Here is a 115,343-nt window from a genome sequence, read left to right as displayed (position 1 = left end):
GGTGGCATAGGTAAAGCCAAGATCAGCAGTGGTCATCCATTGCGATAGTTTATTTTGATCGTTAACGGGCATTGTCAGCTGGTCCCAGTTATGCACGGGCGGCAGCGGGTAAACCGCCGATGCCAATACGTCGCCGGTATTGGGCAGCATAATCACCACCGATACGCGGTTATCCAACAAGGAAGTATCGGTAGCTAAGGATCTTTGTATGCTGGTTTGCAGGCCGGCATCAACGGTTAGCTGCACATCGCGGTTGCGCTTTTTAAATCTTTCCACCGCTTTACTGTTAATGCCGGCAATTAAGAGGGGCGTTAAAGCGCTGTAATCTTTTTTACTTACCGACATCTCTTTTACCCCGCGCGGCAAAAAGCGGTCTTCCTGGTAGCGGCTGGCGTGCGTATTATAATTAGCTACAGGCATTTTAAAGCCGCGCAGTTCAGCGGCATGCTCATACTCGGCAAAGTAGCCGTTGGTGCTGCCATTGAAAACGCCCGTATTGGCATCGCCCACCCAAAAAAACATTTGTTCTTCAAACGGGTAATAACGGGTTAAACGCTTATGCATGGCCGAATCTAAATTATAGCCCTGTATGCCTGAAGCATCTAATAACTTCCGTTGCTTTTGGATCAGTTGCGGGTTGCTGGTGGCCAGTATGCGGCCTTCACGGTCGTATAGCGTACCTGCCTGTAGCTTGTTCATTAATATAGCAATACGCGGGTTATAGCTAAACATCCGCGCGCCGCTGCGGTCGGCCACTAAGGATGGTTTAACGATCCATTTGGCATTATCAAACAAGTAACGGGATACATTAATGGTCAGCAATAAAATGCCGATACAGGCCATCATCAGGGCAGGTACCAGGTTGCGGTCCTGCTGTTTGGTAATATAATTCATTTGCACCGGTGTGCCCTTTACCCGCGATGCTGATAATAAAAACCCTGCCGCTAAAAAGTTAGCCACCAATGACGACCCGCCATAACTTTGGAACGGTAAAGATACCCCCGATAACGGCAAGGCCCCGGTTGAGCCGCCGGCTATTAACAGGAATTGCACAAAGGTGCAGACACCAATACCCGCGCATAAGTAAAACAGGAACGGCGTACCCGTTTGCCGCCCGATGATGATAGACCGGTGCAGGTAGAGCAAAAACACCAGGAAAATGCATACAATACCCGTCCAGCCAAATTCTTCGCCTATAGATGGCAGGATCATATCGGTATGCGCCTCGGGGATGGTTTTGGCGAAGCCTTCGCCCACGCCCTGGCCTGTTATGCCCCCGCTGGCCATGGCCCAAAGGCCGTTAGCTACCTGATCGCCGCCGTAAACCTCGTTATCCCAGGCATTTTGCCAGATGGCTTTACGGTCGACCAAACGCTGTACCGGGCCGGGGATCAGCTTATCTAAATGAGGGATCTTATCAATGGTTAAAAACCCGGCAATAATGATGAGCGCCATAATGGCCGACTCGCTCAACTGCTTGCGTTTGTACAAGGTTACCCCTACCAGTATCACAATAGTCAGCAGCGCCGAAAGCCATACGTTTTTAAAGATCCAGGTGATCAATACGTAAAATAATACGGCAGCGGCCATGAACATAAAATCGCCGCGCGAGAAGGAGAACAGGATGATGAAGGTAAAACAGATCACCATGGCCGGCCCCAGATCGCCCAGCATCAGGAACAGGAATAAGGCTACCGCGATGGATATTACCGCGAATGAAAAGAAGGACGCCCGCCTTTTAAAACTGGCGTATTCGCTGATAAATTTCTCATTAGTGGCAAAAAATCCGGCCAGAAATATAATAACCAGGTATTTTACAATCTCGCTGGGCTGAAAACCAAACAGGTTCACTTTAACACCGCTGCCTTCGGGACCCGAACCAAAACGAATAGTTAATGCCAGTAACCCGATAGCGATAATGATCCAGGGCCAGCCATTGGCCGCTTTACGGTTGTTTTTAAAGATGAGTAAACGGTACAGGGCGGAATCGACCGTAAAGCGGCGTAAATTAAACAGCAGCATCACCAACATGGCCGCAAAGCCCATGCCCAGGTAAACCAGCGAGTCCTTTGCCAAAAAACGGTCGCGCAGCGGATCCTGCAAACTTAACAAGGTTAAAAACGATAGCCCGGTGAGTACCATGATAAAGGGCAGGATCAATTGATCGGCTGTGTTGAATTTCCAGCTTAAAATAAGGTGGGTGATGGCGAAACAGCCGAAAAAGCAGATAATGATGATCCAAAACCAACGGTTAAATTCGCCCGGGGTACGGATAATAAATGACTTTTCCTTTTTCAGGATATTGAAATCGCGGGTTGACAGCAGCTTGATGGTATGCGGCGAACGGGAGAAGTTAAATACCGCGTCCTCATCCAAGTTTTCGGTACCTGCCGAGCGGCCGAACTGGTAGTTAGGCTGCAGCGGCAAAACTTCAAATGCTTTACCTGCCGGGAGATTTTTAAACGTATAATTTCCCTCCCGATCGGTACGGGCAAAGGCTGTAAGCGATTGCAGGTGCTGGCGCTTCTGCTCGTCAATAATATATGTTTTTGTAAAGCCGGGCCCATCTTCTACTTTGTTTTTTACCTGGTCGGCCTCCTCGTCATTATAGGTGCTATCCTGTGGCAACAGCATTTGCAGTCGGATCAATACCCCCGCTACCGGTACTTTTTTATCCAATACCTGTCCGGATATGGAACTGCCGGATAAGCCTACATCGGTAACAGCAGGCAATACAGGGGGCCTGGTGCTTTCCTGTACAAAACGAAGAGAATCATCGCCGGTATAGCCTAACAGCGAACGTGAAACGATTACCCGCTGCTGAAATATTTTGCCGCCCTTGCTCATGCCTTCTTCGGCGGCAACATTGTATTTTTTCTTGTTCAGCTCGCCAATGTTCTCAAACTTGTCAACAGCGGTTACGCGGTTGGCTATAACGCTTTCAATCAGGTCGATATCGCGTTTATCTTCAAAATAGTAGCCTTTTTCCAGCAAGGTACGGATCTTTTTAGCCGGTTTTTTGGCATTCAGGTTTACCATGGTGCCATCCCGCAAGCGTTTATTTACATCGGTAAAGTTTTTTTGTTCGATATAAAACAGGCGGATAAACAATAGGCCTAATACCAATGCAATCAATAAAAGGAACAAGCGTTCCTTTTTGCGGTTAACCGGCATTACATTTTGTTGCTCCATTATTTTTGCTTGTGAGTTACCGGTGTAGAATCGGCCTTAAAGGTTGGGATACCGCCGCTGATGTATTTGTTATTGGGGATAGCAAACAGGTTTTGCAATGGTACCGCGCAATTAACAAAACGTACATTTTTAAGCAGTAACGCGTTATGATAGGCGATGACGCCTGTTTGGAAGTTTTTAATGGTTAAACTATCCAGCAATACTACTTTGCATTGTTTGGAAAGGTTAAACGCCGCGCCGGTATAAGCGGTATCGCTTTGCAATTCAATCCGTCCTTTGGTTTTAATAAATAGCGTGTCTTTTTTTATCTGGATGGCCCGGCTGATCATAACAGGCGAAGGAAAAGCCGCGTCAGTAAGTACCAGTAAATTGCCTTTCAGATGATCTATCGTATCCTGTAACTTTATTTCCAGCGGATTTAAAGGCCTTTTGACAGGCTGGGGCGCTGATTTCACCACCGGCTCTGTAGCCGGTTTTTGCAGAAATTGCCAAACGGTAGTGCCCAGGAACAATAAGGCGAGGACAGATAGTATGGTAATAGTTACCCCACTGCTTTTTGCAGGTGCCGGATGCTGCTGCGGCTGCACTATGTTATGGGGCTTTGCCGCCGGCGCGGGTTCATCTGCCGGTTCATTTTTTTTTTGACTGATGGCAGGCATGGTAGCATTGTATGTTGAAGATTGCTTGTTGTTTTGCACCAGCACAGCGGTAATATTATCCTTACCCCCATGCTGATTAGCTGCAGCTATCAAATCGCGGCATTTATCTTTTAAGGAATTATCCTGGGTGATAATGTCCGTTATTTCGGCTTTGCCAACCATATCCGTCAGTCCGTCGCTGCAAAGTAGCAGCATATCACCCGGTAAAAAAGGCGATTGCCCGGTCTCCATATAATCGCTATCCTTTGCCAGGTTTGATTCAAAGCCCAGGGCTTTATTAATTTCGTTACGCTTGGGGTGGGCCATAGCAGCCTCTTCCGTCAAACGGCCGGTATCCTCTAAAAAGCCGACGAAGGATTGATCGTGAGATATTTTGATCAGGGAATTATCGCGCAGCAGGTATAAGCGGGTATCGCCCACGTGGGCATAGTAAAATTGATTATGCTCCAGATCAATTAAAGCAAGGGTGGCCACGCAGGCCATGCTATCGTGTTCCTTTACCTGTTTTTTTTCGGCCAGTATTTTTTGATTAGCCAGGTTAAAGCAATCAATCATAATGGGGATCACCTCGCCCACAGGCCTGTCAAGCCGCTGCAATATCGCTTCGCGGGCCAAAGCTGCCGCAACTTCCCCGCCCGCGTAACCGCCAACGCCATCTATAACACAGGCAATCACAAATTTACCGTCGGCGCTTTGCTGCGCAATAAAGGTATCTTCGTTATTGGTCCGTTCCTTCCCGGTATCTGTTAAGCCATAAAACTGATCAGCCATTGGTTTTGCGTGAGTTTTTAATATCTGAAAAATGAGTAACTAATAATACGATCACAATAACCAACAAAGCAGCCGATAATATATGTGACATAAGCTTACGATTTAAATATGTTAACGCCCACTATTCCGTTCAGCAAGATCTTTGAGTTTACGGGCAGTTCCACCCACGATGGCGAGTTAACATCGCTTCGCTGTACCTCGTTTTCGTTTAAAATAGTGCGCTCGCCAAACGAAGCGAGGTAAAATTTACCATCCGATTTATTATACCTGATCTGCAAATGCGGCGTATTCACCCATTCGGTAGGCAGTTTAAAGATGTTAGTATCTTCACGGGTTTCCTCATCGCCCGAAACGATGATCTCGTCATCCTTCATGATATATTCTACCTTTTTGCCTGCAAACTGCTTTTCGGGGAGGATAGTTTCAAACCGGGCGAAGCTTTTTTTGCGGTCATCGGCAGGGGAATCTTCATCATATTCCAGGTCGCCGATATAAGGCAACTCATAGTATCCTTCGCTGTAATAATTAAAACCCTTTAATATATCCTGACTTACATCAAATGTTTGCGCGATGCCTGTTTGACGGGGAATGAAGGTTACCCTTAGGTTTTCTTCTTTTTTAGTGCTGCCCGGCAGTAATTTCCCTATAAAGCCGATATCTCCGCGGGCATAATCGGGATGCGATACTAAACGGAACACCCATTTAGAACTTGATGGTACTACCGTTTTACCTGCGGCCCGGTATTGCTTTAATTGCTCATAGAACTTTTTAACCGTTTCATTCACAATCAGCCCGAAGATACCCTGTTTATTGTTCATAAACTCCTGGTAATCATCAGGGTTAAAGCTGATAATATACTCGTGGTAAAACACAACCCGATCCGCAAAGGATAGCTGGCGGATAGAGTCGCTAAACTTATCGATCACATAATTATAAACGTCATCGGGCGTGAGGATTTGCTGTTTTTTAGATTTGGAGGTGTTTTCGCTGGTTAAAAACCAGTCCTGTATCCCCATACGTTGCCAGATAGAAGTTTTAGGATTCATGTAAATTAATATATCGGGTTTTAGTTATTCAAGTCACTCTAAATTAACAGGTTTACAGGCACAGATGTTTGAACTATTAATTATTATACTTATAGTTAATAACCAGGCCTGTCGCGATTTTAATCATTGCCCGGAGGGTTATTTGTAGTGTCGATGGCCGCGCTATCCGGTTCGTACATGTTTTTTTGCCTGTCTTTTTCTATTTGCTCCTTAATACCGGCATTGATAATGGAATCGGTAAGCCGTTGTTTTTCGCGCCTGGCTGCCGCGGCGTTCCTTCTGATCGTGTTACTATCGGTTTGGGCCGAATCGGGCATTGTCTGTGTAGCCGGATTAATCGGTATTGCCCGCCTGGTGAATAATAAGTAAGAGGTGTAAGTCATAAAACCCAGCAGCAAGATAATCAAACCTGCAAATACCGGTTTAGACATTTGGATCATATTACTGTAATCCGGTCCGGCAGTGCTTGCTTCTTCAACAATTTCTGCTACTTCCTGCTGCGCAACTACCTTGTCAGTTTTAACGGGTTCATCGGCCCGGATGTCGGCAATGCTGTTTTCTATAATGGCATCGTGCAGTTCCATACCATTGGCATACCGGCTGTCAGGCGATTTTTCCAGGCATTTATATACTAATTTTAGTAACCAGCCCGGTACATTCATCTCGTGTTTCTGCTGTTGCGCCGACCAGTTTGCAGGCAGGTTTTGTTTGCGCAGCTGCAACAGATCGGGTACGGGCGATTCCATGTGGGCAACCATTACGGCGTTGCGGGCGGTTTCGCCGTTATCATGTAAAGGGAAAGGCACGGTGCCGGCTAATAATTCGTACAAGATAACCCCATAGCTGTAAATATCGGTTTGGAATAACATCTTGCCTTCGTTTTGCTCGGGCGCCATAAACTCAATAGCCCCGGCATGGCGCATGCTGGTACGGCGCTGCTCGTCGGACATAACCGACAGGCCAAAATCCAGCAGTACATAATTGCCCGAGTAGATATTGAATTTGATATTATTACTTTTGATATCGCCGTGCTTAACGCCAACCTTATGGCAATGTGCCAGGGCGCAAGCCAGCTGATCGGCTAATTTTACCGCATCTTTTAATTTAAACAGTATATCGTTAGGCGCTGTCAGCAGTTCGCCAAGATCAGGCCCTTCAATAAACTCCATTTCAATAAAGGGGAACGATCCGCTTTCGGTAATGCCCGAGTTGAGTATTTTTACGACGTTGGGATTGGGTATTTCGTTAACTTTTTTTAGTTTATCTACCTCATTCAGGAAATTACGGTAATTTTTGTCGTCCATACTTTCGGTATGGATGGGTGTGGGTAAAATTTTTACAGCTGTAATAATAGGCCCTATGCGGCGGCCTTTGTAAACCGAACCTTGTCCACCCGTTCGCAATGCCCCCATGTTTTCAAGGCCTTCGGTTATTGTAAATACTTTGCTCATGCTTAATTAATGGTACGTAAATTCTAACAACAATAAAAGGCTTTAGTTCACATTTAACTGCATATTTGTTTGCAAATTGTATGCCCTTAAAAAATCTGCAGGGTATTGCCATTTTATCCGGTTGCAGGCAAGTTAACTTACAGGTAATTTATGAACGGAGATCTCTGTTTTTTTAAACTTTGTCCTTTTGTTTAAGATGCTTATAATCAGCGTAATTATCCACATGGCTTGTTAATATCCTGTTGATATCCCGCCCTGTTTATGTGAGTAAGCTGTTGATAAAAAGGATGTTATCATACTGAACAAATAATTTAACTATCTGTTATTTTATTATTGCTAAACAGGATGGATAACAACCCCCGATGCTTATGAATGCGTTTTATCAAAAGCTTAATGAGTTTGGCTCACTGGTACATACCACAAGCCTTACAAAAAACATGAATATGGCCAGTTATTTTACGGTATTGCACCCGGCCTATCCAATAGTTAAAAACCCGGATAATACCCGCCCCGGCATCCGCTTTAACCAGAGTTGCCCACGTGCTGTTAAACGCGAGGTGGCTATGCTTTGGAAGATGGTATTTGGGAGGTGAGTTCATAGTTGATGGTTCATAGTTCATAGTGGAGGAGCGGTTTTGCTGCAATATATCTGTCATGAACCATTAACTATTATCCATGAACTTTCTCACCACTTATTTACCTTTCTACTACAATTATCGGCCGCCAAATGTGTATCTTTGTGCCATCAAAAAACAATTTCAAAACATTTAATGAAGGTATTTATTTCAGGACTGCCCTTACAAGTAGGAGAGGGCGAATTAACAGAGGTTTTTAGTGATTTCGGGCCGGTAAAATCGCTCCGTATTATTAAAGATCATCAAACAAAGCAAAGCAAAGGCTTTGGTTTTGTTGAAATGGTGAACGAGGATGAAGCCAAGGAAGCCATTAAATACATGAACGGTCAACGTTATTATGAGAACATTATCCGTGTTAACGTAGCCGAAGATAAAGGCCCGCGCCCAACCAATGGCGGCGGCGGCAACGGTGGCAAGCGCAGGTTTTAAACCTGCTTTACAAACAAAATTTTATTGAAATACATATAAGCCGGTACCGTCCGGCTTTTTTTGTGGACCTCATCCTACCCTCTCCGAAGAGTAATAGCCATGAATAGACATTATGGATATGAGTTTATAAGGGTAGTCCCCGCTGGGGACAATTCCATTTTTTTCTTCCATGCTACAAACAGGTAGTCACTCCGGGACATAGAAGCATCATCGAATATGGATGGATAAGCCAGGTTTTATGTCCCGGAGGGACTACCTGTTTGTAGAAACGTAACAGAAATCATAATGCCCCGGGCAGGGGCTACCCTACTCTCCTTCGGAGAGGATTAGGAGAGGTCATTCCTCCTCAAAAACAATCTTCACCTGCACGCTCAGATCATCATTAATGCGGGCAAACTGTTTGGGGTTGCGGGTAAAGTCGGGGTCGGTATCTAAATAGATCTCGGTTACCTTAATAATCTCCGGATCAAACTCGCTGCCGGCATGGTACTCATAGTCGGGGTTATGTTCCAGGTGTTCTTTTATATGCTGGTACTCCTTACCGGTTACCATAATTGTCTTTTCTGCTTTCATATTTTCAGTCCGAAAGTCCGGAAGTCCGAAAGACGGAAATCCGGATGGGTGTATAATTGGTTGATATAACTGCTAATTTACTAATACTATAATAATCTTTTGCTTCCCGACTTCCGGACTTTCCGTCTTCCCGACTTTAGCTCAGTATCTCCGCTATCTCCTCAAAGCCTTTTTCTTTAGCCAGATCGGCTGGCAGCTTGCCGCCTTCCATACGGGTATTTACTTCGGCGCCATGTTCTAACAACAGTATCAATATCTCGGTATTGCCATTTTGTGCCGCCGAATGCAAGGGCGTAGAGCCGGCCTGTTGTTTTACATTAACCTGCGCGCCGGCATTAACCAGCATACGGGCAATATCGGTATAATTACCGGCCACGGCCGAGTGGATAGGATACACATGGAAACCATTGTTTGATGGCAGGTTAACATCGGCGCCCTTTAGTACCAGGTAACGGGCTACCTCGGCCTGGCCAAAATAACAGGCTAAGCCCAGGGGAGTAAAGCCATCAGGAGCATAATCGTTAACCGAATCTGGGTGGGTGCCAACAATATAGGCCACCACATCAAACTTACCCACGGCCGATGCTTCAAATAAGCTCACTTCATCCACAAACTTCAGCAGCAGCGCAGATACCTCGGGCTTTTTAAAGTAGCACGACAGCATCAGCGGCGAAACGTTATGACTGGTTGGCGCCTTCGCGAGGGCTGGGTTTTCCTGTAATAATGTGTTTAGTCCGTTTAAGTCGCCGGCGGCAATCAGTTCTTCCAGTTTATCGGTGTTCATTAATTCAATATTACGAAAAAAAGGTTATCAATGTATAAATGAAATATTACGACGATTTAACCACGGAGGGCACGGAGATTTTTCACAGAGCTCACAGAGAAGGCCTCACCTAAATCCTCTCCAAAGGAGAGGACTTAAGAAGCACATTTTTAGAACCCTCTCCACTGGAGAGAGCAGGGTGAGGCTCTCTGTACTTTGTTGTTAAAATCGCCCAAACTAAATTTGTATCATTTTAGCACAATAATTACTTATATGTCATTTATTCGTGACGTTTATTAAAATGCTTTTATTTTTCAATGCATAATAACTTAATTTGTGCACTACCTACACTACCCCTATGATCATGAAAAATACCATCGGTGTTTTTTTAGGTTTAGCGGGTTGTTTTTTTGCTTTTAATGCCCACGGGCAAAAGGTGTTGACCATGAAAGAGGCCATACAAACGGCCCTGGATAATTACGGTACTATAAAAGCTAAAGCCAGCCAGCTAAATGCTTCAAAAGCATATTTAAAAGAAACAAAATCAGAATACCTGCCCGATCTCAGCGTATCGGCACAGCAGGATTACGGTACGGTTAACGGAACCAACGGCCCGCTTTATGGTTACCGCGGCCTCAGCGTAGCCTCATCTGGCCCGGCGCTCAACAATCAAAACTGGAACTCGGCTTTCGGCGCCTTATACCTGGGTAATATCAATTGGGATTTTTTTACTTTTGGCCGCGCTAAGGAAAAAATTAAGGTACAGCAAAGCGTAGTAAACCTGAATGAGACCGACCTGCAGCAGGAACAATTTCAGCACGAGGTGCGGGTTGCGGGCGCTTATCTTAATTTGCTGGCCGCCCAGCGCTTATCCAAATCGCAGGAAAATAATTTGGCCCGCGCGCAGGAACTCACGCGCGTAGTAATAGCCCGTGTAAAGAACGGATTGAATGCAGGTGTAGACAGTTCACTGGCCAATGCCGAGGTATCCAGCGCTAAAATAGCCCTGACCCGAGCGCAGGACGTGGAGCAGGAGCAAGCCAACATCCTGGCCCAGTATTTAGGCATTCCACCACAGGCCTTTACGCTGGATAGCGTGTTTGTAACCAAAGCGCCCCGGTCGGCAGATCAGCAGGCGGCTGTAACCATACAAAATCACCCGCTGTTAAAATATTACGAGAACAGGATAGGTGTAAGCGACGAGCAGACTAAGTATTATAAAACATTTGCCTACCCCACTTTCAGTTTATTTGGTGTGATGCAGGGCAGGGGATCGGGCTTTAAGCCGGATTACGCGACCAACCAGAATGATTATACCCGCAGCTACGGTGCCGGGGTTGACCCTACCCGCTACAATTACCTGTTTGGCGTAGGCATGGTATGGAACCTGACTAATCCCCTGCGCATCAAATACCAGGTGCAATCGCAAAAATATACTTCTATGCAGTATAAGGATGAGTACGATCTGGTTACGCAGCGCCTCAGCGCCCAGCAGCAGTTAGCCGAAACCAGGATCAGCAACGCGCTGAAAAACTATAGCGAAGCGCCCATACAGGTAAAGGCCGCGGGCGATGCTTACCTGCAAAAATATACGCTTTACAAAAACGGCTTATCTAATATCGTCGACTTTACTACGGCGCTGTTTACCCTGAACCGGGCCGAAACCGACCGTGATATTGCCTATAATAATGTGTGGCAGGCCATGCTGTATAAAGCGGCCGCCACCGGCGATTTCGGGATCTTTATCAATAATTTTTAACAATAAGCAGGATTACAACATGGGAATGATAAAAAGCGCATTGCAGAAACCCATAACCATACTGGTTATTGTGGCCGGGCTGTTCTTTTTTGGGATAGGCGCTGTACGTACCATTAAGATTGATATTTTTCCGGACCTTAACCTTCCGGTGATCTATATTTCGCACCCTTACGGCGGTTTCACCCCCGATCAGATGGAATCGTACTTTGGCCGGCAGTATGTGAATTTGCTGCTGTATGTATCGGGTGTAAAAAGTATCGAAACACGTAATATCCAGGGTTTAACTTTATTAAAACTAACATTTTACGAGGGCACTAATATGGCCCAGGCGGCAGCGGAGGTGTCCACGTTCAGCAACAGGGCCCAGGCTATCTTCCCCAACGGGTCGCAGCCGCCGTTCATTATCCGGTTCGATGCTTCTACGCTGCCGGTAGGGCAACTGGTACTCAGCAGCCCCAAGCGTACCAATAACGAGCTGCTGGATCTGGCCAACGTATATGTGCGCGGGTCGTTCAGTACTATTCCCGGTTTAATTTCGCCGGCGCCGTTTGGTGGTAATATCCGTACTATTGTTATCAAAGCCGACCCCGAACTGCTGCGCGCCCACAATTTAACGCCCGACCAGTTAGTGGCCGCTTTACGCGATAATAACCAAACATCGCCCGCGGGTAACGTACGTATAGGCGATTATAACTACTTAACCCCAACCAATACAGGAGTAAAAAATATTCCCGATTTTGGCGATATCCCCCTCTATAAAAATGGCGTACAAACTGTTTTTATGAAAGATGTAGCCACTATTGAGGATGGAGCGGATATTACATCCAGCTACGCGCTGGTCAACGGCAAGCGTTCGGTTTATCTGCCCATTACCAAATCGGCCGACGCGTCGACCTGGGAGGTGGTACAAAACCTGAAGAAAGCCATCCCCAAGTTCCAGGCCCTGCTGCCCGAGGATGTGAAGTTGTCTTACGTGTTCGATCAATCGGTATATGTGATCAACTCGGTAAAGAGTTTAGTCAGCGAAGGCGCAATCGGCGCTGTGCTGACCGGCTTAATGGTATTGCTGTTTTTGGGCGATAAACGCGGTGCATTGATCGTGATCCTCACTATCCCGACATCTATTATATCGGGCATTTTGTTCCTTAACCTGTTCCATCAAACCATCAATATCATGACGCTGAGCGGCCTCTCGCTGGCGGTAGGTATTTTGGTAGATGAATCGACGGTGACGATAGAGAACATTCACCAGCACTTTGATATGGGTAAGCCCAAGGCCCTGGCCATCTGGGATGCCTGTAAGGAGATTGCCTTCCCTAAATTATTGATCCTGTTTTGTATCCTGGCCGTATTTGCCCCAGCCTTTACCATGAGGGGGATCCCCGGCGCGCTGTTTTTACCGCTGGCATTGGCTATCGGTTTTTCTATGGTGATATCGTATCTGCTGGCGCAAACCTTTGTGCCGATAATGGCCAACTGGATCATGATCAATAAGCATGAGGATAAAAACTACGGCAAGCATCACACCATTGAAGAAGGCGACAGCTGGGACCAGAAAAAGGTTTTGATAGAACATCCCGCGCATGATAAAGAGGGTAAGCTCAGCAAATTCGACCGCTTTCGTGAACGTTATATGCGGTTGATTGATAGGATGCTGCCTAACCGCAAGATTATTGCCAGCATTTACATCATCGGCGCGCTTGCCGTAGTTGTACTGCTGATCACCACTATTGGCCGCGATGTATTGCCTAAAGTAAACTCGGGCACTTTCCAGGTACGTTTACGTGCGCCTGATGGCACCCGGCTGGAGCGTACAGAACTGATCACCCTTAATGCCATTAAGATACTGGAAGGCATTGTAGGTAAAAAGAATATCGAGGTAACTTCGGCTATGGTAGGGCAGCATCCGGGGCAGTTTTCTACCAGTCCTATTTACCTGTTTATGGCCGGTCCGCAGGAAGCGGTTCTGCAGGTGAACCTGAAAGAAGACTACAAAGTAAACCTGGACGAACTGAAGGAAAAGCTGCGGGCAGCTATCAAAAAGGAAATGCCAACGGTAAAAATGTCTTTCGAGCCGATAGAACTGACCGATAAAATATTAAGCCAGGGTTCGCCAACACCGGTGGAAGTGGTGATAGGCAGTAAAAATAAAAAGCAAAACGTGGCCTATGCCTTTAAAGTGATGGATAAACTAAAAAAGATCCCTTACCTGCGCGATGTGCAATTGGGGCAATCGATAGCTTACCCTGCTATGAATATTAATATCGACCGTACCCGTTCCGCCCAGTTAGGCTTAGGTGTTAGTGAAATATCCCGCTCGCTTACGGCATCAACCTCATCATCCCGGTTTACCGAAAAAAATGTTTGGATTGATCCAAAAGTGGGATTAAGCTACAGCGTACAGGTAGAAATCCCCGAATACCAGATGGCCAGCGCTAATAACCTGGGCGAGATACCGCTGATGAGCAATAAGCCGCGCCCCGTATTGAACGATGTAGCTGATATCACACCCGGCACAACCAACGGCGAGAATGACGACATTGGCTCGTTACCGATACTAAGCGTTACCGCCAACCTGAATAATATGGATTTGGGTACCGCTAACGATGATGTGCAAAAAGCCATTAAATCATTAGGGAAATTACCGCGCGGCTTAAATATCAATACCCGAGGTTTAACTACCACCTTAACCGATACGCTGGATAGCTTGCAAAGCGGCTTATTGGTTGCCGTAATAGTGATCTTTTTGATGCTGGCGGCTAATTTCCAGTCGTTTAAGGTATCGCTGGTGGTGTTATCTACCGTGCCGGCTGTGTTGTTGGGTTCGCTGTTACTGGTGCGGCTAACCGGGGCTACGCTTAACCTGCAATCGTACATGGGGATGATCATGTCGGTAGGGGTATCCATCGCTAACTCGGTGCTACTGATCACCAATGCCGAGGAATTGCGCAAGCATAATGGAGATGCGTTAAAATCGGCCCGCGAAGCGGCTGCCCTGCGGATGCGTCCCATCCTGATGACCAGTGTAGCCATGATCGTAGGTATGATCCCTATGGCATCGGGCCTGGGCGAGGGTGGCGATCAGACATCACCATTGGGGCGTGCCGTAATCGGCGGTTTGTTAGCATCAACCTTTGCCGCTTTATTAATTTTACCATTGGTATTTGCCTGGGTACAGGGCAAAGCCAGCACACAATCCGTATCGTTAGACCCTGAAGATAAAGAGAGTAAATTTTATATCCCCCTGCATCATGCGCATAAAAAATAAACACTACACCACCATATTGATGCTGGCAGCGGCGCTCGGCATTTTGTCATCCTGCAACTCGGGTACAAAAGAAAAAACGGCAGAGGCCGATAGTACCGCGCAGCCTGCCGCTATTGAAGTGATCCCGGCCGAAAAAGGTAAACTGAGCACCAGTTTACAGGTACCCGGCGAGTTAGTGCCCTACCAACAGGTAGACCTGTACGCCAAGGTAAACAGCTACGTAAAAAAAATGCTGGTTGATGTAGGTTCGGAAGTGCAGGCGGGCCAGCTATTGGTTACCCTGGAGGCGCCCGAAATTAATTCGCAGTTGGCAGGTGCCAAATCGCGCATCGCGCAGCAGCAGGCTATTTATTTAGCCAGCAAAGCAACGTACGATCGCCTGTTGAGCACCAGCAAAACCCCGGGCACCATATCGCAAAACGACCTTGACCAGGCCGAGGCCCGTAAAAATGCCGACTATGCCAATGTGCAGGCAGCCAAATCAGCATCGGAGGAGGTGACCGCTAACCGTAATTATTTAGAGATCCGTGCGCCGTTTAGCGGGGTAATTACCGCCCGTAATGTAAACCTGGGCGCCTATGTTGGTCCGTCGGGTAAGGGATCCGATCAACCGCTGCTGGTATTGCAGCAGCAAAATAAATTGCGTTTGGTGATCTCCATCCCCGAATCGTCAACCGGCGGATTGAGTACTAAGGACGAAGTGAGCTTTACCGTAAGGGCCTTACCAAATCAAACCTTTACCGCTAAGGTGGCACGTTTAGCGGGCGCCCTGGATGATAAACTGCGTTCGGAACGTTTGGAAATGGATGTGCTAAATGCCGGCAAGAAACTATTGCCTGGCATGTATGCCGAGGTAAACCTGCCCTTACCGGGCCGCGACAGCGCTTTTGTGATCCCGAAATCGGCCCTGGTGATATCTACCGAAAAGGTATTTGTGATACGGGTAGTTAACCACAAAGCCGAATGGGTACCCGTGCAAAAAGGCTTGCAGGCCGATGGAAAAGTTGAAGTGCACGGCAACCTGAAAGTAGGAGATATGTTAGTGAAAGCGGCTAATGATGAGATAAGGGATGGGCAGGATGTGAATGAAGAATTGGCAAAACCGAAGGAGTAGCCAATTTCCGTGATTGTCATTCTGAGCGATAGCGAAGAATCTATCGTAAGCAGAGCGGATATGCAAATCAGATTTGTATAGCGTGGGATTCTTCGCTATCGCTCAGAATGACAAGCTTTTTTAATAACAAGTTTAACTTAATCCGTCTGTCCCGCTAATAAAAACAGCACCGCCATACGTATCGCCACCCCATTTTCTACCTGATCGAGGATAATGGATTGCTTGCTGTCGGCTACATCGGTAGTGATTTCTACACCGCGGTTAATAGGGCCGGGGTGCATCACGGTGATCTCTTTATCCAGTCCATCCAGTATCTGCTTATTCAAACCATACAGCATCGTGTATTCACGCAGGGAGGGGAAGTATTTAATATCCTGACGCTCTAACTGGATGCGCAGCATATTGGCTACATCGCACCAGTTAAGGGCTTTGATCAGGTTGTGTTCAACTTTAACGCCTAAAGATGTGATGTATTTGGGGATCAGCGTTGTTGGTCCGCAAACCATTACTTCGGCGCCCAGCATTTTAAGGCATAGGATATTGGATAAAGCCACGCGCGAGTGCAGGATATCGCCAACGATCACCACTTTTTTACCAGCCACATCGCCATGTTTTTCGCGGATGGAAAAGGCATCCAGCAAGGCTTGGGTAGGGTGTTCGTGCGCGCCGTCGCCGGCATTTACTATCTGGGCTTTTACGTGTTTGGACAGGAATACCCCTGCGCCCGCATAGGGGTGGCGCATCACTACCATGTCCACCTTCATGGCCAGGATATTGTTAACCGTATCGATCAGGGTCTCGCCCTTGCTTACTGATGAAGACGATGCCGCGAAGTTCACCACATCTGCCGAAAGGCGTTTCTCTGCCAGTTCAAACGAAAGGCGGGTACGGGTAGAGTTTTCGAAAAATATATTGGCAATGGTAACGTCGCGCAGGGAGGGGACTTTCTTAATCGGGCGGTTCAGCACCGATTTAAAATTATCAGCCGTTTCAAAAATTAACTGAATATCCGCAGGAGTTAAATCTTTTATACCTAATAAGTGACGTGTGCTTAAAGCCATAATTTAATCTCGGTATCTTCTTATCTATTTGTTATCACTTAGTAAAACTATTTTATCCTCGCCATCTGTTTCCTTCCAGGAAACTACCACTTTTTGCGATGCGATGGAATCCACCTCAATCCCCGTATAATCCGCAGCAACGGGAATGTGGCGTGAATAACGGCGATCAACCAGGGTCAAAAACTCAATCTTTTCAGGGCGGCCAAAGGCCATCAGGGCATCCATGGCGGCGCGGATAGTTCGGCCGGTCCACAATACATCATCCATCAGGATCACTTTTTTGCCTTCTATCACAAAATCAATACGGGTTTGGTTGGGGATCAGCTGTTCCCGGCGCCGAAAATCGTCGCGGTAAAAGGTAATATCCAGGTCGCCGTGTAAAATACTGCTGCCGGGTAATATCTTACGCAGTTCGTCGGCTATGCGCTTGGCCAGGTAAATACCACGGGGTTGTATGCCGATGATTGCCGAATTGGAAAAATCGTTATGATTTTCAATTAACTGACGACATAAACGTTGTATGGTAATTTGAAATTTCGGACCGTCGAGCAGGATGGGATTGAGCATCGTTGGGTTGATTTGGGCAAAGTTATAAAATAGTTCGGATTTTTCGGTGTGATTTACTTTGAATAAAAATACCGGCCCCTTTTACTTTACCATATCGCAAACCTGCAAGAGGGAAAGGTGTAAAATTTTATAAAAACAAAAGCCCCGGATTTACTAACCCGGGGCCTGTTGATATGATGTAAACGGCTATGTTTAGGCTTCGGCCAGGCTATCGCCCGTTACTGTTTCTTTAATTTTGGCTTCCAGCTCTTCCATTAATTCGGGGTTATCCAGTATTAACTGCTTAACTGCGTCGCGGCCCTGGCCCAGGCGAGTTTCGCCATAACTAAACCACGATCCCGCTTTTTTAATGATGTTATGATCTACACCCAGGTCAATAATTTCGCCGGCTTTAGAGATACCCTCGCCAAACATAATATCAAACTCGGCTATACGGAATGGCGGGGCCACTTTGTTTTTTACAATCTTTACCTTCACACGATTACCTGATACTTCGTCGGTATCTTTAATTTGCGAGATCCGGCGTACATCTAAACGGATGGAAGCATAAAATTTCAGGGCGTTACCACCGGTAGTAGTTTCGGGGTTACCAAACATTACACCTATTTTATCGCGCAGCTGGTTAATAAATATGCAGCAGCAACCGGTTTTGCTAATGGTGCCTGTTAACTTACGCAAGGCCTGCGACATTAAACGGGCATGTAACCCCATTTTAGAATCGCCCATTTCGCCTTCTATCTCGCTTTTTGGCACCAGGGCCGCAACCGAGTCTATCACCAGGATATCAATAGCGCCCGATCGGATTAGGTTATCGGCAATTTCTAAAGCCTGCTCGCCGTTATCGGGCTGAGAGATGAGCAGGTTCTCTACATCCACACCTAATTTTTTAGCATAAAAACGGTCGAAGGCATGCTCCGCGTCAATAAAGGCGGCAATGCCACCTGCTTTTTGCGATTCGGCAATGGCATGGATGGCCAGCGTAGTTTTACCGGATGATTCCGGACCGTATATTTCTATTACACGGCCTTTAGGCAAACCACCTACGCCCAGGGCAATATCCAGCCCTAATGATCCGGTTGATATCACCTCGATAGGTTCTATCTCGGTATCGCCGAGTTTCATAATGGTTCCCTTACCGTATGATTTTTCCAGCTTATCAAGCGTAAGCTGTAATGCTTTAAGTTTATCTGCGTTAGCCATTTTTAAAATTTGTATGGAACAAATATAAATAAATATTTATTAATTACTAATTTTTTTAGTAAATTATTTTTTACTCCGAAAGTCGGGAAAGACCGAAAGCCGGAAGACGTATCCTTTATCCAAACTTAGTTAATGAGTATGCAGTAATCAAATTTGTTTACCAACATTCTTTTAAGCATTAACATCTTTCGGACTTTCGGTCTTTCCAGACTTTTTTTTACTTAAAAAAATCCTGCTGACATAGGGCTGTCACTCCCCCATGGTTTCTTTGTATCATCAACAACAAACAGACATGAACCAGATTGAAATTTTTAAAAATGAGCTGGCGCTGGAAGCCCAGATCACCCGTAAAATGTTAAGCATTGTGCCAAACGATAAATACGACTGGCAGCCACATCCAAAAAGCATGACCATCCGCAGGCTGGTAAGTCACCTTGCCGAAATACCGGGGTGGATAGCGATGGTATTAACTACAGATGAATTAGATTTTGCCACCAGCGAGATGCCGCCGCAGTTTGATGATACGCAGAATACGCTGTTCTTTTTTGAAAAATGCGTGTCAGAATCAATGGCACAACTGGAAACTGCTACCGAAGAAGAATTAAGCAAACCATGGAGCATGCGCAACGGCGATATGATCTATTTCACCAATACCAAAGCCGAAGTGATCAGGATGTCGCTTTCGCAGATCATCCACCACCGTGCGCAGTTGGGTGTATTTTTACGCCTGCTGGATATATCCATTCCCGGCAGCTACGGCCCAAGCGCTGATGAAATGATGGAAATGGCGTTTTCGTAAAAAGAAGGCCTCACCCTGCCCTCTCCAGGGGAGAGGGTTCAAAAACTATTTAATACACTTTCTTAAGCCCTCTCCTTTGGAGAGGGTTTGGGTGAGGCTTTAATATCCTCCGTCCGCACCACCTTGTCCTTCATCACCTGCTCAAAATACTTGCAAAATCCGGTTAACGGACAAATTTCGCACTTTGGCCTGCGGGCCACGCAAATATAGCGGCCATGCAGTATCAGCCAGTGGTGCGCTATGGCTATCGTATGCTTTGGCAGGTGTTTCATTAATTGTTTTTCGACCGCTAAAGGGGTGCGGGCATTGCTGGTTAAGCCAATCCGGTTTGCCACACGGAAAACGTGTGTATCTACCGCCATGGCCGGGATATCATAAATTACAGAGGCGATTACATTGGCGGTTTTGCGGCCAACGCCGGGCATTTTTTGCAGCAGGTTTAAATCAGACGGTACCTCGCCGTGGAATTCGCCGGTAAGCATTTGTGCCATGCCTACCAGGTGTTTGGCCTTATTATTAGGGTAACTTACGCTGCGGATATAAGTAAAAACTTCTTCGGGGGTAGATAAGGCTAATGATTCGGGTGTGGGAAAGCGATCGAACAAGGCGGGGGTAACCTGGTTAATGCGCTTATCGGTACACTGCGCCGAAAGGATAACCGCCACCAGCAATTCATATGGGTTGGTATAGTTTAATTCGGTAACGGGATTGGGTTGGTGCTTCGAAAAATAATCGACAAACAGGCGGTAGCGTTCTTGTTTAAGCATCAGCAAATATAGGGAAGTCATTGGTCATTTGTGTCTTCCCTTTAGTTGTCAAAGTAAGTAATTATATTAAATTATTACCTCTTTTATTCCAGATTTGTGGGCTTCGACTGGTATGGAAAACAGCATAAATAGTAATTATAGTTTTCTCGCTATTTAAAACATAATGTACCATAAAAGGGAACTTTTTTATAACCATGCATCTCACATTATTATATCTAATAGCATACAGTCCTGCAGAGGTTTTTAATTTATTAATTTGCTTGATAGTTTGTTTTTGGAAGCGTTCACCCAAACCGGCTAATTGGTCATTATACCAATTAGTAGCTTTTTGAATATCCAGTAACGTTTCGGGAGATATTTTTATTAAATACTCCGGCATTAAAAACTAAGTGTTTTTGATGCAATTTCCCAATCAAGTAATTCTTGTGGACTTTCTTGAGCTTTTTTTATACGTTCATTTACTAAACGTTGATGTTCAACAGGAATAGTAATATCATTCCAAATCATTTCGTTGAGTTCAAGCTTTTCTGTTGGGGATAACTTTTTTACAACATCTTTAAGTTGACTAAGAGATAATTCAATTGCTATCATAATATCAAATTTAAAGGAATTATTTAATTGAATAATTAAAAATCATCAAGATTTGCTTAACTGAATACTAAAAACAGAAAAAAGCAAAGCAACCCCGGGGCTTCGGAGGAAAAAGAAAAGCCTTAAGTCAAAATATCGGATAATTTGAAAGGGTAACGGGCAATGGTAACTGACTTAAGACTTTTTTGCGGGAACTGGTTAACGCAGGCTTTTTGAAAAATTCAGGATATTGTCAATAGTTTGCTGTTGAGGTGCTCTTTTCAGCAGATCAAGATCGGCGCGGATGGTATGGTAAAACACCATTTCATCTGCATCCATTAACGCTATCACATCCGATTCCATCATGTTAGCTTTGTTAACAGGTACATTTAAAGTTTTAGTAGAGGTTTCATCCATAAGCTTTTTAATGATTTATATGGTTATTAACGCAAGCTACATTGAAATATTTTGTTAAATGAAAATTAAATGAAATTTTTTTCAGAAAATGCGGAAAGGCAGGAGTTATAGCTGTATTAGAAACGTAACGAGGCAATGAAAAATTGTGAAAGCAGCGGTATAAAAAAAGGCTGCCCCTTTAAGGGGCAGCCCGCATTAATAAAACATAATTAAACTAATTGTAAATCACACAATTAATTCTTTAAGCTCAATTCCTTATTCTGCATCATTTTACGCAGGTTATTTAAGGCGTAGCGCATACGGCCCAGGGCGGTGTTAATGCTTACCTGGGTAATATCGGCAATCTCTTTAAAGCTAAGGTCGCCAAAGTGGCGCATAATCAGTACTTCCTTTTGTTCTTCGGGCAATAAGTAGATCAATGATTTCAGGTCTTTATAAGTTTGTTCGCGCACCAGGCGGTCTTCAGCGCTTTCATCATAATGGCCTAAAACTTCAAATATATCAAAGTCGTCGCCGCCGCTTACTAAAGGCGTACGTTTTTCACGGCGGAAATGGTCTATTACCAGGTTATGGGCTATCCGGGCAACCCATGGTAAAAACTTGCCTTCTTCGTTATATTTCCCGGCTTTTAAGGTATTAATTACCTTGATAAAGGTATCCTGAAAAATATCTTCGGCCAAAGCCTCATCTTTTACCAATAAGTAAATGGAAGTATAAATTTTGGATTGATAACGCCTGATCAACTCTACCAAACCGCTTTCATCACCGGCGATATACAGATGGATTAAATCCTGATCACTTTTCAATTGAAAATCCATAGAACTTGTGCTACTTTAAATTAAAGTTAAAAACTAAAATATGTCTCTTTTAAAGTAAAGTTCTAATCTATAGGGAAGCTCCTTTGTAGTTTTGTGTTTACCAAATAAAATGATTTATCATTAAAAAAACAAATTATTTACATTTATTAACATTTGGATGATTGATACAATAATACTAATGTTTTTACGTGCAAAGCGTTATTTAATGCCCATCAATTATTTACAGCCTAAATATAAGAAACTTTTAGTTGATATATACAAGGATTGAAACTATTTTTTTAGTTGTTTTAAATAAAAGCGGGGTGGCGTATAGCACCACCCCGCTTTTATGTTACCTGTTTAGCTCTTTATAACTTATGCGGATAAACCTGCACGCCGCCCACCCATGTTTCCGAAACCGCGATATTACGCATCTGCATACCATCGGGTAAATTAAGCGGGTCGTTCTCCAGTATTACCAGATCGGCAAAAAGGCCGGTTGCTAACGATCCAACCCATTGGTCGGCATAACATTGCCAGGCCGCATCGTAGGTTACCGCTACCAGGGCTTGTTCGGGTGTTATACATTCGGCAGGGTTTAATATATTGTCATCGGTATCATCCGGGCCAGCTTCCATAAAGCGTGTAACGGCCTGTTCCATCATACGCAGCGGGCCTAATGGCGTAACCTGGTTATCGCTATGCAAAGTAATGCGCAGGTTATTGTTAAGGGCCGAGTTGCAGCGGTCGAGAAACTGCACCTTTTCCCCGCCAAATATCACCTGGCTAAAAGCATAGCCCCAATACCCCACATGCCCTATCAAAAAGCTTGGCGAAATACCCAGCTGGGCCATGGTTTGTATCTGGTCATTTGTCAGTAACGAGCAATGTTCTATACGGTGTCGTACGGTACTGTCTGGTTTAACCGCATTTTGATAAGCTGCTATCGCAAATGTCACAGCCGTATCGCCATTGGCGTGGATCATTAGCGGCCAGCCTTTATTAACTACCACCTCGGCTACCATATCCTCATAAACAGGGGGGATGGTTTGCGCGTTGACACCCACCTGCGGGAAATTGAACAAGCCATAATTATGTGGCGGGTTACAGCAATACGGTTCGGATTGGTAGCCGGTTAATCCCTGGTTAGATCCGTCTGAAACCAGTTTGACATGCCCGTAATAAACATGGTTATAAGACGATGGAATGGTATATTTTGGCAAATTGCTCACATCATCGCCGGTTAGGCAAAGCTGGGCAGCACCAACACGCACTTTTTTGTACCCCAGGTCAAAGTAAATGTCCAACCCTTCCTTATAATGCGGGGTCATGGCGGCATCATACATAAAGGTTATCCCTCTCGAGTTTGCCAGTGTAAACAGTTCGTTGATATAGCTTATGGCGGGGATGCTTAATATGGCCAGCTGGGCTTTTACCTCAATTACCTCCAGCGCCGGGCCCATTTCGGCTTCCTCCTGTAATTGCCCTTTTGTTTGGTGCATGTAATGGTGCAGGGTAATATACTTATGTCTTATTTTTTCGCTGTTATCAAATACAAATTTAAGGGCCGGGCTATTTAAGTAAAGTGTATGCATAGATGCGCTTAATAAAAACATCGGTGTTTCCGCCTCTATCTTGTCAAGGTCTTGGTAATGTATGGTTTGCAGTTCCATTTGCGTTGTATCTGCTGCCGAAACAAAGGGCATTAAAGCCGGGTCCATATCCTTGCCAAAAATAAAATCTACCGGGTAGTTTTTCCGGCCCTTAATCACCCTGGCCACATGTTCCATATTATAACCAGCCCGCAGGTGCTGCCCGTCAAATCCGCCTACATCCAGCCAGCCCGTTGTTAAGGCCGTAGGCATAATATGCACATGCGGGTCTATAAAGCCGGGCAGTAATGTTTGTGTACCGGTTAATGTTTTAGTGCTGTGAAATGGATGGTGGAATAACATGTACTCTTTTACCCTGAGCTCTGTTCCGGATACTACCACATTTCCGTCGGCTATACCTATGGCTTCAACGGTATCGGTAGCTATCCCGTTTATCATAGGCCTGATGGTGCCGCCAGTGATCATTATTGATCGCAATTCGACGGGAATGACTGACTTTGGCGGGGCGGCCCCGGCCATTTTTTCCAGGTTAGCTTTGCTAAAAATAGTTTCGCCTAATATTTCAAAAATGGGGTTGTTGCACGCGCAATGAGTACAACCAGGTGTGTGGTGGTGTGCCATAATATGATAAAATTTAGATCTGTAATGAGTTGTTCATACTTTTTTACCTGCAACCGGCAAAACCGGACCATCATTTTAACAGGTATTAAGTATCAACAATGTATGTAATGTATTTTTTGCGTTAATTAAAAAGAGGACAAGGCTTGTGTTTTATGGTGATGAAACGGGAAAGGATGTGTATTAACCTCCGGAGGGCATGAGGCCCGGTATGGATTTAATCACAAAGGGCACGGAGATTTTTCACAGAGGACACTAAGGCATTGCCGGTATTTTTTTATAAATAGTTAAAACCGAACAAAAGCTTTGTGTCCTTTGTGCTTCCTGCCTCTGTGTTCTTAGTGGTTAAGCTTTCATTACAATCACCTGATAATTAAATCTCAATCCCATTTGGAAGTTGCTAAATATTTTAGGATTTTTGCATTCCGCTGAAAGCGGGCAGCTTATGGTTAACAGATTGTAGTTCATTGGCCGGAATTTTTTTTGGCCTTTACCCTGAACCATCAACCATGAACAATGAACTAAAAAGAATGAGTACAGAAGCAGAAAAAGACCCTAAAAAACATATTATTATTAAAGGGGCCCGGGTGCACAATCTTAAAAATATGGATGTGGCCATCCCTAAAAACAAGTTGGTGGTTATCACCGGCATGTCGGGATCGGGCAAATCCTCCCTGGCTTTTGATACACTTTATGCCGAGGGCCAAAGGCGCTATGTAGAAAGCCTGTCCAGCTATGCGCGCCAGTTTTTGGGCCGTATGAATAAGCCCGATGTAGATTATATTAAAGGCATAGCCCCGGCTATCGCTATCGAACAAAAGGTAATTACATCTAACCCGCGCTCAACCGTGGGTACATCAACCGAGATATACGATTACCTGAAACTGCTTTTTTCGCGTATCGGCAAAACCATATCGCCGGTATCGGGCAGCATCGTTAAAAAGGATACCGTTACCGATGTAGTAAACTTTATCGCCTCGCAGCCTGATGAAACACAAGTAACCATCCTTTGCCCGCTGCATCCGCACAATAACCGTAGCCTGAAAGAAGAACTGGCGGTACTGCTGCAAAAAGGTTTTATCCGCGTGGAGTTTAACGGTACACTGGCCCGTATTGAAAATATACTGGAAGACGAAAATATTGTCAATGTTTTAATGGGTGATGAGGCCGAAGGTAAAAAGACCAAAGCCAAAAGCGCAAAGCAAAAAGCCGAAGCCCTGGAGCCAACCATCCGCATCGTTATTGATAGGATTGTAAAGAATAACGAAGACGAGACCTTAAGCCGCGCGGCAGACAGCGCCCAAACCGCCTTTTTTGAAGGCAAAGGCGATTGCTATGTACGTTATCAGCAGCCCGATAGTGATGCCGAAGGCGAAAAGTTTTTTTGCGATAGGTTTGAACTGGACGGGATCCGTTTTGAGGAACCGTCGGCTAATTTCTTCAGCTTTAATAATCCTTATGGCGCTTGTAAACGCTGTGAGGGTTATGGTAAAGTGATTGGTATTGACGAAGATTTGGTTATCCCCGATAAAAGTAAAAGTGTTTACGATGGCGCTATTGCCCCATGGCGCGGCGAAAAAATGCGCGAGTGGAACGATAACCTGGTAAAAAACGCCCTGAAGTTTGATTTCCCTATCCATCGCCAGTATAACCAGCTAACCGAACAGCAGCAACGTTTGCTGTGGACCGGCAACGCATATTTTACCGGGCTCGATGCTTTTTTTAAAGAGCTGGAAGAACAAACCTATAAGATACAATACCGGGTAATGCTATCGCGCTATCGCGGTAAAACTACCTGCCCCGAGTGTAAAGGCAGCCGCCTGCGTCAGGATGCATCGTATGTAAAAATAGCCGGTAAAAGTATTACTGATATTGTACTGATGCCGCTGGATAAGGCGCTGGATTTTTTCAGTAATATAGAGCTGAGCCAGCACGATGAAAAGATAGGCAAGCGTTTACTGACCGAGATCAACAACCGCCTGCTGTTTTTAAATGATGTGGGCCTGAGCTATTTAACACTTAACCGTTTATCAAATACGCTATCGGGTGGCGAATCGCAGCGGATTAACCTGGCTACCTCATTAGGCAGCAGTTTGGTAGGCTCGGTTTATGTATTGGACGAGCCAAGCATCGGCCTGCATCCGCGCGATACGCAACGACTGATCACGGTGTTGAAATCCCTGCGCGATGTAGGTAACACCGTATTAGTTGTAGAGCATGAGGAAGAAATTATGCAGGCTGCCGATTACCTGATCGATATTGGTCCGGCGGCCGGTACCCATGGCGGCGAACTATGCTTTGCCGGTACTTATGATGAGATTATTAAGGATGATAACAGCCTTACCGGCCGCTACCTGAGTGGTAAAGAGCAGATAGCCATACCCGCCCAGCGCCGTAAATGGAACGATTATATTGAATTGAAAGGCGCCCGCGAGAATAACCTGAAACATGTAAATGTAAAGTTCCCGCTGCAGGCGCTTACCGTAGTTACAGGCGTATCCGGATCTGGCAAAACCAGTTTGGTGAAGCGGATACTGGCGCCTGCCCTGCAAAAAACACTGGGTAATTATACCGGCGAGCAAACCGGCAGCTATGATAGTATAGAGGGCGATTATAATAAGATTGAACAGGTAGAGATGGTAGATCAAAACCCCATCGGCCGTTCATCACGCTCAAACCCGGTTACTTATGTGAAGGCCTGGGACGAGGTGCGTAACCTGTTTGCCAACTTGCCGGCCGCCAAAGCCGCGGGATTAAAGCCATCGGCTTTTTCTTTTAACGTAGAGGGCGGCCGCTGCGATGTTTGCCAGGGCGAAGGCGAGGTGAAGATAGAGATGCAGTTTATGGCTGATATCTTTTTGCCTTGCGAATCGTGCAACGGCAAACGCTTTAAACAGCACGTGCTGGATGTGCAATATCAGGAAAAAAACGTGTCGGACATTTTGGGTATGACCATTGACGAAGCGCTGGAATTCTTCAAAAAGGACACCAAGATCCTGAATAAAATAAAACCGCTGGTTGATGTAGGGTTAGGCTATGTACAGTTAGGCCAGTCGTCCAACACACTTTCGGGCGGCGAGGCGCAGCGTATTAAGCTGGCATCGTTCCTGGTAAAAGGGAATAATACCCATAAAACATTATTTATTTTTGATGAGCCCACCACCGGCCTTCATTTTGCCGATATCAAAAAGCTACTGAAATCATTCGACGCCCTGCTGGATAACGGTAACACCATTATTGTTATTGAACACAATATGGATGTGATAAAAAGCGCCGATTGGGTAATAGACATTGGCCCCGAAGGCGGCGATAACGGCGGTAAGGTGATGTTTGAAGGTATGCCGGAAGATTTAATCAAGGTGAAGGACAGCTATACCGGGAAGTTTTTGAAAGAGCGGTTTGCTCTTAGTCATTAGTCACTGGTCATCAGTCATTAGTAAAAAGTGGGGGCTCCGATATAAATACATCGGAGCCTTTATATTGCTACACCAATGACTAATAACCAATGACAGCGTAGCGAAATCACCCAAAAACAACAAAGGCTGCTTTTGATTGCTCAAAAACAGCCCGTTAATAGGGGTAACTCGAAACTAAAACTTAGGCAATATCGCCACACTATATGAAGATTTGGTGAAGTTTATCCGCGGCTGTTAAATGTCAGGATAAAAGTGGTGCCCCTGCCTTTGTCGGATTGTATGTCGATACTGATATTGTGGAATGTGGCAATACTTTTTACAATAGCCAGCCCCAGGCCAAAGCTTTCCATTTCATCGCTTTCCAGTTTTTCAAAACGGTTAAAAGCTTTTTCTATTTGTTCGGGCCCCATTCCGGCGCCGGTATCAGCAATTTGTAATAAGTAATTGTTGTGGCTTACATCGTCCGAAATAACAATGTGGCCCTTATTGTTATTGTATTTAATGGCATTGTTAATAATATTAAACAGCAGGGTATGTATCAGCGCGCGGTTGGCGGTCATGCTGTATTGATAGATCATGCGGTTATAATATTGAATGCGCTTGGCCTCTACCCGGTCTTCCAGTTCTTCCATTATTTCCGATATCACATCGGCAATTTTAACCTCGTCGTTTTTATTAAACTGGTTGTTCTCTACTTTAGATATCAGCAGTAAGCTGTTAATGATAGATTTTAAGCGGTTGAGTGTTTTTAATGAGGCAAATAGCTTGTTTTCGGCTTCCTCACTCATTTTTTCCTGCAGCATCAGGTTTTCCAGACGAGTACTGATGATGGAGATCGGCGTCAATAACTCATGCGATACATTGGCAATAAATTGCTTTTCCAGCAAAAACAGGTCAGTTATTTTTTTCATCAGCAGGCTGATGCTATCGTCCAGCAGGTTAAAATCCTGGGTAGTGGTTTTTACCTTTTCATAATCAAAATTCAGCGGATCGTTCACTTTAATCAGCTTACGGTCAATGATCTTATAAAATGGTTTCAGCAGGTATTTGGTGAATATCAGGTCGCTGGCCAGGGTTAAGCCCAGGGCAATAATTAAAACCACTAAGGTAAACTGTTTAATAATGGTTTTCAGGTCTTCAATGGTTTCAATACTTTCGCCAATTTCCAGCAGGTAGGTATGGTTTTTAAAATTTAGTCGGGTGCTTAGGATATGGTAAGTTTCTACACGGTTATTATCCAGGTTTTGCGTGCTGGTGCGGAAATGAGACAAGGTTGACGGGTTAGCCTGATAGGGCAGGGGTTTAATGAGGATATATTCGTCTTTCAGTAAATTATAATCAATGTAGGCTTGTTTTTCATTCAGGTAGCCGTTAATCTCGGCCGAAGACAGGCTTTTTATCTTCTCCTTTTTTCCGGCCTCCAGCCGGCGTTCAATATGGTTATAGGATATTTTCTCGATAGCCAGCAGGGTAATTAAGCCCGTAAACAGGATAACCGCAATTTTGGTTAACGTATTGTACAGGGCCAGTTTAAGCTGTAGCTTCATGAGGTAGTTAATTAGTGAATACTTGATCAGTTAATTAATGGCATTAAAGGGGTTATTAGTTATCAAATTGTTAGAATTTCGGGTCAACCAATCTCTAATTAACTAATCAACTAAAACTATATATTTATCCGATAGCCAACACTTCGCACCGTTTCAAACCAATCTACCGGGGCAAAAGCCGATAGTTTTTTACGCAGGTTTTTAACATGCACATCCACAAAGTTCGAGTCGGAGTTGATCTCCAGTACATCGCCCCAAACATGCTCGGTAAGGTTAGTGCGCGATATTACCCTGTTTTTATTCAGCACCAGGTAGTTAAAAATATCAAATTCTTTTTTGGTGAGGTTAATGCGCTCATCGTTATAATAAACCGTCCGGTTTTGAATGTTTACACGGAAGCTATTGATGTTGATCTCGTTGCTTTCCAGCTTATGCTTGCGGCGGGTAATGGCATGTATGCGGGCCAGCAACTCGTTTAAACTGAACGGCTTGGGCAGGTAATCGTCGGCGCCCTCTTCCAGTCCTTTAATACGGTCGTCCACAGCGCCGCGGGCGGTTAATATAATTACTGCATCATGGCGTTCGGGCAGTTTCTTAAACATCTTCAGCAGGTCGAAGCCGTCGCTGTCGGGCAGGCCCAGGTCCAGCAGTATAAAATCGTAATTATTAACAAATATCTTCTCCTCGGCCGTTTTACGTGTGCGGGCATGTTCTACTGTAAATCCTTCGCGGCTCAAAAATTCATCAATTTCAAGTGCCAGGCTTTTCTCGTCCTCAACAATCAGTACATTCATAATGGGTGCAATTTACAAAAACCTAAAACTTATAGCGGGTGGAATTTGTCTTGTAAATATATATGTTACAACTGGTGCTTTTTTTCGGTTAAAGGTTGTAAAATTGTTCAAATCAATTTAGCACAAACGGTGTTAATGATTAAACTTGTTTTTTTGTATGAGACTTTCCATCGAACGTAAGCCCGTAAAAGTAAATCCCGATTCCAAACGTGTAATAGCCCGGTTTTTTTTCAATGGTAATGAAAGGGCAAAAGAAGTAATTGAACGTGTGATGGATATTACCGAAGATGAAGCTTTTAGCATCGTCTCGCCCTTATTGCAGGAGTATTCTAAAAGACACCGTAATATTACCCGGGTACTCAACCGCCATTGCAGCAAGCTGAAAAGCTTATTTGCCGAGTTGAGCATTGATTTTGATACCCTGACCGTATATCGCAAACTATTGGTAGGATCGTACTTTACGCATGAATACTCGATCGAGTCGGCAGCATTTTTTAACCCGTCTATTGTAGACGACCCCGACCAAAGCGAACTGGAAGACGGCGAGCGCCGGGTGATCATCAGCTTCAGGGCGGTAGGCGAAGGGCATATCTCGTCTATTACCTTCCGCAGGGCTATGCTGGATAAAAACAATAATATTACCGTTATACCAGCCGGTGATTATATCGACGAGGCCGAAATTGTACGTAATGCCGTTTATAACAAAAAGCTGTTTTTTGAGAAGGCGGTAACCACACAGATTAATGTTGATGTGCTGCGCGAGGTAGAGCAAAAGCTGGATCATCATTTTGAATATGCCACGTTGCGCCGCATTATTCAGGACTCGCAAAACTTACAGGAAGTGGATATGAATAAGCTGGAGTATGATAAAATACTTTGGCTGGCCGATAGCTATTACGAGATCGTTTTTTCGCTGGATACCGATATATCCGACAGGGTAATATTCCCCATATCCGAATACGAGCGTAAGGGAATTGAAGATGCCCGTTTTGTGAAGTTTGTGAACGATGATGGCAGTTTTGTTTATTATGCCACATATACGGCTTACGACGGATCGCTGATTATGCCTAAGCTGCTGCAAACCAAGGATTTTTACGATTTCCGGATTATGCCCCTGTATGGCGATGGCGCGCAAAACAAAAACCTGGCACTGTTCCCCCGAAAAATTAATGGCAAGTACGCCATGATATCGCGTATTGATGGCTGCAATAACTATATCATGTATTCGGATAAGATCAATATATGGGAAAAGCCCATCCTGCTGCAAAAACCAAAATTCAGCTGGGAGTTTATCCAGATAGGTAACTGCGGATCGCCGATTGAAACCGAAAAAGGCTGGGTAGTTATCACCCATGGCGTAGGCCCTATGCGCCGCTATGTGTTAGGTGCCAGTCTGCTGGGCCTTGAAGACCCCACCAAAGAAATAGGCCGCTTAAAAGAGCCGCTGCTGATACCAAACACCGACGAACGCGAAGGTTATGTGCCCAACGTACTTTACTCCTGCGGATCTATCGTACACAATAACAAATTGATCATTCCTTATGGTCTGTCCGATTACTCTACTTCGTTTGCCGAGGTGGATATGGATGCGCTGGTGAATAAATTGTTAGAGGACGGACCGGCATAACAATCCTGTTTAAATGTAATCAGGGCACGGCAATTTTATGGCCGTCCGTTGCGGTAATAGCGTTAATTTAATATTTCCTTAGCTATTTGGATGCTTTTGGCTGGCATGGGCTAACAGGTGCACCTGCATTTTATCATCCGGCTACCGGTTGTGTGTTAATGATCTCTATGCTTACATCTTCGGTAATCCGATTAAAAATTATATTTTTGACCTCAATACAAATTAAGCTGCGCACTATCTACTTGTTATGGAAATTTCTGTAAGCGATAAATACGAATTGGTTGTTGGGTTAGAGGTACACGCGCAGCTATCTACCCAAAGCAAAATTTTCTCGGCCGATTCGGCTGCTTATGGCGCCGGGCCTAATCAGCATGTCAGCATGGTATCGCTGGGCCACCCGGGCACCCTGCCGTTCCTGAATAAAAAGGCGGTAGCTTATGCCGTAAAGATGGGTTTAGCCTGCCATTGCGAAATCAACCTGAATAATCATTTCGCCCGTAAAAACTATTTCTATGCCGATCTGCCGAAAGGCTATCAGATCAGCCAGGACCAGGCGCCTATCTGCTTAGGCGGCCGGGTGCCGGTTATGTTAAGCGATGGCAGTAAAAAGGATATCGCCATACACCATATCCACTTAGAGGAAGATGCCGGCAAAAGCATGCACGACCAGCACAATGCCGATTCGCTGATCGACCTGAACCGCGCCGGCGTTCCGCTGATCGAGATCGTATCCGAACCCGATCTGCGCAGTGCAGAGGAAGCCGGGCAGTACCTGACCGAGATCCGCAAGCTGGTGCGTTACCTGGATATTTGCGATGGCAATATGGAAGAGGGCAGCCTGCGTTGCGATGCCAATATATCCGTACGCCTGAAAGGCGCTGCCGAATATGGTAACCGCTGCGAGGTGAAGAACCTGAACTCCATCCGTAACGTACAGCGTGCTATTGAACACGAGTTTCAACGCCAGATCAGCGTGATTGAGAACGGCGGTCGTATAGATCAAAACACCCTGAACTTTGATGCCGATACCGGCGAAACATCGGTACTGCGATCAAAGGAAATGGCTAACGATTACCGCTACTTCCCCGAACCCGATCTGCCGCCTTTGGTATTGACCAGGGAATATATCGACAGTATCCGTGCCGAAATGCCTGCCCTGCCGGGCGAGCTGTTTCAAAAATATACAACGCAATTCGGACTGTCGGCCTATGATGCTTCGGTGATCACCAACGATTATCATTTGGCGCAGTATTTTGAGGCGGTGATTAAATACACCACCAACTACAAAGCCGCGGCTAACTGGCTGATGGGGCCATTAAAGGCGGTGATAGATGATAGCTCGGACATTGCTTTAAAGCCGGAAGACCTGGCAGGGATGATTAAACTGGTAGACGAGGGCAAAATTAACCATACTATTGCCGGTCATAAGCTCCTGCCCGAATTGTTAAAGAATACGGGTAAATCTGCCGCACAACTGGCAACCGACCTTAACCTTTTCATCAGCGAAAGCGGGGATGAACTGAATGAGTTTATTTTGAAAGCCTTGGCCAAGTTTCCCGACAAAGTAACCGAATACCGCAAAGGCAAAAAAGGCGTTTTAGGATTATTCATGGGCGAGATCATGAAACAATCGAAAGGAAAAATTGATCCGCAGAAAACAAACCAACTGCTTGTAAAAGCATTAGAAAATAATTAGATGAACAAACGTATTTTAATTTACAGCGCGGCCCTGTTAGTTATGGTGATCACATCGTGCAAGGATAGCGGTGTGTTTAATCTATCGGGTACGGTAGAGCATCCCGGCAAGGTGAAAAAGGTTTACCTGCTGGAAGCCGACAGTACTAAAATAAATCTGGTAGACTCGACCAACCTGAGCGAGGACGGCAAGTTTCAGTTTAAACATGCCGGGCCTTTTGCTAACCTGTACAAACTGCGTATTGGCAGCAGCATATTTGATGTAATAGCCGAGAATGGCCAGGATATCAACTTTAAAACCAATTTAGACGATAGTCAGCACGTTTACACCATTACAGGTTCGCTTGAGTCGGAAAAAATACAGGAGTTTAATAAACTGGGCAATGTTTTTGGCGAACGTAACAGCAAGTTAGCTGCCGAATACCAGGAAAAAGCCGAGAAAATAGGCCGCGAGTCGGACTCGCTGACCAACGTTTACCGGCCGCTGTTTATGGCTGTACAGGACGATTACAGCGCCGCGGTGCTGAAATTTGTTAACGCTAATAAAACCTCGCTGGCATCTTTTTACGCCGTTACCTCGCTCGATCAAAACAAGTACGAGCCGCAACTGGTAGTTTACGCCGAGAACATTAAAGATAATTTTAAAGGTAACCTGGCTGTGCAGCAGTTTCTGAAACAGATGGAAGAAATTAAGCCGTTATCTGTCGGCCATAAAGCGCCAGAGTTTACAATTGCCGGATTGGATGGTAAGCCCATTAAACTGGCCGATTATAAAGGTAAATACGTACTGCTTGATTTTTGGGCATCATGGTGTGGCCCCTGCCGGCAGGAAATGCCGAATGTGGTGAAGCAATACGCAGCCTATAAAGGTAAAGGGCTGGAAATATTGGGTATTTCCTTAGATGAAGAAAAGCAGCCATGGGAAAAAGCGGTGAAAGATATGAACATGACCTGGGCGCAGGCATCTGAATTACAAAAGTGGAATGGCCCTACCGAGAAGCTTTACAGGATACAGGCTATCCCCGCAAATTACATGATAGATCCGCAGGGAATTATCGTTGCAAAGAACCTGACGGGGCCCGATCTTGAAAAATTTTTAAACAAAACGTTTAATAAAGATCAATAACAAGTTAGGATAAAATAACGTTTAACAATTTGTTAATACACACTTAACGCTTTAGTGCATTAAAGCAGGTACTTTTATACAAAAATTCAACCTCATGAGCACATCATCAAAGCAGAAGATATTAATTGTTGACGATGAACCCGATATACTGGAACTAATTGAATACAACCTTAAAAAAGAAGGTTACCAGGTATATACCGCCCGTAATGGGCAGGAGGCCGTTGCCGAAGCTAAAAAAGTACAACCAGACCTGATTGTTCTGGATATTATGATGCCTAAGATGGATGGCATAGAAGCTTGCCGTATTATGCGCACCATGCCCGAGTTTAAAACCACCTTTATGGTTTTTCTGACGGCCCGCAGCGAGGAGTATTCGGAAATTGCCGGTTTTAACGTAGGCGCCGATGATTATATAGCCAAACCTATTAAGCCCCGCGCGCTGGTAAGCCGTATTAACGCTATCCTGCGCCGCAACTCGGCCCCTGAAGAGGTGGCCGATAATAAGCTGGAGATTGGCGATCTGGTGATAGACCGCGAAGCTTACCTGGTTTTTCAGGGTGGCAACAAGGTGGTTTTAGCCAAAAAAGAATTTGAACTATTGTACCTGCTGGCGGCCAAACCCGGCAAGGTTTACACCCGCGAGGTGATATTAAAAAACATCTGGGAAGATTCGGTAGTGGTAACCAACCGTACCATCGACGTCCACATCCGCAAGATCAGGGAAAAACTGGGCGAAACTTATGTATCAACCGTAAAAGGGGTAGGCTATAAGTTTGAGTTATCGTAAGTTTAGATGTGAGATATTAGATTTGAGACGTGAGATAACAGAAAGGGGTTCCAATGGAACTCCTTTTCTGTTATCTAATACCTGTCATTGCGAGCGATAGCGCGGCAATCTCGTAGTACGCAAATCAAACTACGAGATTGCCACGTCGCTCCATCACACAATTCCCACCTTGCTCCTCGCAATGACAATTGATATTAAGCTGCCGATTTCTTAGCCGCAGTAGTTTTCTTTTTAACCGCAGTAGCAGTTTTATCAGCTTTTGCAGCGGCGGTTTTCTTAACACCGGCAACTGCGGTACTTAGTTTGGCCGATGCTTTAGCGCCAGTGTCTTTTGCTTTGTCTACTGCCTTTGCAGTTGTTGTTTTAGCTTTATCACTCACTTTTGCAGCAGTTGCTTTAGCTTTATCAGCAGCTTTTGTGGTTGCTGATTTAGCGCTGGCTACTGCTTTATCAGTTTTAGCTTTTACTTCAGCCACTTTAGTTTTGGCGCCCGCTACGGCCTTGTCAGCTTTAGCAGATGCGTTTGCTTTAGCAGTTGCAGCTTTTTTGGCAACGGGTTTCTTTTTGGCGGTTAGTTTATCTTTTAAGTCCTCATACTTTTCTTCGGCCGCTTCTTTTAAATCTTCTGCTTTTTCGGTGGTGCCTTCCCATAGTTCGGAGATGGTTTCTTTAACCTTTTCAAAAAATCCTTTTTCTTCAGGTTGATTGTTATTTGTGCTCATCGTATATATTTTTTATAGGTTTTTGATAGGTATAAAAAAGGATAATAACCATGCCAATCTCCTGTTTGCTTTGTTTTGAAGCACAGGGGTTAAATATTTTGGTTTATTAAGCGTATTTTTGCCGGTTGAAACATAGCGGTATTGTTTATGCATTGACTTAAATAATAAACAATCCGTTGATAATTGATATGAAGATTCCAAAATTTGCCGACCTGATCTTATTCGAAAATGACGATGTAATTGTGGTGAACAAACCGCCATTCATCAGCTCGCTGGATGAGCGGGAGGGCGGCGAGATCAATATGCTGCGCATGGCCAAACAATACTCGGACGATGCCCAGGTATGCCATCGCCTGGATAAGGAAACTTCAGGCGCGCTGATTATCGCCAAAAATCCTGAAGCCTACCGCTCGGTATCTATGCAGTTTGAAAAGCGCCAGGTTAAAAAGATCTATCATGCCATTATTGAGGGTACCCACGTTTTCGAGGATCTGTTTATCGACCTGCCTATCCTGAATACAGGCAAGGGTAATGTATCTATCAATCGCCAGGATGGCAAACGCGCCGAAACCTGGTTTAAATCGCTGCGTTTTTTTAAGCATTATACCCTGGTAGAGTGTAAACCCGTAACAGGCCGTATGCACCAGATCCGGATCCACCTGGCCAGTCAGCAGGCTATTATCGCCGGTGATGAAATGTATCGCGGCAAGCCGGTATTCCTCTCGGCCCTCAAGCGTAAATATCATTTGGGAAAAGACCAGGAAGAAATGCCGATTATGAAACGCTTTGCCCTGCACGCCTACGAAGTAAGCTTTAAGCTGTTGGATGGCAAAGAAGTAACTATCCATGCCCCGTACCCTAAAGATTTTGAAACGCTATTGAAGCTGCTGGATAAGTTTGATAGTTAGGTTACGCTACCTTGTTAATATTTGTTAAAACGCATCTGATCAGGCTGTAAAGCATTAACTTAGCCGATGAAGATCCATTCATCGGCTGAAATGAAATTAACGCTTGCCTTATTAATGCTGTTGCTGGCCGGGCCGATTTATGCCCAGCGCCTGACTGGCCTGGTAATGGGCGAACTGACCCGCATGCCGCTGGGCCATGCTACCGTATCTTCCGGCGGTAGCTTTACACAAACCAATGCTTATGGCCTGTTTACCCTTAACGGGATAAAAGCCGGCGACAGTGTACGCATTAACTGTGCGGGCTATGCTTATTATGCTTTTAAACCGGCTGCCATAAACCGTAAGGATACCATGGTGATCTACCTGCAGCCTATCTCATATGTCTTGAAAGAGGTAACAATCAGGTCTAATCGTAACGCTAAGGCTGATTCCGCCCGCATGCGGAAAGAGTTTGCCAGTGTGTTTGCCTACAAGCCCATGAAAGTGACGGATGTATTTACCACTATAAATCCATCGGCATACGTGCCATATAATTATATAGATGTGCCCAATAATACGACCAACATTGTGGGTTTTGATGTGTTGCGGCTGGTAAGTTTTCTTTCAAAAAAGAAAGATAAAAAATCTAAACTACAGCAAATGCTGTTAAAAGACGAGGCCAATAACTTTGTAGGGCACGCCTTCTCACAGGAAAAAGTGATGAGTTTAACCACGTTAAAAGGCGATTCGCTGCTAACCTTTATGGACCGCTACCAGCCATCGCCCGCACAGGCAAAAAAGATGACGGCCTATGAAATGGTGAGGTACATCAGGAAGTGTTATGCAGAGTTTGTGGCAAAGCCTAAGTCATAAAACATGTCATTCAGCTATAGCGTGGCCATGTCGTAGCATAAAGAGCAAACTACGAGATTGCCGCGTCGCCCCATCACACCATTCCATTAGGCTCCTCGCAATGACAATTTGGAGTTCATTTGCATATCTGCATATCCCCGCATCTGCACATTTCCTACCTGATAATCGTCACACTCCCCGATTTCATCACCAGCTTTTTGCGAAAGATATCATAGGCGCTGAAGAGCCAGTAGTAAGTACCGGCGGGCTCGGGTTTACCATCGTAGGTGCCGTTCCAGCGGTTATAAAGTTGCTTGGTTTGGAAGATCTCTTTACCGTAGCGGTTAAATATCTTAATATAATTAAGCGTGGTAATGCCCTGTATAACGGGCCTGAATTCGTCGTTAATACCATCGCCGTTGGGGGTAAAGGTATTGCTTACAATTAAATCGCTCTCGGGCGGGGCGTTTATCAGCACATGTACCGCGTTAATGATGATGCAGCCGGTAGCGTTAACCGCCTTAATGTAATAAGTACCGCTTTCGCTGATGGTTCGGTAATTATCCAGCGGCGTGGTAGCGGCGGCATTTTTCCAGTAAGTAAAATCGGCATAGGTGAGGGGGATATGCGTATCGGCCAGGTTAATGGTTTGCGGGTAAACAACAGGGGCAGGGTCGGTCACTTTGAAGGTGGGGGTTGGATAAACGGTGGCCCTGATAGGCGCTAAGTGATCGCTTTCGCAGCCGTACTGGTTAACAGCTTTATACCAATATAAACCGCTGATGGTAATATTGCTGAGTTCAGTAACCTCTTTAGTGCCGTCCTTATCCGAGTAAAATTTATAAGTAACACCCACCGCATTATCACCAACGTTATTGATGGCCCTATTTAAATCAAGTGGCGGGCAACTGCCGTACCTGGTTGTATCGGTTGGAATAATAGGCAAGGGGCTAATAATTAAGTCTACCGGTTCAACAGTAACGCATGGTACCCCATAGCTGGTTGCCTTAATATAATAGCGCCCGCTTTTGCTGATTGCTTTTGCCTCTGATAAAAGGATCGGTGTTTTAAGGGTAACATCTTTATAATAACTATAAGTTACTACGCTGCCGGTACTGGGCAGGGCTGTCAGGTCATAAGTTGCTGGCGCGCAAATAGGGGGATGTGCCGCAATGGTTATATCCGCGCCTTTGTATAGGTCTAAATGTATTGGTTTAATATCGGTACAACCATAAGCATTGGTACCTCTGATATAATAATCCCCACTTTCGGTTACCATTTTAGGATCCGATAAAAATTCCTGCCCTTCCGCGTCTGTATAATACTCAAATTTCATCCCGGGGCTGCTTCCGGCAGTTACCGATGCCTGTGTTAAATCAATACCATCAGCTTTACATCCCGACATAGATGGCACCACCTGCAAGTCATATACTTCATCTCTTTTTCGGATACTGGTAGTAAACGCGTTTGCACAACCCAAACCATTATATGGTGTAATTTGCAGGTTGTATATTGTGCCATCGGGCGGCAACGGTGAAGTAAGTTTAAGAGTGGGCATTGTGCTTAATACACTATCTGCACTATTAGTCCATTTATAAGTTTCAAAGCCCGGAGGAGCAGTAAGGGTAATCGTACTTTGCCCGGAACAGTATTCATTCCCCGTAATTGGCGAGTTGCAATTAGCTTCATTAAAATCAAGATAGGCATAACCAAAATGGGCTCCCTGGCTGCAATCGTGTGTAGTGAAATCCAGTTGAAAGCGCTTGCCCTTACGGTTAGATATTTTCATAACCAAGGCCGACCATGGCTTATAAAATACAGTTCTATCTATGCCCGAAACCGTAAATCCGTTAAGCGCGCCACTGGCATAAAAGTAAAACTTCCCGCATTGCTTATCATCATCGCTCGGGTCGTCCAGGTTATGGACTTTTGCGATCAGTTTTGGCTGCAATGTTTCTGGATGGTTATAATCCTGAAGCACTACAGCATAATAGCATATCAGCGTGTAATCATCATTAGGTACAATAAAATCATACGTTGCTCTTTCATAATAAGCCGGGTTTGTACGGCCATTTCCACTTGTTAAATTATTACCTAAACGAATAGAGTGGTTACTGCCATTTGGACAATTTACCGGAAAACCTCCATAGGGATCAAGACTTTGAGGTGATGTATTGGTATACATTAAATGTCGTGCAGACTCATCTGCAACCAAAGAAGGGGTAATTAAAGCAGGAGCATTTTCATCCCCCTGGTTGTACACTAACGTGCCAGTATAGCATTTCCAATTGCTAAAAGTACCATCTTCAAATCCTATGTTAAGTGGACATCCCAGTGTTTGCGCAAACACTATACGCGCAGTCAGCAGAACAATAAAAACCAGATACAGCCCTTTAAAACGCATTATGTTTACCCTCCGGCCAATAGCCGCATATCAAATATAATTAATAATTGGTTCGGGCAACAATCCATTCCAAAATTTCATAGCAGAAGTGCCTGTAATAGGGATATTTATCTGGTTTTGTATTATAAGTTAGTTCCCTCTTTATGGGGTTGGGAGGTCAGCTTCCGCTCAATCCGGGTATCGGGTATAAACCATATCACCGCTACTATCCAATACAGGCCCAAACTGGCCCACGGGTAAAATGTAGAAATGAGGATAGCCGAAGCATAAATACAAATAGATAGCTTGCCTTTCCAGTCCTCACCCATAGCCAGCGCCAAAGCCGAATGCGGCCCCGCCTGTTTTACCAGCAGCCGCGCCAGTATAGTATAGGCAATGGCGTTCATAAATAATACACAACCGTAGGCAAAAACAGGCCATTGGCTAAAATGGCTTTCACCCATCCAGGCGGTAACAAAAGGTACCAGCGACAGCCAGAATAGCAGGTTAAGGTTAGCCCAAAGCACCCTGCCGTTAATGGTATCCACGGCGTATATCATATGATGGTGATTGTTCCAGTATATGCCCACATATATAAAGCTGAGCACGTAGCTTAAAAACACAGGCCACATGGGTAGTAAGTCAAGGATATCATCATGATGCGGCACTTTCAGTTCCAGCACCATAATGGTAATGATAATGGCTATAACTCCGTCGCTAAATGCTTCCAGGCGGCTTTTTTTCATAAGGTAAATATAATAAACCCCCTGACCCCGCTAAAGGCGGAATGATTTTTTTGTCAATTTAATCCCTTTAGGGGCCACAGCCTTGCATTTCTCAAATATACATCGTAATATTGCGATATATATGGGCGCTACTAAAACAGAGATCTTCACCGACGAGCAAAACCGCCTGGCACTTATGCTGAAAGCATTGGCACATCCGGCACGGATTGCTATCCTGCAGCAGATCATTCAGGCCAAGGCCTGTATCTGCGGCGACCTGGTGGATGAACTGGGATTGGCACAAGCCACCATATCGCAACACCTGAAAGAATTAAAAAGCGCCGGGCTGATACAAGGTACTATTGAGGGGGTAAGCGTGTGTTACTGTATCGAACCCAACGCCTGGAATTTATTACGGGGAGAACTGAACAGTTTTTTTGGTAATTACCAGGAAGTAAAGTCGTGCTGTTAAAATTTTTTGAGTATAAATATCGCAATATTGCGATTAAATAGATAAATATATGATGACCTGGAGAGAATTTAAAACAGTTTTGGAGCAACATCCCGAACTGGACCTGCAATTTCAATACGCTGCAAGCCAGCGTGTAAACGCGGCTTACCATATTACCGAAATTAAGCAGGCGCCTATTACCTCGGTTGATTGCGGCGGCGTGATAAACCAATGGACAGAAGTGATTGTGCAGCTTTGGGAACCCGCCGGCCAGCAGCAGGAGCGGGCTATGAAGGTGGCAAAAGCCTTATCCATAGTAGCTATTGTAGAGAAAGCCCTGCCGCTTACCGAGGATGCCATAGTGAAAATAGAATTTGGCAACGCCGCTTTTGATACCCGGCAAATGCTGCCCAATAATATCGGCGTACAAAATGGCGAGCTGGTGGTGGATCTGCGCCCTGATACGGTACAATGCAAGGCACAGGACAGGGGCGGCAGCTGCGGCCCTGCCGAAGATGAATGCTGTGCACCGGCCAAACCCAAATTACAGATGATTAACCTCGCGCAAGCCGATGCTTGTTGCACGCCGGGCGGAGGATGTTGTTAACTATATGCGATAATATAACTTGCAGGCCTTATGTACCGTAGGTGCTACCTGTTTGTAGAACAGTACACAAGAATGGAACTGCGCCGTAGGTGCTACCCTAAAGTTACGTTGGAGCATATGAGGGTAGCCTCTACGAGGCATTAAAATCATTGTCGGGTTACTATAAACAGGTAGCCCCGCTGGGGCATAGAAGGCATTAAGTACAGCGTTGCCCATAGTTCAACACTATGGGCGGTATTAAAATCACAATTAAATAAATGAAAAATATATTAGTATTATGTACCGGCAATAGTTGCCGCAGCCAGATAGCCGAGGGCTACCTGCGTCATTTTGCCGGCGACCGGGCCAAAATTTATAGCGCGGGGATAGAGACCCACGGCGTTAACCCTAAAGCTATTGCCGTAATGGCCGATGATGGGATTGATATATCCGGGCACACATCAAACAATGTGAACGAGTACCTGGATGTTGATTTCGACCTGGTGTTTACCGTATGCGATAACGCTAAAGAAAGCTGCCCCTACTTCCCAACCAAAGCTAAAAAGGTGCACCATAACTTTCCTGATCCGGCTAAAGCCACCGGTACGCCAGAAGAAGTTATGCAGGAATTTAAACGGGTGCGGGACATGATAAAAGACTATAGCCGGCAATTAATTGATGCAGAACTATAAGCGCTACATCGCCGAATTTGCCGGCACTTTTTGCCTGGTATTTTGCGGTACAGGCGCGGTAATTGTCAATCACCAAACCCATGGGATTATCGGCCATGCCGGAGTGTCGGCGGTGTTCGGGTTAATTGTTATCGCTATGATCTATAGCTTCGGCAGCGAATCGGGCGCGCACATTAACCCGGCGGTTACCATTGGGTTTACCGTTTCGGGCCTGTTCCCCAAAAAGCTGGTGATCCCTTATATTTTAGTGCAGATAGCAGGGGCAATAGCAGCCAGCGGCGTATTGAAGTTATTATTCCCGGTAGATGCAGGTTTGGGCGGCACTATCCCATCAGGCAGTATGCTGCAATCGTTTGTGCTGGAGGTGATCCTAACCTTTATCCTGATGCTGGTGATATTGAAGACATCACAAGGCGCAAAAGAGACAGGAATATTGGCCGGATTAGCCATTGGCGCAACTGTAATGCTGGAAGCCCTGTTTGCAGGGCCCATCAGCGGGGCCTCCATGAACCCGGCACGCAGTATTGGCCCGGCATTGGTATCGGGGCAGTTATCTGCTTTGTGGATCTATTTAGTTGCACCGGTATTGGGAGCGGGGTTGGCAAGTTTATATCACAAATTAGTATAAAATAGGTTATCCTGGATTTATTTAGGGATTTCACTTTCCGCAGTCGCCCGGCTCTTGCCGGGTGACAACTATTTTCCGGCCTCCGGCCGTCATGAGATAAAAGGAAAGCAAGCAGGTGGGGAACTTAATATTATCTAATGAATGCCAACGATCATTAATATGATCGTAAGTAACATAAACGCTATAGGTATTGATGTAATTATACCCAAAAATACCCATTTGCCCATTTGGCGCTTTTCGGGGTTGGCTACTGTAACCGCTAAGGAAATAATAAACATCAAAGAAATAACGACAATAATCTCTGTGCGGCTATTAAAAATATAAAAACTAAGTATTATTGCAGCCGTGCTTATACATAACCCGAAAAAAAAATATTTCCATTTAGCACCCATCAAATAAATATAGACAAAAAACCATAGCAGGATTAACTTCCCCCGATATATTATCTATACTACTAAACCGGTTCAACCGGCGATGATTTAGCCGATGGCCCTTTCTTTAGTGTGAGTACGGTGATTTCCGGCCAAATGCCTAAGCGGCCCGAGAATGCCAGGAAGCCGAAGCCGCGGTTAATATACAGGTAGCGACTTTTGTATTTGGCCAGGCCGCTCCAATGGGCATAGCGGTATTGTACCGGGCTCCAGCGTAAACCGGCGGCCTCGATACCAAACTGGGCCCCATGCGTATGCCCCGATAGGGTTAGGTGGATATTGGCCGGGTGTTTCTTCACCACTTCTTCCCAATGGGTTGGATCGTGCGAGAGCAGTATCTTGAATGCTTTTGGATCGACACCTCTCAGCGCTTTATCCAGATCGCCTACTTTTTTAAAGCCGTGTCCCCAGTTTTGCACACCGATTAGGGAAATGGTCTGTCCGTCTTTTTCAAGCGTTACATTTTCATCCAGCATCAGCCTATAATCCATAGCCCAATGGTTAGCCTTTAGCTGCTGCAGGTTGGCGGCTTTTTCGGCCTCGCTGCTCCAATGGATATAATCGCCATAATCATGATTACCCAAAATTGAGAACTGCCCGAAAGGCGATTTAAGCTGCCGGAAACGTTCGATATAAGGTTCTATTTCAAAAGCGGCATTATTTACCAAATCGCCGGTAAAAACAAACAGGTCACTTTTTTGCGCCTGGGCCAGGTTAATGCCCCGCTGCACGGCATCGGCATTATCAAAACTGCCCGAGTGGATATCGGATAATTGTGTAATGGTAAAGCCATCAAAAGCGGCCGGCAGGTCTTCAAAATATAAAGTCTCGCGGTGTACCCTATAATCGTATTTGCCCCTTAGTATCGCATAAATAAAACCGGTAAAGGGTATAGCGGCTATCAGCACGGCCAGTTCGCTGATAAATTTGCGGCGCGAAGGGAAATAGCGTTCGCCGGTGTTTTTATTGCTGCCGATATGGTTAATGATCCCTGTAAAAAAACGCCCGATATCGCCCAGGAAAAGTACGATGATAAAGATGAGCTTGGTGATAAAAAAAGTAAGGAACAGGCTCAGCATGTACTCGTGAAAGGGGCGCATGCCCTGGGCGGTACTAAAACTGCTAACCCCGCCTATAAACAAAACGGTAACCCCGATGGATAGTACCAGGTATCCCCATAATATACTGTTTTGCCAGCGCTTGCTGGGCCAGTCTAAGGTTAAGGTGCGCAGGCCGTGATATACATACCAATCCATGAGTAAGGTAATGGCCGCGATAATTAAAAAAACTTTTATAAAACCCCCGTTATGCATAAGCGAAATTGAATTGCTCCCAAAATAGGGAAACGATAGGAAAGGGGGAAATGAATGCGAAAATGATTACTTATCAATTATAATTCAATGGGTTAATGAGTAAGTATGATCGTCATGCTGAACTTGTTTCAGCATCCCGTCATACAGGTCGTCACCGGGTAAATTCGCAATGCACGTGGGGTGCCGAAACAAGTTCGGCATGACTTGGAAATTTATATCTTAATAATCTTGTTGCCCGGCTTGCGGTCATCATCATGCGGCTTAGGGATGGCTTTAACAATGCCTATCAGCGCGTGGGCAATTGTGCTCATGGCGCCTATGCCAAATTTTACAAAAGGTTTCATCACACTCAAATCGTAATGATGATGTTCGGACAGGTTCGATTTTCCTTTATTCAGTTGTTTGATATCGCGGGTTGCCATGTTGTTCTGTCTTAATATATACTTATATAAGTCCCGTTGGGACAATTTGTTTGGGATGGGAACGATTAAAAGCTGCCGTTTATTATATTAGCGTTTGGCTGATTAGGGTGAGTAGTTATTGCACGCTACAATTATTCACCTAATTAACTTAACAAACTCAATCAACTTAAATGGACAACCCCGCTTTCTTCAGCTTTGCTGATATTACCGTAAAGGAAATAGCTCCTGGCTTTTTCTCAAAACTGATACATACCGATACCAACACCGTTAACTTTATTGAGGTAAAGGCGGGCTGCTCGGTGCCGCTGCACCGGCATGTGCATCAGCAAATGTCGTTTGTATTAGAAGGTGTGTTTGAAATGACGGTGGACGGCACCCCGCAAAAGCTGGATAAGGGGCTATACTGCATTATCCCATCTAATGTAGAACATGGCGGTATAGCTATAACAGATTGTAAACTGATCGATATTTTTAGCCCTGCGCGGGAGGATTATAAATAGCTTCGCGTCATTATGCTGCGCGTCATCGGGTCATTACGCCGCGCTGTCATTGGATCATTATTATTAAGCTTAGTCAATGACTTAATGACTTAATGACTCAATGACATCATTAGACCGTTTCCACCAATGAGAAGATCTTTTCTTTCAGCTCATCCGGTTTGAAGGGTTTGGATACGTAATCATTCATGCCCGAATCATATACTTTTTCCTTGATATCAAACAGTGCCGAGGCAGTAAGGGCGATGATAGGGATATTGGATTTTTTAGGATCGGCCATTTTCCGGATCTCTATTGCGGCGTCGAACCCATTCATTACCGGCATTTGCAGGTCCATTAAAATAATACTGAAGTTACCGTACTGTACCAGTTCAACCGCACGTTCGCCGTTTTCGGCAAAAGTGGGTACAATATCCCACTTGCTGAACAGCTTTTTCATCAGCATTACATTAACCGGGTTATCTTCGGCAATCAGCACCTGCAAACCACCAATAGGGTCGGCATATACCGCCGGCTGGGCAATCTTTTCGGCTTCGGTAGCCACTTTTTCTGTCGATACCGGGAATTCCATATTAAACGAAAATTCGGAACCAGCGCCCACTTTACTGGTTACGTGCATTTGTATATTCTGCAATTCCAGCAGGCGTTTAACAATGGCCAGGCCTAAACCGGTACCACCATACTGCCGCGTGGTAGTGATGGATTCCTGGGTGAAAGGCTCAAATATGGCCTCCATATTAGCTTCTTCAATACCAATACCGGTATCCTTTACGGTAAAGTTTATGGTCAGCGTATTATGCCTGTCGCCCAATGAGGTTACGCGCACCCAGATACTGCCGTTTTGGGTAAACTTAATGGCGTTGCTAACCAGGTTAAAAATAATTTGGGTAATACGGGTAGGGTCGCCAAAAATGAGTTTGTTTTTTAATCTGGCATCTATATCCAGGTAAAAATTCAGGCCTTTTTCTTCGGCTTTAATCATCTGGCCGCCGCAAATATTATTCATCAGTTCAATTAAATTGAACTTGATCTTCTCAAACTCCACCTTGCCCGATTCTATCTTGTTAAAGTCGAGCACATCATTTACGATAGACAGCAGGTTATTGGCCGAGAATTTCAGGATATCCAGGTTGTCCAGCTGATCGGCCCGGGGGTTGCCCATCAGCAGCAGGTTGCTCATGCCAATTACCGCGTTAAGCGGGGTGCGGATCTCGTGCGACATGGTAGACAGGAACTCTGATTTGGCATGCGATGATTTTTCAGCTTTCTCTATCGATTTTTGATAGGCCGCGTTCAGTTTACCTTGCTCTTCACTGGTATCATTCAGTTTCCTGATGTTATTGATAAAAGCGTTGTAAAAGTGACTGTGGATGTAAATGATCATGATAAAATTAGCCAGTATGCTAATGATCACGGTAGATTGATCTACCTTTTCGGGCTTAAGCGAGATAAAGTAGCTGTTACTGTATTCAAACACCATAAATGCCAGTACAGGGATCAGGTTGGCCAGCGAGTAAAATAAACCCCAGCGTTGCCCCAGCATATAAAAACTGAACAGTACCGACAGGATGATCACCTGGATAGAGATCATATCAACCGACTGGATGACGATGAATACATTAAGCAGGTTGGTTACTAATGCCAGTACTAATAACGCATGGGATATAAAGCGCCAGTTAGGCACCCAGGTGAGGTATTTAAACAGCAGCACAACACATACCAGTACGGTGACCGCCATGGCGGTAAATGTATCCTGATGTTGTAAAAAAACATTAACAGTTAGCGTGGCTAAAGCCACCGCGGCTAAAAATAAACCGTAATAAAGCAACCGTATACGTGCCTCATCGAGCATAGATTGCCCGGGAGACAGGATATGCCTGAGCGTAATGTTAAAAAAATTAGGTTTTTTGCTCATTTACAGGTTGCAACAACAATGTTTAAATATATGATAAATATCAATATATGCTGTATATACCTGTTACTAATGCAATTAGTTTGCCAGTCCGTTTAAGTTATCTGTTAAGCTTTTAATTTTTGCTTCCGCGTCGGCTTTTTTCTTCATTTCGTTCTCTACAACCTCGGGCTTAGCGTTTTGTACAAAGCGTTCGTTACTTAATTTAGCCGTAACCGATTTTAAAAATCCCTGCTGATATTCGATCTCTTTTTGCAGGCGTTCGCGCTCGGCGGCTACGTCAATATTATTGCCCAGCGGGATATAAAACTCATCTGTACCCACTAAAAAGGCAGATGCGCCGGTTACGCTATCGCTTACAAAAGTGGTTTGGCTAATGTTGCCCAGCTTGGTTATTACAGGCTGGTACCTGTTATAATCAATCCCCGAATTAACTTTTATCATCAGATCTAAACTTTCCTTAGGCGACATGCCCTTGCTGTTGCGCGTGTTGCGGATCTCGGTAATCAGCTGTTTCACAACTTCTAACTCGCCGGTTAGCTGTGTATCAATTTCCCCAATGGCGGGTAATAACGCTACAATGCAGCAATCGCCGGCATTACGTTGGCCAAACAGGTCATCGTGCCAAAGTTCTTCGGTAATGAAGGGCATAAAGGGGTGCAAAATTTTCAGCACATCCTCAAAAAACTTGATGGTTTGGGTATAGGTTTCCCTGTCGATAGGTTGCAGATAAACCGGCTTAATCATCTCCAGGTACCAGGCGCAAAAGTCGTCCCATACCAGTTTATAGGTAGCCATTAAAGCTTCCGACAGGCGGTATTGCCCGAAGTTATCTTCAATCTCTGTCATCGCCTGGCTAAACCTGCTTTTAAACCAATCTATCGCCATGCCATTTGGGTTAGGCAAACTATCATCCACTTCCCAGCCTTTAATTAGCTTAAAGGCGTTCCATACCTTATTGGCAAAGCCACTGCCCTGCTCGCAATACTTTTCGTCGAACATCAGATCGTTCCCTGCCGGGGACGAGAGCAGCATGCCTACACGCACGCCATCCGCGCCGAATTTGCCGATCAAATCGAGTGGATCAGGCGAATTACCTAATTGCTTGGACATTTTGCGGCCCAGCTTATCACGCACAATACCGGTGAGGTAAACGTTTTTAAACGGTACCAGGCCCCTAAACTCGTGCCCGGCCATAATCATGCGCGCTACCCAAAAAAACAGGATCTCGGGGGCGGTAACCAAATCGTTGGTAGGGTAGTAGTAATTGATATCGGGATTGTTAGGATCTTTAAAACCATCAAAAACCGATATCGGCCATAGCCAGCTGGAGAACCAGGTATCCAGTACGTCTTCGTCTTGTTTTAAGTCTGAAGTCGTAAGTTTTAAGTCAGAAGGAAGCCCCTTTCTTAAGACTTCAGACTCAGAACTTAAGACTTCCTCCAAAGCTTCTTCAGCTGTTTTAGCAATTACAAACTGGCCGTTAGGTAAGTACCAGGCCGGGATCTGCTGCCCCCACCATAACTGGCGACTGATACACCAATCCTTCACGTTCTCCATCCAGTGGCGGTAGGTGTTGATGAATTTTTCGGGAATTAGTTTAATATCGCCCTGCAAAACATAATCCAGCGCCGGCTTAGCCATCTCGTCCATCTTGCAAAACCATTGCATAGATAGTTTGGGTTCGATCACCGCGTCGGTACGCTCGCTGAACCCGATTTGCGATTTGTAGTCTTCTACCTTTTCCAGCGCGCCGGCGGTATCCAGCAGCGTGGCAATTTTTTTACGGGCAATAAAACGGTCTTCGCCAACCAGTATCTGGGCATTTTCGTTCAGGGTGCCGTCGTCGTTTAAAATATCAATTACGGGCAGATGATGTTTCTGGCCCAGTTCGTAGTCATTCAAATCGTGCGCCGGGGTAACTTTCAGACAGCCTGTACCAAAATCCATAGTTACGTATTCGTCCAAAATAACAGGGATCTCGCGGCCAATCAGCGGGATTGTTACCTTTTTACCATGCAAATGGGTATAGCGCTCGTCGTTAGGGTTGATACAGATAGCTGCGTCAGCCATAATAGTTTCAGGCCTTGTAGTAGCAATGGTGAGGAAGTCTGAAGTCTGAAGTTCTGAGTCTGAAGTTGACTTAGTACTTTCGACTCCCGACTCCGGACTTAAAAAATAGCGGATGTAGTACAACTTCTGATTTACTTCCTTACGGATAACCTCTTCGTCCGATACGGCAGTTTTACCCTGCGGGTCCCAGTTTACCATGCGCACGCCGCGGTAGATCAGGCCTTTTTTGTACAGATGAATGAACGTTTCAATAACAGCGTCGCTCAGGTCATCGTCCATGGTAAATTTGGTACGGTCCCAATCGCAGCTGGCGCCCAGTTTCTTCAGTTGTTCTAATATGATGCCGCCGTATTTCTCTTTCCATTCCCAGGCATAAGCCAAAAACTCGGGGCGGGTCAGGTCTTTTTTATTGATGCCGCGTTCTTTTAGCATGGCTACTACTTTGGCTTCGGTAGCAATACTGGCGTGGTCGGTACCCGGTACCCAGCAGGCGTTTTTGCCTTTCATGCGGGCGCGGCGTATCAGTACATCCTGGATGGTGTTATTCAGCATGTGGCCCATGTGCAGCACCCCGGTAACATTTGGCGGAGGGATCACAATGGTATACGGCTCCCGCTCGTCGGGCACCGACTTGAAAAATCCATTATTTAACCAATAGCTATACCACTTGTCTTCGGCTTCTTTAGGCTGATACGTTTTAGAAATACTCATAAGTTTGCAAAAATAAGGTTTTTGGGGGAAGTCCGAAAGTCGGGAAGACCGAAAGTCCGAAAGATGTGCAGATGCAGGTATTTCGATGATTTAATCACAGATGACCTCCGTGCCCTCTGTGTTTCTCCCTCTGCGCCCTTTGTGGTTAAATCGCCACCCACCATCACCACCAAACTATTACAACAACCATCCCACCCAAATCGAATTAAAAAAATCCACCCGATACATCTTTTATCTATTACCTTTATATTTGCAATATAAGCGTGATATAGGATGCCGGTAAAAGGAAACCAGTTTAAAACAAATACTTTCAGAGGGGATAACGAGCCGCGGGATAAAGCAAAACCAGGGCGCGAGCGTACCGAACGGGTGCGTACCGAAATGCCAAGCTTCAGTTTAAAGGATGGCAAGGCGATCAAGATCATCGGGCTTGTTTTTTTGCTGATATCTATCGCTTTCCTCATTGCTTTTACCTCGTACCTGTTTACCTGGCAGGAAGATCAAAGCTATGTATCGGCCGCTAATGGCGGTTGGAGCAACCTGTTTAAAACCACCCAGGAACTGCTGGACAGCGGTATTAAAGACCCGGTTGTGAACAACTGGCTGGGTAAACTGGGGGCGTTGTTGGCTAACCAGTTTATATATGAGTGGTTCGGTGTCTCATCGTTCCTGTTCATCGGCGTGTTTTTTATTATTGGGTACAGGTTATTGTTCAGGGTGCAACTATATTCTATCCCTAAAACATTGGGTTATGCCTTTTTCGGCATTATATTTTTCTCGCTGGCCATCGGCTTTGTGCATGGTTTGGTGAACGATTACGCTCATTTTTTAGAAGGCCAGTTTGGTTTTTGGAGCAACAGATTGCTGGATGCGCAGATTGGTCAGGCCGGCGTAGGCTTCGGGCTGTTATTTGTGGTGATGGTGTTTTTGGTAATTGCTTATAACATCGATTTTAAACTGCCTCAACGCAAGCCGAAAGACCTGTCTGTAGCCGATAGTTTGCTGGCCGATATGAATGCCGGGCCTATTGACCTGCTGGACGAAGAAATATCCGAACCTGTGGAATGGCAAAAGAACGGACGCAACCATGTGCCTATTGAAGGAAGGTTGCAGCAACCCAACGTATCGGTACGCCCCCTTAACCTGGACGATGATGATGAACCTGCAGTGCCGCGCAATACCGACCCTAATATACAAAACACCCTGCGCCACGAGCCGGTAACCCTGATGCCCGAACTAACCGCCGAGCCGGAAGCCGGAAGCGATATCCCCCTAACTGTAGAAACCGCCCGCCCTAACCCGGTGACGAGTATTGAGCAAACCGATAGTAAAACATCCAATTCGCTGGTTGAGCAGTTTGGTACGTTCGACCCTAAATTGGATTTATCCAGCTATAAATATCCTACGCTTGACTTATTAGAGAACTACGGTACCAACAAAATTTCGGTAAACAGCGATGAATTAGAGGCCAACAAAAACAAAATTGTTGAGACGCTGAACCATTATAACATCGAGATCGATAAGATCAAGGCTACTATTGGTCCGACGGTTACCCTTTACGAAATTATCCCTGCGCCGGGTGTACGTATCTCCAAGATCAAAAATCTGGAGGATGATATCGCGCTAAGTTTAGCCGCTTTGGGTATCCGTATCATCGCCCCCATGCCGGGTAAGGGTACCATTGGTATTGAGGTGCCTAACCAAAACCCCGAAATGGTCTCCATGCGATCGGTTTTGGCTACCGAGAAATGGCAGAACAACACCATGGATTTGCCTATCGCCTTGGGTAAAACCATCAGTAACGAAGTGTTTATTGCCGATCTGGCCAAAATGCCCCACTTACTGGTTGCGGGTGCTACCGGTCAGGGTAAATCGGTAGGTATTAATGCCATTTTGGTTTCGCTGTTATACAAGCGCCACCCTGCCGAGCTGAAGTTTGTGCTGGTGGATCCTAAAAAGGTAGAGTTAACCCTGTTCCGTAAAATTGAGCGTCACTTTTTAGCCAAACTACCCGACGAGGCCGATGCCATTATTACCGATACCAAAAAGGTAGTGAACACGCTCAACTCGCTTTGTATTGAGATGGATCAGCGTTATGATCTGCTGAAAGACGCAGGCGTGCGTAACCTGAAAGAATATAACGCCAAATTTGTTAACCGTAAACTATTACCGACCGAAGGCCACCGCTTTTTGCCTTTCATCGTGCTTATTGTAGATGAGTTTGCCGATTTAATGATGACTGCCGGTAAAGAAGTAGAAGCGCCTATTGCCCGTTTGGCCCAGCTGGCCCGTGCCATTGGGATCCACCTGGTTATTGCTACGCAGCGCCCGTCAGTAAATATTATTACGGGTACTATTAAGGCCAACTTCCCGGCCCGTTTGGCATTCAGGGTATTATCTAAGATAGATTCGCGCACCATCCTCGACTCCGGCGGTGCCGATCAGTTGATCGGTCGCGGCGATATGCTGTTATCAACCGGCAGCGACCTGATCCGCCTGCAATGCGCCTTTGTAGATACGCCTGAAGTAGAAAAAATAGCCGACTTTATAGGCGAACAGCGCGGCTATCCATCGGCTTTGCTGCTGCCCGAATTTGTAGGCGAAGGCGAAGCCAGCAGCAGCGCCAAGGAATATGACCCCGAAGACCGCGACCCCATGTTTGAAGATGCCGCGCGGTTAATCGTATTGCACCAGCAGGGCTCAACCTCGCTCATCCAGCGCAAGCTTAAACTGGGCTATAACCGCGCCGGTCGTATCATCGATCAATTGGAAGCCGCAGGCATAGTTGGCCCGTTTGAAGGCAGCAAAGCCCGCGATGTGTTATATCCGGACGAATATAGCCTGGAAAGGCATTTGGAGAGTTTGGCCAAGGGTGGCGAGTAGTGGTGGTAATTTAACCACAAAGAACACAAAGTTTTTTTTTGCACAAAGGACACTAAGGCATACCTTATGATGTCAGCAATAAAATCTTTGTGATCTTTGTGGTTCTCCCTTTGTGTCCTTTGTGGTTAAATAGCCACAACATTAAACCCTCCCAAACAAAAACCATCAAACTATCATTAATATAGCTGCATGAAAAAGATCATCATATATATACTATTAGCTCTCATAACTATTAATTACGCCTTTGCCCAGCAGGATGCTAAAGCCAAGGCTATCCTGAGCCAGGTGAGCGCCAAATTCCGCGCATTAAACGTGGTGAAAGCCGATTTTACCTTTACGCTGGATGACCCGCAGGGAGGCAGCAAGCAAACGCAGAGCGGTACCTTGCTGGTGAATGCCAAAAGCAATAAGTTTAAAGTAACCCTGTTTAACCCGGCCAATAAAACGGCGGTGGACCAGGAGATCATCAGCGATGGCAAAACCCAGTGGACTTATCTTAAAGCCGATAAAGAGGTGCAGGTAAACCATTCTGGTAAAGCGGGTGATGAGCTAAATCCTGCCCAATTGTTTACCCTGTACGAACACGGTTATAAATATGTTTATACCAACGATCAAAAACTGAACGGCAAAGTTTGCCAGGTGATAGATTTGAGTCCGGAAGATGCTAACAAAACCTTCTTCAAGATCAGGCTGCTGATTGACAAGGTTAAAAAACAGCTTTACAGCGCTACCCTGTTTGATAAAGGCGGTAACAAGTATACTTATACCATTAATACGCTTATCCCCAATGTAAAGGTGGCCGATGATGCTTTTACCTTCGATAAAAAGACACACCCGGGTGTTGAGGTGGTTGATTTGCGGTAGGTAATTGTGTTGGCTTAATTGTCATTCTGAGCGAGAGCGAAGAATCCCACGTCAGCTAAGCGGTAATACATTGGCGATAGATTCTTCGCTATCGCTCAGAATGACAATATACCATCGATTTGTAATGATATTACTGCTTATGTAATGCCAATTTCCTGCAAATTATTCCTATAATAGCACCATGGATACCCTATACCGGCTCAACTGGCTGCGCAACACCATGCTGGTATTCCCCGCTAATAACAAATACCTGATATAAAAATGAATACCACTACCAAAGCCATCATATTCGATCTGGGCAGCGTCCTGATAGACTGGAACCCGCACCACCTGTACCGCAAACTGTTTGACAACGAACAGGAAATGAAAGACTTTTTGGCCAATATTGCCACCATGGACTGGAACGAGGAGCAAGACATGGGCCGCTCCCTGCAGGAGGGTACCGAAATACTGGTAAAGCAGCATCCCGGTCATGAAGCTAATATACGCGCCTATTATACCCGCTGGGAAGAAATGCTGGGCGGCGCTATTGAAGGCACGGTTGAACTGTTTAAACAGTTAAAAGCAAGCCATCGGTATAAAATATACGCCCTCAGTAACTGGTCGGAAGAGACGCTGGGAATAGCACAACGCCACTACGATTTTTTAAACTGGTTTGATGGGATGGTAGTTTCGGGCCTGGAAAAAACCCGTAAGCCTTTCCCCGATTTTTACCAAATCCTGCTTACCCGTTATAATTTGCAAGCCCACGAAGTATTGTTTATTGACGATAATTACCGCAATATTTTAGCGGCTGAAGAGTTGGGCATCCCATCTATTCATTTTGTTGGTGCCGGGGAACTGGAGGCGGAGTTGAAGCAGAGGGAGATCATCTGATGATCGTATCCCCTGATATACTTCATTAAAAAAACAGTTCCCCTGCTACGTGGTCAGCATATAGTTTGCCGCTTTGGGTAAGCGTTAAAATATCCGCATCGCGGTGCAGCCAGCCTTTATCAAAAAACGAGGTGGCTTCTTTTAGCAGGATTGGTTTGGTATCCGCGGCTATGGCTTCCAGTTTTTGCAGATCAAGCCCCCACATGGTGCGCAGGGAGGTCATAATATATTCGTTCAGGCGGTTCTCTTCGGTTAGTATTTCAGTTTCGGCAGGGATGGCGCTAATGGCCAGTTCGGCTAAGTATTTGGCATTATTGGGGATATTCCACTGCCGGGTATCGCCATTAAAGCTATGAGCCGATGGACCTATGCCCAGGTATTTTACACCGCGCCAGTAATTGGTATTATGGCGCGAATAACGCCCCGGTTTGCTAAAATTAGAGATCTCGTAGTGCTCAAATCCTTTCAGTTGCATAGCATCCATCAGGCTTAAAAACTGTTCGGCGCTTTGCTGATCGTTTACCGGGGGCTGCTTTTTGTTTTTGATAAAGGCTGCCAGGGCGGTGCGCGGCTCAACCGTAAGCGAGTAAGCCGATACGTGCGGTACATCCAGGCCAAAAACCTTATTCATGTTTTGCTGCCATTTGGCATCGGTAAGCAGTGGATAACCGTAGATCAGGTCTACCGTAATATGCTCGAAACCGGCATCCTGCGCGCGCATGACGGATGATTCGGCCTCATCGCTTCGGTGGGCCCGGTTCATCCAGCGTAAATCCTCATCAAAAAAAGATTGTATACCGATGCTGAAGCGGTTTACCGGGGTTTGCCGCAGTGCCTGTACGGCTTGCTGGTGCAGGTCATCGGGGTTGGCTTCCAGTGTGATCTCGGCATCGGCGCTAACTGTGTGCAGACTGGTGATGGTGTCGATGATCCGGCCAATCTCGCCCGCGTTCAACAGCGATGGCGTACCGCCGCCAAAATATATGGTTTCGATAGTCTGGCCGTCCAGATAATTTTTTTGCAGGACGATCTCCTTTATCAGGGCCTGCACCATTTCATCGCGATACTTTAACGATGTGCTGAAATGGAAATCGCAATAATGGCAAGCCTGCTTGCAAAAAGGGATATGGATGTATATTCCGGCCATGTTTTAATTCAATTTAAGCGCCTGCTTCAGGCTTTAAAACAGGGTCTTTGGTCAATTCAACCTTGTTTTTTTTGAATTTTAAAAATACTTTTTCAATATAATGCCAGCTTAGCCATGCCAGCAGGTAGGTTACAGGCACCGTTAATACAAAAAGTAAAAATGGGTTAAGATGTTTGTAAAGCAGGTAGGTAATTGTTTGCTGCACAGGCCAGGCATACAAATACATTCCGTAAGAGAGGTCGCCTTTTTTTGCAAATCCGGATAGTTTTATCCGGGGATGGAAAGCCATATAAAATACAAGATAGGTGCCGGTGACAGGTAATACCAACTCCAGCCCTTTAAACCACACGCAGGAAAGCACCGTTACAACAGTAGCCACAAGCGCTATGGTATTTGTTCTTGGAATTTTGTCCCGGTATAAATAAAAGCATGATCCGGCAAGGAAATAAATTAGCAGTCTGGGTACCAGTACAGGGTCGATGATGTATAATAATTTAGCAGGAAACCGCTGCTCTGTTAAAAGCGTGGGAAGAAAATGTTGAACCGCCACAACCACATAAACCATAATGAAAAGAACAACAATTGGCCACTTTTTATTTAAAAAAGACCGGAACAGCACCAGGGGCAGTATTAAATAGCAGAGGAACTCATATTCAATTGTCCATAAAGATTCGTTTAGCATAGATGGCAAGGGTAGCCAGGTAAAAGTTTGCCCGCCAATAGGTTTTTGAAGCGTAAACAGATTGAGTATAAGCCGTTTTTTATTAATGGTATCAAAATAATGAGCCAGGCTTGTCATACTATGATCAAGCAAGGTCCCCAGCGGGCCAAATAACAGGATGCTTAAGGCAAAGGCTACAAAGTACCCCGGATAGATCCGTAAAAACCTTTTTTTCAGATAATTAGTTGTGCTGCCGCTATACAGGTAGCTTTGAAGTATCAGAAAGCCGCTGATGATAAAGAAAAAATCTACAGCTATGCCACCCAAATCTGTTTGATTTTTGGTAAAGATCATTCCGGGTTCGGTATCAGTCAGCTTCCCGGAATAGATAACGTAGGAGTGGCTGAAAATTACCATTACGGCCAAAACAAAACGCAGCAAGTCGAAATTATTATCCCTTAAATTTTCTTTGTTACTCCCCATGTTTTAGCTAACCGGCTTAATCTTCTTATTGAAGGCAAAGTAACAATATTTTAAAGGTATATCAATTGTAATACAGGGACTATATCCGGTTAACAAAATGATATGGTGCGATAAATCCTTTAACTAAAAAAGGTAAAATATTTGTAAGTTAACCGCGGCGTTAGTAGTCTGGCTTCAGACAGTATGATAAACAGACGGGAACAGCCTTTATTATTTTAATACGATCTTCTAAATGCACTGGTATATTCTTGATACGCTTTATGTTTTGCTGGTCATCTTTGTTTGTCTGAAGATCCTTTACGATATCCGTTCCGTTAGTAAAACGTTTGCCTATCTGTTAGTGACTATATTTTTCCCCGTCGTAGGGATGATCATCTATTTTGCGGTGGGGGCCAATTATCGTAAAAACAAGATCTATAGTAAAAAGATCATCAGCGATAGTAAATTACTAAGCGAGATTAGGGAGCAGATTGCCCAGGAATCTGAAAAAGCCTGGAATACGGGTGAAACAGAAGTAAAACGCCATCAAAAACTGGCGCGGATGCTGTTAAAAGATAATAGCCCCCTAACCGGTAATAACGAAGTGAAGCTATTGCTGAACGGCGAAGAAAAATTCCCTGAAGTATTGCAGGCGTTAAAGGCGGCCCGGCATCATATCCATTTAGAGTATTATATTTTTGAAAATGGCCATATCGGCAATCAAATTAAAGATGTACTGATACAAAAAGCGGCGGAAGGTGTTAAGGTGAGGGTGATATATGACGACTTTGGCAGCCGTTCCATCCGTAAAGAGTTTGTAAAGGAGATGATAGATGGGGGTGTGGAGGCCTATCCGTTCTACCGCATTTGGTTCATCGCTCTGTCTAACCGTACCAATTACCGCAACCACCGCAAAATTATTGTGATTGATGGGTGTGTCAGCTTTATTGGCGGGATCAACATCAGCGACCGCTATGTTAACGATAATCCCAAACAGCTGTTTTGGCGCGATACCCATGTAATGATCAGCGGGCCGGGGGTATACTATCTGCAATATTTATTTATCTGCGACTGGAATTTCTGCAGTGGTAAAAAACTGCCTGTTGTGCCCCAATATTTCAACGCTCATAAAACCAAAGGTAAATCCATTGTCCAGATTGCGGCCAGCGGCCCCGATTCGGATACGCCGACCATTATGTATTCCCTGTTAGAAACTATTTCGCTGGCGCAGGAAGAGCTGCTGATCACATCGCCCTATTTTATCCCCGGCGAAAGCGTGCTGGATGCGCTTTGCATTGCAGCCATGAGCGGTGTAAAGATCAAATTATTGGTTCCGCACCGATCCGATTCGGTATTGGTTAATGCCGCCGCCCGGTCTTATTACGGCGAATTACTGGCCGCCGGGGCCGAGGTGTATTTGTATAAAAAAGGCTTTATCCATGCTAAAACACTTGTATCCGACGGGCAATTGGCCATCATTGGTACCGCCAATATGGACCACCGCAGTTTTGAGCTGAACTTTGAGGTGAACAGCATGATCTATGACAGGCACATAGCCAGCCAGCTGCGCGACGTTTTTTATAACGATCTTAAAGATGCCAAACAGATCAATCCCCGCACCTGGGCAAAGCGCACCCTTTTTAAACAACTCCCCGAAAAACTTTGCCGTTTATTATCTCCTTTGTTGTAAAAAGCCCGATTTACAGTAGCATCTAATTTTATCTCCCATCTTATTGATCCATCCCTTTTAGTAAAGCTGGTACGGTTTGTGCAAACTATAGGGTAGCTTATATAAACACGGGCTTTTACACTGGAAAACCGCGCTGAAAGTACATCAGATGCCCTTTTTTTAAGCCATACGTGTCAGAAAAATTAGAAAAACAGTATACTAATACATCAACTAAACCGGTATAGTTAATTATGAAAATCGCCTATATTTCCACTTATCCACCGCGCGAATGCGGTATTGCTACCTTTAACCAAAACCTGATGACGGCCATTGGCAGCAACTTCCCTAAACGGACGGATGTGCTGCAAGGCGGCTTTGTGGTGGCGGTGAATGATTCGGACGGTTTACAGGAATACGAATATCCGAAGGAGGTGAAATACGTTATCCGGCAAAACCACCAGAAAGATTATATCAGGGCGGCTAACTATATTAACACCAGTGATGCCGATGCCTGTATCCTGGAGCACGAATTTGGGATCTATGGCGGCGAGAGCGGCATTTATATCCTGCCCCTGCTAAAACGCTTAGAAAAACCTTTAATATCGATATTACACACCGTACTGCGCGATCCCAGCTATGTGCAAAAGATCATTATCCGCGAAATTGCCGAGCAATCATCTAAAATTATTGTCATGAGCAAACGCGCGGTAGAGTTTCTGACCGCTGTTTACGAGATCCCAGCTGATAAGATCCAGATCATTGAACATGGTGTACCTGACCTGGAAGCGCCCGAAGAAAACCCGGTAAAAAACCTGGCGGCTTTTAAAAATCACCGTGTACTATTAACCTTTGGCTTGCTGAGCCGTAACAAAGGTTTGGAAACCGTAGTGCGCGCCCTCCCCAAAATTGTAGAGCAGCACCCCGATGTGATGTATGTAGTATTAGGCAACACACACCCCGGCGTATTAAAGCACTCGGGCGAGGAATATCGCGACCACCTGAAAAGCCTGGCCGCGCAGCTGAATGTATCGCAACACCTTTCTTTTATTAATAAGTTTGTAACCGATGAGGAGTTGATCAACTACCTCACCGCGTCCGAAATATATGTAACGCCGTATTTGAACGAGGCGCAAATTACCAGCGGCACGTTATCTTATGCTGTTGGCGCCGGTTCGGCCGTAGTATCAACCCCGTACTGGCATGCTACCGAATTGCTGGCCCATAACCGCGGCCGCTTGTTTGATTTTAAAGATCATGAACAGTTGGCCGTAACCATTAACGAGTTGTTAGGAAACCCTGCTGTATTAAACGAACTGAAAGAGAACGCTTATGAATATGGCCTGCACCTGCGCTACCCGCAAATCGGCTCCGAATTTATTAAAGTGGCCCAGGAATCGTGCCGGTCGCATGATTTTAGCGCTAAGGTACTAAAGAACAGTATTGTGGATCCCGAGATATTGCCCAAGTTTAGCCTGGCGCACGTTACCCGCCTAACCGACGATACCGGGATTGTTCAGCATGCTAAATATGGGATCCCTAATTTAAAAGAAGGGTATTGCCTGGATGATAACGCCCGCGCGCTGATTATGGTGCTGATGGCTTACCAGCGCAACAAAAACAGTGAGGCATTGCGCTTGCTGCCTATTTACCTCAGCTACATCCACTACATGCAAACCGATGATGGCAATTTCAGGAACTTTCTGAGCTTTAACCGCCAGTATTTGGATGAGGTAGGTTCCGAAGATTCCTTTGGGCGTACGGTATGGGCGCTGGGATATCTGATAGGCTGCGCGCCCAATAACTCGTACCAGGAGTTTGCCGTAGAGATCTTCCGCCGGTCCATCGCGCATTTTGAAAATTTACAATACATCCGCGGCAGAGCCAATACCATTATCGGCATTTGCCATTACCTGAAGGTTTTCCCTACAGATGAGGGTATGGTGCGGATCCTGATCAACCTGACCAACCCGCTGATAGCGGCTTACGAACAAACCAGTTCGGCCGATTGGCAATGGTTTGAGGAGGGCATGACCTACGATAACGCCATCCTGCCGCTGGCCTTGCTGCACAGCTGCGAGATAACCGGCGACGAAAAGGTGAAGAAGGTAGCGATGGCCACCATGCGTTTTCTGGATAAACTGACCCTTTCTAACGGCTACCTGAGCCCGGTAGGAAACGATGGCTGGTATTACCGCGGCGGCACTTTCCCAACCTTTGATCAGCAGGCTATTGAAACCATGGCCATGGTGCTGATGCATTTTGAGGCTTATCAAACCTTCCGTGAACCGGAGTATATCGAAAAGATGTTCCTGAGTTACCGCTGGTTTTTAGGTGAAAATACCTTGCGTGCACCGCTATACGATCATGAAACAAAGGGCTGCTGTGATGGCTTGCTGCCAACGGGTATCAACCGTAACCAGGGCGCCGAAAGTACGCTGGCCTACCTGATATCGCATCTGACCGTATTACGCGCCTTTGAGCGGGAGTACGAGTATAATAAGACGGGGGCAAGCATGGAGATCTGTTAAAGAATAAAAAGCGAGGCGGGGACTGAGCGATTCCCCTCTTGAGAGGGGAGGAGGGGTGTGTCCTTTTGGTGATATGAATTTCGGTAAAGACACACCCCTGCCACCCCTATTCCCAACTCACCCCCCTCTCAAGAGGGGAAATAGATAAAGCATGCCTTACAACAAACTAAGAATAGCCGTATTATCGCCCGTGGCCTGGCGCACACCGCCCAGGCATTATGGGCCATGGGAGCAAATTGCCAGCACCATAGCCGAAGGCATGGTGCGTAAAGGCGCTGATGTAACCCTGTTTGCCACCGGCGATTCTGTTACCGCCGGCAGGTTGCAATCTGTTTGCGCGATGGGTTACGAGGAAGACCGCAGCCAGGATGCCAAGGTGCTGGAGTGCCTGCATATCAGTAACCTGATGGAGCAAGCCGGCGACTTTGACCTGATCCATAATAACTTTGATTTCCTGCCGCTTACTTATTCACGGCTGATAAAAACGCCTATGATTACTACTATACACGGCTTTTCGTCGCCGAGGATTGTGCCGGTTTATCAGAAATATAACGATACCTCGCATTATGTATCGATCAGTAATGCCGACCGCAGTCCCAACCTGAATTATCTGGCTACCGTTTATAATGGCATGGATCCCAAGGATTTTGATTTTGTAGCCCAGCCCGATGATTACCTGCTGTACTTTGGCCGCATCCATCATGATAAGGGTACTTATGAGGCTATACAAATAGCCAAGCAAAGCAAGCGTAGGTTATTAATTGCCGGAATTATCCAGGACGAAGGTTATTACAAAAGCAAGATTGAACCCGAACTGAACGACCAGATCCAATACGTAGGTCATGCAGGTCCGGATAAGCGTAAAGAACTATTAGGCAATGCCCTGGCGCTGCTGCACCCCATTAACTTTAACGAACCCTTTGGTATGAGTGTGGCTGAAAGTATGCTGTGCGGCACGCCGGTCATCGCGTTCAGCAAAGGATCGATGCCGGAGTTGATTGAAGATGAAAAGACCGGCTTTTTGGTGCATACGGTAGATGAAGCGGTTAGCAAAGTTGCCGGGTTAACCAGCATTAACCGCAGCTATTGCCGCGATTGGGCCGTAAGTAAATTCAGCAGTGATAAAATGGTGAATGATTACTGGGATTTGTATCAGGGGATAGTATAACACTTTGTCATTGCGAGCGATAGCGTGGACAACCGACCAACGGGAGCTCATTAATTCCTTTGAAAACAAACAAAGTATTAATAATCCCATAGGCAGGTAAGTGTGCTTTATGATTGGCAATTTGCCGCACGACCTATTACTTTTTCCTTGATGAAAAAGTAACAAAAAATCAAGACAGCAAAAATGCTTCCTTTGCCGCACATGGCCTTTGCCCTGCAAACCGGGCAGAACCACGGCTACGCTTATTTGCCCCGCTGTCGCGCCCGCTTACCCTTGCTTCTGCAAAACGCTGATGCCCTCCCGCCGCACAGGCCACCATTGTTCTGCCCGCTTTCGCCCGGAAGCTCCTTTGCTGTCGGAAAACTAAAAAAAAACACGTCATGTCTTGCAATGACGCCTGAAGAAACCCACCTCTGTGTCCTTTGTGGATTCACCCTTTGTGACCTCTGTGGTTAAATAACAACTATCCTCACACAAAAAAGCCCTTCACAACGTGAAAGGCTCCATTATTATTTTAACAGGTGTAATTTCAAATTATAAAGGGTTTCCGCCTTCTTTTAACCGGCGCAGTAGTTCAAACTTAAAATCGCGCTCACTTTTAAATACCAAATTGGCTTTTTCGGGCGGCATCATTTTAATAAACTCGCCGTAATAATGTTTTTGCAGGTTAGTAATACGCGCCTGGAAACCCAATTCACGATCGAACTGGTCGCTGCCGTTAGGGTCGGTAGTAGCGTTATTTTCTTTCCGCAGTTTGGCTACATACTCCAGCTCGTCCTGGTATTCATCATACGTAGGCCAAAACTTTGCCGATTGTTCGGGCGTTAACGCCAGCCGTTGGTTAATATAGGCCTTTTTCATCGCCTCAAACCTTTTGGCAACCGTAGGTTTACGTACCTTATTAGGCTGGTTATTATTATTGCGGAAAGCAGGCGGGCGTCCACCCTGCGCAAAGGCCATTTGGCCTGCACACATGCAGAGTAAAATTAAAACGTTCCTGATCAGCTTATCCATTACTGGTTATCTTAAATTAATGCGTACTTAAATATTCTTTTAGTTCGTCGGCGCTTGCAGTGCCGGGGTTTATTTTATCCACACCGTCCATCAGGCTGCGGGCATCGGCCGCGTCCATATGGGTTTGCAGGTAATCAATAATATCCGCGTCAGGTACATTGGCCAGGGCCTTATGTATGTAAGAGCGCTCGTGCTGTGCCTGCGGGCTTTCAAACTGCCTGATAAACAATGTACCGCCAATGCCCAAAACTAAACAGGCCGCGGTAGCATATTTAAACGCGCCCGATGCAAACATCCTGCGCACTATGCCTGCTTTTTTAATGGCCGGCTGTGCTGCCTGGGTAGTGGTTTTGCTGATAATAGCGTTTTGCAGGTTCTCGAAATAGTTCTCCGGTACGGTAAAGCCTTCGGGCTGGCCGTTCAGTATTTCGTCAACGGCAATCATGCCAACAATTTGCTGGTGTTGCTCCTCAAAATAATTTTCGGGCACCGTGAAATCGCCGGTTGTATGTTGCAGGGCCGTTTCTATATTAATACGGCTTTGCAGGCTGGCCTGCATTTCATCAAAATAGTTAGCCGGCACGGTAAAACCCGCGGCAGTATTATCCATTGCAGCCTCAATAGCCACGCGGCTTTGCAGGTTGCTTTCCAAATCATTAAAATAATTTTCCGGTACGGTAAAACCCGTTTCGGCATGTGCATTTACACCATCAATAAATGCGCGCGATGTGGCCCTTTGAGTTAATTCCTCAAAGTAGCCTTCAGGCACTGTAAACGGGTTGTTTGGATTAACCTGTTTAAGTGACATATAATCGTCCAGCCATTCTCTATTGTCCATATCACTTTTCATATCTACACTTATAGATGAAATTTAAATGAAAAGGTTTAAACGCTATTTTAAAATTAATCATTAAGATATAAAAATCAATCGTGTGATAGCAAATGGGCTTCAATTTTTTTAACCGCCAGGTGAAAAGATGCCTTTAAAGCCCCCACGCTGGTCCCTAAAACATCGGATATTTCTTCATACTTCATATCATCATAATACTTCATATTAAATACCAGGCGTTGCTTATCGGGCAGGGTAAGCAGGGCTTCCTGCAATTTTTGCTGGGCGCGGTCGCCGTTAAAGTAGGTTGAATCGGCCAGTGATTCGGCCAGTTCATACGATACGTCGTCCAGCGGAATGTTATTTTTAGCCTTCTTTTTATTCAGGAAGGTAATACACTCGTTAGTGGCAATACGGTACATCCAGGTGTATAGCTGGGCATCATTTCTGAAATTGATCAGGCTTTTCCACACCTTTATAAATACATCCTGGGTAACATCGTCGGCATCGTCGTGATTAATCACCATGCGGCGTACATGCCAATATATTTTTTGCTGATATTTTTTAAGCAGCAGATTAAAAGCCTCGTTCCGGGTTTTCTCTTCCCTGAATTTATCTAATATCTCTGCATCTTCCACCTGTTGCGACATTTTGTAAAATTAATATTTTAAAGCGAGAAGTCTCACCTGAACCAACTTGTCATTTCGAACGAGGTACGAGGAGAAATCTTGTACGTTTTGCTAAGTATGCCGTATAAGATTTCTCACTATCGTTCGAAATGACAAGTCGTATAGGTGTGGCTTAACCCACCTTACATAAAGCAAAAATGCCTTAAATTGTTTTGGTGTTGAGGCCTCACCTAAATCCTCAAACAATCGTTTGTCATTGCGAGGAGCGTAGCGACGTGGCAATCTCATAGGCAGGTACAGTTTGCATGTCCTATGGGATTGCCACGCTATCGCTCGCAATGACAAAATATGGTATAACGCCTTAAATTGTTTTCTTACGCTTAATCACACGTTGAACGGCTTCGATAATATGTTTGCTGTCCAAACCATATTTTTCCATTAGCTGCTCGGGCGTACCGCTTTCGCCAAAGCTGTCATTAACAGCCACATACTCCTGCGGGGTAGGGTTATTTACAGCCAGCAATTGCGCAATGCTATCGCCCAGGCCACCTAAACGGTTATGCTCTTCGGCGGTTACTACGCAGCCGGTTTTAGCTACCGATTTTAAAACTGCTTCGGCATCCAGCGGTTTAATGGTATGGATGTTGATGATCTCGGCATCGATACCCATTTCGGCCAGTGCTTCGCCGGCTTTAATAGCTTCCCATACCAGGTGACCGGTAGCGAAGATGCTGACATCGGCACCCTCATTCACCATCCAGGCTTTGCCTATTTCAAATTTCTGATCGGCATCGGTAAAAATTGGCACCACAGGGCGGCCGAACCTTAAGTAAACCGGGCCTTCGTATTCGGCTATCGCGATAGTAGCAGCCTTGGTTTGGTTATAATCGCAGGGATTAATCACGGTCATACCCGGCAGCATTTTCATCAGGCCAATATCTTCCAGTATCTGGTGGGTAGCGCCGTCCTCGCCCAGGGTTAAGCCCGCGTGCGACGCGCAGATCTTTACGTTTTTATCCGAATAAGCAATCGACTGGCGGATCTGATCGTAAACCCTTCCTGTAGAAAAGTTAGCGAAAGTACCGGTGAACGGGATATGCCCGCCAATGGTTAAACCCGCTGCCATACCCATCATATTAGCCTCGGCAATGCCGGTTTGCACAAAACGGTCAGGGAATTCTTTAATAAAGTCGGCCATTTTTAACGAGCCGATCAGGTCGGCGCAAAGGGCCACTACCTTATCGTTACGTTTGCCGGCTTCCAGTAAACCCGCGCCAAAGCCCGAGCGTGTATCTTTTTTATCTGTGTAAGTGTACTTTTTCATTTGTTGTGATAGTGATTAGTAATTGGTTGATTAGTGATTAGTTGTTTTTGATGACCTGAAATGTGAACCTAATCACTAATCTCTAATCATCAATTAACTAACAGACTAATAATCCCCCAGTGTTTCCTCTAATTGCCCTAATGCGGCTGCTAATTGCTCGTCATTTGGTGCAACGCCGTGCCATTTATGGCTGCCCATCATAAAATCAACGCCGGCACCCATTTCGGTGTGCATTAAAATCATAATTGGTTTGCCCTGGCCGGTACGGCTTTTGGCTTCGGTAAGGGTTTTCACTACATCGGCCATATCGTTACCGTTCATGGTCATTACGTCCCAGCCAAAGGCGGTCCATTTGGCGTGCAAATCGCCCAGGCTTAATATCTTATCGGTAGGGCCGTCAATTTGCTGGCCGTTTACGTCAATCGTACTGATCAGGTTATCTACCTTATTATGGGGCGCAAACATAGCTGCTTCCCAAATCTGGCCTTCCTGTAATTCCCCGTCGCCATGCAGGGTGAAAACCAGGCGTTCGTCGGCATTTAATTTTTTAGACAGGGCAGCGCCAATAGCAACTGATAAACCCTGACCCAACGAGCCCGAGGCAATGCGTACGCCCGGCAAATGCTCGTGCGTGGTAGGGTGGCCCTGTAACCGCGAGTTCAGTTTGCGGAAAGTAGCCATTTCGGCTTTATCAAAATATCCTGAGTGCGCTAAAACGCTATAAAATACCGGTGAAATGTGGCCGTTTGACAGGAAGAACAAATCTTCGCCAATGCCATCCATTTTAAAGTCCGGGTTGTGTTTCATAATGTTAAAGTACAGGGCAACCAAAAAATCGGTGCAACCTAATGAGCCACCGGGGTGGCCCGATTGGCAACCATGTACCATGCGTACAATATCGCGTCGTACCTGCGATGCTACTTGTTTTAATTCGTCAACGTTTTTATTCATTATTCAGTAATTGGATTTTAAAGTGCTAAAGTATAAATAATTGTCAATATGACAACTATTGTAGGTCAAGTATCTGCTGCGAAGCGTTTTGGGTATCCACTTTATTAATAATGTGGGTAATTATACCATCGCCGTTAATAACAAAAGTGGTACGGGCGGTGCCCATGTATTTTTTGCCGTACATGTTTTTCTCTACCCAAACACCGTAAGCTTCATTGATCTCTTTACTATCATCGGCAATCAGGGTAAAGGGCAGGTTGTACTTAGTTTCGAACTTTTTGTGCGATTTTTCATCATCGGTGCTGATGCCGATCACTTCATAACCTTTAGAGAGCAGCGACTGGTAATTATCCCTGAAATCGCAAGCCTCGGCGGTACAACCGGGTGTATCATCTTTAGGATAAAAGTACAGGATGGTGGTTTTACCTTTAAAATCGGATAGGGAAACTTCCTTGCCATTTTGGTCTTTAGCGGTAAAGCCGGGGGCTTTGTCGCCTGCTGTTAATGTAGCCATTATCTGTAAAAATCTGCGGTAAACTGTGAAACGTTGTTTTTGAAATCGGTTGCGGTAAACTCAAAAGTATGCTTGCCCGCAGCTATCCCGGGGCCAAATGTATAAATAAAGATTTTGCTTTTATAATCGTGTTCCACCAATACCCATTTACCGTCTATTTTGCCCGTAAAGCTTTTTACGCCAGATAGGTTATCGTTCACCCTGAAAATGATAGCCCTGGATGCCGCCATGTTAAGGCCGTTATGGATATTAACCGGTGTAATCACCGGCGGTACCGTATCTATCCGTACATCGTAATCGCCAAAAGCATGGATCTTGCCCTTTACGTAACCATCAGCATATTCACTTTCAACAGCGCCGGATACAGTACCGCTTACCACTGCTTTATCGGCATATTTACGGATGTCGCTATCCGGCTTTATCCAAAGCATCAGGCTGTCGTGAATAGGGGTATAGCGGTTATGGATGTGGTGCAAATCAGAGAAACTGCCCGGGCGTTTGGGCGAGGCGCTATAGATCAGTTCCAGATCGTCATATAAATTATAAGGCTCGGCAATCAGTTTTATTTTATCGTTTACAAACTCGCTGTGCTTATCGTAGTGTAAAACAGGCCCCTGCGGGCGAAAAACCGGACGGTCCTTAGGGATGCTGGATTTTACTTTGAGTTTTACGGTTGATGCGTTGCCTGCAATATCTTTAACCAAATACTCCACATCGTGTATCTCGTTATCGTTAAAAGTAACAATGCCCCGGTTAATGGATTGGGGGTACAAAGTAATTTTTGCCCCGGGCGATATAAAGCATTTTTGGATAAAGCCGCCGGTTTTTAAATTGTAGGGATAATCGATATAAGCGTTGATGGCATGGGTTTGATCGAAAGCGAAGCGTTCGACCGCGAAGGTGTATACCGTTTTACCGTCAACCTTTAGTTCGATGGAATATACCCCATTTTTATTAGCGGATGAGCTGTTCATATCGTTGGCGGCAATGCCGAAGCCTATGCTGCCGCTCAGTTCCAGCGTTTGAGGCTTTGTTAGGTGGTAATTGCCGGCAGCGCCTTTTACAGGATAGGTTTGGCGCAGGGTATTCTCGTCAAACGGCCGGCCATTCAGGTGGTAAACGCTTACGCTGAAGATGGTTGGGGGTACCCTGTCGGGGATGGTTAAGCCGAATAGCTGGGGGTTAATGGTTTCCTGGGTTTCTTTATCGCGGATCTCGAAATGCAAATGCGGCCCGCCGGATGCGCCGGTATTACCCGACCAGGCAAATACCTGCCCCTTATACAGCGGAAACTGAAAGGGTTCGACGTTGATATCAACCTCATACTTTTGCTGATCGGCCTGGGCTTTGCGGATAATTGCTAATATTTCGGGTGTAAAATGATCAAGGTGACCATACACGGTGGTGTACCCGCCGGGATGATCAATATAAACTGCTTGCCCAAAGCCGCCAAACTGAATTTTTAATCGCGAGATATAACCCTGGGCAGCTGCGTGTACCGGGTAACCTGTGCGCTGCAGCGTTTTAAAATCTAAACCCGAATGGAAATGATTAGGTCTCAATTCGCCAAAGGAGCCGGCTGTGGTAGGGGCCAGATCGAGCGGGTACTGGAAAATATTTTTAGGATATTCTTTTGATTGGGTAAAATCCTGGGCGCTTGCATGGGACAGGACAAATAATGCAGTGTAAAGAAGACAAAAGCGTTTAATCATAGTTGTAAGTTGCAGTCGCCCGGCTCCAGCCGGGTGACGTTTATTCTCCGGCCTCCGGCCGCAGTTATGCGTATTTTAAACATATTACGGCCAGAGGCCGGGAAATATATGTCACTCGGCTGGAGCCGGGCGACTGCATAAACTCAAGCAAGCGACTGTATTACGAGCCTCTTATTTTACATAAAAGTCCAGCATCTTCACACCCTGCAAATATCCCTCCAAATGATCGCCGATGGCAACTTTGCCAACGCCCGGCGGCGTGCCGGTAAAGATCAGGTCGCCTTTTTTTAGCGTGATATATTTAGATACGAAAGCGATCAGGCTCTCGAACGAGAAAAGCAGGTCTTTGGTGGTGCCGTTCTGGCGGGTTTCGCCGTTTACGTTCAGGCGCAGGTTCAAATCGTACAGATTTTCAAAATCCGATTTCGGTATAAAATTGCTCACTGGCGCCGAACCGTCGAAAGCTTTGGCCAGTTCCCAGGGCAGGCCCTTTTCTTTATGGCGGCTTTGAATATCGCGGGCGGTAAAATCAATGCCCAAACCAATTTCATCGTAGTAATTAGCCGCGAACTTTTCGTCCACATGTTTGCCTTCCTTGCAAACCTTTAGCACCAGTTCAATCTCATGATGCACATCCTGTGAAAATTCGGGGTGATAAAAGGGCTTGTTATCCTTTAATAAAGCGGTATCAGGCTTCATAAATATCACCGGAGTGGTGGGCACGGGGTTGTTTAGCTCTTTGGCATGCTCGGCATAGTTACGGCCAATGGCGATGATCTTCATATTATTGGGCAGTTTTAAGCTGCCAAAGCTAATGAAGATTAGCTGAAAGCAGAAAGACTAAAGCAGAAAGCTTTTAATTATCCCGGTTATTAATGGCTTCAAATTGATCTGTTATTCATTGCCGTCCCATTTATGGGACGCATAGCAGGTATTAACAAGTGGTTTTAGCCAAACGATACACCGGGTACGGTAGAAGTTTGGCTAAAGCCAGGATCTGCCTGCATGTTATCCGTTGGCTGAAGCCAACGGCAATGAATGGGAACGTGCAAGCAAATTCATGGCGTAAAAATGCACATTGATCTGTTATTCATTGCCGTCCCATTTATGGGACGGATAGCAGGTATTAACAAGTGGCTTTAGCCAAACTATACACCGGGTACGGGTAGAAGTTTGGCTAAAGCCAGGACTTGTCCGCATGTTATCCGTTGGCTGAAGCCAACGGCAATGAATAGGAACAGAGGAGATTTAGAAGAGGCCTCCCGCTGCTAATAACTCATCCAAACGCTCGTGCGAATCTACTACACCGCGTTCCATACCCGATTGTACCATACCGTCACGGTCGGCCACCGACTGGAATACCGATTGGATGGTTAAGCGGGTGCGGTTATTGGGCAAAGCCTCAAACCGGGCGGTTTCCAGGCTTACATGTCCCTTTTCGGGCAGGCCTTCAAATTCAAAAGTTTGGATAGCCCTTTCAGGCGCGGTTATTTCGTGAAAGGTGCCATGAAAGCCGAAGCTGTTCCCATTACAGTCGGCACCGGTATAGCGATATGATCCATTACTAACGGTGTTATAGTAATCGATAGTTATCGTAATGTCGCGCGGGCCTAACCATCTGGTGATCAAACCGGGATCGGTCATCACCTTAAAAACCATTTCGCGCGGGGCATCAAACTCCCGGATGATGAATAGTTCCTGTTTGCCGGGTTCGGCCTTTATGATTGTTGTGTTTTTAGTTGCCATGGGATTAATGATTGAATGATTGATTTAGTGAATTATTGATTAGCTTTTCATTTTGCTCATATCCATGTACAGCATGTTCCAGCGGTGGCCGTCGGGGTCAACAAATCCGCAACCGTACATCCATCCCTGTATCTCGGATGGTTTACCAAAAACGGTGCCGCCCGCGGCTTCAACTTTTTTTGCCATTTCATCTACTTCCTGACGGCTTTCGGCATCAAACGAAAAAAGCACTTCGTTACCCTTGCCGGTATCTGCAACAGGGGCGCAGCTGGCACTTTTAAAAAAGCCTTCTTCAAATAGCATCACTACTATTTGCTTAGCGCCGATGATCATGGGCGCTGATGTTTCGGTATACCCGGGACTATCTGTTTTAAACGAGAAGCCTATTTTGGTAAAAAAATCGATCGATCTTTTAACGTTCTTTACCGGCAAGTTGATCCATAGTTCCTTTGTCATGATGATGATGTTTTAAGTTTTAATGGTTAGCCTACTCTTTTATGGATTTTCGGTTACTCCTTTATTTTAGTTTTAAATAATATATCCTTTGTTCTTTATCCAGCTTTTCGATAGCTGCGCGCAGCATGGTTCGGGGCATTACGGACGCGTACTGATCTAAAAACTGAATGAGCCCGGGCATGTTTTTATCGCCTGCAAAGCGCAGCATCCAGCCACAAGCCTTATGGATCAGGTCTTCGGTATCATTCAGCAGTATCTGGCTTATTTTAAAAGCATCGGCAGTTTCGCCCTTGCGGATAAAGTAACAGGTGCTTAATATGGCGGTGCGCCTTTCCCATAAATTGGGGGATAGGGCCAGGCTGTATAATACATCGCGTGGCTTATCGTACAAATACCGGCCGGTCATATACAAGCAGCCTAAATCAACCAGGTCCCAATTATTTATCCGGTCGTGCCGGCGCATGTATAGTTGATAAACCTCTTCCAGCCGGCTGTCGGTTGTGTTTTTATCGCGGGCAATTTTATCCATTATGCTTACCGCCCCGGCCCTTGCTTCATGTATGGGGCTTTCCAGCAGGGTTTCTATTTCAGTCACCGGCATAGCTGTGTATAGTTTAGCCAAATTAAAAAGCTGGCCCATCCGCACACCTATAAATTCATCGCCGGCGCCATACTGGCCTTCTTCCATTTTAAAATAGCGCTGGATTTTTTTTAACTCGGCAGCCGAGCTTAAGGTTTTAAGCGTTTGAATAAATTGCTGTGCTGTAAGATTGGATGCCATGGCTATTATTTTGCGTTTTGATGTGAGATTTTAGATATGAGGTGTGAGATAATGCTTTTGGTCTCAAATCTCCTATCTCGCATCTCAAATCTCATTTTTGTTTTTCATATCGTTCAGTATATCATCTATCCGGTTAAAACGTCCATCCCACATTTTACGGAAGTTTTCTATCCAGTTGGTTACTTTAGTTAAAGGCTCTGCCTGTACTTCGCAATATCGTTCGCGGCCCTGCTTTTTAATGTTGATGAGTCCGCATTCCATCAGTATTTTAATATGCTGTGATATGGCGGGGCGGCTTACGTCAAAGTTTTCGGCAATAGCGTTTAAGTTAAGCGGGTTGTGAGCAATCAGGTTAATGATCTCTCTGCGGGTTGGGTCGGCTATGGCCTGGAAAACATCTCTTCTCATCTGCTGTGCTTTGATATGTAAGTAATCGCTTACAAATATAATATGTAAGTATTCACTTACGCAAATTTATTTGAAAAAAATTGGAAGCCTAAAGATCAAAGCCGAAAGCTTTTTTCTTAATGATAAGGGGAATATGGAATAATGTGAGGGGATGCGATAAGCAGATAAAGCCTTTCAGCTTTTACCTTTCGCCTTTCAGCTTAAAGAATAGAGATACGCCTGATCACCGATTCGGTACCGACAACAATCCGTACAAAGTAGAAACCGCTGTTGAGTTTATTAGTAAGGGTGTATCTGAACTGCTGTTCGCCGTGGTCAACCCTTTGCGATAGCAGGGTGATCACCTCGTTACCTAAAAGATCCATGATCTTGATATTAACGATTGAGGGCCGGGAGATGGTATATTTTAGATTGATCTGATCGGTAACCGGGTTAGGGTAGATCTGCACGTTGCTTAAAAGCTTATCATCTGCCGATGGTATTGCAACCGTTTTTGTAGGCAAGGTATATTGTTTAATAGCAGGCAGCGTAATATGGAAAGTTTTAAGGATGTTTTTATCTTTCTTATTCAGCTTGGATAAATGCAGGTAAGTAGTATCGCTTTTTTGCCCGCGCGGATTGGCAACCATAGTAAAACTCATAAGCATACCTATTGCAAGCAATAATATACGCGAATAAATTTTAGTATAGTTTCTCTTCATATTTTGGTTTCTCCCTGCAAAAATAGAAATAAACCCTTGCATCTTTTGCAAAATGGGCTTATTTAATATGTCAATTTAACAATTTTTAACATTAGATGTTGTATGCTTAGTGTGATTTTCACAATTATTTATACGGGAATTAATTAATTAGGTTATACAATTAACATTTTTAATACTTTTGCATCCTCTATAATTTAAAATAGTGTCACAACATAAAGATTTACAGAAGCTAACCGTAGCCGGTTTGCTGATCAGTTTAGGTATCATTTACGGTGATATCGGTACATCGCCACTATACGTATTTAAGGCAATTGTAGGTGGGCAGCGTATTAGCGAAACCCTGGTGCTTGGCGGTGTGTCCCTTGTTTTTTGGACATTGACCATGCAAACCACCCTCAAGTACGTAGTGATTACCTTAAGGGCCGATAACAAAGGTGAGGGCGGCATTTTTTCGCTTTTCTCGCTGGTTCGGCGCAAGGCTAAATGGTTGATCGTGCCGGCTGTACTGGGCGGTTGCGCCTTATTGGCCGATGGTATTATTACCCCGCCAATTACCATCTCATCTGCCATTGAAGGGTTAGAGCGGTATAACCGCGACCTGCCAACGGTTTGGATAGTGGCCGCTATAATTACCTGTTTGTTTATCATTCAACAATTTGGCACATCGCTGGTAGGCAAGGCATTTGGGCCTATCATGTTCATCTGGTTTACCATGATGGGCGTACTGGGGATAAGCTATATCGTGAAAATGCCTACCATATTCAGGGCATTAAACCCTTATTACGCGTTCGATCTGTTACGAAGCAGCACCAGCAGCGAGGCCTTTATTGTATTGGGCGCCGTGTTCCTTTGTACTACCGGGGCCGAGGCTTTATATTCCGACCTGGGCCACTGCGGGCGTAAAAATATCCGCATTAGCTGGATATACGTTAAAACCTGCCTGGTGATTAATTACCTGGGGCAGGCTGTTTGGTTATTGCAGCACAACGGGCAAAAGTTAGACCTGAACCTGAACAATCCTTTCTTTAGCATTATGCCGGCCTGGTTCCTGATATTTGGCATCGGCATAGCCACCGCGGCGGCTATTATTGCCAGCCAGGCATTAATTTCGGGCTCGTTTACGCTGATATCCGAAGCGGTGAGGTTAAACCTGTGGCCAAAAGTGCGCATCAACTATCCAAGCGAGCAAAAGGGGCAATTATATGTACCCAGTATTAACTGGATACTGTGCGCCGGGTGTTTAATTGTGGTGGCCCTGTTTCAGCGCTCCGAAAAAATGGAAGCTGCTTATGGTTTAAGTATTACCGTAGCCATGCTGATGACCACCATACTGGTGTCAAGATTTTTGAAACGCCGTAAGGTGCCTGCTTATATTATTAACGCGTTTTTACTGGTATACCTGATTATTGAAGGTACCTTTTTGGCCGGTAACCTGCATAAATTTATGGACGGCGGCTGGTTCACTTTAACTATTGGCTTGTTTTTGTTTGCCGTAATGTGGACATGGCACACAGCCCGCAAGATCAGGAACCGGTTTGTGAAATTTGTGGAGATAGAAGATTACTACAAGATTTTGCAGGAGCTAAGCGATGATGAAACCGTGCCCAAATACGCATCGCAACTGGTGTATTTAACCAGTGCCAATTTCGATTCGGAAGTAGAATCAAAAATAGTTTATTCGATACTGCAAAAGCAGCCTAAGCGCGCCGATGTGTACTGGCTGGTGCACGTAGATGTAATGGACGAACCTTATACCCGCGAATACCGGGTTGATTTCCTGGTGCCGAACAAAGTGATCAGGATTGACTTTAAGCTGGGCTTTAGGGTTGAGCAGCAAATTAACCTGCTGTTCCGCAAAGTGGTTGAAGACCTGGTAAAGAAGGGCGAGGTGGAAATTATGAGTAAGTATAAATCCCTTAATAAACATAAAATTGTAGGCGATTTCCGTTTTGTGGTGATAGAGAAGGTACTGTCGCGCTCGCATGGCCTGTCGTTTTACGAGAGCCTGGTGATGGATATCTACAAGCAACTTAAGCATCTTAGTTTATCCGAAGAACGCGGTTTTGGCCTCGATCTCAGCTTTGTAACAGTTGAAAAAGTGCCGCTGATGCTTTCGGTACCCGAAGAGGTGGTACTGACGCGGATGCCATAACAGAATATCAAATAAAAAAAGTCCGCATGCTTTTGGCATGCGGACTTTTTTTATTTGCTTAAAAAGGCTTGCAGCTTAAATAGCCACCTTCACTACCAGTTTCCTGATCAGGCCTTCGCCAATCATAGGCGAGTGTACATCGTTTGGATAAAAGATCACAAACTGACCGGGCTCTAAACTGAAATACATATCGGCTTTATCGGCGTAAAATATCACGTCTTTCTCCACATTAAACTCGCCCTTAGGTTCTTTACAGTCGTTACGTGGTTTCCAGCCCATGGTTTCAGCACCGCTGATCAATACCTGGATATCGATATTTTTGTTGTGGCACTCAAACTTTTCGCCAGCAGCTTCGGGCGTTACGCCGTCTTTTTCCATTACCGCGCCTTTTACGCCTTCGGCAATTTCAAATTTGCCAATTTCAAGCGCGCTCAAATCCTGCGATTGCAGCCAGTCAAACGCAACCTTAAAATTAGGATGCAGTGCAAAATACTGACTGCCGTTTTCTAATTTATCTAAAATCATATTCTTTTCTTTTTTTAAATTAGTCCTTAGTCAAAAGTCTTAAGTCAGAAGTCCAAAAAATAGACTTCCAACTTAAGACTTTCGACTTATTACTTATCTCTTAGCGTTGTACCCGGCCGCTTCCGTCACCTTTAACCAGCTCTTTTACTTCGTTCAAAGTAGCGTGGTTTAAGTCGCCCGGAATGGTGTGTTTCATGGCTGATGCAGCAACACCAAACTCGGCGGCATCGCCCTGGCTCATGCCGGTAACTAAACCGAAGATGAAACCGCTGGCAAACGAGTCGCCGCTACCAACACGGTCAACAATACGTACTTCATACTGTTTGGTATGGTAAAAATCGGTGCCGTTGTATACTAAAGCACTCCAGCCGTTATCAGATGCACTGTGGCTTTCGCGTAAGGTTGAAGCAATATATTTAAAGCCGAATTTAGCTTTCATCTGCTGGAAAACGCTTTTGTAGCCGTCCAGGTTCAGTTCGCCTTTGGTTACATCGGTACCTTCGCTGGTGAAACCTAAAGTGGTGTCGGCATCTTCTTCGTTACCAATACAAACATCTACATACTGGCAAAGCTCGGTCATTACCTGGCGTGCTTTCTCTTTGCTCCATAATTTTTTACGGTAGTTTAAGTCGATGCTGGTAGTAATGCCTTTTGCTTTAGCAGCCTTTAAAGCAGCTAAAGTTAAAGCAGCAGCCTTGTCGCTTAATGCCGGGGTAATACCGGTAGTATGGAACCAATCGGCACCTTCAAAAATCTTGTCGAAATCAAATTCGCTGGCGTCAACGTCGGCTATAGAAGCGCCGGCGCGGTCATAAACCACTTGCGATGCACGCATAGATGCGCCTGTCTCTAAAAAGTAGATACCCAAACGGTCGCCGCCCCTTGCCACAAACTGTGTGTCTACACCATAACGGCGCAGGTGATTAATAGCTGCCTGGCCAATTGGGTTATTAGGCACTTTTGACACGAAGGTACCGTTAAGGCCATAGTTGCAAAGCGCTGCCGCTACGTTAGCCTCGCCGCCACCGTAGGTAACATCAAAAGTATCAGACTGGACAAATCTTTTAAAATCAGGAGTGGATAACCTCAGCATTATCTCTCCCATTGTTACGACTTTTTTAGACATCGTTGGGTTATGTTTTAAAATTGAAAAAATAAATTACAAAATAAATTACGGCTTATCCGTTGGCGGTCAAAAATACATTTAAACCTAACTAATTACTAAGATATTATAAAAAAAATGCCCGGAAACGATTGCGTTAATTGTTTTGAACTAAATGCTAATTACGCATACATCTTTAGGTTATTTATTGATACTTTTAGCCCCAAATAAATCTGAATATATAATATCAACCAAATGGATAAGAAAGCAGCAATTTTAGAATTGATACCCGCGCAAGGTATTTTACCATTGTATTTTAACAAAGATGCCGATATCAGCGTAAACATTTTACACGCCCTGTATAAAGCAGGCATTAAAACCATTGAATACACTAACCGTGGCGAGGCAGCCCTTAAAAACTTTGCCAAACTGCGCGAGATCTGCGATAAAGAGCTTGGCGGTATGTATTTGGGTGTGGGTACCATTAAAAATGCAAAGCAAGCACAGGATTTTGTTGATGCCGGCGCCGATTATATTATCAGCCCGGGATTGGTAGAAGAAGTGATCCCCGTAGCTGAAAAGGCCGGATTACTTTGGATACCAGGTTGTATGACGCCTACCGAAATTATTAAGGCCGAAAATTTGGGCGCTAAGGTAGTAAAGCTGTTCCCGGGTAATTTGTTAGGTCCGTCTTTCCTTTCGGGGATTAAAGAATTGTTCCCGGGTATGCTGTTTATGCCTACCGGTGGTGTTGAATTAACCAAAGAAAACATTGGCGGCTGGTTTAAAGCAGGCGTTTGCGCGGTTGGTATGGGCAGTAAGTTAATTAGCAAAGATGTGATGGAAAACCAAAAATATGACGAACTTACCGCGGCTACCAAAGAGGCTATAGAAATAGTTAAAGCAAGCCGATAACAACAGAGAGAAGAAACCGATATATACCAATAAAAAACAAAAATGAGTGAACCCAAAATAGGAAATTACAGGTGGACCATATGCGCCTTGATTTTCTTTGCAACAACCATTAATTACATTGACCGCAATGTAATTAGTTTCTTAAAATCAACATTTACCGAGCAATTAGGCTGGACCGACGGCGATTATGCCAATATCGAGATCGTATTTAAAATATTTTATGCTTTAGGTATGATAGGCGCCGGCCGTATTATTGATAAGCTGGGCACCAAATTAGGCTATGGCATTTATATATTTTTATGGAGCCTGGCCGGTGTGGCTACCGCTTTAGTAAACACCGTACTGGGGTTTGGTATCGTTCGCGGCGCTTTGGGTATTGCCGAGGCTGGTAACTTTCCGGCAGCTATTAAAACCGTGGCCGAGTGGTTCCCTAAAAAAGAACGTGCTTTAGCAACCGGTATATTTAACTCCGGCGCTAATATCGGCGCTATTGTTACGCCTATTCTGGTACCGATGATCGTTATTAACTGGGGCTGGCACTGGGCTTTTATCCTTACCGGTTTATTAGGTTTTATATGGTTGATATTTTGGTGGATACTTTATGAAATACCACGCCGTAACGGTAAAGTACAAGCGGCTGAAATTGCTTATATAGAAAGCGATCAGGAAGTTGTTGATAATGTTGTTGTTGACGAACCTACTTACACCTGGAAACAATTACTTGGATTTAAACAAACCTGGGCCTTTATTATAGGTAAGTTTTTAACCGACCCTATCTGGTGGTTCTACCTCTTCTGGTTGCCCGATTATTTCGAGAGCGTTTTCCATCAAAAATTAACTGCGGCCAGCTGGCCTGTAGCGGTGGTTTATATTATCTCAACCATCGGTAGTATTGGTGGCGGCTGGTTGCCGTTATGGTTTATTAAACGTGGTATGCCGGTGTTTAAGGCACGTAAAACATCCATGCTGATCTACGCCTTTATGGTATTGCCGATACTATTCGCATTGATATTAGGCCAAATTAATATGTGGTACGCGGTTGGCGTTATTGGCTTAGCAGCAGCAGCCCACCAGGCCTGGAGCGCCAATATCTTTACTACTGTTAGCGATATGTTCCCTAAATCGGCAACCGGTTCGGTTACCGGTATTGGTGGTATGGCCGGTGGTGTAGGTGGTATTGCTTTGTCATTATTTGTACAAAAACAAATGTTTGTATACTATCGCGGCATTAACCAGATAGAAACTGCGTATTATATCATGTTTGCTATTTGTGGGTCGGCTTATCTATTAGGCTGGCTGATTATGCATATCCTGGTTCCTAAAATGAAACCGATAGCAGCATAATATCTGAGATGTATAACAAAGAAAGCCCTGATGAAGTAAATCAGGGCTTTCTTTGTTTATCGGGCTAACTGTTTGGTTAAATGATCATACCTGCCCGCTTTGGCCTGATGATTGCGATAGGATGAATATGACAGAGCCGATAGATTTTTTAGCAGACACCGAAGGCGGTCAGCGCAGTATTACCATAACCCCTGTGTTGATCACGCCTGTTAGCGGGATCTCCTATGTTACCGGGCAGTACTATCTTACCGAGGGCGAGGTGGGCATTGGCACCATTACCTTCGATACCAATAGCGAATGGAGCTTTGATGGGGTAACTGATCTCAGCGATGGGATAATTAGCCAGATTGCCGGGTTTATCAAACAGTTAGATCATACACCATCAGGTTTTATGGAGGAAGTTACCGGTGCCGAACAGCCCAAAAATGACATAGCGCAAGAAGCAGGTACGCTGAACTTTATTGTTGAAGATGGCGGTATGCCGGTTGACGTACATGTAGCAGTTAATTATCCCTTTTACGATGTAACCGTTGACGGGACTGTCACCGCCCAGTTACAGCAAGATCACCACAGCAACTGGTTTGTAACCACCGGGCATTTAAATGACGGTTTGGTGCAGGCAATTGGTAAACGCATAGCGTTTAAAGAAACTGGGATTTAACCTTAATATTTCACAAACTTATCCATTTGCTCGGCTGTAAATTTAACGGTATCGGGTAAATACAGGTTACCCTCGGCGTTAATTTCGGTTTTGATATTGGCTATATGGATACGCAGCGGCATCACGTTAAGATGGACATAGGCACAAACACCATTAAAGTGTTCTATACCGCGGATATTACCGTACTTGCCCGCCGACAAACCAACCAGTGCGGCCTTTTTATCGTAAAAACTAACCGGGAAATCGCAGGCATCTATAAAAACTTTTAGCACTCCGGGGAAACTGCCATTATATTCGGGTATTACAAAAAGAAACTTTTGGGTAGCAGTTACCATATCCTGTATCGCCTGAAACTGCGTGCTGCGCTTGCCGTACAGGTCGGTAGCAATAATATCGGCGGGCAGGTCCATCAGCGATAATAAATTGGTTTCCAGTCCTTTTTCAAGCAGTTGTTTTTGATAATATTGCGCCAGTTTAAGGGTCGAGCTATTGGGCCTGTTGGTAGATGCGATAATGGTAACCATTTATATATTAGCTGAAAGGTAAAAGGCTAAAGGTAAAAGGTTTTTAAAATAAGCGATCCGGCCTTTTGCCTTTAGCCTTTTACCTCTCACCTTTCCCCGTATTTTGTTTGTAAGTAAGCCAAAGCTGTGGATTACACAATTGTTAAAATTCGTATCTTTAGCCACGGTTTAAAAACTTTACGAAAATAGAAATTTTTACGTTTGCTTTCCGTTGTTAAAATCATCAATCAATTATAACATATAAATATAATGGGTAAAATAATTGCTTTGGCTAATCAAAAAGGCGGTGTTGGTAAAACTACATCATCTATCAATCTTGCCGCAAGCCTTGCCGTGCTGGAATTTAAAACATTGCTGGTAGATGCCGATCCGCAGGCAAATTCTACATCGGGCATAGGTTTTGACCCGCGTACCATAAAGGATAGCATTTACGAGTGTATCATTAATCAAACCGACCCACACGAGGCTATCCAGCATACCGAAACCCCTAACCTTGATTTGCTGCCCGCGCATATCGACCTGGTGGGCGCCGAAATAGAAATGATTAACCTGCCCGACCGCGAGTACAAAATGAAAGCCGTACTGGCGCAGGTGGTAGATGAATACGATTTTATTATTATCGATTGCTCGCCATCGCTGGGCCTGATTACCATTAACGCCCTTACAGCAGCCCACTCGGTTATCGTACCTGTGCAATGCGAGTACTTTGCGTTAGAAGGCTTGGGCAAATTGCTGAACACCATTAAAATTGTACAAAACCGCTTAAATACCAACTTGGATATTGAAGGGATTTTATTAACCATGTACGATGTACGCCTGCGCCTGAGCAACCAGGTGGTAGAGGAGGTGCGTACGCATTTTGAAGACCTGGTTTTTGATACCATTATACAGCGCAACACCCGGTTAAGCGAAGCCCCAAGCTTTGGCGTATCGGTAATTATGCACGATGCTAATTGCAAAGGCGCTATTAATTACTTAAACCTGGCCCGCGAAATTATCCGCAAAAACGGGTTAATGAAACCAGAGGAAGCAACAAGTACCGCAACCGTTTAATAAATGAGTTTAGATAAAAAAAGGGGATTAGGAAAAGGCTTGAGCGCCCTGCTTGACGACTCGACCCACGTAAATTCGCATGCCAATGTATCCCGGCCTATATCAACCAGTCCCGAAATTAACGATGCCGGTTCGATAAACGAGATTAGGATCAGTGAGATAGAAGTTAACCCTTTTCAGCCCCGTACCGAATTTGAAGCGCAGGCTTTAAATGAATTGGCCGATTCTATTAAGCTGCAGGGCTTAATACAGCCCATTACCGTTAGGCGCTTAAGCGCGCATAAATACCAGCTGATATCGGGCGAACGCCGTTTACGTGCCTCAAAAATTGCAGGCTTAACGCAGATTCCCGCCTATATCCGCACCGCTAACGACCAGCAGATGCTGGAAATGGCATTGATAGAGAACATTCAGCGCGAAAACCTGAATGCCATTGAAACCGCGCTCAGCTTTCAGCGGATGATAGACGAATGTAATTTGAAACAGGAAGAGCTTGGCGAACGTGTCAGCAAAAACCGCTCCACCGTTACCAATTACCTGCGTTTATTGAAACTACCGCCGGCCATACAGGCTTCCATCCGCGATGGGGGTATTACCATGGGCCATGCCCGCGCGCTGATATCGGTAGAAAGCCCGTCCGATCAGTTATATCTTCACCAACTCATCCTAAAGCAGCAGCTTTCTGTACGTAAGGTAGAGGAGATGGTACGCCATATGCAAAGGGAACCCGGTAAAAAGCCTGCTGCAAAACAGGATATGCCCCTAAGTTATCAGGTGCAAAAGATCCAGGACGACCTGGCATCCAAATTTAGCACCAAGGTAAAATTGAAGGTAAGCAGTCAGGGTGCCGGCAGTATAGAAATTCCTTTTTTATCAGAGGATGACCTGAACCGGATACTGGAAATGCTGGATTGGTAATTGTCAATTATATTTGTTTAACCCCTGCGTGGCTTTTATTACTACACTAAAAACAAGATCGCTACGTTAGGCTTTGGTAAAATGCGCAACTATCTCATCACCCTGTTTTTAATTGGCGGACTGGCTTTTCCGGTCTGCGCACAAACCCGCGATACAACTGTCCGTACACTGCCGGCCGGTACCGAATCCCGTAAATCGGAAACCGACCCAACCAAGGGGATCGCCCCTAAAATAAAGAAAGAAAAGATTTATCATCCCGATAGTACCCACAGCCCGCATACCGCCTGGACACGATCGGCCTTTGTGCCTGGCTGGGGACAGGTATACAATCACCACTGGTGGAAGGTGCCTGCTATTTATGCTGGTTTAGGCTTGCTGGTAAATGCTGTTATTGTGAATCAAAAAGATTATAAAATGTTTTTAGCCGTTGCTAAATATCAGCAATTAGGCATCCCCTATACCGACGCGAGATATGAGAACGATCCGCATCGGGACGATTATGCAACGTATGGCAAATTCTCAAAAGATGCTATCATTAATGCCAAAGATGGCGCTTACCGTAATAAAGAGATCAGCATACTTAGTTTTTTAGCCGTGTGGGGTGTAAATATTGTGGATGCTTATATTTATGGTAAACTGCAGCACTCGTACTCTATGGATAATAATTTTGGTTTTAAAATAGCCCCAACTACTATTAACCAATCTGTTTACGCGTCAAATTTTAATACTACCTTTACTCCCGGATTAAAAATCACTATAACACTGAGATGAAGATCGCAATATTAGGCTATGGTAAAATGGGCAAAATTATTGAAAAAATAGCCCAGGACCGTAAACACGAGATCGTACTGAAAATAGATGTTACCAATCAGGATGAACTGACCGCCGAGAACCTGCAAAAGGCCGATGTGGTGATCGAATTCAGTACGCCGGCAACCGTATTAGATCATATCGAAGCTTGCTTTGAAGCGAAAGTGCCCATTGTTGTAGGCACTACCGGCTGGTACGGGCATTTGCAGCGCATTAAAAACCAGTGCGAGCAAAACGGCAATACTTTCCTTTACGCCACCAACTTCAGCGTAGGGGTAAACATCTTTTTCCATATTAATAAAGTGCTGGCCAAACTGATGAACAATTACCCGTATTACGATGTACAGGTAGAAGAGATCCATCATACCCAAAAGCTCGACTCGCCCAGCGGTACCGCTATTACTATTGCCGAAGGTATTGTTGATGAACTGGACAGCAAAAAAGAATGGGTAAACATCCTGAGCACCGACGGCAACGAAGGCCTGGAAGATACCATTAAAGCCGATCAGCTATTGATAGAGTCTTTCCGTATAGAAAACGTGCCCGGCACCCATACCGTGGTTTACGATAGCGAGGTAGACAGCATTGAATTTAAGCATACCGCCCATAACCGCAATGGCTTTGCCCTTGGCGCCGTACTGGCTGCCGAATGGGTGCAAAACAAAAAAGGATTTTATTCGGTAAAAGATATGTTTAACTTTAGCCTTTAACCAATTACAATATTAAATCCCCTTACAGTGAACGTTGTTTTATTTTTTTTAGTTTTTATCTTCTTTATAGTATTGCCGTATGTCGGTTTATGGAAGCTATTTGAAAAGGCAGGAGAACCCGGTTGGAAAGCTATCATCCCATTTTATGCGGAGTATATTCAATTGCAACTGATAGGCCGCCCTACCTGGTGGATATTATTACTTTTTGTACCGGTTGTGAATATTTTTATTGCTGTTGGGATACTAATTGATTTTATTAAATCTTTTGGTAAATGGCGCATGCGTGATATTGCAGCAGCTATTTTGTTACCGGCAATATTTTTACCTAAATGGGGTTTTGATAAAAACGTGCAATATTTAGGCCCGGCAAATTCCGATGACTTTAAAGAAAAATACAAGAAGCATCTCAAAAAATCATCAGGCCGCGAGTGGACCGAAGCCATCATCTTTGCTGTGGTTGCCGCCACGCTGATCCGTACCTTCTTTATCGAGGCATATACTATCCCAACCCCGTCAATGGAACGCTCGCTTTTGGTTGGCGATTTCCTTTTTGTGAGCAAGGTAAATTATGGTCCGCGTACACCGATGACGCCTGTCGCGTTCCCGTTTGCGCATCATACTATGCCGCTGATTAATACCAAAGCTTACTGGGATGGCATAGAACTGCCCTACTACCGTTTGCCGGGCTTAAGCGATGTTAAAAAAGGTGATGTAGTGGTATTTAACTGGCCTATGGAGGCCGACTCGCCCTACCTGCGCCCGGTTGATAAACGCGAGAACTATATTAAACGCTGCCAGGCCACCCCGGGCGATACCCTGACCATTGTAAATGCGCAGGTATATGTTAACGGCAAACCAAACCCAAATCCGCCGGGCGAACAGATTGATTATGATTTGCAAACCGATGGTTCTGAACTTAATCCAAAAATGCTGGAAGACCTGAGTATTACTTATTACGAAGGTAACCCCAACCCCACCATGAATGCCGAGGCGGCAAAAACGCTGAAAAGTTATTCTAATATTAAATTGGTAAAAGCCAGGATCCAGCCAAAAGGTATTGCCGATCCGCAGGCTTTCCCGGGCGATGCCAACCACCCCTGGAATGCCGATAACTTTGGCCCTATCATTGTCCCTAAAAAAGGCTGGACCGTAAAACTGGATAGCCTGAGTATCCCGCTATACAAACGCGCTATTGAGGTTTATGAGCATAACACCGTAAAACTGGATGGCAAGAACGGTATCATCATCAATGGTGCTAAAGCCGATACTTATACCTTTAAAATGAACTACTACTGGATGATGGGTGATAACCGCCACGATTCCTTAGACTCCCGTTTCTGGGGCTTTGTTCCCGAAGATCATATTGTAGGCAAGGCCCTGTTCATCTGGATGAGCTGGGACGATAATGGCTCCTTCCTTAACAAGATCCGCTGGAGCAGAATCTTTAGAGGGATCCATTAATTCCCGGATTAAAATATTGCAAAAAGAGGCACCTATTGGTGCCTCTTTTGTTTCTGCCTGCCCCACCGCTTGTCATTGCGAGGTACGAAGCAATCGCACACCCGCAGAGACATTCTGTATAGTTCGCGATTGCTTCGTACCTCGCAATGACAGGGTATTTTAACCCAACTCTTTACCACATCCTGACAATCCATTAATTAGCTTTGCGATATGAAAGTTGAAATATGGTCTGATGTGATGTGCCCGTTCTGCTATATCGGCAAGCGGCGTTTTGAGGAAGCGCTGGCGCAATTCCCCCAGGCGGATGAGGTAGAGATCACCTGGAAAAGTTTCCAGCTAAACCCCGGCCTGGTAACCGACCCATCCATTAATATTAATCAATACCTGGCCAATACCAAAGGCTGGCAGCTGGAATACGCCCAACAGCTAAACCAGCAGGTGACCGAAATGGCACAAGCCGTTGGCCTGCACTATGATTTCGACCGCGCCATAGTAGCCAACAGCTTCAATGCACACAGGTTAATTCAGCTGGCTAAAGAACATGGCCTGGGCGATACCGCCGAGGAGGCATTATTTAAAGCCTACTTTACCCAGGGCAAAAACATAGATGATGAAGATACGCTTATGGAATTGGGTATAGGTATTGGCTTAGATGCTAATGAAATTAAACAGGTTTTAAGCACAGATAGATATGCCGATGCCGTTAAACACGACATTGAAGAAGCCCGCCAATTAGGCATTACCGGTGTGCCGTTTTTTGTGCTGAATGAAAAATACGCCGTATCCGGCGCGCAAGCGATTGAGGTATTTTTAGGCGCCCTGCAAAAAGCGCAGGCGGACGAATGATTGTCATTTCGAACGTAGAGAGAAATCTTCTACATGGTGATTTGTCGCACGTAGAAGATTTCTCCCGTTGGTCGAAATGACATGTTTTAATTATATCTTCTCCATTTCCCTCTTAACAAAAGCGGCCAGTTCAGCCACATAACCTGCGCTGAAATCAAACTTAATGCCGGCAGTTTCGTAAATCTCTTTAATGGTTTTGGTATAGCCTAATTTCAGGGCATCCAGGTATTGCTGCAGGCCCTTTTCGGGGTTTTCCTTGTAGTTTTTCCATACCGCTATAGCGCCTAACTGGGCCATACCGTATTCTATATAATAAAAGGGCACCTCAAAAATGTGCAGCTGTTTTTGCCAAAGGTTGGTTTCGGCGTCGGGGTGATCGCTCCAATCTACAAAACCGGCGCCAAAGCGTTCGTATATCTGTATCCAGGCTTCGGTGCGCTGCTCGTCCGTATGATCGGGGTTGGTATAGATCCAGTGTTGAAACTGATCAACTACAGCCACCCAGGGCAGGGTTTTCAGCACATCGATCAACTGATCGCGTTTAGCGCGTTTCAGGTCTTCCTCGTTATCAAAATACACATCCCAGTTATCCATCGATATCAATTCCATCGACATAGATGCCAGTTCGGCCACCTCGGCCGGGGTATGTTTAAAATCGTTCAGCTCTAAGTCGGCAGTCAGGAAAGTATGCACCGCGTGGCCGCCCTCGTGTACCATGGTGGTCAGATCGCGGAAGGTATTGGCCGAATTCATGAAGATGAACGGGGCGCCGGTTTCGCTAAGCGGATAGTTATAACCACCCGGCGCTTTGCCTTTGCGGCTTTCCACATCAAACAGGCTGTTATCCTTCATAATTTCCAAACGCTCGCCCAGGTAGCGGCTGATATTGCTGAAGCACTGGATAGATTTTTCGATCAGGTCATCACCGTTTTTAAAAGGTTTTAAAGCCGGTTTGCCCGATACATCTACATCCATATCCCAGGCCTTAAGGGTATCTAAAGCCAGGGCCGCCTTACGTTTTTCGGCCTGTTCGTGCAGGATAGGGACAATCTCTTTCTCAATAGCCTCGTGAAAAGCATAGCAATCCTGCGGGGTATAATCAAACCGGCCCAGCGCCTGGAACATATAATCGCGGAAATTCTCGAAATTGGCATTCAGCGCCAGTTGGTGGCGTAATGCGCGCAGGTGATCGAATAAGCTGTTCAGCGTATCCTTATCCTGCAGGCGGCGGGCGGTAATGGTTTCCCAGGCCAGTTGGCGTTTGGCACGGTCGGTATCTTTTAAAAACACGCCGGCCTGCTCCATGGTATATTCCTTATCGCCGATATGTACCGACATGGAGCCGGTGATCGATTGGTATTTCTGCTGCTCTAACTGGATCTCGGTTTGTACCGGGATATTTTCCTCGCGAAACAACTCCAATGCCTTGCGGATACCACGCAGATAGATAAAATATTTCTCTTTATCCAATTGATCGGCGTATTCGCTGGCTACCAGTTTTTTATTCAGTTCGTTATTACAGGGCGCTATTTTGGGCTCAACTTCGGTAGCAAAATACTGGAATTTGGCCAGCAGGTCCTCGTTGGTGGTATCGCAGGTCATGCGGATATAGCGCCAGGCAAAGTCTTCTTCAATGGCGGCTTCCACTTCGCTGCGGTTGCGCATCCATTGCTCCAATTCCTCAACCGAATGAATGGGGCGGGCAATCAGCTCATTAAAAAGCGGCTCCAGGTTTTCCCAGTTCATTTCAAAATTAGCAGGTACGTATGTTCTTGGTTTTTTATGGATCATGGTGTAAATGTGCAAATATGCTGATGTGCAAATGTGCAGATTTTTTAGGAAGTGGAAAATGCTTTCATTTGTTATATTTGTATAGAGACATGAAAACACTAAAAATATTAACCCTAACACTCTTGATTGCCATTGGCACACAAGTTAAAGCTGCCGATAACGCTGCCATTAGTCACCTCATCAAAGCTTATTTAGGCATGAAGGACGCCCTGGCAACCGATAATAGCAAAAACGCTAACGCCCAGGCCAAACTATTTACAGCTGCTGTTAAGGAAGTTAACGAGGGCACGATGGATGCCGCCCAAAAAGCGGTCTGGACTAAGTATGGTGAGAAGCTGCGCTTCAACGGCGACCATATTGCCGAATCAAGCGATATTGCCCATCAACGCGAGCATTTTCAAAAACTATCTGATGATATTTACGGCCTGATTAAAAACATGAAGGCCAACGATATTACCCTTTACCGCCAGTATTGCCCCATGAAAAAGGCTTATTGGTTAAGCGCATCCGATAAAATAGCTAATCCATATTATGGCAGCGATATGTTAACATGTGGCGAGGTAAAGGAAACAATTAAGGTGGCGAAGTAAGGCTTACTAAACCGCGTCATTGCGAGGTACGAAGCAATCTTCCCGACTGCAAATCGAACTTGCAAATGCGGCTGTTTAGTTTTGAGATTACTTCGTACCTACCCATGACATGTTACTATTTGTCATTCTGAACGGAGTGAAGAATCTATAGTAAGCAGAGCGGAATGCATTGACGGTAGATTCTTCGTTTCACTCAGAATGACAACCTGTTTTAGCTGGGATACTAAACGTCATGCATATTTTTAAAGTCCCGCCCGAATTTGATAACTCGTAATAACGTGTTTTTTGACTGACTACCGCAATTACTCCGTTCCCCGTACCTTTTTCACCGTCAAAATATCCTGACCGGTGGCGTCGCCTTGTTCCTGTAGTTTGCCGAAGGCTGCCGCGGTAGCGTAATTCAGTATTTCCTGTGGCGGGTGCTGATTATAGAAACCATAGATGAGGCCGGCCATAAAGCAATCGCCGCTGCCCGACCGGTCTACCACACCGCCGCAATTAAACTCGGGCGAATGGTAGAGCTGGTTATCAGTATATAAGGTGGTGTAATAATGCGTATGATTGGCTTCACTGTCAAAGCGGAAGGTATTGGCTACCGTTTTTACCTTTGGGAACATTCGCATAATCTCGGCCGAGGTATCCCGGGCATGGTCCAGATAAGCCTGCTTGTTTTTTTTATCGTGGATGTGTTCATCAATTGCCGTACCCAGCAAAGTGTTGGCACTCCAGATATTGCCCATCACCACATCGCAGTAGGAAAGTAGTTGGGGCATTACCTCTACCGGTTGCTTGCCGTATTTCCACAGGCGCGAGCGGTAATTCAGATCGACAGAGATCGTGATGTTCTTGCGCGATGCGGCTTCCAGCGCTTCCAGGCAAACATCGGCCACATCCTCGTTCAGCGCCGGGCTGATGGCCGTAAAGTTAAACCAGGATACATCGCGCAGTACCTTGTCCCAGTCTATCATCCCGCGTTTTAGCTGGGAGAATGATGAACCGGCACGGTCATAAACCACGCTGCCTTTTAAATCGGCGCCGCGCTCCAGATAGTAAACGCCAATACGTTCGCCCGAGAATATAATGGATGAAGTGAAGATCCCTTTATACTCCAGGTAGTCTATCACATGGTGGCTCATAAAATTGTCGGGCAGTACGGTGCAATACTTTACCGGTACGCTCCAGCCGGCAAGGGCCGTGGCGGCATTGGCTTCGGCGCCGCCCATGTACAGGTAAAAGGGGTGCTTTTCCGCGTCTTCCTGCGGGGCAGGCGAGATGCGCAAAAGCAGTTCCCCAAAACAAAGTATCTTACTGATCACCAGCCGAAATAGTTTTTGGCATTATAATAGCAAATATCCTGAACAATTTTACCTATCCAGGCTATATCATTAGGCAGTTCGCCATTCTCTACATCATCGCCAAACAGGTTACACAGCAGGCGGCGGAAGTATTCGTGACGCGGGTACGACAGGAAGCTGCGCGAATCGGTGAGCATACCTACCAAACGGCTTAATAAGCCCATGTTTGATAAGGCGTTCATCTGTTTAATCATGCCATCCTTTTGATCAAGGAACCACCAGGCCGATCCAAACTGGATTTTACCGGCAACCGAGCCATCGTTAAAGTTACCGATCATGGTAGCTATCAGTTCGTTATCGGCAGGGTTGAGATTATAGATAATGGTTTTGGCCAGTTTATTTTCGGTATCCAAACGGTTCAGGAATTTAGACAGCATGCGGGCCTGGCTAAAATCGCCGATGGAATCCCAGCCGGTATCAGGCCCTAATTGCGATAGCATGCGGGTATTGTTGTTACGCAAAGCACCCAGGTGATATTGCTGCACCCAACCTTTTTCGTGGTCCCACTCGGCAAAGTAAACCAGCATAGCCGATTTAAATTTCAAGATATCGCCAGGCAGCAAAACGCCACCAGCACGGATGGTTTTAAAGATGGCGCTGATCTCGGCATCGGTATAATCTTCGGCGTAGATTTGTTCCAGGCCGTGGTCGGATACCGAACAGCCGTTGGCCGCGAAATAATCGTGACGGGCTTTCAGGGCCGACAGGTAAGCTTCAAAATCTTCGATATTGGTATTGGTTACCTCTTCCAGCTTAGTGATGTAGGCATTCAAACCGGCAACATCATCAGCAGCCATAGCCTTATCGGGGCGGTAGGCCGGCAGTATTTTTACGGCATAGTTATCAGCCTTAATTTGCTGGTGGTATTCCAGGTTATCCAGCGGATCGTCGGTGGTGCAAACCACCTTAACGTTCATGTTCTGGATCAGGCTGCGCACTTTATATTCGGGGGTTTGCAGTTTGGCGGTACACTCGTCGTAGATCTTTTTGGCTGTGGCCGATGATACGATATCGTTCATGCCAAAATAGCGCTGCAATTCCAGGTGTGTCCAGTGGTACAGCGGGTTGCGCAGGGTATACGGCACGGTAGCCGCCCATTGCTCAAATTTTTCAAAATCGGTACCGTTGCCGGTGATGTATTTTTCGTTGACACCGTTGGCGCGCATGGCACGCCATTTATAATGATCGCCATAAAGCCAAACCTGGGTAAGGTTGGCAAAATTACCGTTGGCCGCAATCTGGTCGGGCGGTAAATGGCAGTGGTAATCAATTATCGGCATTTGCTGCGCATAATCGTGATATAAGCGGCGCGCAGTTTCGGTTTTCAGCAGGAAGTTTTCGTCTAAAAAAATGTTCATAAAAAGATTTGTTCTTAAGCTAAATGGGGTGCTTAAAACGATGCTAAGGTATTAATTATTCCGCTTTTATTAATGAACGATTTGTACATGTTTGTATATGATACTAACAGTTATTCAGACTTACGAAGTTTTTAAAACTTCGTAAGTCTTGGAGGTAACCCATAGCTGGCTTCAGTCGCAGACTGAAGCCAAAGATCAGGCAAGTCTGTGACTTGTCTTCCTGCCGGAAAGTTGTAAACTTTCCTTATCCATAGGCTTCAGTCGCAGACTGAAGCCAGATTAAAGCATTTTCAAATAATCTTCATTTGCACACTTGCATATCCTCGCATTTGCACATTAAACCTTATTTTTGCACACATGCCGCATCATGCCATTATCACGTATAAAACCCCGCGCAAAGCCCGCATTTCCAGCACTGTATTTTACTTTATATCGGGCTTTGGCTATTCGGCCTGGGCATCGCGCATCCCATTTATACAAGCCAACCTGCATTTAAACGAGAGGCAATTAGGCGCGGTGCTGTTTGCTATGCCCGCCGGGTTAATGCTCACTATGCCCCTCACCGGGCAATTATTAAGCCGGTTTAGCAGCCGCAGCATTATGTTTACCGGGGCCATGATATTTAATGTAATGCTGAGCCTGCTGGGCTTTGCCACACAAACCTGGCAACTGGTAGCCATTTTGTTTTGCTTCGGTTCATCGCGCAATTTGTTTAACCTGTCATTAAACGCGCAGTCTATCAGTGTGCAATCGTTGTATGACAGATCTATCATGACTTTCTTTCATGGGGTGTGGAGCATGGCCGGTTTTGCCGGGGCGGCAGTAGGCTACCTGATGGTAAGGTTTAGTATTGCGCCATCCTGGCATTTGCCGGGTGTGGGCATAGCCATGGTAATAGCCGCCCTGTTCTTCTATCCCGAAACTATTTATCATAAGCCATCGGCGCTGCAAAAGCGGCCGGTATTTTCCCTGCCCGATAAATTCCTGCTCAAATTTGCCCTGATCTGTTTTGCCTGTATGGCCTGTGAAAATACCATGTACGATTGGAGCGGCATCTACTTTGAAAAAGCCGTGCATACCTCCAAGCAAGCCGCTACAGCAGGCTTTGTTTTTTACATGGTGGCCATGACCATTAGTCGCTTTGCCGGCGACAGGCTGGTGAACCGGCTGGGCATTAAACCCATTTTAACCTACAGCGGCTGGCTGATATTTGCCGGGATGCTGATAGCCGTACTGATCCCGTACACCGCCTCGGCCTGCATTGGTTTTGTGCTGACGGGCGCCGGGGTATCCTGTATTGTACCGCTGGTGTTTAGCATGGCGGGTAAATCAAAAACCATGAGCGGGGCATCGGCCATAGCGGCCATATCTACTATTGGTTATCTTGGTTTTTTACTTGTACCGCCATTGGTAGGCTTTGTGGCACAGGCGGCCGGACTACGGGTGGCCTTTGGCATGATAGCGGCCTTTGGCGGATTGATCGTCTGGATGGTATCGATGATAAAGGAAGAGGAAGCATAGTGTTGCATTTTCATTTGCCGGTTCAAGCGTCCACGCTTTTGCCGATTCAAGCGTCCTCGCTTGAACTATATCCTGATTGAGCGTCTGCGCTCCCGTATTAAACGTCAGCGTGGACGCTGACAGTTGCGTTAAGTTAAGCGTGGACGCTTAAATTGCGGTTGTTTAACTTTGCAGTTTTTCGTAACATTAACATGCTAATTTGCTCTAAGTATAGGATTTTAAAAACCACATCATACCCCTTATGAAAACACTGCATGTCCTAAACGGCGATTCTACCTTGTATGGATTTAAGCATACCGGCCTTGACGGCGATGTGATGGTTTGGCGGGAAGTACTGTCAGAAGGCCCGCTGGAAATGAATATCGGTTCGGCACATTTCTGGAAAACCCGCTCGGCCTGGATCTGTAAAACTTTCGACGATCAGCCCGAGGCCTATCAGCGGGATATGATAGACCAACTGGCTGTATTAAGCCAACCGCATGATGAAATAAACATTTGGTTTGAGTACGACCTGCATTGCCAAAGCAATATGCTGGGGGTAATGAATTATCTGAAACAACAAGCCGACCTGTCGGGCCCGGCTATCTATTTGATTTGTCCGGGTACATTTCCCGGCAAGCCGAATTTTGGCGGTATGGGCGAACTGAATGGCGAAGAGCTACGTTATTTGTATGATAACATCCGCGTGCAGCTAAACGAAATTGATTTTGTAATAGCCGCCGAAACCTGGGAAATGTACGTAAAGCACGATGCGGAACACCTGCAGCAGTACCTTGCCGAAACCAAGTTTTGGGGAGCAATGCACTGGCTGAAAACCGCGCTGGAAGCTCACCTGCAACGCTTGCTGCTCAATGCAAACGGACTGAATTATATCGAACAGAAACTGCTGGACATTTACCAAAGCGGCATTACTACCCAGCAGGAAATATGCGTAGCCTTTTGGGCAACTGACAAAATTTACGGACTGGGCGATTTAGAAGTGGGTTTGTATCTGGATAAGTTGAGGAGCAAGGGGTTGATGAAGTAAATGTGCAAATGTGCGGATATGCAAATGTGCAAATGAGTCCCATGCTTGTATTCCCCCTTCAGGGGGGTAGGGGGTAAAAAAAACGGCGGCCCCCTATGAATGGGCCGCCGTAAAAAACCGGTTTAGGAGAAGCGTTAAATATATCTGTTGATGATATTTTCCAAATACTCCTGTTTGCCGCTGATCACTGCCGGTTCGCCGTTTTGAATGGCATATTCCCGCAAATCTTCCAGCGATAATTTTCCTTGTTCAAACTCGGCGCCTTTGCCGCTATCGAACGATGCATACCTTTCAGTACGGATCTTTTTAAAGTCCGACTTTTGCAATATCTTGTCTGCTGTAACCAATGCCCTGGCAAATATGTCCATCCCGCCAATATGTGCGTAAAACAGGTCGGCCGGGTCGGTCGAGTTCCTCCTTATTTTTGCATCAAAATTGATGCCACCTCCTTGCAAACCACCGGCCTGCAAAATGATCATCATCGCTTCGGTAATCTCGGTAATATCATTAGGGAACTGGTCGGTATCCCAGCCGTTCTGATAATCGCCGCGGTTAGCATCTATCGATCCTAATAAACCCGAATCGGCCGCTACCTGTAACTCATGCTGGAAAGTATGGCCGGCCAGTGTAGCATGGTTCACTTCCAGGTTCAGTTTAAAGTCGTTCATCAGGTCGTATTTCTGCAAAAAGCCCAATACGGTAGCCGCGTCATAATCATACTGATGCTTAGATGGCTCGCATGGTTTGGGCTCGATAAAGAAAGTACCTTTAAAGCCCTGCTTGCGGGCATAATCCTTAGCAGTGTGCAGAAATTTGGCCATATGTTCCTGTTCACGCTTCATATTGGTGTTCAGCAGGCTCATATAACCTTCGCGCCCGCCCCAAAAAACGTAATTTTCGCCGCCTAAGGCAATGGTAGCATCCAATGCCGCTTTTACCTGTGCCGCCCCATGTGCCAGCACATGGAAATCGGGGTTGGTAGAAGCGCCGTTCATATAACGCTTATGCGAAAATAAATTGGCCGTACCCCACAGCAGCTTCACGCCGCTTTCCTGTTGCTTTAGTTTGGCGTAATCTACCAATGCCGATAACCTGCGGTCGTTCTCGTTAATATCGTTACCATAATCCACCACATCCACATCGTGGAAGCAGTAGTAAGGCAGGTTCATTTTGGTGATGAATTCGAAGGCGGCATCCATCTTGTCTTTAGCGCGCTCTACCGCGTCTGTTTTTACATCCCAGGCAAATTGGTGTGTCGGCCCGCCAAAAGGGTCGCCGCCATTGCCTACAAAGCTGTGCCAGTAGGCACAGGCAAAGCGCAAATGTTCTTTCATGGTTTTGCCGGCCACTACCTGGTCTGCATTGTACCAGCGGAAGGCCAGCGGGTTGTCACTTTCCAGGCCCTCGTATTTTACCTGGTTTATTCCTTTAAAGTACTCTTCGTTTCCTAATGTGATGCTCATGATTCTTTTGTAGTCCGAAAGTCCGAAAGACGGGAAGTCCGGAAGATTTTAGTTTGTATTTGTGTTTATAAATTCTATTTCTGCTTCCGGACTTTCGGTCTTCCTGTCTTCCGGACTTTTCCTTTTTTATTTCTGCTTCCGGACTTTCGGTCTTCCCGACTTCCGGACTTTTTTATTGCTCCACCGTCAACTGCTGTTCCAGCAAACTCTTCCATTCCTGGTAAACAGGTTCGTAAGCGTTAGTGGTTGGGCTAATGGTTTGTATACTTTGTATCTGCGCGAAGGCTTCTTCGGCAGTGGCGAAAATACCGCTGCCTATGCCCGCGCCTAATGCCGCGCCTACGCTGCCATCGTTTTGGTAAAGTTCAACCGGTACACCGGTTACATTTACAAAGGCTTCGGTAAACAGTTCGCTTAAAAAAAGGTTGGTCTTACCGGCCCGTATCACCGTAGGGTTCATGCCGTTGCTGCGCATAATATCCAGCCCGTAACGGAATGCGCAGGCAATCCCTTCCTGCACCGCGCGGAACAGATGCGGCTGCATATGCAGGTTCAAGTCGATATGGTGGAAATGTACACCTATCAGCTTATTGTTCAGCATGCGCTCGGCACCGTTGCCGAAAGGCAATATGCGCAGGCCGTTGCTGCCCAATGGGGCCTGCATAGCCAAATCGTTCATCTGCGCGTAGCTAATAGCCGAACCGAACAGGCTTTTAGTCCAGCGGTTAAGGCTGCCGGTACCGTTGATGCATAACAGTACGCCCAAACGTTTTTGTGCTTCGGCATAATTTACATGCGCGAAGGTGTTTACACGCGATTGCGGGTCGTAAGTCAACTCATCGCTGACACCATATATAACACCCGATGTACCTGCCGTGGCGGCTACCTCGCCGGGGCGAAGCACGTTTAACGACAAGGCGTTGTTGGGCTGATCGCCGGCTTTGTAGGCAACAGCGATACCTTGTTTAAGGCCTAATTGCGCCGCAACAGACGGTAGTAAATTACCATGTACCGAAAAAACAGGTTTTATGGGTGGAAACAGATCCGGACTGAAACCAAAGTAATTAAGAATCTCATCCGACAACCGGTTGTTCAGGAAATCGAAGAAGATACCTTCGGACAAGGCTGATACCGATGTGGTAATCTCGCCGGTCAGTTTCATGGCAATATAATCGCCGGGCAGCATGATCTTGTCTATTTTGGCGTAAATCTCCGGCTCGTTTTGTTTTACCCAGGCCAGTTTGGCGGCCGTAAAATTACCGGGCGAATTAAGGAAATGAGCGAGACAGGTATCATGACCAATTTCATCAAAGGCTTTATCGCCAATTTCTACCGCGCGGCTATCGCACCAGATAATACTATCGCGCAGCAGGTTTTGATCTTTATCTACCAGTACCAAACCATGCATCTGGTAGGCTATACCAATGGCTTCAATATCAAGCGGGTTGTATTTACCCGATGCATGGCAGCGCTGTATGGCCTGCTGTGCCTGCTGCCACCACATATCGGGTGATTGCTCGGCCCAGCCCGGTTGTACGGAAATAATGGGCGATTCCTTATCGGGATATTGCGCCGTCATCACCGCTTTTTGCGTGGCTGCATCCACCACCGAAATTTTTACCGATGAGGTGCCGATATCAATACCTAATAACAACATATATAGCTATAACAAATACTTTTATTTTGAAGTGCCCGGTTTACAAACGGGCTTTGAATCAACGAAAGTAAATTTAATTTTTTTGTTCTGCAATCGATTGTTTTAATTTATTTATTTTATTTTTTCTAATATTACATCATCAAGATGAATCCTAAGAAAAGAGTCACGATTTATGATATTGCCAGGAAGCTGAATTTGACAGCTTCGTCCGTTTCCAGGGCGCTGAACAACAGCAGCCATGTGAACGAGGCGACCAAGCAACTGATCAAAAAAACCGCCGCCGAAATGAATTATAAGCCCAATACGCTGGCCTCAAACCTGCGTAAGGGTAAATCGCAAACTATTGGAGTGGTAGTGCCGCGTATTAATCAAAACTTTTTTGCTAATGTGATAGCGGGTATTGAAGATGCCACCTACCGGCGCGGCTACAATCTGGTCATCTGCCAGTCTAACGAATCGCACGATAAGGAGATCCAATGTGTCAATACCCTGATCAATCAGCATGTGGATTGCATCGTGATATCGGTATCGGCCGAAGGCAATGATTATACCCACCTGCAAAACGTAATTGACCACCATATCCAGCTGATCCAGTTTGACCGTGTGGCCGATAACCTGCAAACGCTGAAGGTGGTTAACGATAACGAGCAGGCATCTTTGGAAGCTGTAACACACATGATCAGCCAGGGGTATAAGCGCATAGCTTTACTGGAAGGGCCGCAAAACCTGGATGTTTTCCGCCAGCGGAAAGCCGGATATACCAGGGCTTTGCAGGAAGCAGGCCTGCCGGTATCAGAAGAGCTGATTATAGCCAATGCCTGGACAAAAGAAGCCGGCGCTTTAGCCGTACGCAGTTTACTAAATATGCCCAACCCGCCCGACGCCATTTTTGCCTCGCGCGATGATTTTTCGGCTTTAGGGGTATTGGAGGTAGCTACCGATATGGGTATTAAAGTGCCTGATGAACTGGGTATCTGCGGCTATTCTAACGAAGCTTTTACCGAGATTACCAGTCCGTCCATTACCACTATCGATCAGCATAGTGTTTATATCGGCCAAACCATATCTAACCTCTATTTCCAGGAAATGGATAATAAAAACAAAGACACCGGCAGCACCCCCAGAACCATCAGTATTAAACCAAAACTGATCATCAGGTCATCGACTACGAGGGTGGTGTAGGGCCGGTTAATAAATGTGCCGAAGGTACATTTGGTTGGTAGGATATGATGTACAAGTACCAAGCGTTCCTACGGAACGCCTGGTGATGACCTTGCAATGCTACCCACCAAAAGTCCCGATGGGACTAAGGAACATTTGCCTGTTCAAGCGTCCACGCTTGAATAATTGTACCAGGTGAGCGTCCACGCTCACGTTTTAAAACCTATGGTGTAGGCATAGACGCTTACAGAAATATAATTTCAAGTGTGGACGCTTGAACCGGCTAAAAAGCAAGATTATTATATACTATACGCTTTATGCAAGCAAAAATCGTCACTCTAAAAAACCAATATCTGCAAGCCACTGTAACCAACTATGGCGCACGCATTACAGGGCTTATTGTTCATGATAAAAATGGGAACCCAGTTGATGTGGTAACCGGCTTTAAAACAGTTGACGACTATTTAAAGGCTGCCGCGCCTTATTATGGCGCTACCATAGGCCGTTTTGCTAACCGCATTGCTAACGGGCAATTCACTTTAAACGGTACTACCTACCACTTGCCGGTTAATAACGGTGCCAATAGTTTGCACGGCGGCCGCGGTTTTCACGATAAAGTTTGGGAGATAGCCGATGCGCAGGACCAGCATATTGTATTCACCCTTTTTTCGCCTGATGGAGAAGATGGTTACCCGGGAGATTTGCAGGTGAAGGTTGTTTTTACGCTGATTGATAACGCCTTGATGATAGATTATGAAGCGACAACTAAAGCAGATACCGTAATTAATCTGACCAACCATGCCTATTTTAACCTGGATGGCGAGGGTAGCGGCGATGTGCTTAAGCATACCGTACAAATAAACGCCGATGCCTATACCAGGATAAACGAGAACCTGATCCCCACGGGTAAGCTATCGGCTGTGGCGCACTCGCCGTTTGACTTTAGAGAACCCAAAACCATTGGTGAGCACATTGATGCAAACCACGAACAACTTTTGATAGCCCGTGGGTACGACCATAATTATGTACTGAATAAAACAGAAGGGCAAAAATTAACCCCGGCCGCCAAGGCTACCGGCAAGCAAACCGGCATTACTATGGAGGTGCTGACCACCGAGCCGGGCATGCAGTTTTATACCGGGAATTTTATGAATGGCGCCAATACCTTTAAGGGGGGCAGCAAGGACGATTGCCGTACGGCTTTTTGTATGGAGACGCAGCATTTCCCCGATTCGCCCAACCAGCCAACGTTTCCGTCAACCGTATTGAGGCCGGGTGGCATGTTTAAGTCATCCACCATGTACCGGTTTGGGGTAACACCATAATTTAGCGCCTGCCGTCCTTTATTTCCTGCCAGTAAATAATATCCAGGAACATGTGGTTTTGTATGGCTACCTGCGCTTTTACTTTGTCCAGCTCGGCCTTTGCTTCATCTTCTTTCAGCGTGCTATCTATCGCGTAATAATAAATAGCATTGCCGGTTTGGCTGTTGATGAATTTAAAATGCTTGTTATCTGCTTTCATTGGTACATACAGTTAACGGGGTATATATTAAACGTTTGATCAGGCAAATTAGTTTGTGTGATATAGCTGCTTATAATGGAATTATTTAACCACAAAGTACACAGAGAAAGGACCACAAAGTACACAGAGGATTTTTTTAAAGATGAGAAGAAAGGCTTTGTACTCTTTGTGCAAACCTTCGTGAACTTTGTGGTTAAATCACCATTATGCTTTCCTGCTTAGCCATAATTAACAATATCTTCATACTGTATACGTTACCTTTGTATTAATATGAATTTTTTCAAAAGGAAAAGGATACTGCTGCCGGCTTTCATCATTTTTACGCTTTTAGCCGCGTACGCCCAAAAAATAAGGCACGAAAAGGAAACCATTACGGGTTATATCCGGGGTACCATGATGGACGAAACCTCGGGGATGGCGGCTTCAGGCATCAATAAAGATATTTACTATATCCATAACGATAGCGGCGATACCAGCCGTTTTTTTGCCATTACCCCCGAAGGCCAGTTAAAGGCTACCTACACTTTTAAAGGCGAAGCTACAGAACCACTTGGCGTGCGCGATTGCGAGGATATTGCCGTTGGCCCCGGTCCCGATACCAGCAAAAGCTATATTTACCTGGGTGATATTGGTGATAACCGGGCCGAACGCAAATACCTGACCGTTTACCGTTTTGAAGAACCAACCGTTGCCGGCCTGGATAGTGTAAAACATATTGACGGCACCCCTTTATACATTAAATACCCTGATGGCGCCAAAGATGCCGAAACGCTGATGGTTGACCCGGTTGAACGCTTGCTGTATATTGTATCTAAACGGAAAAACTCGGTAAGCATTTATACTACCCCGCTTAACTATCAGGCTAATGATACGGTAACGCTTACCAAACGCAGCACCATTAATTTAGGAGGTATACCACCGTTTAAATGGGTAACCGGCGGGGATGTTTCAAAAGATGGCAGCCAGATATTGCTGAGGAACTACAACCATGTTTTTTACTGGAAACGCCCCGAAGGGGTACCCGTATGGCAGGCGATGACAAAAAAACCGGCTAAGTTATATTACAAAAAAGAGAAGCAGGGCGAAGCTGTCGCCTTTGCGGCCGATGGCAAAGGCTACTATACTGCCAGTGAAGGGATTGGCGAACCGGTTTACTATTATCATTTAAGGTAGTCCGCAAGTCCGAAAAGACGGAAAGTCCGTAAGCAGGAGGATACGGTCTTGTATATTTTATCTTTTAGGACTTCCCGACTTACTGTCTTTCCGACTTGATCAATATCTTTCGGACTTCCCGTCTTTCCGACTTCCGGACTTTTTATTTATCTTCATGAAAAATTAAAACCACATGAAGAAGAAACTGTTTTCGACCATTGCACTGGTCTTTTGCGCGTTTTTAGTTTGCCTGGCCGTAGCGGCCGATTTAACCGGCAAATGGAGCGGTTCGCTTAAAACTCCCAATGGCTCTTTCCCGCTTAAATATACCTTTAAGGCCGAGGGTGAAAAACTAACAGGTACAGCCGATGGCGATCAGGGTTCGTTACCTATTACAGATGGTAAAATAAGCGGGAATAACTTCGTTTTTAACTTAGATTATAACGGTACTCCTATTAAAAACGCAGGCAAATTCTATGGTGATTCTATCACCGTAGATATGGACTTTAACGGTACCAACATGCACGGCGTGCTTAAACGTGTAGAAGAAAAGAAGTAATTTTTACAAAATCGATCATATAAAAACCTTGCCCAACCGCAAGGTTTTTATGTTTTACGGTTTTGGCTACAACAACCGCAGATTTGGCTACACCAGCCTATTTGTTACTGTGCACCTTTGTATTAACAAAATTAAACAGCAACAATATGAAAATTATAGTAACAGGTTCGTTAGGGCATATCAGCAAGCCGTTAACGCAAGAACTGGTAGAGAAAGGACATACGGTTACGGTGATCAGCAGCAATGCCGGCAGGCAGGCCGGGATCGAAGCATTAGGTGCAACCGCCGCTATCGGCTCATTAGCCGATGTTGATTTTTTAACCGAAACATTTACTTTGGCCGATGCCGTGTACACCATGGTGCCGCCAAATAATTATTTCGACCACAGCCTCGATCTTAAAGCCTATTACCGCGGTTTGGGTCAAAACTATGTAACAGCCATTGAGCAAGCTGGTGTAAAGCGTGTAGTTAACCTCAGCACTATTGGTGCCCATTTAGCCGAAGGATCGGGGATACTAATAGGCGCGCATGATGTAGCCCTGATGCTGGATGAATTACCCGCGGATGTATCCATTACCCATATGCGCCCAACATCGTTCTACTACAACTTGTACAGTTATGTACCTATGATAAAAAACGGTGGCGTCATCGCTGCTAACTATGGCGCGGATGATATCATCCCCTGGGTATCGCCCATAGATATTGCCTCTGCCGTTGCCGAAGAATTATTAGCCCCATTTACGGGCCGCAAGATCCGTTATGTAGCCAGCGAGGAATTAACCGGCAACGAAAGCGCCGCTATTTTAGGGGCTGCCATAGGAATGCCAGATTTGAAATGGATCATCGTGCCGGATCAGGACGTGATTAATGGCCTGGTATCTATTGGGATGAACCCGCAAATTGCAGCCGGATTAACGGAAATGTATGGTGCGCTTCATACTGGATTATTGTCCGAAGATTATTTCCGCAACAGGCCAGCGGTGATGGGTAAGGTGAAACTGGTTGATTTTGCAAAGGAATTTGCAGCAGCTTTTCATCAAAAATAAGTATATTGTAAATATGGCCGGTATGCAACCACATCGTTTTAAAACTATCAGCGAGTTTCACAAATTCAGGGGCTTGCCAAAACCCGAGCACCCGTTAATCAGCGTGATCAACTTAGCAGAAGTTACGCAGTTAGCCGCGGGTGAAGTAAGCATGGTCAAAGATTTTTATTCCATTGCTTTAAAAAGAAATTTTCATACCCGGATGAAGTACGGTCAGCAGGATTATGATTTTGATGAAGGGACGATGTTTTTCATGTCGCCAGGCCAGGTACTGCGCATTGAGGTAGTACAGGATACGGTAATACAGCAGTCGGGCTGGATGCTGCTCTTTCACCCGGATTTTTTATGGAATACCCCATTGGCCAAAACCATTAAGCAGTACGAGTATTTTGATTACGCGGTAAACGAGGCGCTGTTTCTGTCGGATAAAGAAGAAAATATCATTGCCGGTATCATGCAAAACATCCGGCAGGAGTACCATTCCAATATCGACAAGTTTAGCCAGGATATTATTATTGCCCAACTGGAGTTATTGCTCACTTACTCCGACCGGTTTTACCAGCGGCAATTCATCACACGGAAGATCAGTAGTCACCAAATGCTCAGTCGTTTGGAGGATTTACTGTCGGGCTATTTTAATAGTGATGCATTAGCCAAACAAGGCCTGCCTACAGTTACGTACGTTGCCAACGAGTTAAACGTATCGCCAGGGTATTTAAGCGGATTGCTTAAAGCTTTAACCGGGCAAAGTACCCAGCAGCACATCCATAATAAACTGATAGAAAAGGCCAAAGAAAGTTTATCGACCACGGCATTATCTGTAAGTGAAATTGCCTATCAGTTAGGTTTCGAGCACCCGCAATCGTTCAGTAAGCTATTCAAGACTAAAACTAAGGTATCGCCGCTGGAGTTTCGGCAATCGTTTAATTGATGGAACTAATCCAAAACATAGCGTAAATAATCATAAATTCTAAGCTCCGTTAGGAGCGACATGTTGGTAGCATAACACCACAAACGTCTTCGAGCTCCGCAGGAGCGGCATGGATTAACCACAAATACATGCCGCTCCTACGGAGCTTTTGCTTAGATGTAAATCTATGCTATCAACATATCGCTCCTAACAGAGCTATTTGCAATTGCCTCAACCTGTAAAGCCCACAAACTAATCCGTATATTTGCCGCTTAGTATAACACAACAATTTGAAATTAGAAGACTACGCCACCGGGCAACTGCTCCTGGTAAATAAACCCTACCGCTGGACCAGTTTTGACGTGGTTGGCAAAATCCGCAACGCTTTTAAGCCGCTAAAATTAAAGGTGGGCCATGCAGGCACACTTGATCCGCTGGCTACCGGTCTGCTCATTATCTGTACCGGGAAAATGACCAAGCAGATCGATACCTTCCAGGCGCAGGAAAAGGAATATACAGGCACTTTTACGCTGGGCGCTACCACACCAACTTACGATTTGGAAAGCGAACCAGAGCAGCAATTTGAAACCGCCCATCTTACAGAAGAACAATTGCGTAATGCCTGTCACCAGTTTATGGGCGATATACAGCAGTACCCGCCCGCGCATTCGGCTATAAAAATTGATGGCGAGCGCCTGTACGAAAAAGCCCGCCGCGGCGAAGAAGTAGAGCTAAGGCCCCGCAGCGTTACCATCAGTGAGTTTGAACTGACCCGTATTGAATTGCCCGAAGTAGATTTTAGAGTGGTGTGCAGCAAGGGCACCTATATCCGGTCGCTGGCTAATGATTTTGGAAAGGCACTGAATAATGGCGCTTACCTTTCGCGTCTGCGCCGTACCCGCAGCGGCGATTTTGATGTAGTCAACGCGCACGAGGTAATGGAACTGGTGGCATCAATTAGAGAATTGAAGGTTGATTCCACCGATTTGAGTACGATTTCACCGATAAAAGATTGATTTTACCAATTATCTTTGCACTAACACATCGGTGGAGCCACAATCCAAAATCTGTGAAATCACAAAAATAAATCGGTGTAATCATAGCATAATGAAGATCTACCATCATATTGATGAATTTAAGGCGATAGAAGGCGCGGTGGTTACTATTGGCACCTTTGATGGCGTACACCAGGGGCACCGCAAAATTATCTCTAATATTGTTGAACTGGCTAAAGCATCAGGCGGCGAAAGTGTGCTGCTGACCTTTTTTCCGCATCCGCGGATGATCCTGCATCCCGAAGACCAGTCGATCAAACTCATCACCACTATCGACGAAAAGGCCGGTTTACTGGAAGAGTTAGGCGTTGATCATTTGATCATTACACCTTTCTCCCGCGATTTTTCTAATCAAACCCCGCAGGAGTATATCGAAAATGTGCTGGTGAAACAGATTGGTACCAAAAAGATAGTAATAGGTTATGATCACCGCTTTGGCAAAGACCGCAGCGGCGGACTGGAAGACCTGCAGCGCCTGGGTCCGGTTTATGGTTTTGAAGTATTAGAAATACCCGAGCAGGACATTAACGAAGTGGCCGTAAGCTCAACCCGGATCCGCAATGCGCTGTTGGAAAGCGACATCGCTACGGCTAATACATTTTTAGGCTATCCGTTTTTCCTGACCGGCAAAGTGATCCGCGGCGACCAGATTGGCCGGCAGATCGGGTACCCAACGGCTAACATCCAGCCATTGGAAACTTATAAGCTGATCCCTGGCGATGGCATTTTTGCAGTTACGCTGGATATTGATGGCGAAGCTTATAAAGGCATGGCCTATATCGGTCAGCGCCCTACCGTTAACGGTATTACCCGCAATATCGAAGTCAATATCTTTGATTTCGACAGGGAGATCTATAACCAGAATATCTGCATGCAATTCCGGCACTATATCCGCGGCGATGTTAAATTTGACGGGCTGGATGCGCTGAAGGTGCAATTAGCGCAAGATAAAGTGGATGTGTTGACAGTGTTGGGTTGATAGCAGAATTTAACCACAAAGATCACAAAGATAGAATCAATGAAATAATTAAGGCTTTGTGTACTTTGTGCATCTCCCTTTGTGAACTTTGTGGTTAAATCACCACCATACCACAACAAAATTCAAATTCCTGCATTATTCTCTTTATATTGATCTGGGTATGAACCATGATCTGTCAACAAGGAACTAAAAGATGTCTAAACTACAGCTTGATAAACAGGAAAGTGAATTTTTAACCAAAACCATTGGGCAATGGGAAAAGGACGGATTGCTTAATGCCGATACCGCCGCTAACCTGCGCGATACGATAGAAGTAAAAGGTTTCGACTGGATGCGGCTGGCTAAGTATTCGTTTTGGATAGCGTTGTTCTGCGGGGTGGTAGCCTTTGGTTCACTGATCATTAACGATACGGTAATACGCTGGTTAAAAAGCCTGTATTATACCCCTGATGTGGTGATAGCCGCAGGATCGGGCATTATAGCCGCCGCATTTTTTTACTACGGCAGGCGCAAAGGGATAAAGAACCCGGAAAGGGTATTCAGTAACGAGGCTTTTATATTTACAGGCATATTGTTTACCGCCTGCTGCATAGCCTACCTGGGCAAAACGTTTGATAACGGATCGCACCATTTTTCTATCCTGTTTTTGATCTCGGTTTTTATATACGGCTTTTTAGGCTGGCGCTTTAACTCGCGGCTGATATGGCTTTTTGCTTTAATATCGCTGGGCAGCTGGTTCGGTACCGAAACGGGTTATCAAACCAAATGGAGTAATTATTTTTTAGGGATGAACTACCCGCTGCGTTTTGTAACCTTTGGCGTGATATTAATGGTAGCCTGTTACGCGCTGAAAAAGCAAAAATGGATGCAGTTTTTTTGGGAGCTGACCTATGTAGTAGGCTTGTTGTACCTGTTCCTTTCGCTATGGATGCTGACCATTTTTGGTAATTACGGCGCGCTGGATGCCTGGTGGGAAGTAAGGCAGATCAGCCTGTTTTACTGGGGCATTATATCTGCTACGGTAGCTGTTGGCTTTATGGTTTACGGCCTGAAACGCAACGATGTCATCGCGCGCGAGTTTGGGATCACCTTCCTCATCATATTCCTGTACACCAAATACTTCGAATACTTTTGGAAGGAAACCAATATGGCCATTTTCTTCTCCATCCTGGCAGCGTCATTCTGGCTGATAGGTCGCAAAGCAGAGAAGATCTGGAATTTGAAGGGTACAGACGATAAGTAAATTACAATTATTTGTCATTCTGAGCGATAGCGAAGAATCTACCGCCGTACATTGCGACTCTGCTTACGTGAGATTCTTCGCTATCGCTCAGAATGACAAGGCTACTTCACCACCAATTTCATCCTCGTACTCTCCACACCCCCCTGCATATCGCCGCCTTCCATCAGCAGGGTATAAGTGCCGGGTTTATCTGCTGTATAGAAAGAAACCTGGGCCTTGCCATCCTTACCGGTAACAATATTAGGCCGCCAGAATATAGTTGAACGGATATCCGGTAAAGCATTTTTTATTTTAACCGCCGTGTACTTTGGTTCGTAAAACTGGTTGGGGATAATAAAGGGGAGGGGTTTGTATACGTAAACACCCGGTGTGCTTTTGTAAAAAGGGCCTTTTCCCGCGCGCGTGGTTACTTCTATAAAGCAAAAATCAAACGGTTTTTGCAGGGGATGCATAAACTCCTGGAAATACCGGCCGCCATACCCGCCCGGCTGCATCACTTCAATGCCCTTCAGGTCTTCGGCCGTAAAATAATCGAGGGACGAGTCGTAGTGCTGTTTTGGTGTAACCCCGGGTGGGATATCCTTATGTACAGCTATACCATCAATCACCAAAATTAATATGGAACCCTGCACAACATAATATCTGCCACCCCTTTCAGAAAAACCCTTTACGTTGGCCCTTAATATATCACCGAGTGTAGTTTTACCGGCCTTTTCCATATCGGCTTCGTCCATGGCAAAATCCGCCTCGCCGGGGCCGTTCAGGTTTTTCGATTCCTTAACTATTTTTTTATCCTTTATGATCACCTCCTTTAAGGCGTGCATCCCCATCAGTTTTTCCTGTTCCAGTTTATAAGCCATGCGGTTATTCACCGCTTTAACACTACTGCTATCCAGGTTTACATACCCGGGGATAATGCGTTTAGCAATGGGGCTCAGGTTGGGCGGTACAAATTCCTGCATCTCTATGCCCACATTAAAACTCTTGCCCTTTTTATTGCGGGCCTGTATCACATAAGCGGCCGTATCTGATGGATAAATATTTTTAAAACTAAACTCACCTGCCGCGTTGGTTATGGTATCCAGCAGCATGCTTGGTTTTTTAGATAACAGCACCACGCCAGAATTAGCTACCCCCTTATTAAACATATTGGTCACCTTCCCATGTATGGTATATGATGATTCGGCGGAATAAGCAATAGGTTTGGGTAAGCCGAATACATTGCCCCAATCATAACTTACCCAGCCCTGGGTTAATAACAGATCGTCCAGTTGGCGGGCAGTTTCTTCGGTAGGGTTGGTGGGGAAGTAATAGCCGGGATCTTCTACATAGCCTTTCAGATCGGATGTGAGCAGCAGATGGCTAACCAGTGTGCCGCCTTTTAACGAATCGGCCTTTACCTGGTTATCATCCGTTACTGCCATAGAGAATATGCCTTGCACCGGCGCGCCTGTTTTATCGGTTACGGTAATATCCAAGCCTACACTATCACGCTTAGCGTAACTTTTTTTACTGCTGATATTGATACAAAGCCTGTCGCGATGATCGATAAAAATAATACGCTCACATAAGGGCTGCACACGTGCGTTTAATAAAGTAAAGCGGGTAATGCCCGATGGGAAAACCGACTTGCTGATTTTCAGCTGCCGGTTACCCTTATCCAGCCTTAACGAAAGACCATAACAACCCATCCCCCGCGATTGTGCCACCAGGTGATATATAACAGGTGCAGCCAGCAGATCGGGCGTGGCCATTATGTTAACGGTTATCGAATCGCTGTTAAGCGGGTTAAGCACACTCAGCACCAGTCCCGAACTTTTAACCACCGGCAGGGGATAAGTTTTACCGGTATTGTCCTGCGATTTGATCACCGCGGTATAAGTTTCGCCGGCCTGGGGCTGCAGGTAAAATTGGCCCATACCCAAATGCGCCGACTTAAAAGTAGCCACCTGCTGTTGTTTGCTATTGTAAATGGTGCCGGTAACGGCTACGCCCGTGCCATCCTCGCCTATAGCTTTAAAGGCGATTTTATTGTTCAGGCCGGCAACCAGCGCGCCGCCTTCGGGCATAAATTGCAGGTCGGTGCGCTCTGTACGGTTCAGTATCACGGGCACAAAATATTCGGCCCCGGTACCGTCTTTTTTTATTTCGGTCACTTTAACCGATAGCTTATTGGGGTCGGCTTTTTCGGGTAGCTGGAAATTAAAATCTAAAACACCGTCAACACCGGTCGAAAATTTATTGCGGAACCAGGTTTTCTTACCCTCGGTTAATGCCAGGCTTACATCGCGGGCTATAACGGGTTGTTGCTGCATGTTTTTAAATTCGAGCCCCATTTTAACATTCGGTTTGCCGTCGGCCTGCGCCAAATCTAAGTGTGAATTGATCAGCCAGCCCTGTCCCGATTCGATATTGGTAATGGCGAACTGCTTTTTAAAGATATAGTGCTCGTCATAATTGCGCATCCAGTTGGTATAGGCCCTCAGTGTATAGATCCCTTGCGGAAATAGATTGTCTTTCAAAAAAATATCGCCCCAGGCCAAACCGTGATATACGGATACCATGGCACGCTTTACCACTTTGTTGCTTTCGTCGGCTACTTCTACATACATTAAACCACTTTTGCCGGTCGACGCTAAATCGGTTGCGTTAAATACATAACCTTTAAACCACAGGGTATCTCCCGAATTATAGGATGATTTATCGGTTTGTACGTACACTTTTTCCAGGGCCGTATTTTCGGCATAAGCGTTAACCGAATTGATGATCTGCTGAATAACAGGTACCGGCTGTGTTTGTGCGGATGCCTGCATGGCAGCGCATAGCAAGGCGATAAAAGCCAGCCTTTTTATAAAGCTAAAGTAAGTTGATGTTATTGATATTCCGGAAAAATACTGGTTCCCCATACAGGCTTGGTTATAGGTTTTTAGGGTGGAGTAAATATAATGATCTGATCCTGAGAAAAGAAACCGAAATGAAATTGATTTCCTGAATAATTTTACCGGTGATTTATAGGCTAAAGGTAGGAAAGCCTGCTTTATCGTCTATATTTGGATATGAAAGCTAAAAATAAGCTAAAAGCTAAAGACAAGTTAACAGATGCCCTATTGGTGATATTAGGCATATTTTCGGCAGCTATGGGGTTAAAGGGTTTCCTGCTCTCCAGTCATTTTATTGATGGTGGCGTAACCGGGATCTCCATGCTGCTGGCCGATGTTACCCATATCCCCATCGCTATTTTAATTTTCATTATTAACGTGCCTTTTTTGTGGCTGGGCTATCGCAAACTGGGCTTAACTTTTGCCATTAAAAGTACACTGGCTATAGCTGGTTTATCACTTTGCCTGGCTTTTTTCCGTTTCCCTGATGTAACATCAGATAAACTGCTTACCGCGATATTTGGCGGGGTGTTTATCGGCACAGGTGTCGGCCTCTCTATCCGCGGCGGGGCTGTGCTGGATGGCACCGAAATTGCCGCTTTGCTGGTGAGCAAAAAAACCCAGGTAATGAAGGTAAGCGATGTGATTTTATCTCTTAATGTGGTGATATTTGGAGCCGCCGCGTTTTTATTAAGTATAGAGTCGGCCCTGTATTCTATACTCACCTATATGTCGGCCTCAAAAATGATCGACTTTATCCTTAATGGTATTGAGCAATATACCGGAATCACCGTAGTATCTGTTAAAAGTGAAGAGATCCGCATAGCCATTACCGAAAGCCTGGGCCGCGGGGTAACCGTTTACCAGGGCAAGCAGGGCTATGGCAAGGACGGCATGATCAACGATCCGCGCGATATTATCTTTACCGTAGCTACCCGGCTGGAGATACCTTCGGTAAAAAAGATGATATTAAGTATCGACCCAAAGGCCTTTATTGTACAGCAAAGTATTGATGATACTACCGGTGGCTTGCTGAAACGCAAAACCTTACATTAAGCCTCCCGGGCGAAACAAATAACAGGTTGATTGTTATCCTATCATATGATGAACCAGCGCATAAAAATTATACAGGGCGATATTACCAAACAGCATGTTGATGCGGTAGTGAACGCGGCCAACAGCAGCCTGATGGGTGGCGGCGGGGTTGATGGCGCTATCCATCGCGCAGGCGGCAAGCAAATACTGGACGATTGTATGGATATCATTAACCGCCAGGGACGCTGCAAAGTAGGCGAAGCGGTGATTACCACCGGCGGCAAGTTGCCTGCCCGTTACGTGATCCATACCGTTGGCCCGGTTTGGAACGGCGGCCATAAAAACGAAGCCGGATTATTGGCTAATTGATACAAAAACAGCCTGCAACTGGCGGTTGAAAAAGGTATTAAAACCATTGCCTTCCCCAATATCAGCACTGGCATTTACCACTACCCCAAAGCCGAAGCCGCCGAAGTAGCTATTACCGCGGTTACTGATTTTTTGTCGGGTAATAAGGAAATTGATGAAGTGGTGTTTGTGTGTTTTGATGAAGAGAATTTGAGGTTGTATGAGGGGTTGATGAGTAAGTAATTATGTCTGCATTTCATTAGGCCGGGTAAATCAGTTATGAAAGTCAGTGGATGTCACTTTTTTCGTAATGTTTTTATTTTTTAAAGGCACTCAAGAGGGCTATGCCGTTTTCTTTTCGCGAAAGAAAAAGTAACCAAAAAGAAAAACCGCGGCTTGGTTATCTTCTACGAATGGTTTGTGCTTTGGCAGGGACAGTGGTACCCGAAGATTCCCGATGCCGCATTTAGGACGGTTATTAAAGGTTCATCACAACAGTAATCGCAAATCCAATCGGCCGAAGGCCGATCAGGAGCGTAGGCCCGTCAAAAAAGCGGGCCGGCGTTGGCGGGAATGTCTGTGGCAACCGCCTCCGGCGAAAGGTTTGCCACAGCAGGGCGGGCTGAAGCTTTTTTTTGACTTGGGTTTTTGGTTACTTTTGGGCCAAGCCAAAAGTAACAGCCCTCCGCGGCAATTGAGCGGACTGACGTTAATTTATAGCAGAACTGCCTAATCAAACCACTCTGCTAACAGTCAATTGCGGGCGATAACATGGCAATTGACTGTTAATTAATAGCTAACTCCCTAACTCCAAAATCCGGTCAAACTCCTCGGCCTTTAGTGCCATTACCGATAAACGGCCCTGGCGCACCAGGCCAATATCCTTTAGTTGCGGGTCGGCTTTTATTTGTTCAAGGGTTACCGGGTTTTTCAGGCTTTGCACGGGTGCAAGGTCAACTACTACCCAATTTGGGTCGCTGGTGGTGGGGTCCTGGTAAAAGGATCTAACTACTTTGGCTATACCTACTACGGCCTTGCCTTCGTTACTGTGGTAGTAGAGCACCAGGTCGCCTTCCTGCATTTCGCGCAGGTTATTGCGGGCCTGGTAGTTACGTACGCCATCCCAAAAGGTGCGGCCCTCGCTTAAAAATTTGTCCCAACTATATTTTACAGGTTCGGATTTTACAAGCCAATGGTTCATTGATGATATGATTTTTGAATGGGGTAAAAATGCGGAAAAGCGGGGAGAAATGGAAAGATTTTTGGTGGATATGGTTAGGGTGGTTATCTTGCATTATCGAATATCTTGATGGCCACAAGCAAGTACGTATGCTGTAACGCAGGGGGAGACCAATAACATGAAATTTGAATATAAAATCACAAGAACACTCAAAACTCCAGCTGATGTTTTAGAAAAAAAAATTATCACTTACTTAGCAAAGAACCACTATCGGATCACTGAAAAAGGCATTGGCTATGTAATTTTTGATGAAGATGAGTTTAGTGATAGGAAAAAATCCCGATCGGATTTTCATACAAGACTTGCAGAGGGCAAGTTTGTAATTAATTACTCAAACGATCAGGAAGTAAGTGTAGAGTTAATTTATCTTACATCGGTTTCTTATTATGTCGTTCTTGTTATATTAGCTTGTTTATTTGGCATCTACACGCATAATATAATTATGCCAGTTGTATGTTCAGTTGCTTTAACACTCCCAATTTTAGTTAAGATTTTTTATCTGAATGAGACTGTTTTTGACGAAATAATAGAATGCTGATCTTCCCATCTTACAAATCCAACTAAGGCCCTTTACTATGCGCAATACATTATTTTCATCAATATTGCTTATAATAACAATCAGTACCTTTGCCCAAACCCCCAAATTAAGCAGCGGTACCATTCAGCATATCGAAAACTTTCCATCCAAATTTGTGCCTGCCCGTAATGTAGATATCTGGCTGCCGGATGGTTACGATGCCCATAAAAAGTACGCCGTGCTGTACATGCACGATGGTATGGCCCTGTTTGATGCATCCATCATGTGGAATAAACAAGAGTGGGGCGTAGACGAAACCATAAGCAAACTACTGGCCGAAAACAAGATCAAAGACTGCATAGTAGTCGGCATTTGGAACGGCAACGCCAACCGCCACCGCGAGTATTTTCCGCAAAAGCCTTTTGAAAGTCTGCCTGCAAAAACGCAGGATTCCATTTACAACATTAAAGCCGGCGATAACAAATTGTTTTCGGGCAAGATCCAGTCCGACAATTACCTGAAGTTTTTGGTGCAGGAATTAAAGCCTTATATCGACAGCCATTACCCGGTGAGGAAGGATGCCGGTAATACCTTCATCGCCGGATCAAGTATGGGCGGACTGATCTCGCTATACGCCATTTGCGAATATCCAAAGGTATTCGGCGGCGCGGCTTGCTTGTCTACCCATTGGCCGGGTATTTTTGCAGCAGATAACAACCCGGTACCTGCCGCTTTTATGGCTTATCTAAGCAAACACCTGCCATCGCCACAGCGCCATCAAATCTATTTCGATCATGGCGATCAAACCCTGGATGCCTTGTACGCGCCATTTCAGCAACAGGCTGATTCGATCATTCAAGCCAAAGGATACACCGCCAAAAATTGGCAAAGCCTGGTATTCCCCGGCGCCGATCATTCCGAAAACTCCTGGCGTAAAAGGCTGGATGTGCCGGTGTTGTTTTTGTTGGGGAGGTAATTGGTGCAATGATGATTTAACCACAAAGGTCACTAAGAAATAAATCAGTTCATTGACACAAAGGACACTAAGATTTTTCTTGTTATATAACACTAAGGCTTTGTGATCTTTGTGTAAAAACCTTTGTGGCCTTTGTGGTTAAATCGTCACCACGTTTTCAACTGATAAGTCTTTTGTGGTTAAATTACCAACAGCAAATCCCGTAATCCCGATAATCTGTTTAATCAAGGTTCAGACAATCCCAAAAATCATGGTTACTTTTGCACCATGTTAACCCTGCGCCAGCTTTTTTTAGCCAATAATGCCCAAACCACTAACTTCCCGCTGTTGTTGGAGTTTGAAAGGGCCGAAGGTGTTTACCTGTACGATAAGGACAATAAACCCTATATCGATCTGATTGCCGGCATCGGCGTAAGTAATATCGGGCACGGGCACCCCTACGTAATTGAAGCTATTAAGGCCCAGTTAGATAAATACATGCATCTGATGGTATACGGCGAATACGTGCAAACCCCGCAGGTTAAACTGGCCGAAAAACTGGTGTCCTTGTTGCCCGAAACCTTGCAGTCGGTTTACTTTGTAAACTCGGGTGCCGAGGCTGTTGAAGGGGCGATGAAACTGGCCAAACGCTATACCGGTCGCGCGGAGATACTGGCCTGCCATGGTTCGTACCACGGGAGCACCCAGGGCGCGCTCAGTTTAATGGGTAACGAGGAATACAAGCAGGCATACCGCCCGCTGTTGCCGGGCATTGGCTTCATCCGTTTTAACGAGATGGCCGATCTTGACCAGATCACCAATCAAACCGCCTGCGTAGTAATCGAAACCGTACAAGGCGAAGCCGGCATCCGTGTGCCCGATGCGGCCTATATGCAGGCGCTCAGTCAACGCTGTAAGGCAACAGGTACACTGCTGGTGCTGGACGAGATCCAGGCCGCCATGGGCCGCACAGGCAGGTTGTTTGCCTTTGAGCATTACGGCATAGTGCCCGATATTTTGGTATTGGCCAAAGCCCTGGGCGGCGGTATGCCACTGGGCGCGTTTGTAGCATCTCATGAAATCATGTCGGCGTTAAAGGAGAACCCGATGCTGGGGCATATTACCACCTTTGGCGGTCACCCCGTATGTTGCGCGGCCGGACTGGCAGCGCTGGAGGTATTACTGAACGAAAATTTAATCGATAGCGTTGCCCCGAAGGAAGCGTTGTTCCGTGAACTGCTGGTACATCCGGCCATTAAACAGGTGCGGGGCAAGGGCCTGATGCTGG

Annotated in this window: 100 protein-coding genes and 1 pseudogene (2 of these 101 cut by a window edge); 51 read left to right on the top strand and 50 right to left on the bottom strand. The window is 45.5% G+C overall.

Annotated elements, in window-relative coordinates; genetic code table 11:
* The 4 genes from AC07M6_RS13405 to AC07M6_RS13390 form a co-directional block, all read right to left on the bottom strand.
* On the bottom strand, nucleotides 1-3,192 hold the 5' portion of the coding sequence (locus tag AC07M6_RS13405; protein WP_494890163.1) for an FtsW/RodA/SpoVE family cell cycle protein. The gene continues 933 nt to the left of window position 1, outside the view; 3,192 of the gene's 4,125 nt are visible here — the first part of the coding sequence; the start codon lies at nucleotides 3,190-3,192; its stop codon lies beyond the left edge, outside the window.
* Entirely contained in the window at nucleotides 3,192-4,622 is a 1,431-nt protein-coding gene (locus AC07M6_RS13400) for a PP2C family protein-serine/threonine phosphatase (protein ID WP_494890161.1), read from the bottom strand. The genes AC07M6_RS13405 and AC07M6_RS13400 overlap by 1 nt, the downstream gene beginning before the upstream one ends.
* A gap of 95 nt (nucleotides 4,623-4,717) precedes the next feature.
* Nucleotides 4,718-5,668: a hypothetical protein gene (locus tag AC07M6_RS13395; RefSeq protein ID WP_494890159.1), complete on the bottom strand. Its 951-nt coding sequence runs from the start codon at nucleotides 5,666-5,668 to the stop codon at nucleotides 4,718-4,720.
* A gap of 119 nt (nucleotides 5,669-5,787) precedes the next feature.
* Nucleotides 5,788-7,119, bottom strand: coding sequence for a serine/threonine-protein kinase (locus AC07M6_RS13390; protein WP_494890157.1), 1,332 nt, complete (start codon nucleotides 7,117-7,119; stop codon nucleotides 5,788-5,790).
* A gap of 368 nt (nucleotides 7,120-7,487) precedes the next feature.
* On the opposite strand from AC07M6_RS13390, the gene AC07M6_RS13385 reads away from it, so the two are divergent.
* Together AC07M6_RS13385 and AC07M6_RS13380 are read left to right on the top strand one after the other, a co-directional pair.
* On the top strand, nucleotides 7,488-7,712 hold the full coding sequence (locus AC07M6_RS13385) for a hypothetical protein (protein ID WP_494890155.1): 225 nt from the start codon (nucleotides 7,488-7,490) through the stop codon (nucleotides 7,710-7,712).
* Between the two features lie 177 nt (nucleotides 7,713-7,889).
* Entirely contained in the window at nucleotides 7,890-8,183 is a 294-nt protein-coding gene (locus tag AC07M6_RS13380; RefSeq protein ID WP_494890153.1) for an RNA recognition motif domain-containing protein, read from the top strand.
* 336 nt (nucleotides 8,184-8,519) lie between these two features.
* Here the strand turns inward: AC07M6_RS13380 and AC07M6_RS13375 are convergent, their stop codons facing one another.
* Nucleotides 8,520-8,756 carry a hypothetical protein gene (locus AC07M6_RS13375; protein WP_494890151.1) on the bottom strand — a complete coding sequence of 79 codons (237 nt, stop codon included), beginning with the start codon at nucleotides 8,754-8,756 and terminating at the stop codon, nucleotides 8,520-8,522.
* Between the two features lie 136 nt (nucleotides 8,757-8,892).
* Entirely contained in the window at nucleotides 8,893-9,540 is a 648-nt protein-coding gene (locus AC07M6_RS13370) for an ankyrin repeat domain-containing protein (protein ID WP_494890149.1), read from the bottom strand.
* Between the two features lie 343 nt (nucleotides 9,541-9,883).
* Between AC07M6_RS13370 and AC07M6_RS13365 the strand changes: the two genes are divergently transcribed.
* From AC07M6_RS13365 to AC07M6_RS13355, 3 genes are read left to right on the top strand one after another with little or no spacing between them, the layout of a single operon-like run.
* Nucleotides 9,884-11,278 (top strand): TolC family protein, encoded by a 1,395-nt coding sequence (locus tag AC07M6_RS13365; RefSeq protein WP_494890147.1) that lies wholly within the window; start codon nucleotides 9,884-9,886, stop codon nucleotides 11,276-11,278.
* Between the two features lie 19 nt (nucleotides 11,279-11,297).
* The gene (locus tag AC07M6_RS13360) at nucleotides 11,298-14,546 is read left to right on the top strand and encodes an efflux RND transporter permease subunit (protein WP_494890145.1); all 3,249 of its coding nucleotides are present in this window, start codon (nucleotides 11,298-11,300) and stop codon (nucleotides 14,544-14,546) included.
* Complete coding sequence (locus AC07M6_RS13355) at nucleotides 14,530-15,660, top strand: efflux RND transporter periplasmic adaptor subunit (protein ID WP_494890143.1); 1,131 nt, start codon at nucleotides 14,530-14,532, stop codon at nucleotides 15,658-15,660. Before AC07M6_RS13360 ends, AC07M6_RS13355 begins: the two co-directional genes overlap by 17 nt.
* 137 nt (nucleotides 15,661-15,797) lie before the next feature.
* Here AC07M6_RS13355 and AC07M6_RS13350 read toward each other — a convergent pair whose 3' ends face one another.
* The 3 genes from AC07M6_RS13350 to recA form a co-directional block, all read right to left on the bottom strand.
* On the bottom strand, nucleotides 15,798-16,721 hold the full coding sequence (locus AC07M6_RS13350) for an aspartate carbamoyltransferase catalytic subunit (protein WP_494890141.1): 924 nt from the start codon (nucleotides 16,719-16,721) through the stop codon (nucleotides 15,798-15,800).
* A gap of 24 nt (nucleotides 16,722-16,745) precedes the next feature.
* Nucleotides 16,746-17,288 carry a bifunctional pyr operon transcriptional regulator/uracil phosphoribosyltransferase PyrR gene (pyrR, locus tag AC07M6_RS13345; protein WP_494890139.1) on the bottom strand — a complete coding sequence of 181 codons (543 nt, stop codon included), beginning with the start codon at nucleotides 17,286-17,288 and terminating at the stop codon, nucleotides 16,746-16,748.
* Between the two features lie 192 nt (nucleotides 17,289-17,480).
* Entirely contained in the window at nucleotides 17,481-18,488 is a 1,008-nt protein-coding gene (recA, locus tag AC07M6_RS13340; RefSeq protein ID WP_494890137.1) for a recombinase RecA, read from the bottom strand.
* A gap of 292 nt (nucleotides 18,489-18,780) precedes the next feature.
* On the opposite strand from recA, the gene AC07M6_RS13335 reads away from it, so the two are divergent.
* Nucleotides 18,781-19,287 (top strand): DinB family protein, encoded by a 507-nt coding sequence (locus AC07M6_RS13335; RefSeq protein ID WP_494890135.1) that lies wholly within the window; start codon nucleotides 18,781-18,783, stop codon nucleotides 19,285-19,287.
* Nucleotides 19,288-19,349: 62 nt separating this feature from the next.
* Here AC07M6_RS13335 and nth read toward each other — a convergent pair whose 3' ends face one another.
* From nth to AC07M6_RS13305, 6 genes are all read right to left on the bottom strand, one after another.
* Nucleotides 19,350-20,054, bottom strand: coding sequence for an endonuclease III (gene nth, locus AC07M6_RS13330; RefSeq protein ID WP_494890133.1), 705 nt, complete (start codon nucleotides 20,052-20,054; stop codon nucleotides 19,350-19,352).
* A gap of 61 nt (nucleotides 20,055-20,115) precedes the next feature.
* Nucleotides 20,116-20,433, bottom strand: a complete 318-nt coding sequence (locus AC07M6_RS13325) for a hypothetical protein (RefSeq protein WP_494890131.1) — start codon at nucleotides 20,431-20,433, stop codon at nucleotides 20,116-20,118.
* Nucleotides 20,433-20,645: a hypothetical protein gene (locus tag AC07M6_RS13320; RefSeq protein ID WP_494890129.1), complete on the bottom strand. Its 213-nt coding sequence runs from the start codon at nucleotides 20,643-20,645 to the stop codon at nucleotides 20,433-20,435. Before AC07M6_RS13320 ends, AC07M6_RS13325 begins: the two co-directional genes overlap by 1 nt.
* A 198-nt stretch (nucleotides 20,646-20,843) precedes the next feature.
* On the bottom strand, nucleotides 20,844-21,041 hold the full coding sequence (locus AC07M6_RS13315; protein WP_494890127.1) for a hypothetical protein: 198 nt from the start codon (nucleotides 21,039-21,041) through the stop codon (nucleotides 20,844-20,846).
* 233 nt (nucleotides 21,042-21,274) lie between these two features.
* Nucleotides 21,275-21,859 (bottom strand): RNA polymerase sigma factor, encoded by a 585-nt coding sequence (locus AC07M6_RS13310; protein ID WP_494890125.1) that lies wholly within the window; start codon nucleotides 21,857-21,859, stop codon nucleotides 21,275-21,277.
* Nucleotides 21,860-22,206: 347 nt separating this feature from the next.
* Entirely contained in the window at nucleotides 22,207-24,072 is a 1,866-nt protein-coding gene (locus AC07M6_RS13305; RefSeq protein ID WP_494890123.1) for an amidohydrolase, read from the bottom strand.
* A gap of 527 nt (nucleotides 24,073-24,599) precedes the next feature.
* On the opposite strand from AC07M6_RS13305, the gene uvrA reads away from it, so the two are divergent.
* Complete coding sequence (gene uvrA / locus AC07M6_RS13300; protein WP_494890121.1) at nucleotides 24,600-27,485, top strand: excinuclease ABC subunit UvrA; 2,886 nt, start codon at nucleotides 24,600-24,602, stop codon at nucleotides 27,483-27,485.
* A gap of 221 nt (nucleotides 27,486-27,706) precedes the next feature.
* On the opposite strand, the gene AC07M6_RS13295 is transcribed toward uvrA, so the two are convergent.
* Both AC07M6_RS13295 and AC07M6_RS13290 read right to left on the bottom strand, forming a co-directional pair.
* Nucleotides 27,707-29,032: a sensor histidine kinase gene (locus tag AC07M6_RS13295; protein ID WP_494890119.1), complete on the bottom strand. Its 1,326-nt coding sequence runs from the start codon at nucleotides 29,030-29,032 to the stop codon at nucleotides 27,707-27,709.
* A 116-nt stretch (nucleotides 29,033-29,148) separates the two neighbouring features.
* Nucleotides 29,149-29,826 carry a response regulator transcription factor gene (locus tag AC07M6_RS13290; RefSeq protein WP_494890117.1) on the bottom strand — a complete coding sequence of 226 codons (678 nt, stop codon included), beginning with the start codon at nucleotides 29,824-29,826 and terminating at the stop codon, nucleotides 29,149-29,151.
* A 157-nt stretch (nucleotides 29,827-29,983) separates the two neighbouring features.
* Between AC07M6_RS13290 and AC07M6_RS13285 the strand changes: the two genes are divergently transcribed.
* The 4 genes from AC07M6_RS13285 (at nucleotide 29,984) to AC07M6_RS13270 (ending at nucleotide 35,061) form a co-directional block, all read left to right on the top strand.
* Nucleotides 29,984-31,453, top strand: a complete 1,470-nt coding sequence (locus tag AC07M6_RS13285) for a glycoside hydrolase family 130 protein (RefSeq protein ID WP_494890115.1) — start codon at nucleotides 29,984-29,986, stop codon at nucleotides 31,451-31,453.
* 247 nt (nucleotides 31,454-31,700) lie between these two features.
* On the top strand, nucleotides 31,701-33,149 hold the full coding sequence (gatB, locus tag AC07M6_RS13280) for an Asp-tRNA(Asn)/Glu-tRNA(Gln) amidotransferase subunit GatB (RefSeq protein ID WP_494890113.1): 1,449 nt from the start codon (nucleotides 31,701-31,703) through the stop codon (nucleotides 33,147-33,149).
* Nucleotides 33,150-34,274, top strand: coding sequence for a redoxin domain-containing protein (locus tag AC07M6_RS13275; protein ID WP_494890111.1), 1,125 nt, complete (start codon nucleotides 33,150-33,152; stop codon nucleotides 34,272-34,274).
* 94 nt (nucleotides 34,275-34,368) lie between these two features.
* Nucleotides 34,369-35,061, top strand: a complete 693-nt coding sequence (locus AC07M6_RS13270; protein WP_494890109.1) for a response regulator transcription factor — start codon at nucleotides 34,369-34,371, stop codon at nucleotides 35,059-35,061.
* 194 nt (nucleotides 35,062-35,255) lie between these two features.
* On the opposite strand, the gene AC07M6_RS13265 is transcribed toward AC07M6_RS13270, so the two are convergent.
* Nucleotides 35,256-35,783, bottom strand: coding sequence for a hypothetical protein (locus tag AC07M6_RS13265; RefSeq protein ID WP_494890107.1), 528 nt, complete (start codon nucleotides 35,781-35,783; stop codon nucleotides 35,256-35,258).
* 188 nt (nucleotides 35,784-35,971) lie between these two features.
* On the opposite strand from AC07M6_RS13265, the gene AC07M6_RS13260 reads away from it, so the two are divergent.
* Nucleotides 35,972-36,691: an RluA family pseudouridine synthase gene (locus AC07M6_RS13260; protein WP_494890105.1), complete on the top strand. Its 720-nt coding sequence runs from the start codon at nucleotides 35,972-35,974 to the stop codon at nucleotides 36,689-36,691.
* A 66-nt stretch (nucleotides 36,692-36,757) separates the two neighbouring features.
* A complete protein-coding gene (locus AC07M6_RS13255) occupies nucleotides 36,758-37,543 on the top strand; it encodes a hypothetical protein (RefSeq protein ID WP_494890103.1) in 786 nt (261 codons plus the stop codon).
* 154 nt (nucleotides 37,544-37,697) lie between these two features.
* On the opposite strand, the gene AC07M6_RS13250 is transcribed toward AC07M6_RS13255, so the two are convergent.
* Nucleotides 37,698-39,926 (bottom strand): T9SS type B sorting domain-containing protein, encoded by a 2,229-nt coding sequence (locus AC07M6_RS13250; protein WP_494890101.1) that lies wholly within the window; start codon nucleotides 39,924-39,926, stop codon nucleotides 37,698-37,700.
* 122 nt (nucleotides 39,927-40,048) lie between these two features.
* Nucleotides 40,049-40,651 (bottom strand): TMEM175 family protein, encoded by a 603-nt coding sequence (locus AC07M6_RS13245; protein ID WP_494890099.1) that lies wholly within the window; start codon nucleotides 40,649-40,651, stop codon nucleotides 40,049-40,051.
* Nucleotides 40,652-40,772: 121 nt separating this feature from the next.
* Here AC07M6_RS13245 and AC07M6_RS13240 point away from each other — a divergent pair, with 121 nt between their 5' ends.
* The 4 genes from AC07M6_RS13240 to AC07M6_RS13225 all read left to right on the top strand — a co-directional run bounded on the left by AC07M6_RS13240 (nucleotide 40,773) and on the right by AC07M6_RS13225 (nucleotide 42,987).
* On the top strand, nucleotides 40,773-41,102 hold the full coding sequence (locus tag AC07M6_RS13240; protein WP_494890097.1) for an ArsR/SmtB family transcription factor: 330 nt from the start codon (nucleotides 40,773-40,775) through the stop codon (nucleotides 41,100-41,102).
* A gap of 49 nt (nucleotides 41,103-41,151) precedes the next feature.
* Complete coding sequence (locus AC07M6_RS13235; RefSeq protein WP_494890095.1) at nucleotides 41,152-41,688, top strand: DUF6428 family protein; 537 nt, start codon at nucleotides 41,152-41,154, stop codon at nucleotides 41,686-41,688.
* 257 nt (nucleotides 41,689-41,945) lie between these two features.
* Nucleotides 41,946-42,359 carry an arsenate reductase ArsC gene (locus AC07M6_RS13230; RefSeq protein WP_494890093.1) on the top strand — a complete coding sequence of 138 codons (414 nt, stop codon included), beginning with the start codon at nucleotides 41,946-41,948 and terminating at the stop codon, nucleotides 42,357-42,359.
* Nucleotides 42,346-42,987 carry an MIP/aquaporin family protein gene (locus AC07M6_RS13225; protein WP_494890092.1) on the top strand — a complete coding sequence of 214 codons (642 nt, stop codon included), beginning with the start codon at nucleotides 42,346-42,348 and terminating at the stop codon, nucleotides 42,985-42,987. The genes AC07M6_RS13230 and AC07M6_RS13225 overlap by 14 nt, the downstream gene beginning before the upstream one ends.
* Before the next feature lie 454 nt (nucleotides 42,988-43,441).
* Here AC07M6_RS13225 and AC07M6_RS13220 read toward each other — a convergent pair whose 3' ends face one another.
* A complete protein-coding gene (locus AC07M6_RS13220) occupies nucleotides 43,442-44,731 on the bottom strand; it encodes a metallophosphoesterase (RefSeq protein ID WP_494890091.1) in 1,290 nt (429 codons plus the stop codon).
* 212 nt (nucleotides 44,732-44,943) lie between these two features.
* On the bottom strand, nucleotides 44,944-45,153 hold the full coding sequence (locus AC07M6_RS13215; RefSeq protein WP_494890090.1) for a hypothetical protein: 210 nt from the start codon (nucleotides 45,151-45,153) through the stop codon (nucleotides 44,944-44,946).
* Nucleotides 45,154-45,323: 170 nt separating this feature from the next.
* Here AC07M6_RS13215 and AC07M6_RS13210 point away from each other — a divergent pair, with 170 nt between their 5' ends.
* Complete coding sequence (locus AC07M6_RS13210) at nucleotides 45,324-45,653, top strand: cupin domain-containing protein (protein WP_494890088.1); 330 nt, start codon at nucleotides 45,324-45,326, stop codon at nucleotides 45,651-45,653.
* Nucleotides 45,654-45,762: 109 nt separating this feature from the next.
* Here AC07M6_RS13210 and AC07M6_RS13205 read toward each other — a convergent pair whose 3' ends face one another.
* Together AC07M6_RS13205 and AC07M6_RS13200 are read right to left on the bottom strand one after the other, a co-directional pair.
* Nucleotides 45,763-47,565 (bottom strand): ATP-binding protein, encoded by a 1,803-nt coding sequence (locus AC07M6_RS13205; protein ID WP_494890087.1) that lies wholly within the window; start codon nucleotides 47,563-47,565, stop codon nucleotides 45,763-45,765.
* Nucleotides 47,566-47,640: 75 nt separating this feature from the next.
* Complete coding sequence (locus AC07M6_RS13200) at nucleotides 47,641-50,346, bottom strand: valine--tRNA ligase (RefSeq protein WP_494890086.1); 2,706 nt, start codon at nucleotides 50,344-50,346, stop codon at nucleotides 47,641-47,643.
* 273 nt (nucleotides 50,347-50,619) lie between these two features.
* Between AC07M6_RS13200 and AC07M6_RS13195 the strand changes: the two genes are divergently transcribed.
* From AC07M6_RS13195 to AC07M6_RS13185, 3 genes are all read left to right on the top strand, one after another.
* Nucleotides 50,620-53,229 carry an FtsK/SpoIIIE family DNA translocase gene (locus AC07M6_RS13195; protein WP_494890085.1) on the top strand — a complete coding sequence of 870 codons (2,610 nt, stop codon included), beginning with the start codon at nucleotides 50,620-50,622 and terminating at the stop codon, nucleotides 53,227-53,229.
* A gap of 189 nt (nucleotides 53,230-53,418) precedes the next feature.
* The gene (gene lolA1, locus AC07M6_RS13190; RefSeq protein ID WP_494890083.1) at nucleotides 53,419-54,093 is read left to right on the top strand and encodes an outer membrane lipoprotein periplasmic chaperone LolA1; all 675 of its coding nucleotides are present in this window, start codon (nucleotides 53,419-53,421) and stop codon (nucleotides 54,091-54,093) included.
* Between the two features lie 261 nt (nucleotides 54,094-54,354).
* Nucleotides 54,355-54,969 (top strand): HAD family hydrolase, encoded by a 615-nt coding sequence (locus AC07M6_RS13185; RefSeq protein WP_494890081.1) that lies wholly within the window; start codon nucleotides 54,355-54,357, stop codon nucleotides 54,967-54,969.
* Between the two features lie 25 nt (nucleotides 54,970-54,994).
* Here the strand turns inward: AC07M6_RS13185 and hemW are convergent, their stop codons facing one another.
* Both hemW and AC07M6_RS13175 read right to left on the bottom strand, forming a co-directional pair.
* Nucleotides 54,995-56,116 (bottom strand): radical SAM family heme chaperone HemW, encoded by a 1,122-nt coding sequence (hemW, locus tag AC07M6_RS13180; protein ID WP_494890079.1) that lies wholly within the window; start codon nucleotides 56,114-56,116, stop codon nucleotides 54,995-54,997.
* A gap of 13 nt (nucleotides 56,117-56,129) precedes the next feature.
* On the bottom strand, nucleotides 56,130-57,260 hold the full coding sequence (locus AC07M6_RS13175) for an acyltransferase family protein (RefSeq protein WP_494890077.1): 1,131 nt from the start codon (nucleotides 57,258-57,260) through the stop codon (nucleotides 56,130-56,132).
* A gap of 232 nt (nucleotides 57,261-57,492) precedes the next feature.
* Between AC07M6_RS13175 and cls the strand changes: the two genes are divergently transcribed.
* The 3 genes from cls to AC07M6_RS13160 all read left to right on the top strand — a co-directional run bounded on the left by cls (nucleotide 57,493) and on the right by AC07M6_RS13160 (nucleotide 62,604).
* Nucleotides 57,493-58,929 (top strand): cardiolipin synthase, encoded by a 1,437-nt coding sequence (gene cls, locus AC07M6_RS13170; protein WP_494890075.1) that lies wholly within the window; start codon nucleotides 57,493-57,495, stop codon nucleotides 58,927-58,929.
* A 230-nt stretch (nucleotides 58,930-59,159) separates the two neighbouring features.
* Nucleotides 59,160-61,436 carry a glycosyltransferase gene (locus AC07M6_RS13165; RefSeq protein WP_494890073.1) on the top strand — a complete coding sequence of 759 codons (2,277 nt, stop codon included), beginning with the start codon at nucleotides 59,160-59,162 and terminating at the stop codon, nucleotides 61,434-61,436.
* A gap of 151 nt (nucleotides 61,437-61,587) precedes the next feature.
* Complete coding sequence (locus AC07M6_RS13160) at nucleotides 61,588-62,604, top strand: glycosyltransferase family 4 protein (protein ID WP_494890072.1); 1,017 nt, start codon at nucleotides 61,588-61,590, stop codon at nucleotides 62,602-62,604.
* A 534-nt stretch (nucleotides 62,605-63,138) separates the two neighbouring features.
* Here the strand turns inward: AC07M6_RS13160 and AC07M6_RS13155 are convergent.
* From AC07M6_RS13155 to AC07M6_RS13095, 13 genes are all read right to left on the bottom strand, one after another.
* The gene (locus AC07M6_RS13155; RefSeq protein ID WP_494890071.1) at nucleotides 63,139-63,618 is read right to left on the bottom strand and encodes a hypothetical protein; all 480 of its coding nucleotides are present in this window, start codon (nucleotides 63,616-63,618) and stop codon (nucleotides 63,139-63,141) included.
* 16 nt (nucleotides 63,619-63,634) lie between these two features.
* The gene (locus AC07M6_RS13150) at nucleotides 63,635-64,456 is read right to left on the bottom strand and encodes a hypothetical protein (RefSeq protein WP_494890069.1); all 822 of its coding nucleotides are present in this window, start codon (nucleotides 64,454-64,456) and stop codon (nucleotides 63,635-63,637) included.
* An 86-nt stretch (nucleotides 64,457-64,542) separates the two neighbouring features.
* Nucleotides 64,543-65,085, bottom strand: a complete 543-nt coding sequence (locus tag AC07M6_RS13145; protein ID WP_494890440.1) for an RNA polymerase sigma factor — start codon at nucleotides 65,083-65,085, stop codon at nucleotides 64,543-64,545.
* Nucleotides 65,086-65,437: 352 nt separating this feature from the next.
* On the bottom strand, nucleotides 65,438-66,400 hold the full coding sequence (locus AC07M6_RS13140) for a transketolase family protein (RefSeq protein WP_494890068.1): 963 nt from the start codon (nucleotides 66,398-66,400) through the stop codon (nucleotides 65,438-65,440).
* A gap of 105 nt (nucleotides 66,401-66,505) precedes the next feature.
* A complete protein-coding gene (locus tag AC07M6_RS13135; RefSeq protein WP_494890067.1) occupies nucleotides 66,506-67,351 on the bottom strand; it encodes a transketolase in 846 nt (281 codons plus the stop codon).
* A 55-nt stretch (nucleotides 67,352-67,406) separates the two neighbouring features.
* Nucleotides 67,407-67,865, bottom strand: coding sequence for a thioredoxin-dependent thiol peroxidase (gene bcp, locus AC07M6_RS13130; RefSeq protein WP_494890066.1), 459 nt, complete (start codon nucleotides 67,863-67,865; stop codon nucleotides 67,407-67,409).
* Entirely contained in the window at nucleotides 67,865-69,577 is a 1,713-nt protein-coding gene (locus tag AC07M6_RS13125) for a M23 family metallopeptidase (RefSeq protein WP_494890064.1), read from the bottom strand. The genes bcp and AC07M6_RS13125 overlap by 1 nt, the downstream gene beginning before the upstream one ends.
* Nucleotides 69,578-69,748: 171 nt before the next feature.
* A complete protein-coding gene (locus AC07M6_RS13120; protein WP_494890062.1) occupies nucleotides 69,749-70,360 on the bottom strand; it encodes a fumarylacetoacetate hydrolase family protein in 612 nt (203 codons plus the stop codon).
* 465 nt (nucleotides 70,361-70,825) lie between these two features.
* Nucleotides 70,826-71,323, bottom strand: a complete 498-nt coding sequence (locus AC07M6_RS13115; protein ID WP_494890061.1) for an SRPBCC family protein — start codon at nucleotides 71,321-71,323, stop codon at nucleotides 70,826-70,828.
* Between the two features lie 39 nt (nucleotides 71,324-71,362).
* Nucleotides 71,363-71,779 (bottom strand): VOC family protein, encoded by a 417-nt coding sequence (locus AC07M6_RS13110; RefSeq protein WP_494890059.1) that lies wholly within the window; start codon nucleotides 71,777-71,779, stop codon nucleotides 71,363-71,365.
* A 61-nt stretch (nucleotides 71,780-71,840) separates the two neighbouring features.
* Nucleotides 71,841-72,560, bottom strand: a complete 720-nt coding sequence (locus AC07M6_RS13105; protein WP_494890058.1) for a DNA alkylation repair protein — start codon at nucleotides 72,558-72,560, stop codon at nucleotides 71,841-71,843.
* A gap of 84 nt (nucleotides 72,561-72,644) precedes the next feature.
* On the bottom strand, nucleotides 72,645-72,968 hold the full coding sequence (locus tag AC07M6_RS13100) for an ArsR/SmtB family transcription factor (RefSeq protein ID WP_494890057.1): 324 nt from the start codon (nucleotides 72,966-72,968) through the stop codon (nucleotides 72,645-72,647).
* Between the two features lie 200 nt (nucleotides 72,969-73,168).
* Nucleotides 73,169-73,669, bottom strand: a complete 501-nt coding sequence (locus AC07M6_RS13095) for a T9SS type A sorting domain-containing protein (RefSeq protein WP_494890056.1) — start codon at nucleotides 73,667-73,669, stop codon at nucleotides 73,169-73,171.
* A 202-nt stretch (nucleotides 73,670-73,871) separates the two neighbouring features.
* Between AC07M6_RS13095 and AC07M6_RS13090 the strand changes: the two genes are divergently transcribed.
* Nucleotides 73,872-75,821: a KUP/HAK/KT family potassium transporter gene (locus AC07M6_RS13090; protein ID WP_494890054.1), complete on the top strand. Its 1,950-nt coding sequence runs from the start codon at nucleotides 73,872-73,874 to the stop codon at nucleotides 75,819-75,821.
* Between the two features lie 75 nt (nucleotides 75,822-75,896).
* Here the strand turns inward: AC07M6_RS13090 and AC07M6_RS13085 are convergent, their stop codons facing one another.
* Both AC07M6_RS13085 and AC07M6_RS13080 read right to left on the bottom strand, forming a co-directional pair.
* On the bottom strand, nucleotides 75,897-76,346 hold the full coding sequence (locus tag AC07M6_RS13085) for a NanQ anomerase/TabA/YiaL family protein (RefSeq protein WP_494890053.1): 450 nt from the start codon (nucleotides 76,344-76,346) through the stop codon (nucleotides 75,897-75,899).
* Nucleotides 76,347-76,446: 100 nt separating this feature from the next.
* The gene (locus AC07M6_RS13080; RefSeq protein ID WP_494890051.1) at nucleotides 76,447-77,472 is read right to left on the bottom strand and encodes a PfkB family carbohydrate kinase; all 1,026 of its coding nucleotides are present in this window, start codon (nucleotides 77,470-77,472) and stop codon (nucleotides 76,447-76,449) included.
* A 231-nt stretch (nucleotides 77,473-77,703) separates the two neighbouring features.
* Between AC07M6_RS13080 and AC07M6_RS13075 the strand changes: the two genes are divergently transcribed.
* The 3 genes from AC07M6_RS13075 to AC07M6_RS13065 all read left to right on the top strand — a co-directional run bounded on the left by AC07M6_RS13075 (nucleotide 77,704) and on the right by AC07M6_RS13065 (nucleotide 80,368).
* Nucleotides 77,704-78,363, top strand: coding sequence for a bifunctional 4-hydroxy-2-oxoglutarate aldolase/2-dehydro-3-deoxy-phosphogluconate aldolase (locus AC07M6_RS13075; RefSeq protein WP_494890049.1), 660 nt, complete (start codon nucleotides 77,704-77,706; stop codon nucleotides 78,361-78,363).
* Nucleotides 78,364-78,405: 42 nt separating this feature from the next.
* Nucleotides 78,406-79,707 carry an MFS transporter gene (locus AC07M6_RS13070; protein ID WP_494890047.1) on the top strand — a complete coding sequence of 434 codons (1,302 nt, stop codon included), beginning with the start codon at nucleotides 78,406-78,408 and terminating at the stop codon, nucleotides 79,705-79,707.
* Nucleotides 79,708-79,828: 121 nt separating this feature from the next.
* On the top strand, nucleotides 79,829-80,368 hold the full coding sequence (locus AC07M6_RS13065; RefSeq protein ID WP_494890045.1) for a hypothetical protein: 540 nt from the start codon (nucleotides 79,829-79,831) through the stop codon (nucleotides 80,366-80,368).
* 2 nt (nucleotides 80,369-80,370) lie between these two features.
* Here the strand turns inward: AC07M6_RS13065 and AC07M6_RS13060 are convergent, their stop codons facing one another.
* A complete protein-coding gene (locus AC07M6_RS13060; RefSeq protein ID WP_494890043.1) occupies nucleotides 80,371-80,892 on the bottom strand; it encodes an NADPH-dependent FMN reductase in 522 nt (173 codons plus the stop codon).
* Between the two features lie 249 nt (nucleotides 80,893-81,141).
* Here AC07M6_RS13060 and AC07M6_RS13055 point away from each other — a divergent pair, with 249 nt between their 5' ends.
* From AC07M6_RS13055 to AC07M6_RS13030, 6 genes are all read left to right on the top strand, one after another.
* Complete coding sequence (locus tag AC07M6_RS13055) at nucleotides 81,142-81,945, top strand: ParA family protein (protein WP_494890041.1); 804 nt, start codon at nucleotides 81,142-81,144, stop codon at nucleotides 81,943-81,945.
* A gap of 3 nt (nucleotides 81,946-81,948) precedes the next feature.
* On the top strand, nucleotides 81,949-82,863 hold the full coding sequence (locus tag AC07M6_RS13050) for a ParB/RepB/Spo0J family partition protein (protein ID WP_494890039.1): 915 nt from the start codon (nucleotides 81,949-81,951) through the stop codon (nucleotides 82,861-82,863).
* Nucleotides 82,864-82,944: 81 nt separating this feature from the next.
* Nucleotides 82,945-83,634: a DUF5683 domain-containing protein gene (locus AC07M6_RS13045; RefSeq protein WP_494890037.1), complete on the top strand. Its 690-nt coding sequence runs from the start codon at nucleotides 82,945-82,947 to the stop codon at nucleotides 83,632-83,634.
* Complete coding sequence (dapB, locus tag AC07M6_RS13040) at nucleotides 83,631-84,383, top strand: 4-hydroxy-tetrahydrodipicolinate reductase (protein ID WP_494890035.1); 753 nt, start codon at nucleotides 83,631-83,633, stop codon at nucleotides 84,381-84,383. The genes AC07M6_RS13045 and dapB overlap by 4 nt, the downstream gene beginning before the upstream one ends.
* 27 nt (nucleotides 84,384-84,410) lie before the next feature.
* A complete protein-coding gene (gene lepB / locus AC07M6_RS13035; RefSeq protein ID WP_494890033.1) occupies nucleotides 84,411-85,844 on the top strand; it encodes a signal peptidase I in 1,434 nt (477 codons plus the stop codon).
* Nucleotides 85,845-86,054: 210 nt separating this feature from the next.
* Nucleotides 86,055-86,690, top strand: a complete 636-nt coding sequence (locus AC07M6_RS13030) for a DsbA family oxidoreductase (protein WP_494890031.1) — start codon at nucleotides 86,055-86,057, stop codon at nucleotides 86,688-86,690.
* 90 nt (nucleotides 86,691-86,780) lie between these two features.
* Here the strand turns inward: AC07M6_RS13030 and AC07M6_RS13025 are convergent, their stop codons facing one another.
* Nucleotides 86,781-88,481, bottom strand: a complete 1,701-nt coding sequence (locus AC07M6_RS13025; RefSeq protein WP_494890029.1) for a M3 family oligoendopeptidase — start codon at nucleotides 88,479-88,481, stop codon at nucleotides 86,781-86,783.
* 89 nt (nucleotides 88,482-88,570) lie between these two features.
* Between AC07M6_RS13025 and AC07M6_RS13020 the strand changes: the two genes are divergently transcribed.
* Nucleotides 88,571-89,071: a DUF3347 domain-containing protein gene (locus AC07M6_RS13020; RefSeq protein WP_494890027.1), complete on the top strand. Its 501-nt coding sequence runs from the start codon at nucleotides 88,571-88,573 to the stop codon at nucleotides 89,069-89,071.
* 302 nt (nucleotides 89,072-89,373) lie between these two features.
* Here the strand turns inward: AC07M6_RS13020 and AC07M6_RS13015 are convergent, their stop codons facing one another.
* Complete coding sequence (locus tag AC07M6_RS13015; RefSeq protein ID WP_494890025.1) at nucleotides 89,374-90,387, bottom strand: sugar kinase; 1,014 nt, start codon at nucleotides 90,385-90,387, stop codon at nucleotides 89,374-89,376.
* Nucleotides 90,384-91,784 carry a glucuronate isomerase gene (gene uxaC, locus AC07M6_RS13010; RefSeq protein ID WP_494890023.1) on the bottom strand — a complete coding sequence of 467 codons (1,401 nt, stop codon included), beginning with the start codon at nucleotides 91,782-91,784 and terminating at the stop codon, nucleotides 90,384-90,386. The genes AC07M6_RS13015 and uxaC overlap by 4 nt, the downstream gene beginning before the upstream one ends.
* Before the next feature lie 357 nt (nucleotides 91,785-92,141).
* On the opposite strand from uxaC, the gene AC07M6_RS13005 reads away from it, so the two are divergent.
* The gene (locus AC07M6_RS13005; protein WP_494890021.1) at nucleotides 92,142-93,305 is read left to right on the top strand and encodes an MFS transporter; all 1,164 of its coding nucleotides are present in this window, start codon (nucleotides 92,142-92,144) and stop codon (nucleotides 93,303-93,305) included.
* A gap of 241 nt (nucleotides 93,306-93,546) precedes the next feature.
* On the top strand, nucleotides 93,547-94,332 hold the full coding sequence (locus AC07M6_RS13000) for a DUF1835 domain-containing protein (protein ID WP_494890019.1): 786 nt from the start codon (nucleotides 93,547-93,549) through the stop codon (nucleotides 94,330-94,332).
* Nucleotides 94,333-94,466: 134 nt separating this feature from the next.
* Here AC07M6_RS13000 and xylA read toward each other — a convergent pair whose 3' ends face one another.
* Both xylA and AC07M6_RS12990 read right to left on the bottom strand, forming a co-directional pair.
* Complete coding sequence (xylA, locus tag AC07M6_RS12995; protein WP_494890018.1) at nucleotides 94,467-95,795, bottom strand: xylose isomerase; 1,329 nt, start codon at nucleotides 95,793-95,795, stop codon at nucleotides 94,467-94,469.
* Between the two features lie 172 nt (nucleotides 95,796-95,967).
* Nucleotides 95,968-97,452: a xylulokinase gene (locus AC07M6_RS12990; protein ID WP_494890016.1), complete on the bottom strand. Its 1,485-nt coding sequence runs from the start codon at nucleotides 97,450-97,452 to the stop codon at nucleotides 95,968-95,970.
* Between the two features lie 144 nt (nucleotides 97,453-97,596).
* Between AC07M6_RS12990 and AC07M6_RS12985 the strand changes: the two genes are divergently transcribed.
* Entirely contained in the window at nucleotides 97,597-98,634 is a 1,038-nt protein-coding gene (locus AC07M6_RS12985; protein WP_494890014.1) for a LacI family DNA-binding transcriptional regulator, read from the top strand.
* Nucleotides 98,635-98,930: 296 nt separating this feature from the next.
* Nucleotides 98,931-99,938 (top strand): aldose epimerase family protein, encoded by a 1,008-nt coding sequence (locus tag AC07M6_RS12980; RefSeq protein WP_494890012.1) that lies wholly within the window; start codon nucleotides 98,931-98,933, stop codon nucleotides 99,936-99,938.
* A 1-nt stretch (nucleotide 99,939) separates the two neighbouring features.
* Here AC07M6_RS12980 and AC07M6_RS12975 read toward each other — a convergent pair whose 3' ends face one another.
* The gene (locus tag AC07M6_RS12975) at nucleotides 99,940-100,137 is read right to left on the bottom strand and encodes a hypothetical protein (RefSeq protein WP_494890010.1); all 198 of its coding nucleotides are present in this window, start codon (nucleotides 100,135-100,137) and stop codon (nucleotides 99,940-99,942) included.
* Between the two features lie 270 nt (nucleotides 100,138-100,407).
* On the opposite strand from AC07M6_RS12975, the gene AC07M6_RS12970 reads away from it, so the two are divergent.
* From AC07M6_RS12970 to AC07M6_RS12940, 7 genes are all read left to right on the top strand, one after another.
* The gene (locus AC07M6_RS12970) at nucleotides 100,408-101,310 is read left to right on the top strand and encodes a hypothetical protein (protein ID WP_494890008.1); all 903 of its coding nucleotides are present in this window, start codon (nucleotides 100,408-100,410) and stop codon (nucleotides 101,308-101,310) included.
* Nucleotides 101,311-101,482: 172 nt separating this feature from the next.
* On the top strand, nucleotides 101,483-101,848 hold the full coding sequence (locus AC07M6_RS12965; RefSeq protein WP_494890006.1) for a hypothetical protein: 366 nt from the start codon (nucleotides 101,483-101,485) through the stop codon (nucleotides 101,846-101,848).
* Nucleotides 101,849-101,994: 146 nt separating this feature from the next.
* Nucleotides 101,995-102,894, top strand: a complete 900-nt coding sequence (locus tag AC07M6_RS12960) for an NmrA family NAD(P)-binding protein (RefSeq protein WP_494890005.1) — start codon at nucleotides 101,995-101,997, stop codon at nucleotides 102,892-102,894.
* Between the two features lie 13 nt (nucleotides 102,895-102,907).
* On the top strand, nucleotides 102,908-103,825 hold the full coding sequence (locus AC07M6_RS12955) for a helix-turn-helix domain-containing protein (protein ID WP_494890003.1): 918 nt from the start codon (nucleotides 102,908-102,910) through the stop codon (nucleotides 103,823-103,825).
* Between the two features lie 269 nt (nucleotides 103,826-104,094).
* Complete coding sequence (gene truB / locus AC07M6_RS12950; RefSeq protein ID WP_494890001.1) at nucleotides 104,095-104,820, top strand: tRNA pseudouridine(55) synthase TruB; 726 nt, start codon at nucleotides 104,095-104,097, stop codon at nucleotides 104,818-104,820.
* A 91-nt stretch (nucleotides 104,821-104,911) separates the two neighbouring features.
* Entirely contained in the window at nucleotides 104,912-105,838 is a 927-nt protein-coding gene (locus AC07M6_RS12945; RefSeq protein WP_494889999.1) for a bifunctional riboflavin kinase/FAD synthetase, read from the top strand.
* 193 nt (nucleotides 105,839-106,031) lie between these two features.
* Entirely contained in the window at nucleotides 106,032-107,081 is a 1,050-nt protein-coding gene (locus AC07M6_RS12940; RefSeq protein ID WP_494889997.1) for a DUF2157 domain-containing protein, read from the top strand.
* A gap of 101 nt (nucleotides 107,082-107,182) precedes the next feature.
* On the opposite strand, the gene AC07M6_RS12935 is transcribed toward AC07M6_RS12940, so the two are convergent.
* The gene (locus tag AC07M6_RS12935) at nucleotides 107,183-109,987 is read right to left on the bottom strand and encodes a hypothetical protein (RefSeq protein ID WP_494889995.1); all 2,805 of its coding nucleotides are present in this window, start codon (nucleotides 109,985-109,987) and stop codon (nucleotides 107,183-107,185) included.
* Between the two features lie 150 nt (nucleotides 109,988-110,137).
* On the opposite strand from AC07M6_RS12935, the gene AC07M6_RS12930 reads away from it, so the two are divergent.
* Nucleotides 110,138-111,016, top strand: coding sequence for a YitT family protein (locus AC07M6_RS12930; RefSeq protein WP_494889994.1), 879 nt, complete (start codon nucleotides 110,138-110,140; stop codon nucleotides 111,014-111,016).
* Between the two features lie 45 nt (nucleotides 111,017-111,061).
* Nucleotides 111,062-111,586 (top strand): annotated as a pseudogene (locus AC07M6_RS12925) (O-acetyl-ADP-ribose deacetylase).
* A gap of 553 nt (nucleotides 111,587-112,139) precedes the next feature.
* Here the strand turns inward: AC07M6_RS12925 and AC07M6_RS12920 are convergent.
* Complete coding sequence (locus AC07M6_RS12920) at nucleotides 112,140-112,544, bottom strand: EVE domain-containing protein (protein ID WP_494889992.1); 405 nt, start codon at nucleotides 112,542-112,544, stop codon at nucleotides 112,140-112,142.
* Nucleotides 112,545-112,701: 157 nt separating this feature from the next.
* Between AC07M6_RS12920 and AC07M6_RS12915 the strand changes: the two genes are divergently transcribed.
* From AC07M6_RS12915 to AC07M6_RS12905, 3 genes are all read left to right on the top strand, one after another.
* Nucleotides 112,702-113,121 carry a hypothetical protein gene (locus AC07M6_RS12915; protein WP_494889990.1) on the top strand — a complete coding sequence of 140 codons (420 nt, stop codon included), beginning with the start codon at nucleotides 112,702-112,704 and terminating at the stop codon, nucleotides 113,119-113,121.
* A 64-nt stretch (nucleotides 113,122-113,185) separates the two neighbouring features.
* Complete coding sequence (locus AC07M6_RS12910) at nucleotides 113,186-114,076, top strand: alpha/beta hydrolase (protein WP_494889988.1); 891 nt, start codon at nucleotides 113,186-113,188, stop codon at nucleotides 114,074-114,076.
* A gap of 267 nt (nucleotides 114,077-114,343) precedes the next feature.
* On the top strand, nucleotides 114,344-115,343 hold the 5' portion of the coding sequence (locus AC07M6_RS12905; protein WP_494889986.1) for an aspartate aminotransferase family protein. 194 nt of this gene lie beyond the right edge of the window; the window shows 1,000 of its 1,194 coding nt (coding positions 1-1,000); it begins with the start codon at nucleotides 114,344-114,346; its stop codon lies off the right edge, out of view.

The organism is Mucilaginibacter sp. GW821-FHT07H05, from assembly GCF_059418485.1.
Note: the sequence above shows the minus strand (reverse complement) of the source record. Positions and strands in the feature narration are given on the sequence as shown.

What these genes read in the sequence shown, in the direction of transcription:
- AC07M6_RS13295 (WP_494890119.1), bottom strand. Translation starts at nt 29,032, where the DNA reads ATGAAGCTACAGCTTAAACTGGCCCTGTACAATACGTTAACCAAAATT.
- AC07M6_RS13185 (WP_494890081.1), top strand. Translation starts at nt 54,355, where the DNA reads ATGAATACCACTACCAAAGCCATCATATTCGATCTGGGCAGCGTCCTG.
- AC07M6_RS13215 (WP_494890090.1), bottom strand. Translation starts at nt 45,153, where the DNA reads ATGGCAACCCGCGATATCAAACAACTGAATAAAGGAAAATCGAACCTG.
- AC07M6_RS13315 (WP_494890127.1), bottom strand. Translation starts at nt 21,041, where the DNA reads ATGGATGAAACCTCTACTAAAACTTTAAATGTACCTGTTAACAAAGCT.
- dapB (WP_494890035.1), top strand. Translation starts at nt 83,631, where the DNA reads ATGAAGATCGCAATATTAGGCTATGGTAAAATGGGCAAAATTATTGAA.
- xylA (WP_494890018.1), bottom strand. Translation starts at nt 95,795, where the DNA reads ATGAGCATCACATTAGGAAACGAAGAGTACTTTAAAGGAATAAACCAG.
- recA (WP_494890137.1), bottom strand. Translation starts at nt 18,488, where the DNA reads ATGGCTAACGCAGATAAACTTAAAGCATTACAGCTTACGCTTGATAAG.
- AC07M6_RS13265 (WP_494890107.1), bottom strand. Translation starts at nt 35,783, where the DNA reads ATGAGCACAAATAACAATCAACCTGAAGAAAAAGGATTTTTTGAAAAG.
- AC07M6_RS13085 (WP_494890053.1), bottom strand. Translation starts at nt 76,346, where the DNA reads ATGATTTTAGATAAATTAGAAAACGGCAGTCAGTATTTTGCACTGCAT.
- uvrA (WP_494890121.1), top strand. Translation starts at nt 24,600, where the DNA reads ATGAGTACAGAAGCAGAAAAAGACCCTAAAAAACATATTATTATTAAA.
- AC07M6_RS13200 (WP_494890086.1), bottom strand. Translation starts at nt 50,346, where the DNA reads ATGAGTATTTCTAAAACGTATCAGCCTAAAGAAGCCGAAGACAAGTGG.
- AC07M6_RS12965 (WP_494890006.1), top strand. Translation starts at nt 101,483, where the DNA reads ATGAAGAAGAAACTGTTTTCGACCATTGCACTGGTCTTTTGCGCGTTT.
- AC07M6_RS12980 (WP_494890012.1), top strand. Translation starts at nt 98,931, where the DNA reads ATGCAAGCAAAAATCGTCACTCTAAAAAACCAATATCTGCAAGCCACT.
- AC07M6_RS13250 (WP_494890101.1), bottom strand. Translation starts at nt 39,926, where the DNA reads ATGCGTTTTAAAGGGCTGTATCTGGTTTTTATTGTTCTGCTGACTGCG.
- AC07M6_RS13220 (WP_494890091.1), bottom strand. Translation starts at nt 44,731, where the DNA reads ATGCATAACGGGGGTTTTATAAAAGTTTTTTTAATTATCGCGGCCATT.
- AC07M6_RS13375 (WP_494890151.1), bottom strand. Translation starts at nt 8,756, where the DNA reads ATGAAAGCAGAAAAGACAATTATGGTAACCGGTAAGGAGTACCAGCAT.
- gatB (WP_494890113.1), top strand. Translation starts at nt 31,701, where the DNA reads ATGGAAATTTCTGTAAGCGATAAATACGAATTGGTTGTTGGGTTAGAG.
- pyrR (WP_494890139.1), bottom strand. Translation starts at nt 17,288, where the DNA reads ATGCTCAATCCCATCCTGCTCGACGGTCCGAAATTTCAAATTACCATA.
- AC07M6_RS13255 (WP_494890103.1), top strand. Translation starts at nt 36,758, where the DNA reads ATGAAGATCCATTCATCGGCTGAAATGAAATTAACGCTTGCCTTATTA.
- uxaC (WP_494890023.1), bottom strand. Translation starts at nt 91,784, where the DNA reads ATGAACATTTTTTTAGACGAAAACTTCCTGCTGAAAACCGAAACTGCG.
- AC07M6_RS13305 (WP_494890123.1), bottom strand. Translation starts at nt 24,072, where the DNA reads ATGGCACACCACCACACACCTGGTTGTACTCATTGCGCGTGCAACAAC.
- AC07M6_RS13030 (WP_494890031.1), top strand. Translation starts at nt 86,055, where the DNA reads ATGAAAGTTGAAATATGGTCTGATGTGATGTGCCCGTTCTGCTATATC.
- AC07M6_RS12975 (WP_494890010.1), bottom strand. Translation starts at nt 100,137, where the DNA reads ATGAAAGCAGATAACAAGCATTTTAAATTCATCAACAGCCAAACCGGC.
- AC07M6_RS12985 (WP_494890014.1), top strand. Translation starts at nt 97,597, where the DNA reads ATGAATCCTAAGAAAAGAGTCACGATTTATGATATTGCCAGGAAGCTG.
- AC07M6_RS13065 (WP_494890045.1), top strand. Translation starts at nt 79,829, where the DNA reads ATGAATATGACAGAGCCGATAGATTTTTTAGCAGACACCGAAGGCGGT.
- AC07M6_RS13355 (WP_494890143.1), top strand. Translation starts at nt 14,530, where the DNA reads ATGCGCATAAAAAATAAACACTACACCACCATATTGATGCTGGCAGCG.
- AC07M6_RS12960 (WP_494890005.1), top strand. Translation starts at nt 101,995, where the DNA reads ATGAAAATTATAGTAACAGGTTCGTTAGGGCATATCAGCAAGCCGTTA.
- AC07M6_RS13245 (WP_494890099.1), bottom strand. Translation starts at nt 40,651, where the DNA reads ATGAAAAAAAGCCGCCTGGAAGCATTTAGCGACGGAGTTATAGCCATT.
- AC07M6_RS13385 (WP_494890155.1), top strand. Translation starts at nt 7,488, where the DNA reads ATGAATGCGTTTTATCAAAAGCTTAATGAGTTTGGCTCACTGGTACAT.
- AC07M6_RS13005 (WP_494890021.1), top strand. Translation starts at nt 92,142, where the DNA reads ATGCCGCATCATGCCATTATCACGTATAAAACCCCGCGCAAAGCCCGC.
- AC07M6_RS13270 (WP_494890109.1), top strand. Translation starts at nt 34,369, where the DNA reads ATGAGCACATCATCAAAGCAGAAGATATTAATTGTTGACGATGAACCC.
- AC07M6_RS12945 (WP_494889999.1), top strand. Translation starts at nt 104,912, where the DNA reads ATGAAGATCTACCATCATATTGATGAATTTAAGGCGATAGAAGGCGCG.
- AC07M6_RS13230 (WP_494890093.1), top strand. Translation starts at nt 41,946, where the DNA reads ATGAAAAATATATTAGTATTATGTACCGGCAATAGTTGCCGCAGCCAG.
- AC07M6_RS13140 (WP_494890068.1), bottom strand. Translation starts at nt 66,400, where the DNA reads ATGAAAAAGTACACTTACACAGATAAAAAAGATACACGCTCGGGCTTT.
- AC07M6_RS12990 (WP_494890016.1), bottom strand. Translation starts at nt 97,452, where the DNA reads ATGTTGTTATTAGGTATTGATATCGGCACCTCATCGGTAAAAATTTCG.
- AC07M6_RS13155 (WP_494890071.1), bottom strand. Translation starts at nt 63,618, where the DNA reads ATGGATAAGCTGATCAGGAACGTTTTAATTTTACTCTGCATGTGTGCA.
- AC07M6_RS13390 (WP_494890157.1), bottom strand. Translation starts at nt 7,119, where the DNA reads ATGAGCAAAGTATTTACAATAACCGAAGGCCTTGAAAACATGGGGGCA.
- AC07M6_RS13210 (WP_494890088.1), top strand. Translation starts at nt 45,324, where the DNA reads ATGGACAACCCCGCTTTCTTCAGCTTTGCTGATATTACCGTAAAGGAA.
- AC07M6_RS13000 (WP_494890019.1), top strand. Translation starts at nt 93,547, where the DNA reads ATGAAAACACTGCATGTCCTAAACGGCGATTCTACCTTGTATGGATTT.
- bcp (WP_494890066.1), bottom strand. Translation starts at nt 67,865, where the DNA reads ATGGCTACATTAACAGCAGGCGACAAAGCCCCCGGCTTTACCGCTAAA.
- AC07M6_RS13240 (WP_494890097.1), top strand. Translation starts at nt 40,773, where the DNA reads ATGGGCGCTACTAAAACAGAGATCTTCACCGACGAGCAAAACCGCCTG.
- AC07M6_RS13135 (WP_494890067.1), bottom strand. Translation starts at nt 67,351, where the DNA reads ATGAATAAAAACGTTGACGAATTAAAACAAGTAGCATCGCAGGTACGA.
- AC07M6_RS13175 (WP_494890077.1), bottom strand. Translation starts at nt 57,260, where the DNA reads ATGGGGAGTAACAAAGAAAATTTAAGGGATAATAATTTCGACTTGCTG.
- AC07M6_RS13160 (WP_494890072.1), top strand. Translation starts at nt 61,588, where the DNA reads ATGCCTTACAACAAACTAAGAATAGCCGTATTATCGCCCGTGGCCTGG.
- AC07M6_RS13360 (WP_494890145.1), top strand. Translation starts at nt 11,298, where the DNA reads ATGGGAATGATAAAAAGCGCATTGCAGAAACCCATAACCATACTGGTT.
- AC07M6_RS13125 (WP_494890064.1), bottom strand. Translation starts at nt 69,577, where the DNA reads ATGATTAAACGCTTTTGTCTTCTTTACACTGCATTATTTGTCCTGTCC.
- AC07M6_RS13365 (WP_494890147.1), top strand. Translation starts at nt 9,884, where the DNA reads ATGAAAAATACCATCGGTGTTTTTTTAGGTTTAGCGGGTTGTTTTTTT.
- AC07M6_RS13195 (WP_494890085.1), top strand. Translation starts at nt 50,620, where the DNA reads ATGCCGGTAAAAGGAAACCAGTTTAAAACAAATACTTTCAGAGGGGAT.
- AC07M6_RS13285 (WP_494890115.1), top strand. Translation starts at nt 29,984, where the DNA reads ATGAGACTTTCCATCGAACGTAAGCCCGTAAAAGTAAATCCCGATTCC.
- AC07M6_RS13400 (WP_494890161.1), bottom strand. Translation starts at nt 4,622, where the DNA reads ATGGCTGATCAGTTTTATGGCTTAACAGATACCGGGAAGGAACGGACC.
- AC07M6_RS12955 (WP_494890003.1), top strand. Translation starts at nt 102,908, where the DNA reads ATGGCCGGTATGCAACCACATCGTTTTAAAACTATCAGCGAGTTTCAC.
- AC07M6_RS12920 (WP_494889992.1), bottom strand. Translation starts at nt 112,544, where the DNA reads ATGAACCATTGGCTTGTAAAATCCGAACCTGTAAAATATAGTTGGGAC.
- AC07M6_RS13045 (WP_494890037.1), top strand. Translation starts at nt 82,945, where the DNA reads ATGCGCAACTATCTCATCACCCTGTTTTTAATTGGCGGACTGGCTTTT.
- AC07M6_RS12970 (WP_494890008.1), top strand. Translation starts at nt 100,408, where the DNA reads ATGAATTTTTTCAAAAGGAAAAGGATACTGCTGCCGGCTTTCATCATT.
- AC07M6_RS13070 (WP_494890047.1), top strand. Translation starts at nt 78,406, where the DNA reads ATGAGTGAACCCAAAATAGGAAATTACAGGTGGACCATATGCGCCTTG.
- AC07M6_RS13370 (WP_494890149.1), bottom strand. Translation starts at nt 9,540, where the DNA reads ATGAACACCGATAAACTGGAAGAACTGATTGCCGCCGGCGACTTAAAC.
- lolA1 (WP_494890083.1), top strand. Translation starts at nt 53,419, where the DNA reads ATGAAAAAGATCATCATATATATACTATTAGCTCTCATAACTATTAAT.
- AC07M6_RS12935 (WP_494889995.1), bottom strand. Translation starts at nt 109,987, where the DNA reads ATGGGGAACCAGTATTTTTCCGGAATATCAATAACATCAACTTACTTT.
- AC07M6_RS13100 (WP_494890057.1), bottom strand. Translation starts at nt 72,968, where the DNA reads ATGAGAAGAGATGTTTTCCAGGCCATAGCCGACCCAACCCGCAGAGAG.
- AC07M6_RS13225 (WP_494890092.1), top strand. Translation starts at nt 42,346, where the DNA reads ATGCAGAACTATAAGCGCTACATCGCCGAATTTGCCGGCACTTTTTGC.
- AC07M6_RS13150 (WP_494890069.1), bottom strand. Translation starts at nt 64,456, where the DNA reads ATGGACAATAGAGAATGGCTGGACGATTATATGTCACTTAAACAGGTT.
- AC07M6_RS13310 (WP_494890125.1), bottom strand. Translation starts at nt 21,859, where the DNA reads ATGGATTTTCAATTGAAAAGTGATCAGGATTTAATCCATCTGTATATC.
- AC07M6_RS13055 (WP_494890041.1), top strand. Translation starts at nt 81,142, where the DNA reads ATGGGTAAAATAATTGCTTTGGCTAATCAAAAAGGCGGTGTTGGTAAA.
- AC07M6_RS13290 (WP_494890117.1), bottom strand. Translation starts at nt 29,826, where the DNA reads ATGAATGTACTGATTGTTGAGGACGAGAAAAGCCTGGCACTTGAAATT.
- AC07M6_RS12930 (WP_494889994.1), top strand. Translation starts at nt 110,138, where the DNA reads ATGAAAGCTAAAAATAAGCTAAAAGCTAAAGACAAGTTAACAGATGCC.
- cls (WP_494890075.1), top strand. Translation starts at nt 57,493, where the DNA reads ATGCACTGGTATATTCTTGATACGCTTTATGTTTTGCTGGTCATCTTT.
- AC07M6_RS12915 (WP_494889990.1), top strand. Translation starts at nt 112,702, where the DNA reads ATGAAATTTGAATATAAAATCACAAGAACACTCAAAACTCCAGCTGAT.
- AC07M6_RS13235 (WP_494890095.1), top strand. Translation starts at nt 41,152, where the DNA reads ATGATGACCTGGAGAGAATTTAAAACAGTTTTGGAGCAACATCCCGAA.
- AC07M6_RS12940 (WP_494889997.1), top strand. Translation starts at nt 106,032, where the DNA reads ATGTCTAAACTACAGCTTGATAAACAGGAAAGTGAATTTTTAACCAAA.
- AC07M6_RS13105 (WP_494890058.1), bottom strand. Translation starts at nt 72,560, where the DNA reads ATGGCATCCAATCTTACAGCACAGCAATTTATTCAAACGCTTAAAACC.
- AC07M6_RS13025 (WP_494890029.1), bottom strand. Translation starts at nt 88,481, where the DNA reads ATGATCCATAAAAAACCAAGAACATACGTACCTGCTAATTTTGAAATG.
- AC07M6_RS13080 (WP_494890051.1), bottom strand. Translation starts at nt 77,472, where the DNA reads ATGTCTAAAAAAGTCGTAACAATGGGAGAGATAATGCTGAGGTTATCC.
- AC07M6_RS13395 (WP_494890159.1), bottom strand. Translation starts at nt 5,668, where the DNA reads ATGAATCCTAAAACTTCTATCTGGCAACGTATGGGGATACAGGACTGG.
- AC07M6_RS13075 (WP_494890049.1), top strand. Translation starts at nt 77,704, where the DNA reads ATGGATAAGAAAGCAGCAATTTTAGAATTGATACCCGCGCAAGGTATT.
- AC07M6_RS13325 (WP_494890131.1), bottom strand. Translation starts at nt 20,433, where the DNA reads ATGCCGGAGTATTTAATAAAAATATCTCCCGAAACGTTACTGGATATT.
- AC07M6_RS13275 (WP_494890111.1), top strand. Translation starts at nt 33,150, where the DNA reads ATGAACAAACGTATTTTAATTTACAGCGCGGCCCTGTTAGTTATGGTG.
- AC07M6_RS13050 (WP_494890039.1), top strand. Translation starts at nt 81,949, where the DNA reads ATGAGTTTAGATAAAAAAAGGGGATTAGGAAAAGGCTTGAGCGCCCTG.
- AC07M6_RS13110 (WP_494890059.1), bottom strand. Translation starts at nt 71,779, where the DNA reads ATGACAAAGGAACTATGGATCAACTTGCCGGTAAAGAACGTTAAAAGA.
- nth (WP_494890133.1), bottom strand. Translation starts at nt 20,054, where the DNA reads ATGCTTAAACAAGAACGCTACCGCCTGTTTGTCGATTATTTTTCGAAG.
- AC07M6_RS13120 (WP_494890062.1), bottom strand. Translation starts at nt 70,360, where the DNA reads ATGAAGATCATCGCCATTGGCCGTAACTATGCCGAGCATGCCAAAGAG.
- AC07M6_RS13115 (WP_494890061.1), bottom strand. Translation starts at nt 71,323, where the DNA reads ATGGCAACTAAAAACACAACAATCATAAAGGCCGAACCCGGCAAACAG.
- AC07M6_RS13020 (WP_494890027.1), top strand. Translation starts at nt 88,571, where the DNA reads ATGAAAACACTAAAAATATTAACCCTAACACTCTTGATTGCCATTGGC.
- AC07M6_RS13165 (WP_494890073.1), top strand. Translation starts at nt 59,160, where the DNA reads ATGAAAATCGCCTATATTTCCACTTATCCACCGCGCGAATGCGGTATT.
- AC07M6_RS13380 (WP_494890153.1), top strand. Translation starts at nt 7,890, where the DNA reads ATGAAGGTATTTATTTCAGGACTGCCCTTACAAGTAGGAGAGGGCGAA.
- AC07M6_RS13320 (WP_494890129.1), bottom strand. Translation starts at nt 20,645, where the DNA reads ATGATAGCAATTGAATTATCTCTTAGTCAACTTAAAGATGTTGTAAAA.
- AC07M6_RS13260 (WP_494890105.1), top strand. Translation starts at nt 35,972, where the DNA reads ATGAAGATTCCAAAATTTGCCGACCTGATCTTATTCGAAAATGACGAT.
- AC07M6_RS13060 (WP_494890043.1), bottom strand. Translation starts at nt 80,892, where the DNA reads ATGGTTACCATTATCGCATCTACCAACAGGCCCAATAGCTCGACCCTT.
- AC07M6_RS13205 (WP_494890087.1), bottom strand. Translation starts at nt 47,565, where the DNA reads ATGAGCAAAAAACCTAATTTTTTTAACATTACGCTCAGGCATATCCTG.
- AC07M6_RS13095 (WP_494890056.1), bottom strand. Translation starts at nt 73,669, where the DNA reads ATGAAGAGAAACTATACTAAAATTTATTCGCGTATATTATTGCTTGCA.
- AC07M6_RS13350 (WP_494890141.1), bottom strand. Translation starts at nt 16,721, where the DNA reads ATGGCTTTAAGCACACGTCACTTATTAGGTATAAAAGATTTAACTCCT.
- AC07M6_RS13335 (WP_494890135.1), top strand. Translation starts at nt 18,781, where the DNA reads ATGAACCAGATTGAAATTTTTAAAAATGAGCTGGCGCTGGAAGCCCAG.
- hemW (WP_494890079.1), bottom strand. Translation starts at nt 56,116, where the DNA reads ATGGCCGGAATATACATCCATATCCCTTTTTGCAAGCAGGCTTGCCAT.